The organism is Crenobacter intestini, from assembly GCF_004919095.1.
Classification (GTDB): domain Bacteria; phylum Pseudomonadota; class Gammaproteobacteria; order Burkholderiales; family Chromobacteriaceae; genus Craterilacuibacter; species Craterilacuibacter intestini.
The window spans coordinates 1-111,908 of sequence record NZ_STGJ01000012.1 but is presented as its reverse complement, the minus strand read 5'-3'; the positions used below and the strand labels follow the sequence as shown (position 1 = coordinate 111,908).

Annotated in this window: 106 protein-coding genes, 2 other RNA genes and 2 riboswitches (1 of these 110 running past the window's edge); of the genes, 42 read left to right on the top strand and 66 right to left on the bottom strand. The window is 68.9% G+C overall.

Annotated elements, in window-relative coordinates:
• The 7 genes in view from hisG to E5K04_RS11665 are tightly spaced (at most 38 nt apart) and all read right to left on the bottom strand, a layout consistent with a single transcriptional unit that may run on beyond the window.
• A protein-coding gene (hisG, locus tag E5K04_RS11695) for an ATP phosphoribosyltransferase (protein WP_136554266.1) crosses the window boundary here: on the bottom strand, positions 1–492 show its 5' portion. It extends 171 nt beyond the left edge of the window; only the first 492 of its 663 coding nucleotides appear in the window; its start codon is at positions 490–492; its stop codon lies off the left edge, out of view.
• A 22-nt stretch (positions 493–514) separates the two neighbouring features.
• Positions 515–1,264 (bottom strand): flagellar brake protein, encoded by a 750-nt coding sequence (locus E5K04_RS11690; protein WP_235844356.1) that lies wholly within the window; start codon positions 1,262–1,264, stop codon positions 515–517.
• A 38-nt stretch (positions 1,265–1,302) separates the two neighbouring features.
• Positions 1,303–1,899 carry an SCO family protein gene (locus E5K04_RS11685; protein WP_136554264.1) on the bottom strand — a complete coding sequence of 199 codons (597 nt, stop codon included), beginning with the start codon at positions 1,897–1,899 and terminating at the stop codon, positions 1,303–1,305.
• Positions 1,899–2,798, bottom strand: a complete 900-nt coding sequence (cyoE, locus tag E5K04_RS11680) for a heme o synthase (protein WP_205700351.1) — start codon at positions 2,796–2,798, stop codon at positions 1,899–1,901. The genes E5K04_RS11685 and cyoE overlap by 1 nt, the downstream gene beginning before the upstream one ends.
• A complete protein-coding gene (locus tag E5K04_RS11675) occupies positions 2,795–3,826 on the bottom strand; it encodes a COX15/CtaA family protein (protein WP_235844355.1) in 1,032 nt (343 codons plus the stop codon). The genes cyoE and E5K04_RS11675 overlap by 4 nt, the downstream gene beginning before the upstream one ends.
• Before the next feature lie 2 nt (positions 3,827–3,828).
• Positions 3,829–4,275 carry a hypothetical protein gene (locus tag E5K04_RS11670; protein WP_136554261.1) on the bottom strand — a complete coding sequence of 149 codons (447 nt, stop codon included), beginning with the start codon at positions 4,273–4,275 and terminating at the stop codon, positions 3,829–3,831.
• The gene (locus E5K04_RS11665) at positions 4,272–4,898 is read right to left on the bottom strand and encodes an SURF1 family cytochrome oxidase biogenesis protein (protein ID WP_235844354.1); all 627 of its coding nucleotides are present in this window, start codon (positions 4,896–4,898) and stop codon (positions 4,272–4,274) included. The genes E5K04_RS11670 and E5K04_RS11665 overlap by 4 nt, the downstream gene beginning before the upstream one ends.
• A gap of 22 nt (positions 4,899–4,920) precedes the next feature.
• Between E5K04_RS11665 and E5K04_RS11660 the strand changes: the two genes are divergently transcribed.
• Complete coding sequence (locus E5K04_RS11660; protein WP_168929218.1) at positions 4,921–5,109, top strand: DUF2909 domain-containing protein; 189 nt, start codon at positions 4,921–4,923, stop codon at positions 5,107–5,109.
• A gap of 2 nt (positions 5,110–5,111) precedes the next feature.
• On the opposite strand, the gene E5K04_RS11655 is transcribed toward E5K04_RS11660, so the two are convergent.
• From E5K04_RS11655 to coxB, 5 genes are read right to left on the bottom strand one after another with little or no spacing between them, the layout of a single operon-like run.
• On the bottom strand, positions 5,112–6,005 hold the full coding sequence (locus tag E5K04_RS11655; RefSeq protein ID WP_136554255.1) for a cytochrome c oxidase subunit 3: 894 nt from the start codon (positions 6,003–6,005) through the stop codon (positions 5,112–5,114).
• A 2-nt stretch (positions 6,006–6,007) separates the two neighbouring features.
• Entirely contained in the window at positions 6,008–6,196 is a 189-nt protein-coding gene (locus E5K04_RS11650) for a DUF2970 domain-containing protein (protein ID WP_136554253.1), read from the bottom strand.
• Positions 6,197–6,724: a cytochrome c oxidase assembly protein gene (locus tag E5K04_RS11645; RefSeq protein ID WP_136554251.1), complete on the bottom strand. Its 528-nt coding sequence runs from the start codon at positions 6,722–6,724 to the stop codon at positions 6,197–6,199. It abuts the gene before it with no gap.
• Between the two features lie 10 nt (positions 6,725–6,734).
• Positions 6,735–8,366 (bottom strand): cytochrome c oxidase subunit I, encoded by a 1,632-nt coding sequence (gene ctaD / locus E5K04_RS11640; protein ID WP_136554249.1) that lies wholly within the window; start codon positions 8,364–8,366, stop codon positions 6,735–6,737.
• A 10-nt stretch (positions 8,367–8,376) separates the two neighbouring features.
• Positions 8,377–9,489 carry a cytochrome c oxidase subunit II gene (coxB, locus tag E5K04_RS11635; protein ID WP_136554247.1) on the bottom strand — a complete coding sequence of 371 codons (1,113 nt, stop codon included), beginning with the start codon at positions 9,487–9,489 and terminating at the stop codon, positions 8,377–8,379.
• Between the two features lie 180 nt (positions 9,490–9,669).
• Between coxB and E5K04_RS11630 the strand changes: the two genes are divergently transcribed.
• Complete coding sequence (locus E5K04_RS11630; protein WP_136554245.1) at positions 9,670–9,984, top strand: hypothetical protein; 315 nt, start codon at positions 9,670–9,672, stop codon at positions 9,982–9,984.
• A 64-nt stretch (positions 9,985–10,048) separates the two neighbouring features.
• Here the strand turns inward: E5K04_RS11630 and E5K04_RS11625 are convergent, their stop codons facing one another.
• Together E5K04_RS11625 and bioD are read right to left on the bottom strand one after the other, a co-directional pair.
• The gene (locus tag E5K04_RS11625) at positions 10,049–10,624 is read right to left on the bottom strand and encodes a xanthine phosphoribosyltransferase (protein ID WP_136554243.1); all 576 of its coding nucleotides are present in this window, start codon (positions 10,622–10,624) and stop codon (positions 10,049–10,051) included.
• Between the two features lie 57 nt (positions 10,625–10,681).
• A complete protein-coding gene (gene bioD / locus E5K04_RS11620; protein ID WP_136554241.1) occupies positions 10,682–11,323 on the bottom strand; it encodes a dethiobiotin synthase in 642 nt (213 codons plus the stop codon).
• A 239-nt stretch (positions 11,324–11,562) separates the two neighbouring features.
• On the opposite strand from bioD, the gene E5K04_RS16900 reads away from it, so the two are divergent.
• Positions 11,563–12,258 carry a PEPxxWA-CTERM sorting domain-containing protein gene (locus tag E5K04_RS16900; RefSeq protein WP_235844353.1) on the top strand — a complete coding sequence of 232 codons (696 nt, stop codon included), beginning with the start codon at positions 11,563–11,565 and terminating at the stop codon, positions 12,256–12,258.
• A 228-nt stretch (positions 12,259–12,486) separates the two neighbouring features.
• Here the strand turns inward: E5K04_RS16900 and E5K04_RS11610 are convergent, their stop codons facing one another.
• From E5K04_RS11610 to E5K04_RS11595, 4 genes are all read right to left on the bottom strand, one after another.
• The gene (locus E5K04_RS11610; RefSeq protein WP_136554239.1) at positions 12,487–14,280 is read right to left on the bottom strand and encodes a 2-isopropylmalate synthase; all 1,794 of its coding nucleotides are present in this window, start codon (positions 14,278–14,280) and stop codon (positions 12,487–12,489) included.
• A 178-nt stretch (positions 14,281–14,458) separates the two neighbouring features.
• Positions 14,459–14,965, bottom strand: coding sequence for an RDD family protein (locus E5K04_RS11605; RefSeq protein WP_136554237.1), 507 nt, complete (start codon positions 14,963–14,965; stop codon positions 14,459–14,461).
• Between the two features lie 61 nt (positions 14,966–15,026).
• On the bottom strand, positions 15,027–15,392 hold the full coding sequence (locus E5K04_RS11600) for a DUF3106 domain-containing protein (RefSeq protein WP_136554235.1): 366 nt from the start codon (positions 15,390–15,392) through the stop codon (positions 15,027–15,029).
• A complete protein-coding gene (locus E5K04_RS11595) occupies positions 15,389–15,994 on the bottom strand; it encodes a hypothetical protein (RefSeq protein ID WP_136554233.1) in 606 nt (201 codons plus the stop codon). The genes E5K04_RS11600 and E5K04_RS11595 overlap by 4 nt, the downstream gene beginning before the upstream one ends.
• Before the next feature lie 369 nt (positions 15,995–16,363).
• Here E5K04_RS11595 and ilvB point away from each other — a divergent pair, with 369 nt between their 5' ends.
• The 3 genes from ilvB to ilvC are packed head-to-tail and all read left to right on the top strand — an operon-like array spanning position 16,364 to position 19,686.
• Positions 16,364–18,124 carry a biosynthetic-type acetolactate synthase large subunit gene (gene ilvB / locus E5K04_RS11590; protein WP_136554231.1) on the top strand — a complete coding sequence of 587 codons (1,761 nt, stop codon included), beginning with the start codon at positions 16,364–16,366 and terminating at the stop codon, positions 18,122–18,124.
• A 13-nt stretch (positions 18,125–18,137) separates the two neighbouring features.
• A complete protein-coding gene (gene ilvN / locus E5K04_RS11585; protein WP_136554229.1) occupies positions 18,138–18,629 on the top strand; it encodes an acetolactate synthase small subunit in 492 nt (163 codons plus the stop codon).
• Positions 18,630–18,654: 25 nt separating this feature from the next.
• Positions 18,655–19,686, top strand: a complete 1,032-nt coding sequence (gene ilvC, locus E5K04_RS11580; protein WP_328591039.1) for a ketol-acid reductoisomerase — start codon at positions 18,655–18,657, stop codon at positions 19,684–19,686.
• A gap of 66 nt (positions 19,687–19,752) precedes the next feature.
• Here the strand turns inward: ilvC and asd are convergent, their stop codons facing one another.
• Positions 19,753–20,592, bottom strand: coding sequence for an archaetidylserine decarboxylase (asd, locus tag E5K04_RS11575; protein WP_136554225.1), 840 nt, complete (start codon positions 20,590–20,592; stop codon positions 19,753–19,755).
• 148 nt (positions 20,593–20,740) lie between these two features.
• Here asd and pssA (E5K04_RS11570) point away from each other — a divergent pair, with 148 nt between their 5' ends.
• Positions 20,741–21,487 (top strand): CDP-diacylglycerol--serine O-phosphatidyltransferase, encoded by a 747-nt coding sequence (pssA, locus tag E5K04_RS11570; RefSeq protein ID WP_136554222.1) that lies wholly within the window; start codon positions 20,741–20,743, stop codon positions 21,485–21,487.
• A gap of 123 nt (positions 21,488–21,610) precedes the next feature.
• Positions 21,611–22,900, top strand: coding sequence for an NCS2 family permease (locus E5K04_RS11565; RefSeq protein ID WP_136554220.1), 1,290 nt, complete (start codon positions 21,611–21,613; stop codon positions 22,898–22,900).
• Between the two features lie 57 nt (positions 22,901–22,957).
• On the opposite strand, the gene guaD is transcribed toward E5K04_RS11565, so the two are convergent.
• Complete coding sequence (gene guaD / locus E5K04_RS11560; protein WP_136554218.1) at positions 22,958–24,259, bottom strand: guanine deaminase; 1,302 nt, start codon at positions 24,257–24,259, stop codon at positions 22,958–22,960.
• A 186-nt stretch (positions 24,260–24,445) separates the two neighbouring features.
• On the opposite strand from guaD, the gene E5K04_RS11555 reads away from it, so the two are divergent.
• Positions 24,446–24,943, top strand: a complete 498-nt coding sequence (locus tag E5K04_RS11555; protein WP_136554216.1) for a MarR family winged helix-turn-helix transcriptional regulator — start codon at positions 24,446–24,448, stop codon at positions 24,941–24,943.
• Between the two features lie 64 nt (positions 24,944–25,007).
• On the opposite strand, the gene E5K04_RS11550 is transcribed toward E5K04_RS11555, so the two are convergent.
• From E5K04_RS11550 to E5K04_RS11540, 3 genes are all read right to left on the bottom strand, one after another.
• Complete coding sequence (locus E5K04_RS11550) at positions 25,008–25,634, bottom strand: lytic transglycosylase domain-containing protein (protein ID WP_136554215.1); 627 nt, start codon at positions 25,632–25,634, stop codon at positions 25,008–25,010.
• A gap of 4 nt (positions 25,635–25,638) precedes the next feature.
• A complete protein-coding gene (locus E5K04_RS11545) occupies positions 25,639–27,354 on the bottom strand; it encodes a proline--tRNA ligase (protein ID WP_136554213.1) in 1,716 nt (571 codons plus the stop codon).
• 73 nt (positions 27,355–27,427) lie between these two features.
• Positions 27,428–28,360, bottom strand: a complete 933-nt coding sequence (locus E5K04_RS11540) for a sensor domain-containing diguanylate cyclase (RefSeq protein WP_136554211.1) — start codon at positions 28,358–28,360, stop codon at positions 27,428–27,430.
• Between the two features lie 193 nt (positions 28,361–28,553).
• Between E5K04_RS11540 and ycaO the strand changes: the two genes are divergently transcribed.
• From ycaO to tal, 12 genes are all read left to right on the top strand, one after another.
• Positions 28,554–30,266, top strand: coding sequence for a 30S ribosomal protein S12 methylthiotransferase accessory factor YcaO (ycaO, locus tag E5K04_RS11535; protein WP_136554209.1), 1,713 nt, complete (start codon positions 28,554–28,556; stop codon positions 30,264–30,266).
• 144 nt (positions 30,267–30,410) lie between these two features.
• Entirely contained in the window at positions 30,411–32,282 is a 1,872-nt protein-coding gene (gene kup, locus E5K04_RS11530) for a low affinity potassium transporter Kup (RefSeq protein WP_136554206.1), read from the top strand.
• 290 nt (positions 32,283–32,572) lie between these two features.
• On the top strand, positions 32,573–33,718 hold the full coding sequence (locus E5K04_RS11525; protein WP_136554204.1) for an ABC transporter substrate-binding protein: 1,146 nt from the start codon (positions 32,573–32,575) through the stop codon (positions 33,716–33,718).
• 82 nt (positions 33,719–33,800) lie between these two features.
• The gene (locus E5K04_RS11520) at positions 33,801–34,802 is read left to right on the top strand and encodes an ABC transporter ATP-binding protein (protein ID WP_136554202.1); all 1,002 of its coding nucleotides are present in this window, start codon (positions 33,801–33,803) and stop codon (positions 34,800–34,802) included.
• Positions 34,799–35,752 (top strand): ABC transporter permease, encoded by a 954-nt coding sequence (locus E5K04_RS11515; RefSeq protein WP_136554200.1) that lies wholly within the window; start codon positions 34,799–34,801, stop codon positions 35,750–35,752. Before E5K04_RS11520 ends, E5K04_RS11515 begins: the two co-directional genes overlap by 4 nt.
• Positions 35,742–36,548: an ABC transporter permease gene (locus E5K04_RS11510; RefSeq protein WP_136554198.1), complete on the top strand. Its 807-nt coding sequence runs from the start codon at positions 35,742–35,744 to the stop codon at positions 36,546–36,548. Before E5K04_RS11515 ends, E5K04_RS11510 begins: the two co-directional genes overlap by 11 nt.
• Positions 36,549–36,576: 28 nt before the next feature.
• Complete coding sequence (locus E5K04_RS11505) at positions 36,577–38,001, top strand: gamma-aminobutyraldehyde dehydrogenase (RefSeq protein WP_136554196.1); 1,425 nt, start codon at positions 36,577–36,579, stop codon at positions 37,999–38,001.
• A 125-nt stretch (positions 38,002–38,126) separates the two neighbouring features.
• Positions 38,127–38,981: a bifunctional helix-turn-helix domain-containing protein/methylated-DNA--[protein]-cysteine S-methyltransferase gene (locus tag E5K04_RS11500; protein WP_136554193.1), complete on the top strand. Its 855-nt coding sequence runs from the start codon at positions 38,127–38,129 to the stop codon at positions 38,979–38,981.
• A gap of 109 nt (positions 38,982–39,090) precedes the next feature.
• Positions 39,091–39,780, top strand: coding sequence for a phosphate regulon transcriptional regulator PhoB (gene phoB, locus E5K04_RS11495; RefSeq protein ID WP_136554191.1), 690 nt, complete (start codon positions 39,091–39,093; stop codon positions 39,778–39,780).
• Between the two features lie 7 nt (positions 39,781–39,787).
• A complete protein-coding gene (phoR, locus tag E5K04_RS11490; protein WP_136554189.1) occupies positions 39,788–41,110 on the top strand; it encodes a phosphate regulon sensor histidine kinase PhoR in 1,323 nt (440 codons plus the stop codon).
• An 83-nt stretch (positions 41,111–41,193) separates the two neighbouring features.
• Complete coding sequence (locus E5K04_RS11485; protein WP_136554187.1) at positions 41,194–42,582, top strand: hypothetical protein; 1,389 nt, start codon at positions 41,194–41,196, stop codon at positions 42,580–42,582.
• A gap of 168 nt (positions 42,583–42,750) precedes the next feature.
• Entirely contained in the window at positions 42,751–43,812 is a 1,062-nt protein-coding gene (gene tal / locus E5K04_RS11480) for a transaldolase (RefSeq protein ID WP_136554185.1), read from the top strand.
• Positions 43,813–43,878: 66 nt separating this feature from the next.
• On the opposite strand, the gene E5K04_RS11475 is transcribed toward tal, so the two are convergent.
• The gene (locus E5K04_RS11475) at positions 43,879–44,400 is read right to left on the bottom strand and encodes a hemerythrin domain-containing protein (RefSeq protein WP_136554182.1); all 522 of its coding nucleotides are present in this window, start codon (positions 44,398–44,400) and stop codon (positions 43,879–43,881) included.
• A gap of 139 nt (positions 44,401–44,539) precedes the next feature.
• Here E5K04_RS11475 and ampD point away from each other — a divergent pair, with 139 nt between their 5' ends.
• Together ampD and E5K04_RS11465 are read left to right on the top strand one after the other, a co-directional pair.
• A complete protein-coding gene (ampD, locus tag E5K04_RS11470) occupies positions 44,540–45,139 on the top strand; it encodes a 1,6-anhydro-N-acetylmuramyl-L-alanine amidase AmpD (protein ID WP_136554180.1) in 600 nt (199 codons plus the stop codon).
• A 179-nt stretch (positions 45,140–45,318) separates the two neighbouring features.
• Positions 45,319–46,371, top strand: coding sequence for a diguanylate cyclase domain-containing protein (locus E5K04_RS11465; protein ID WP_136554178.1), 1,053 nt, complete (start codon positions 45,319–45,321; stop codon positions 46,369–46,371).
• Here the strand turns inward: E5K04_RS11465 and yedA are convergent.
• The 15 genes from yedA to E5K04_RS11390 all read right to left on the bottom strand — a co-directional run bounded on the left by yedA (position 46,352) and on the right by E5K04_RS11390 (position 67,875).
• Positions 46,352–47,227 (bottom strand): drug/metabolite exporter YedA, encoded by an 876-nt coding sequence (yedA, locus tag E5K04_RS11460; protein ID WP_136554176.1) that lies wholly within the window; start codon positions 47,225–47,227, stop codon positions 46,352–46,354. The two genes, E5K04_RS11465 and yedA, sit on opposite strands and share 20 nt — an antisense overlap.
• 69 nt (positions 47,228–47,296) lie before the next feature.
• The gene (tolQ, locus tag E5K04_RS11455) at positions 47,297–47,965 is read right to left on the bottom strand and encodes a protein TolQ (protein WP_136554174.1); all 669 of its coding nucleotides are present in this window, start codon (positions 47,963–47,965) and stop codon (positions 47,297–47,299) included.
• Between the two features lie 15 nt (positions 47,966–47,980).
• Complete coding sequence (locus E5K04_RS11450) at positions 47,981–48,544, bottom strand: L-threonylcarbamoyladenylate synthase (RefSeq protein WP_205700350.1); 564 nt, start codon at positions 48,542–48,544, stop codon at positions 47,981–47,983.
• Between the two features lie 78 nt (positions 48,545–48,622).
• Positions 48,623–49,894, bottom strand: a complete 1,272-nt coding sequence (gene purD, locus E5K04_RS11445) for a phosphoribosylamine--glycine ligase (protein ID WP_136554173.1) — start codon at positions 49,892–49,894, stop codon at positions 48,623–48,625.
• 151 nt (positions 49,895–50,045) lie between these two features.
• Positions 50,046–51,623 carry a bifunctional phosphoribosylaminoimidazolecarboxamide formyltransferase/IMP cyclohydrolase gene (gene purH / locus E5K04_RS11440; RefSeq protein WP_136554171.1) on the bottom strand — a complete coding sequence of 526 codons (1,578 nt, stop codon included), beginning with the start codon at positions 51,621–51,623 and terminating at the stop codon, positions 50,046–50,048.
• 65 nt (positions 51,624–51,688) lie between these two features.
• On the bottom strand, positions 51,689–51,925 hold the full coding sequence (gene fis / locus E5K04_RS11435) for a DNA-binding transcriptional regulator Fis (protein WP_136554168.1): 237 nt from the start codon (positions 51,923–51,925) through the stop codon (positions 51,689–51,691).
• A 46-nt stretch (positions 51,926–51,971) separates the two neighbouring features.
• Positions 51,972–52,991 (bottom strand): tRNA dihydrouridine synthase DusB, encoded by a 1,020-nt coding sequence (gene dusB, locus E5K04_RS11430; RefSeq protein ID WP_136554166.1) that lies wholly within the window; start codon positions 52,989–52,991, stop codon positions 51,972–51,974.
• Between the two features lie 130 nt (positions 52,992–53,121).
• An RNA gene (rnpB, locus tag E5K04_RS11425) (RNase P RNA component class A) lies at positions 53,122–53,570 on the bottom strand.
• Between the two features lie 31 nt (positions 53,571–53,601).
• Positions 53,602–57,426 (bottom strand): translocation/assembly module TamB domain-containing protein, encoded by a 3,825-nt coding sequence (locus E5K04_RS11420; RefSeq protein ID WP_136554163.1) that lies wholly within the window; start codon positions 57,424–57,426, stop codon positions 53,602–53,604.
• Positions 57,427–57,433: 7 nt separating this feature from the next.
• Positions 57,434–59,164, bottom strand: a complete 1,731-nt coding sequence (locus E5K04_RS11415) for an autotransporter assembly complex protein TamA (RefSeq protein WP_136554161.1) — start codon at positions 59,162–59,164, stop codon at positions 57,434–57,436.
• 138 nt (positions 59,165–59,302) lie between these two features.
• Positions 59,303–61,045, bottom strand: a complete 1,743-nt coding sequence (gene lpdA, locus E5K04_RS11410; RefSeq protein WP_136554159.1) for a dihydrolipoyl dehydrogenase — start codon at positions 61,043–61,045, stop codon at positions 59,303–59,305.
• A gap of 10 nt (positions 61,046–61,055) precedes the next feature.
• Complete coding sequence (aceF, locus tag E5K04_RS11405) at positions 61,056–62,708, bottom strand: dihydrolipoyllysine-residue acetyltransferase (protein WP_136554157.1); 1,653 nt, start codon at positions 62,706–62,708, stop codon at positions 61,056–61,058.
• Between the two features lies 1 nt (position 62,709).
• Positions 62,710–65,373: a pyruvate dehydrogenase (acetyl-transferring), homodimeric type gene (gene aceE / locus E5K04_RS11400; protein WP_136554155.1), complete on the bottom strand. Its 2,664-nt coding sequence runs from the start codon at positions 65,371–65,373 to the stop codon at positions 62,710–62,712.
• Positions 65,374–65,625: 252 nt separating this feature from the next.
• Entirely contained in the window at positions 65,626–67,068 is a 1,443-nt protein-coding gene (locus E5K04_RS11395; protein WP_235844352.1) for a M48 family metalloprotease, read from the bottom strand.
• A gap of 39 nt (positions 67,069–67,107) precedes the next feature.
• On the bottom strand, positions 67,108–67,875 hold the full coding sequence (locus E5K04_RS11390; protein WP_136554153.1) for a DeoR/GlpR family DNA-binding transcription regulator: 768 nt from the start codon (positions 67,873–67,875) through the stop codon (positions 67,108–67,110).
• A gap of 93 nt (positions 67,876–67,968) precedes the next feature.
• Here E5K04_RS11390 and glpK point away from each other — a divergent pair, with 93 nt between their 5' ends.
• A complete protein-coding gene (gene glpK / locus E5K04_RS11385) occupies positions 67,969–69,441 on the top strand; it encodes a glycerol kinase GlpK (RefSeq protein WP_136554151.1) in 1,473 nt (490 codons plus the stop codon).
• Here the strand turns inward: glpK and E5K04_RS11380 are convergent.
• The 6 genes from E5K04_RS11380 to E5K04_RS11355 form a co-directional block, all read right to left on the bottom strand.
• A complete protein-coding gene (locus E5K04_RS11380; protein ID WP_136554149.1) occupies positions 69,438–70,967 on the bottom strand; it encodes an EAL domain-containing protein in 1,530 nt (509 codons plus the stop codon). The two genes, glpK and E5K04_RS11380, sit on opposite strands and share 4 nt — an antisense overlap.
• 50 nt (positions 70,968–71,017) lie before the next feature.
• The gene (gene argH, locus E5K04_RS11375; protein ID WP_136554147.1) at positions 71,018–72,400 is read right to left on the bottom strand and encodes an argininosuccinate lyase; all 1,383 of its coding nucleotides are present in this window, start codon (positions 72,398–72,400) and stop codon (positions 71,018–71,020) included.
• Positions 72,401–72,479: 79 nt separating this feature from the next.
• Positions 72,480–74,186 carry a SulP family inorganic anion transporter gene (locus E5K04_RS11370; protein ID WP_136554145.1) on the bottom strand — a complete coding sequence of 569 codons (1,707 nt, stop codon included), beginning with the start codon at positions 74,184–74,186 and terminating at the stop codon, positions 72,480–72,482.
• A gap of 1 nt (position 74,187) precedes the next feature.
• Positions 74,188–74,613, bottom strand: coding sequence for a DUF6691 family protein (locus E5K04_RS11365; protein ID WP_136554143.1), 426 nt, complete (start codon positions 74,611–74,613; stop codon positions 74,188–74,190).
• 10 nt (positions 74,614–74,623) lie between these two features.
• Positions 74,624–75,055: a YeeE/YedE family protein gene (locus E5K04_RS11360; protein ID WP_136554141.1), complete on the bottom strand. Its 432-nt coding sequence runs from the start codon at positions 75,053–75,055 to the stop codon at positions 74,624–74,626.
• A gap of 57 nt (positions 75,056–75,112) precedes the next feature.
• A complete protein-coding gene (locus E5K04_RS11355) occupies positions 75,113–75,433 on the bottom strand; it encodes an ArsR/SmtB family transcription factor (RefSeq protein WP_136554139.1) in 321 nt (106 codons plus the stop codon).
• A gap of 92 nt (positions 75,434–75,525) precedes the next feature.
• Between E5K04_RS11355 and E5K04_RS11350 the strand changes: the two genes are divergently transcribed.
• The 7 genes from E5K04_RS11350 (at position 75,526) to E5K04_RS11320 (ending at position 80,568) form a co-directional block, all read left to right on the top strand.
• On the top strand, positions 75,526–76,386 hold the full coding sequence (locus E5K04_RS11350) for an MBL fold metallo-hydrolase (protein ID WP_136554137.1): 861 nt from the start codon (positions 75,526–75,528) through the stop codon (positions 76,384–76,386).
• 48 nt (positions 76,387–76,434) lie between these two features.
• The gene (locus tag E5K04_RS11345; protein WP_136554135.1) at positions 76,435–77,421 is read left to right on the top strand and encodes a DUF2804 domain-containing protein; all 987 of its coding nucleotides are present in this window, start codon (positions 76,435–76,437) and stop codon (positions 77,419–77,421) included.
• 99 nt (positions 77,422–77,520) lie between these two features.
• The gene (locus E5K04_RS11340; protein ID WP_136554133.1) at positions 77,521–78,087 is read left to right on the top strand and encodes a beta-class carbonic anhydrase; all 567 of its coding nucleotides are present in this window, start codon (positions 77,521–77,523) and stop codon (positions 78,085–78,087) included.
• Complete coding sequence (nadD, locus tag E5K04_RS11335) at positions 78,084–78,725, top strand: nicotinate-nucleotide adenylyltransferase (RefSeq protein ID WP_136554131.1); 642 nt, start codon at positions 78,084–78,086, stop codon at positions 78,723–78,725. The genes E5K04_RS11340 and nadD overlap by 4 nt, the downstream gene beginning before the upstream one ends.
• 87 nt (positions 78,726–78,812) lie before the next feature.
• Complete coding sequence (gene rsfS / locus E5K04_RS11330) at positions 78,813–79,184, top strand: ribosome silencing factor (protein WP_136554129.1); 372 nt, start codon at positions 78,813–78,815, stop codon at positions 79,182–79,184.
• A gap of 55 nt (positions 79,185–79,239) precedes the next feature.
• Entirely contained in the window at positions 79,240–79,710 is a 471-nt protein-coding gene (gene rlmH / locus E5K04_RS11325) for a 23S rRNA (pseudouridine(1915)-N(3))-methyltransferase RlmH (protein WP_136554127.1), read from the top strand.
• 84 nt (positions 79,711–79,794) lie between these two features.
• Positions 79,795–80,568, top strand: coding sequence for a lytic transglycosylase domain-containing protein (locus E5K04_RS11320; RefSeq protein WP_136554125.1), 774 nt, complete (start codon positions 79,795–79,797; stop codon positions 80,566–80,568).
• Between the two features lie 62 nt (positions 80,569–80,630).
• Here E5K04_RS11320 and holA read toward each other — a convergent pair whose 3' ends face one another.
• Genes holA through leuS form a run of 3 tightly spaced genes read right to left on the bottom strand, consistent with a single transcriptional unit; the run spans position 80,631 to position 84,838 of the window.
• A complete protein-coding gene (gene holA / locus E5K04_RS11315; RefSeq protein ID WP_136554123.1) occupies positions 80,631–81,638 on the bottom strand; it encodes a DNA polymerase III subunit delta in 1,008 nt (335 codons plus the stop codon).
• Entirely contained in the window at positions 81,616–82,164 is a 549-nt protein-coding gene (locus tag E5K04_RS11310) for an LPS-assembly lipoprotein LptE (RefSeq protein WP_136554121.1), read from the bottom strand. Before E5K04_RS11310 ends, holA begins: the two co-directional genes overlap by 23 nt.
• Positions 82,165–82,219: 55 nt before the next feature.
• On the bottom strand, positions 82,220–84,838 hold the full coding sequence (gene leuS / locus E5K04_RS11305; RefSeq protein ID WP_136554119.1) for a leucine--tRNA ligase: 2,619 nt from the start codon (positions 84,836–84,838) through the stop codon (positions 82,220–82,222).
• Between the two features lie 85 nt (positions 84,839–84,923).
• A riboswitch (cobalamin riboswitch) is annotated at positions 84,924–85,127 on the top strand.
• Between the two features lie 118 nt (positions 85,128–85,245).
• Between leuS and E5K04_RS11300 the strand changes: the two genes are divergently transcribed.
• The 6 genes from E5K04_RS11300 to E5K04_RS11275 are packed head-to-tail and all read left to right on the top strand — an operon-like array spanning position 85,246 to position 91,249.
• Positions 85,246–86,247 (top strand): FecCD family ABC transporter permease, encoded by a 1,002-nt coding sequence (locus tag E5K04_RS11300; protein ID WP_136554117.1) that lies wholly within the window; start codon positions 85,246–85,248, stop codon positions 86,245–86,247.
• Complete coding sequence (locus E5K04_RS11295) at positions 86,244–87,011, top strand: ABC transporter ATP-binding protein (RefSeq protein ID WP_136554115.1); 768 nt, start codon at positions 86,244–86,246, stop codon at positions 87,009–87,011. The genes E5K04_RS11300 and E5K04_RS11295 overlap by 4 nt, the downstream gene beginning before the upstream one ends.
• Positions 87,005–87,937, top strand: coding sequence for an adenosylcobinamide-phosphate synthase CbiB (cbiB, locus tag E5K04_RS11290; protein ID WP_136554113.1), 933 nt, complete (start codon positions 87,005–87,007; stop codon positions 87,935–87,937). Before E5K04_RS11295 ends, cbiB begins: the two co-directional genes overlap by 7 nt.
• A 2-nt stretch (positions 87,938–87,939) precedes the next feature.
• On the top strand, positions 87,940–88,938 hold the full coding sequence (gene cobD / locus E5K04_RS11285) for a threonine-phosphate decarboxylase CobD (RefSeq protein WP_235844350.1): 999 nt from the start codon (positions 87,940–87,942) through the stop codon (positions 88,936–88,938).
• Entirely contained in the window at positions 88,935–89,807 is an 873-nt protein-coding gene (locus tag E5K04_RS11280; RefSeq protein ID WP_136554111.1) for a cobalamin-binding protein, read from the top strand. Before cobD ends, E5K04_RS11280 begins: the two co-directional genes overlap by 4 nt.
• Entirely contained in the window at positions 89,804–91,249 is a 1,446-nt protein-coding gene (locus E5K04_RS11275; RefSeq protein ID WP_136554108.1) for a cobyric acid synthase, read from the top strand. Before E5K04_RS11280 ends, E5K04_RS11275 begins: the two co-directional genes overlap by 4 nt.
• On the opposite strand, the gene E5K04_RS11270 is transcribed toward E5K04_RS11275, so the two are convergent.
• The 11 genes from E5K04_RS11270 to E5K04_RS11220 form a co-directional block, all read right to left on the bottom strand.
• On the bottom strand, positions 91,250–92,833 hold the full coding sequence (locus tag E5K04_RS11270; protein WP_136554105.1) for a methyl-accepting chemotaxis protein: 1,584 nt from the start codon (positions 92,831–92,833) through the stop codon (positions 91,250–91,252).
• A gap of 130 nt (positions 92,834–92,963) precedes the next feature.
• Positions 92,964–93,350 carry a hypothetical protein gene (locus E5K04_RS11265; protein WP_136554102.1) on the bottom strand — a complete coding sequence of 129 codons (387 nt, stop codon included), beginning with the start codon at positions 93,348–93,350 and terminating at the stop codon, positions 92,964–92,966.
• A 14-nt stretch (positions 93,351–93,364) separates the two neighbouring features.
• Positions 93,365–94,171, bottom strand: a complete 807-nt coding sequence (locus E5K04_RS11260) for a sulfite exporter TauE/SafE family protein (protein ID WP_136554100.1) — start codon at positions 94,169–94,171, stop codon at positions 93,365–93,367.
• Positions 94,171–94,629 (bottom strand): EVE domain-containing protein, encoded by a 459-nt coding sequence (locus tag E5K04_RS11255; protein ID WP_136554098.1) that lies wholly within the window; start codon positions 94,627–94,629, stop codon positions 94,171–94,173. The genes E5K04_RS11260 and E5K04_RS11255 overlap by 1 nt, the downstream gene beginning before the upstream one ends.
• An 85-nt stretch (positions 94,630–94,714) precedes the next feature.
• Entirely contained in the window at positions 94,715–95,185 is a 471-nt protein-coding gene (locus E5K04_RS11250) for an anti-virulence regulator CigR family protein (RefSeq protein ID WP_136554096.1), read from the bottom strand.
• Positions 95,186–95,233: 48 nt separating this feature from the next.
• Positions 95,234–95,842 (bottom strand): 5-formyltetrahydrofolate cyclo-ligase, encoded by a 609-nt coding sequence (locus tag E5K04_RS11245; protein WP_136554094.1) that lies wholly within the window; start codon positions 95,840–95,842, stop codon positions 95,234–95,236.
• Between the two features lie 25 nt (positions 95,843–95,867).
• A non-coding RNA gene (gene ssrS, locus E5K04_RS11240) (6S RNA) lies at positions 95,868–96,052 on the bottom strand.
• Positions 96,052–96,381 (bottom strand): cell division protein ZapA, encoded by a 330-nt coding sequence (locus tag E5K04_RS11235; RefSeq protein ID WP_136554092.1) that lies wholly within the window; start codon positions 96,379–96,381, stop codon positions 96,052–96,054. The genes ssrS and E5K04_RS11235 overlap by 1 nt, the downstream gene beginning before the upstream one ends.
• Positions 96,378–96,587 (bottom strand): flagellar protein FliT, encoded by a 210-nt coding sequence (locus E5K04_RS11230; protein ID WP_136554090.1) that lies wholly within the window; start codon positions 96,585–96,587, stop codon positions 96,378–96,380. Before E5K04_RS11230 ends, E5K04_RS11235 begins: the two co-directional genes overlap by 4 nt.
• 77 nt (positions 96,588–96,664) lie before the next feature.
• Positions 96,665–97,192 (bottom strand): bifunctional adenosylcobinamide kinase/adenosylcobinamide-phosphate guanylyltransferase, encoded by a 528-nt coding sequence (cobU, locus tag E5K04_RS11225; protein WP_136554088.1) that lies wholly within the window; start codon positions 97,190–97,192, stop codon positions 96,665–96,667.
• Positions 97,192–99,027, bottom strand: coding sequence for a TonB-dependent receptor domain-containing protein (locus E5K04_RS11220; protein ID WP_168929217.1), 1,836 nt, complete (start codon positions 99,025–99,027; stop codon positions 97,192–97,194). The genes cobU and E5K04_RS11220 overlap by 1 nt, the downstream gene beginning before the upstream one ends.
• Positions 99,028–99,126: 99 nt before the next feature.
• A riboswitch (cobalamin riboswitch) is annotated at positions 99,127–99,303 on the bottom strand.
• A 65-nt stretch (positions 99,304–99,368) separates the two neighbouring features.
• Here E5K04_RS11220 and cobT point away from each other — a divergent pair.
• From cobT to cobS, 3 genes are read left to right on the top strand one after another with little or no spacing between them, the layout of a single operon-like run.
• Positions 99,369–100,406, top strand: coding sequence for a nicotinate-nucleotide--dimethylbenzimidazole phosphoribosyltransferase (cobT, locus tag E5K04_RS11215; protein ID WP_136554085.1), 1,038 nt, complete (start codon positions 99,369–99,371; stop codon positions 100,404–100,406).
• A complete protein-coding gene (locus E5K04_RS11210; RefSeq protein ID WP_136554083.1) occupies positions 100,403–101,005 on the top strand; it encodes a histidine phosphatase family protein in 603 nt (200 codons plus the stop codon). Before cobT ends, E5K04_RS11210 begins: the two co-directional genes overlap by 4 nt.
• Positions 100,993–101,715 carry an adenosylcobinamide-GDP ribazoletransferase gene (gene cobS / locus E5K04_RS11205; protein ID WP_136554081.1) on the top strand — a complete coding sequence of 241 codons (723 nt, stop codon included), beginning with the start codon at positions 100,993–100,995 and terminating at the stop codon, positions 101,713–101,715. The genes E5K04_RS11210 and cobS overlap by 13 nt, the downstream gene beginning before the upstream one ends.
• A 1-nt stretch (position 101,716) precedes the next feature.
• On the opposite strand, the gene speB is transcribed toward cobS, so the two are convergent.
• Positions 101,717–102,682: an agmatinase gene (speB, locus tag E5K04_RS11200; RefSeq protein WP_136554079.1), complete on the bottom strand. Its 966-nt coding sequence runs from the start codon at positions 102,680–102,682 to the stop codon at positions 101,717–101,719.
• Positions 102,683–102,900: 218 nt separating this feature from the next.
• Between speB and mdtD the strand changes: the two genes are divergently transcribed.
• Positions 102,901–104,301: a multidrug transporter subunit MdtD gene (mdtD, locus tag E5K04_RS11195; protein WP_136554077.1), complete on the top strand. Its 1,401-nt coding sequence runs from the start codon at positions 102,901–102,903 to the stop codon at positions 104,299–104,301.
• 30 nt (positions 104,302–104,331) lie between these two features.
• On the opposite strand, the gene E5K04_RS11190 is transcribed toward mdtD, so the two are convergent.
• The 6 genes from E5K04_RS11190 to E5K04_RS11165 all read right to left on the bottom strand — a co-directional run bounded on the left by E5K04_RS11190 (position 104,332) and on the right by E5K04_RS11165 (position 110,176).
• On the bottom strand, positions 104,332–106,299 hold the full coding sequence (locus E5K04_RS11190; RefSeq protein ID WP_136554075.1) for a PhoX family protein: 1,968 nt from the start codon (positions 106,297–106,299) through the stop codon (positions 104,332–104,334).
• Between the two features lie 93 nt (positions 106,300–106,392).
• Positions 106,393–107,166, bottom strand: coding sequence for an SPOR domain-containing protein (locus E5K04_RS11185; protein ID WP_136554072.1), 774 nt, complete (start codon positions 107,164–107,166; stop codon positions 106,393–106,395).
• Positions 107,163–107,879 carry a type III pantothenate kinase gene (locus tag E5K04_RS11180; RefSeq protein ID WP_136554070.1) on the bottom strand — a complete coding sequence of 239 codons (717 nt, stop codon included), beginning with the start codon at positions 107,877–107,879 and terminating at the stop codon, positions 107,163–107,165. The genes E5K04_RS11185 and E5K04_RS11180 overlap by 4 nt, the downstream gene beginning before the upstream one ends.
• The gene (locus tag E5K04_RS11175; protein WP_136554068.1) at positions 107,876–108,838 is read right to left on the bottom strand and encodes a biotin--[acetyl-CoA-carboxylase] ligase; all 963 of its coding nucleotides are present in this window, start codon (positions 108,836–108,838) and stop codon (positions 107,876–107,878) included. Before E5K04_RS11175 ends, E5K04_RS11180 begins: the two co-directional genes overlap by 4 nt.
• Positions 108,835–109,338: a D-glycero-beta-D-manno-heptose 1-phosphate adenylyltransferase gene (rfaE2, locus tag E5K04_RS11170; RefSeq protein ID WP_136554065.1), complete on the bottom strand. Its 504-nt coding sequence runs from the start codon at positions 109,336–109,338 to the stop codon at positions 108,835–108,837. The genes E5K04_RS11175 and rfaE2 overlap by 4 nt, the downstream gene beginning before the upstream one ends.
• Positions 109,310–110,176, bottom strand: coding sequence for a ferritin family protein (locus E5K04_RS11165; RefSeq protein ID WP_136554063.1), 867 nt, complete (start codon positions 110,174–110,176; stop codon positions 109,310–109,312). The genes rfaE2 and E5K04_RS11165 overlap by 29 nt, the downstream gene beginning before the upstream one ends.
• 157 nt (positions 110,177–110,333) lie before the next feature.
• Here E5K04_RS11165 and pssA (E5K04_RS11160) point away from each other — a divergent pair, with 157 nt between their 5' ends.
• The gene (pssA, locus tag E5K04_RS11160; RefSeq protein WP_136554061.1) at positions 110,334–111,677 is read left to right on the top strand and encodes a CDP-diacylglycerol--serine O-phosphatidyltransferase; all 1,344 of its coding nucleotides are present in this window, start codon (positions 110,334–110,336) and stop codon (positions 111,675–111,677) included.
• Positions 111,678–111,908: the final 231 nt, after the last annotated feature.

Genomic DNA, 111,908 nt, shown 5'->3' with positions numbered 1-111,908 from the left:
GGTCGACACCAGGTCGACGATCGCGTCGGACAGGCCGACCAGCGGCGCCAGCTCCATCGAGCCGTACAGCTTGATGATGTCTACGTGCACGCCCTTCTTGGCGAAATGCTCGCGCGCGATCAGCGGGTACTTGCTCGCCACCTTCAGGCGCGCGCCCTTCTTCACCGCGGCGTCGTAGTCGAAGCCCTCGGGAACCGCGACCATCATCTTGCAGCGCGCGATATTGAGGTCGAGCATCTGGTACAGGCCGTCGCCGCCGTGCTCGATCAGCACGTCGCGCCCGGCGATGCCCAGGTCGGCGGCGCCGTACTGCACGTAGGTCGGCACGTCAGACGCGCGCACGATGACGAGGCGCACGTCGTCGCGGTTGGTGCCGATGATCAGCTTGCGCGAGGACTCTGGGTCCTCGGCCGGGACGATGCCCGCTGCTGCCAGAAGCGGCAGCGTTTCTTCGAAGATGCGCCCCTTGGACAGCGCGATGGTCAGCTTCATGATGGTTTCTTGGTCTGGATGGTCAACGGGTCAGCGCTCGGCGTTCTCGCTCGAGCTGGGCGACGTAGCGCTGGACGAGGCCCTCGCGCGCCGTGCTCATGTTCAGGAACTGGCAGCCGACGCGCGTCGCCGGCTCGCCGCTATTGAGGGTCAACTCGCGCCGGTTGCGCACCTCGATGCCGACCGGCAGCACGCCCAGGCCGGGCAAGTCGACGCTGCAGTCGGCGTAGCGCTGGCCATAGTCGAAGCCGGCCAGGTCGTGCTCGGGCAAGTCGAGCGCCATGCCGCCGATGCTGATGTCGAACAAGGGCAGCAGCAGCTCGCCGGCTGGGTGGTCGTAGATCCGGCAGCACACTGGGTTCGCCAGCGGCGTCTTCACGCGGAACATCTCGCGCCGCTGCAGGCGGATCATCGCGGCGGGCAAGGCGACTTCGAACGCCGGCCGGCCATCGAAGTCGATTTCGCGTGGCTGGCCGGTCGAGAACTGGGTCTTGATGCCGTCGGGCGCGCAGGTGAACACATTGTGCGGACAGGCAAGCAGGATGCGGTTGGCGGCCTCATTGCCGCCCCAGTCGAACACCAGCGTGCCGGTTTCGGCGTCGGCCGTGAGCACGCGGGTGAGCACGCAGTTCTTGCCCTGGTTCGAGTAGACGGTAAGCATCACCCCCGCCTGCGCGAGACCGCGCAGGTGGTGGGCGATTTCCAGCCGGGAAGTCAGCGTGTAACGCTCGAGCTCGGTTGCGCCGTTCGGGCTGCCGGGTGCTGCACTCACATCAAAATCCTGTCGTTCGGTCTTCGTCTCGCCACAGTCTACCGCAACAGAATACGAATATCATGGGCGAGCGCGTCGGCCGGCGTGCCGTATGCCTGGTAGACGCGCAACTGGCCGTCGCGGCCGATCAGGTAGGAGCCGGCGCTGTGGTCCAGCGTGTAGCCGCCGCCCTCGCCCTCCACCCTGTTCGCGACGATCTTGAAGCGGCCGGCGACGGCGGCCACTTCGTCCGCCGTGCCGGTCAGCCCCACGAAGGTCGGGTCGAAATGCGGCACGTAGCCCTTAAGCACGGCCGGCGTGTCGCGCGCGGGGTCGAGCGAGACGAACAGCACCTGCAGGCCGCGGCCGTCCTCGCCCAGCGCGCGGCGCGCGGCGGCGTATTCGAGCATCGTCGTCGGGCACACGTCCGGGCAGTGGGTGTAGCCGAAGAACAGCGCGACCACCTTGCCGCGGTAGTCGGACAGCGCGACGCGCTGTCCGTCATCCGCGAGCAGCGCGAAGTCGCCGCCGAAGGCGACGCCGGTGAGGTCGCTGCCCTTGAACGGCAGCTTCTGCGCCGGCGGCTCGGCGGGCGAACAGGCGGCGAGCAGCCAGGGCAGGCACGCCAGGCAAATCAGGCGAAGCAGGCGGGACATCAGCTGACGGGGATCATCCAGTAATGGTCGATAAGCAGCGCGGAGAACATCAGCGTAAGGTAGCTGATCGACTGCCGGAACATGCGCCGCGCGGTCTCGTCGGCGTAGTTTATATGCAATTTGCGTGCAATGCCGATAAAGCGCGCGTTCAGCACCAGAGCGGCCGTGAGATAAAGCATGCCGCTCTCGCCCAGCGCGACCGGCAGCAGGCTGACCGCGGCGAGCAGCCACGCGTAGAGCAGCATGGACAGCGTGGTGAAGCGCTCGCCGTGGGTAAGCGGCAGCATCGGCAGCCCGGCGGCGCGGTACTCGTCACGCCGGTACAGCGCGAGTGCCCAGAAGTGCGGCGGCGTCCACGCGTAGATGATCAGGAACAGCACCATCGCCATCGCGCCGACCTCGCCGGTCGCCGCCGCCCAGCCGAGAATCGGCGGCATCGCACCGCTGGCGCCGCCGATCACGATGTTCTGCGGCGTGTTCGGCTTGAGCAGCAGGGTATAGACGATGGCGTAGCCGACGAAGGTGGCCAGCGTCAGCCACGCGGTCAGCGCGTTGACGAAGCCCACCAACAGCGCCATGCCCAAGCCTCCTGCCCCGAGCGCGACCGTCAGCACCAGCGCGAAGCCCGCCTCGCCGCTGGCGGTGGCTCGGCTACGGGTGCGGCGCATCCGCGCGTCGACCGTGCGCTCGACCAGGCAGTTGACCATCGCGGCGGCGCCAGCGACCAGCCCGATGCCCAGCGTCGCGGCGATGAGCAGGCCCGGTTCCGGCAGGCCCGGCGTCGCGAGCAGCATGCCGATCACCGCGCAGAACACGATCAACAGCACCACCCGCGGCTTGGCAAGCCGCCACAGTTGCGCGGGCAGCGCTACCACCCGTCCTGCCTGCATCGTCGTCATCGCACGCCCCCCTGCTGGCCGAATTGATAGAGACGGCGGCCGATGGCTGCCGTCAGCGGCGCGCGGGCGCGCACCGCCACCGACAGCACGCCCGCCGCGAGCAGCATCGCCCCCGCGTTGTGCGCCACCGCCAGCGGCAGCGGCAGCGCGAACACCACGTTGGCGACACCCAAGCCCACTTGCAGCGCCCACAGGCTCAACAACAGCCACCGGCTCGCCCGCCACGCGGGCTCCGCGCGGGTGTGCCACAAGAGCGCGGCGAGCAGCACGCTGAGCAGCAGCGCACCCGCCCGGTGCAGCCAGTGGATGGCGACCAGCGCGCCCCAGGCAAGCGGCGTGCCGTCCGGCCCCTCGCCCAGCGCACGCGTCACGTGCAGCGCAGCCGTAAAGTCCATGCCCTCCGGCCACCACGCACCATTGCACTGCGGGAAGCCCTGGCAGGCAGGCGCCGCGTAGTTGGACGTCACCCAGCCGCCGAGCAACACCTGCACGGCCACCGCGGCGACCAGCGCCCAGGCAAGCGCCCGCGTAGGCGGCGGCGCCGGCAGCGGCGCGAGGCTGGCGCGGGTGAGCAGCGCCGCAATCAGCGCGACAATCGATATGCCGCCGATCAGGTGCAGGCTGACGATCGCCGGTTTCAGCAGCAGGGTCACCGTCCACATGCCAAGCAGCCCCTGAAATACCACCGCCGCGAGCAACGTGCCGGCGAGCAGGCGCTGCGTGCGCTGGCGCCACGCCAGCCACGCGATGCCGACGATGACCAGCCCCAGCGCTGAGGCAAGGTAGCGGTGGCTCATCTCCTTCCACGCCTTGGCAAGGCTGACCGGCCCGTGCGGGTCGGCCGCGTGCACGTCGACGATCACGTCGCGCGCGTGCGCCGGGCTGAGCTTGCCGTAGCAGCCCGGCCAGTCCGGGCAGCCAAGCCCGGCGTCCGACAGCCGCACGTAGGCGCCCAAGGGCACCACCACGCAGGCGACCAGCAGCGCGAGCCACAGCAGGCGGCGCATATTGGCGGGCATCTTCCCCATCTTCAGCCCTCCCGCCCGAGGCCGTTATTGGTCTTGATCACCTTGCCGACCTCGCGGATCAGGCGCACCGGGTCGGCCGACGCCGGATAGGCGAGCACCTGGTTGCCCCGCGGGTCGACCAGCACCCGGCTGCCCGGCGCCTTGCCCGCCGCGGAGAGCTGCAGGGTGGCCAGCCGGTTCGACTGCTCGCCCTGCGCGACGCGGATGCGTTCGAGGCCGGCGAGCCGGTCGCGGCAGGCGGCGTCACAGGGCGCCGCCTCGTACTGCACCAGCACCCAGCGCCCGGCAGGCCAGGCGCCCGGGGCGGCGTCGGCGAACGGCCGCGTCGGCAACAGGGTGCCGTAACTCTTGCCGCCCGCCGGCGGCGCGCCGAAATACAGCGCGGTCGACAGCACGACCGGGGATACGCACAAGACGAAGATTGATGCGAGTTTTCCGCGGGGCGTCATGGAGTGGTCCTCCTGGAGGAAACGGTCAGCCGCCACGCGAGCGGCGCGAGCAAGAGCCCCAACAGCAGCCATTGCAAGGCGTAGCCATAGTGACGGCGCGGATCGAACGCGGGGCGCAGCGGCGACGCGGCAAGCCCCGCAAGCGGCGGCGCCATCACCAGCACCCCCGCCAACAGGCCCGGGTAGCGCACGGCGAGCGCGGCGGTGTCCGGCGCGTCGACCTCGCCCGCCGCGCCGTGCACGGCACCGGCGAGGGTGAACGGCCGCGGCCAGCGCTGCCAGGACCCGCTGCCCGATAGCCGCGCAGGCAGCTCGCCCCCCGCCTCGCCCTGCCCCGCGTCGACCATCAGGTGGCGGCCGTCCGCCAGCCGTAGCGGCAGCCAGACCCGCACCCGCCCGTCCATCTGCCGCCAGAACAGCGCCGGCCCCGCCAGTTGGCCCGCGAAGGCGGCGCGCCGGCCGGGTTCGGCGGTAGCGAGGGCGTCCACCGGCAAGGGCGCGCGAGCGGCGGCGGCGGCCAGTGCCGCGAGCTCGGCGCCGCGCGATGCGCCGCGCTGCCACTGCCAGGCGGCCAGCGCGAACGGCAACAGGCAGAGCAGCCACAGCGCACTAGACTTGAGCAAACGTCCCTGGGGGGAGCCTTTCGTGAAAGCCTTGCTCGCTGCCGTCGTCGTCGCCATCCTCTACGCCCTCTTCTCTGGCCTTGCCGCGCTGATGCGCCCGCAAACTGATCCTGCGCGCCTCGCGCGGCTGTTGACGGTACGCGTCGCGCTGTCCGGGCTGTTGTTCGCCCTGCTCATCGGCGGCGGCGCGCTCGGCTGGTGGGGCCGCTAGCCCTACAGCCAGTAGACGAACACGAACAACAGCAGCCACACCACGTCGACGAAGTGCCAGTACCACGCGGCTGCCTCGAAGCCGAAGTGGTGGCGCGCGTCAAAGTCGCCGCGCGCCACGCGCAGCCAGATCACCGCCAGGATCAGCGTGCCGACCAGCACGTGCAGGCCGTGAAAGCCGGTCATCATGTAGAAGGTCATCCCGTACGCGCCGGAGGCGAAGGTCAGCCCCAGCTCGTGCATGGCGTGCCGGTACTCGTACGCCTGCAGCAGCAAAAAGAGCACGCCCAGCAGCACGGTCGCGCCGAGGCCGGTGAGCAGCCGGCTGCGCCTGCCGGAGAGCAGCGCCCAGTGCGCCCAGGTCAGCGTGGCGCCTGAGGTGAGCAGGATGGCCGTGTTGAGCGCGGGCAAGCCCCACGCGCCCATCGCCTGGTAGCCCGCCGGCAGGCCCGGCGCGGTGACCAGCGGCCAGGCCGGGTTGAAGTCCGGGTAGAGCAGCTTGTGCGCGGCGTCGCCCAGTTCGGGCACCGAGATCACCCGCACGTAGTAGAGCGCGCCGAAGAAGGCGGCGAAGAACATCACCTCGGAGAAGATGAACCAGCCCATCCCCCAGCGGAACGACATGTCCTCGCGCGCACGGTAGGCGCCGGCACGGCTCTCGCGCACCACGTCGCCGAACCAGCCGACGAGCATCCATACAAAGATGGCGGCGCCGATGGCCAGCGACCACGGGCCGACCAGCACGCCGTTCAAGGCGAAAGCGGCGCCCAGCCCCAGACAGAACAGCGCGAGTGCGCCGACCAGCGGCCAGCGCGACGGCGACGGCACGTAGTAACGGGTCTGCCGCGCGGCCGCGTCGGCGCCGTGCCCGTTGTCGGCAACTTCATGACCTTGCATCCCTAGCCTCCCGCGACGGCGACGATGCCGCGCACCAAACCCCACAACAGGACGGCGGCCAACAGCGCGACCAGCAGCGCCGCCACCACCACCTCCCACCCCTTCAGCGCACGGTCCGCACCCGCTGCACGGCCACGCCGCACGCCGAAAAACGCCGCGAGCACCGCGCGCAGCGCCTGAGCGAGCCGCACCTAGGGTTCCCGCCCCGGCAGCGAGAACACCGAATACGCCAGCGTGATGCGGCCGATCTCAGCCGGCAGCGCCTTGTCGACGACGAACACCACCGGGAAGCGGCGCGTCTCGCCCGGCTCGAACGCCTGTTCCCTGAAGCAGAAGCAGTCAAGCTTCTGCACATGCGGCCCGGCCGCCGCCGGCAGGTAGCGCGGTACCGCCTGGCCAACCACACGCTTATCGCTGCGGTTGGTGATCTCGTAGTCGACGCGGATGAACTCGCCGGTGCGCCCCTCGACACGGCGGACCAGCGGCACCACCTGCCACGGCAGGCCCGGCTGCACGGTGGCGTCGAAGTCGAGCGTCACCGGCACGCCGGCCACCACGTCCTGCTGCGGCGCCTCGCCCGCCTTGACGAGCTGGTTGACGCCGGTCACCTCGCAGATCACCCGGTACAGGGGCACCAGCGCCCACGCGAAGCCGAACATCAACAGCGCGATCAGCAGGAACTTGCGCAGCAGGATGCGGTTGTCGGTACGCGAGACCATCGCCGTCTCCTCAGTGGTGCTCGCCGCCTTGCATGGAGAGGATCACCCCGTTGTCGCCGGCCTTAAGCTCGGGCGCCTCGACAAAGCTGTGGTAGGGCGCCGGCGTCGGGATCTTCCATTCGAGGGTGTTGGCGCCCTCCCACGGCAGTTGCGGTGCCTCCTTGCCGTGCTTGATCGAGCGCACCATGTTGTAGAAGAAGATCAGCTGCCCCAGGCCGAACATCATCGCGCCCACGCTGGCGATCGCGTTGAAGTCGGTAAACTGCAGCGCGTAGTCGGGGATGCGCCGCGGCATGCCGGCCAGCCCCAGGAAGTGCATCGGGAAGAAGGTGACGTTGAACCACAAGAGCGACCACCAGAAGTGCAGCTTGCCAAGCCCCTCCGAATACATCTTCCCCGTCATCTTGGGGAACCAGTAGTAGACGGCGGCGAACAGGCTGAACAGGGCGCCGGCGACCAGCACGTAGTGGAAGTGGGCGACCACGTAGTAGCTGTCCTGCAACTGGACGTCGACCGCCGCCACCGACAGGATCACCCCGGACAGCCCGCCGATGGTGAACAGCATCACGAAACCGATGGCGAACAGCATCGGCGTCTCGAAGGTCATGCTGCCCTCCCACATGGTTGCCACCCAGTTGAACACCTTCACCCCGGTCGGCACCGCGATCAGCATGGTCGCGTACATGAAGAAGAGCTGCGCGGTCGCTGGCATGCCGGTGGTGAACATGTGGTGCGCCCACACCATGAAGCTCAGGATGGCGATGCTGGCGGTCGCGTACACCATCGACGCGTAGCCGAACAGCGGCTTGCGCGCGAAGGTCGGGATCACCTGGCTGACGATGCCGAACGCCGGCAACGCCATGATGTAGACCTCGGGGTGGCCGAAGAACCAGAAGATGTGCTGGTACATCACCGGGTCGCCGCCGCCGGCCGCGTTGAAGAAGTGGGTGCCGAAGTGGCGGTCGGTCAACACCATGGTCACCACGCCGGCGAGCACCGGCATCACCGCGATGATCAGGTAGGCGGTGATCAGGCTCGCCCACGCGAACATCGGCATCTGCATCAGCCCCATGCCGGACGCGCGCAGGTTGAGCACGGTGACGACGATGTTGATCGCGCCCATCACCGAGCTCACGCCGAGGATGTGGATCGCGAAGATGGTCATGTCCATCCCCATGCCGCCCTGCGTCGACAAGGGCGCGTACAGCGTCCAGCCGGCCGCCGCCGCGCCGCCGGGCACCCAGAACGACAGGATCAGCAAGAGCGCCGCCGGCGGCAACAGCCAGAAGCTCCAGTTGTTCATGCGCGCGAACGCCATGTCCGGCGCACCGATCATCAGGGGCAGCATCCAGTTGGCGAGGCCGGTAAATGCCGGCATGATCGCGCCGAACACCATCACCAGGCCATGCAAGGTGGTGAGCTGGTTGAAGAGTTCGGGTTGCCAGAACTGCAGCCCCGGCATGAACAGCTCGGCGCGGATCGCCAAGGCCATCACCCCGCCCGAGATGAACATGGCGAACGCGAACCACAGGTAGAGCGTGCCGATGTCCTTGTGGTTGGTCGCGTACACCCAGCGCGCCCAGCCGCTCGGTTTGTCGTGCGCGTCGTGTGGCAGGTGCGCGCTGTCTTCGACGGTCGCCATCGCTTTCTCCTTACGCCTGGCCGCCACGGGCGGCCTTGATGTCTTTCGGCTGCACCACCTTCTCGTCCCGGTTGCCCCAGGCGTTGCGCTCGTAGGTGATCACCGCCGCGATCTCGGTGTCCGACAGCTGCTTGCCCCACGCCGCCATCGCCGCGTTCTTGCGGCTGCCGTTGAGCACGATGTCGATGTGCGCGGCGACCGGCCCGGTCGCGACCACGCTGCCGGAGAGCGCCGGGAAGGTGCCAGGCACGCCCTTGCCGTCTTCCATATGACAGGCCACGCAGTTCTTGCGGTACACCTCCTCGCCGCGCCTGACCGCTTCGTCGAGCTTCCACACCTTGGCCGGGTCGTCCGCCTGCGCCGCCAGCTGCGCCTTCTTGGCCGTGAGCCAGCTCGCGTATTCGGCCTCGGGTTTCACCTCGACCACGATGGGCATGTAGCCGTGGTCCTTGCCGCACAGCTCGGCACACTGGCCGCGGTAGGTACCCGGCGTGTCCGCCTTGAACCACGCCTCGCGCACGAAGCCGGGGATCGCGTCCTGCTTGACGCCGAAGGCCGGCACCCACCATGAGTGGATCACGTCGTTGGCGGTCAACAGCAGGCGCACCTTCTGCCCGACCGGCACGACGAGCGGCTCGTCCACCTCGAGCAGGTAGGGGCCGCCGGCGGTCTTCAGCGTGCCGTCGCGCGGCGTTGTCAGGTGGCTCATGAAAGCCAAGCCGTCGTCCAGGTAGTCGTACTGCCACTTCCACTGGTAGCCGGTAACCTTGACCGTCATGTCCTCGCCGCGCGTCTGCTTCTGCGCGAGCACCACACGGGTCGCCGGCCACGCCATGCCGATCAGGATCAGCAGCGGCACCACCGTCCAGACCACCTCGACCGTGGTGTTCTCGTGGAATTGCTTGGCCTGGTGGCCCGCGGATTTGCGGTGGCGGACGATCGCGTAGAACATGACGCCGAACACGGCGACGACGATGGCGATCGTGATGTAGAGCAGCAGGGTGTGCAGGTCGTAGACGTCGCGGGCGACCGGCGTCACCGGCGTCTGCAGGTTGAGCTGGTTCGCACGCACGGCAGTCGACGCCAGCACGGCCAGCAGCAGGACAGGCAGGACAGGCGGCATGTTTCCCCCTTCGCGCAGGGGCAGCCGCCCCCAAATGGTCTGTTGCCGGCCGTGTCATGCCAGCCGGTTTTTTTGATGCTAGGACTGTTTCCGTATAAAACAAGAAACACCGATTGCGCCTTGCAACAGTGACGAGGGAGCGATACAACGGGGAACACCCCAACCTGACTGGAGAGAGCCATGAAGACTCGTCTGCTTGCCGTGCCTGCCCTGCTGCTGCTTGTCGCCGGCTGCCAGAGCATGATGGCGCCAACCTACCGCAGCAACGTTGCCGCCTACGGCAGCCAGTGGTTCGCCGACGCAGGCCACCCGCTGGCCGGACCCCTCGCCTGCGAGAACCAGGGCGACGCGGTGACCCTGGTGTGCACCGGCACCACCGCCGCTGGCAAGGCGGCGACCATGAGCGGCGTACTGCCGACCGCCGAAAACGCGGGCGCACCGTTTGTCGGCAGCGTCGCCGGCAACCGCGTATTCACCGCGCGCATGCCACAGTAAAGCGCCCGTTAAAAACAAAAACCCCCGCTTTGCCAAGCGGGGGTTTTTGGTTGAACGGGCCGGATCAGGCGAATTCGATCTTGCCCTCGGCGATGCTTTTGAGGATGGCCAGCGACTCGACGCGGCTGACGCCGGCTTCCTCGATCAGCGCGCGGCCACTCTGGAAGCCCTTCTCGATCACGATGCCGACCCCGGCCACCTCGGCGCCGGCCTGGCGCACGATGTCGATCAGCCCGCAGGCGGCGTGGCCGTTGGCGAGGAAGTCGTCAAGGACCAGCACCTGCTCGCCGGCCGACAGGTAGCGGCGCGACACGCGCACGCGGTAGGTCTTCTGCTTGGTGAACGAGTAGACGTCGCTCTCGTACGCGTCCTTGTCCAGCGTCAGGCTCTCGGTCTTCTTGGCGAACACCACCGGCACGTTGCCGAAATGGCGCGCGGCCATCACTGCCACCGCGATGCCGGATGCCTCGACGGTCAGGATCTTGTCGACCTTGACGCCGGCGAAGCGGCGGGCGAATTCGGCGCCCATCGCGTCGAGCAGGGCGACGTCGAGCTGGTGGTTGAGGAAGTTGTCGACCTTGAGGACGTAACCGTCGAGCAGTCGGCCGTCGGTCAGGATCTTGTCTTTGAGTAGCTGCATGGCGGGCGGTCGGGCGTGCATTGAAATGCGCGCCATTGTAACACCGCTTGCCCGCGCTCAGGCGGCGTCCGCGCCGCCTTCCCACGGCAATTCGAGCAAGGGGGGCATGCCCAGCGCCGCGGTGAGCGTCGCCAGGTTTTCCGCGTAACGCGGCTGCGCGGCGGAGAGCCGGTTGGCGACCCAGCCGGCGAAGGTGCAGCCGGACGCGCGGACCGCGCGCGCGGTCAGCAGCGCGTGGTTGATGCAGCCAAGCTTCATGCCGACGACCAGGATCACCGGCAATTCCAGCGCGCGCGCGAGGTCTTCCATGTACAGGGTGTCGCTCAGCGGCGCGAGCCAGCCGCCGGCACCCTCGACCAGCACGCAGTCGGCCTGGCCGGCAAGCTTGCGGTAGCAAGCGGCGATGTGCTCAAGCGAAATGTCGACGCCCGCCTCGCGCGCGGCGATGTGCGGCGACACCGCAGGCTCGAAGCGGTAGGGATTCATCAGCGCAAGGTCGGCCTGCCCGGTCGCGGCACATAGCCGCGCGACGTCGTCGTTGTGCCAGCTGCCGTCCGCCAGCCGCTCGCAGCCGGAGGCGACCGGCTTCATCGCCAGCACCGTCTTGCCCTGCCGCTGCAAGTGCGCGATCAGCCTGACCGCGCCATGCGTCTTGCCGATCTCGGTGTCGGTACCGGTAACGAAGTAGTTGCCGTGCATCGTGAAGCCCCCTGTGCGGTTTCGCGGCCCTCACACGCGCTCCACTGCACGATGCTGCCGCTGCCAACATGATAACAGCCGGATGTTTGCCACTCGAGCCACCCGCCAAGCTGATAGCATTCGATTAAAACAACAATAATGAAATTGATTAGATGAATCCCGTAGGCTATTCCGGTACGGCAGGAATCCTGCCGGACGGGTCATGCCCGCCGCAATGCATACCTACCAAGGAGTCATCCATGAATAATCGCCTGATCTTGCAAGGCGGTCTGGCTGCTGCCCTGTGCCTGGCCGCCCCCTGGGCCTCTGCACTGACGGTGGACCTGAACAAGGCAGCCAGCCCGATGGCCAATATCTCCACGACCACCAACGGTGGCTGGAGCTGGAGCCACCACGGTGTCGGCCCGCTCAAGGGCACGCTGGACGGCAAGTCGTTCACCACCTACTGCGTCGAACTGAACCAGCCCCTGAGCTGGTATTCGAAAGACTACTCGCTGGCGAACTTCAGCCCGGCCGACAAGAACATGCTCGACCGGCTATATACTGTCGCCAGCGACAAGGTGACCGACCTGACCAAGGGAATCGCCTTCCAGCTGGCGGTCTGGGAGATCACCCACGAAAGCCTGGACAAATTCCAGACCAAGTATGCGCCGGGCAGCTCCGGCCTGTTCGGTGGTGCCAACCTCGACGCGCAGCATACTACGGCGTTCGCGACGGCGAACCAGTGGCTGGCCGACGCCAAGGCGCTGGACGCGTCGAAGATCAGCTGGTCGACACAGAAGCTGACCAACGGCCACTACCAGGACTATGTGCTGGCGGTGGCCGTGCCGGAGCCGGAAACCTACGCGATGATGCTCGCCGGTCTCGGCCTGGTGGGCATGATTGCCCGCCGCAAGCAGGCCCGTGCGGGCAAGCTGGGAACGCCGGCGGTATGAAGGACGCCCGGACGCGGCGACGCCGACCTCGTGGGTCGGCACGCTGACGTCCGGGCCTTGTGAGCCGGCTTGACGATGGTTCGGCCTTGTGGGCCTTGGGTTTCAAACATTGATCGGGTTGAAACCGATTGGCAGCCCTCTGTCGGCGGCGCGTCTCCCGAACTTGCAACGGGACGGGAAGGCGTCGGCCACGCACCGGCCGGTTAGGCTGCCGGATGAAAAAACCTCTCAGACGTCTCCTTGCGCCTTCAGGCGCTCTTCCTTGTTCGACAGCTTGTTCAGCGCCGACAGATAGGCCTTGGCGCTGGCGACGATGATGTCGGTGTCCGCGCCCTGCCCGTTGACGATGCGCCCGTCACGCGCCAGGCGCACGGTGACTTCGCCCTGCGATTCGGTGCCCTTGGTGATCGCGTTGACCGAGTAGAGCTCGAGTTCGGCACCGCTTCCCACCACGCCCTCGATCGCCTTGAACGCGGCGTCGACCGGGCCGGAGCCGGACGACTCGGCACGGCGCTCGACGCCGTGTTCGGCGAACACGATGGACGCCAGCGGCGCCTCGCCGGTCTCGGTCGCCACCTTCAGCGACACGAACTTGTAGTCTTCCTGCTGTGCACCGACCATCTCGTCGGACACCAAGGCGTGCAGGTCTTCGTCGAAGATCTCGCGCTTCTTGTCGGCCAGTTCCTTGAAGCGGGCGAACGCCGCGTTGACCGCCTCCTCGCTGTCCAGCGTGATGCCCAGTTCGGCCAGCTTGGTCTTGAACGCGTTGCGCCCGGAGAGCTTGCCCAGCGTCAGGCGGTTGGCGCTCCAGCCGACCGACTCGGCCGACATGATCTCGTAGGTCTCGCGGTGCTTGAGCACGCCGTCCTGGTGGATGCCGGACTCGTGCGCGAAGGCGTTGGCGCCGACGATCGCCTTGTTCGGCTGTACCGGGTAGCCGGTGACGGTCGACACCAAGCGCGAAGCTGGCACGATCTGTGTCGCGTCGATGCGGGTATCGACGCCGAAGATGTCGCGGCGCGTCTTCACCGCCATCACGATTTCCTCGAGCGCCGCGTTGCCGGCACGCTCGCCCAGGCCGTTGATAGTGCACTCGACCTGACGCGCGCCGCCGAGCACCGCGGCCAGGCTGTTGGCGACCGCCATGCCCAGATCGTTGTGGCAATGCGCCGACCATACCACCCGGCTGCCGCCCTGCGTCGCGCCGATCAGGTCGCGGAAGAACGCCTCGGTCACGCGCGGCACCGCGTAGCCGACGGTGTCGGGCACGTTGATCGTCGTCGCGCCAGCGGCGATCACCTCGCCGAAGATGCGCGCGAGGAAGGCCGGCTCGGAGCGCAGCGCGTCTTCGGCCGAGAATTCGACGTCGTCGGTGAACTCGCGGGCAAACTTGACCGCCTTGACCGCCGCCTCGACCACCTCGTCCGGGTGCATGCGCAGCTTCTTCTCCATATGGATCGGGCTGGTCGCGATGAAGGTGTGGATGCGGCCACGGGCAGCCGGCGCGATCGCCTCGCCGGCGGCACGGATGTCGCGCTCGTTGGCACGCGACAGCGAACAGACGGTCGACTCGCGGATCGCCTCGGCGATCGAACGGATAGACTCGGCGTCGCCCGGGCTCGCCGCGGCAAAACCGGCCTCGATCACGTCGACGCCGAGCCGCTCGAGCTGGCGGGCCACGCGCAGCTTCTCCTCGCGGGTCATCGACGCGCCCGGCGACTGCTCGCCGTCACGCAAGGTGGTGTCGAAAATGATCAAACGCTCGCCCATGTCCGGATTTCTCCCGTATCCGCCGGCCGGCGCCGCGCCGACCAGGTAGTCGCTGTAATCAAACCGCCTGCCCTGGCTGGCCGCCAGTTGCGCCAGCTTGTTCAGCTGCGCCAGCGGCAGGCTGCCGCGTTCCCGCCACTTGTAGATCGCCGCCCGCGATACCGGCTCGTCCGGATGCGCTCGGCTCAGCGCCTCGGCGATCGCGCCGGGGCCGCCAAAGTCGGCGATCAGTCGTTCGATATCGAGTTGCATGCGTCCCTCCTGGTGGCTGTTTGTCATAAACGTACGCCGACAGAGACATCATGTCAAACAAACTGTCTGATAATTTTCATATCATGGGTAGATTCGTGTCAGATACGCAAAAATCGGACGTTTTGTCTGATTTCGGCCGCAAAAAAACCGCCCTCAGGCGGCTTTGTAGAACCGGACGCTATGCCCGCTTGGGCAACTGGACGACGCGGGTCGCCGCCAGCCGGTCGTGCAGGCTGAGCTTCGCCGGGTCGAGCAGGCGGCAGGCAAACGGGATGGCGAGCCACAAAGGCAGCAACCACAGGGGCGCCGCCTCGCCCAGCGCGCGGCTCCAGCCGGCCCACACCAGCACCGGCACGCCGACGAACAGCACGAGCACCACGAGGAAACGGCGCAGCGCGTCCGGCCACGACAGCGCGCCGCCGTCGGCACGTTCGACGCGCAAGCGCCAGGTCTTCATCGCCAGCGTCTGCCCGCCGCGCGTCCAGCAAAAGCCGCAGTAGCCGAACATCAGGGCGGCCAGCGCCAGCCGGAACAGCCAGTCGGCGAACGCCCCGGCGGGGAGCAGCGCCTTCAGCGGCGTCAGCACGGCGGCGAAGGCGAGCAATACCGCGCAGCCCAGCAGGATTTCGTAGAACAGCGCGGCCAGCGTGCGCGCCAGGGTCGGCTCGGCGGATGGGATGGTCATGCGGTGGGCAGGCACAGGGTTCGGAAGCCGCCATTCTACCGCAAGACAATGTCACATACGGTCAGCGCTGGGCCGTCGGGTGCGTCAGCTCGAACAGCAGCGCGGCACGGCGCTCGGGTGCCAACGCCTGCACGCGCCGCCAGTTGGCGCGCACCCGCGCCTGCTCGGCGGGCGACAGCTCGACCCAGCGCCGCAGCTGGCGCTGCGCGCGCTCGCGCGCGTCCGGCGGCAGCTGCTGCAGCGCGTCGGCCAGTTCGACCAGCGACTGCTTCTTCTGCGCCGAATAACGGTTCCAGTCGCGGGCAAGCGGCACGAGCGCCTGCCGGCGCGACTCGGCGAGCATGTCCCAGTCCGGCGACGCCGCAGTGCCGGCCCACGCCGGCGCGGCCAGGCAACAAGCCAGCAGCAGGGTCCATCCCTTGATCATCGCGCACCTTCCTCCAGCGGTTGCAACAGCATCTCCAGCGGCCACTCCGACGACAGCATGGCCGCGTCGGTCGCGGCGTCGTGCCCCAACTCGGGCAGCGCAGGCCAGAAGGCGGCCGCAACCCCCACCAGCACGGCGGCGCCCGCCGCGCGGCGCAGGCGGCCGCGGGCAAGCCACAGCCGCGCCCGCAAGCCGTGGGGCGTCTTTGCGTGCCCCGCGCTGGCGGCAGCGTCTTCGCCCGGGTAGGCGTCTGCCAGCACGGCGGCGATCGCCGCGTCCAGCGACGGATAGCCATCTGCATCGCCGACGCCCTTCAGCTGCAGCATCGCATGCAGCGCTTGGCGTGCCGAGCGCAACTGGCGTTCGGCGCCAAACACCGTAGCGCCGGTCAGCGTCGCGACGCGCGCGGCGGGCCAGCCACCGAGCCCGTGCATGAGATAGGCGACCTGTTCGCCACGGCGCAGCAGCGCGAGCGCGGCGAGAATCAGCGGCAGCGCCCCGGGCTGCCGCGTCCAGCCGGGCGTCGCCAGTGCCGGCAGCGCCTCGAATTCGATCGGCGCCTCGGCCGCGACGGGCGCGCACCAGCGGCGGGGCCGGGGCAAGCGCGCGAGCAGGCAGCCCAGCCACAGAGCATCTTCCCGGTCCGTACCGAAACGGCTGCATGCAGCCTGGCGGGCAGCCTGCACGGCCGCTAGGCCGTCGACCCCATGAGGCAGCGCGACAGCCGCCAGCACGCGGGCGGCGGCAACAAGGTGCGGTGTGCGGGAAGCGGCGTTCATCTGGTGGCGGAAAAAAGCTGGAAGTCGTTATCTTAACAAAGCGCCCGTCCCGGCGTCAGCGCGCCAAAACCCTGATTTTTCCGGCCTTGCAGCCGCTTGTGCGTCCGCACAAAAGCGCTTGACCGTATTTTGCCGGATAAGATATGGTCATTAATTGCAACGGGACACCACATACACAAGACAGAGGCAACAATGCAGATATCGGGCGCGGAAATCCTCGTCCGCAGCCTGCAGGAGGAAGGGGTCGAATTCATTTTCGGCTACCCCGGCGGCGCGGTCCTAGAAATTTACGATGCCATCTTCAGGCAGAACCAGTTCAAGCATGTACTGGTCCGCCACGAGCAGGCAGCTGTCCACGCGGCTGACGCGTATTCCCGTTCCAGCGACAAGGTGGGCGTCGCGCTGGTCACCTCCGGTCCCGGGGCCACCAACGCGGTCACCGGCATCGCCACCGCGTACATGGACTCGATCCCGATGGTGGTGATCTCCGGCCAGGTGCCGACCCCGGCGATCGGCATGGACGCATTCCAGGAAGTCGACATGGTCGGCATCACCCGGCCGTGCGTGAAGCACAACTTCCTGGTCAAGGACGTCACCGAGCTGGCGTCGACCATCAAGAAGGCGTTCTACATCGCCAAGACCGGCCGTCCCGGCCCGGTCGTCGTCGACATCGCCAAGGACGTCACCCAGGCCAAACACGAGTTTTCCTACCCGGACAGCGTCCAGATCCGCTCGTACGTGCCGGTCACCCGCGGCCACCCCGGCCAGATCAAGAAGGCCGTCGGCCTGCTGCTCGAAGCCAAGCGCCCGTACATCTATGTCGGCGGCGGCGCGGTGCAGGGCAACGCGGCAGCCGAGGTGACCGAACTTGTGCGCCTGCTCGGCGTGCCGTGCACCAACACGCTGATGGGGCTGGGCGCGTACCCGGGTTCCGACCGCCAGTTCCTAGGCATGCTCGGCATGCACGGCACCTACGAAGCGAACATGGCGATGCAGAACTGCGACGTGCTGCTCGCCGTCGGCGCCCGCTTCGACGACCGCGTGATCAGCGTGCCGTCGCACTTCCTCGGCGCGCCGAAGAAGATCATCCACATCGACGTCGATCCCAGCTCGATCGCCAAGCGCGTCAAGGCCGACGTGCCCATCGTCGGCGACGTCAAGCATGTGCTCGCCGAGATGCTCGAATTGCTGCGCGCAAGCGCCCAGCGCCCCGACGCGCAGGCGCTCGCCCAGTGGTGGGAGCAGGTTGAGGCCTGGCGCGAGCGCAAGAGCCTGTGGTACGCGAAATCCGACGAACTGATCAAGCCGCAGCACGTGGTCGAGATGCTGTACGAGGTCACCGGCGGCAACGCCATCGTCACCTCCGACGTCGGCCAGCACCAGATGTGGGCCGCGCAGTACTACAAGTTCGACCGTCCCAAGCAGTGGCTGAACTCCGGCGGCCTCGGCACCATGGGCTTCGGCCTGCCCGCCGCCATCGGCGCGCAACTGGCGAACCCGGATGCGACCGTCGCCTGCATCACCGGTGAAGGCTCGATCCAGATGAACATCCAGGAGCTGTCGACCGCCAAGCAGTACCACACCCCGGTCAAGGTGCTCAGCCTGAACAACCGCTACCTGGGCATGGTGCGCCAGTGGCAGGAGTTCTTCTACGGCACCCGCTACTCCGAGTCGTACATGGACGCGCTGCCCGACTTCGTGAAGATCGCCGAGGCCTACGGCCATATCGGCATGAAGATCGAAAACCCGGCCGACGTCGAGCCGGCGATCCGCGAGGCGTTCAGCCAGAAGAACAGGGACCGCCTGGTGTTCATGGACTTCCGCACTGACCAGTCGGAAAACGTGTTCCCGATGGTGGGCAACGGCAAGGGCCTCGACCAGATGGACCTGCCGCCGCACATGCGCGAGCAGGACGGCGAAGCGGCCGATCGCGACTACGGCAACCTGTGCTGACCCGGAGCGAAGCATGAGACATATTCTTTCCATCCTGCTGGAGAACGAGGCCGGAGCGCTGTCGCGCGTGGTGGGCCTGTTCTCCGCGCGCGGCTACAACATCGACTCGCTGACCGTCTCGACCACCGAAGACCCTACGCTCAGCCGGATGACCATCGTCACCCATGGCTCGGACGAGGTGATCGAGCAGATCACCAAGCAGCTGAACAAGCTGATCGAAGTGGTCAAGGTGATCGACCTGAACGAGTCCGAGCACATCGAACGCGAGATGATGCTGATCAAGGTGCGCGCCACCGGCAAGGAACGCGAGGAGATGAAGCGCATGGCCGACATCTTCCGCGGACGCATCATCGACGTGACCGAAAAGACGTACACGATCGAACTGACCGGCACCAGCGACAAGCTCGGTGCCTTTATCGAGGCCGTCGACCGCTCGGTGATCCTGGAAACGGTCCGTACCGGCGCCTCGGGGATCGGCCGGGGCGAACGCATCCTGAAGATCTGACCCGCCTTACCACGAACAACGAAACATCAAGGAAAATCAAATGAAGGTTTACTACGACAAGGACGCCGACCTCTCCATCATCAAGGACAAGCGCGTCGCGATCATCGGTTACGGCTCGCAGGGCCACGCCCACGCCGCCAACCTGAAGGACTCCGGCTGCGAAGTGGTGATCGGCCTGCGTAAGGACGGTGCCTCGTGGGCGAAGGCCGAAGCGGCCGGCCACAAGGTGAAGGAAGTGGCCGACGCGGTGAAGAAGGCCGACGTGGTGATGATCCTGCTGCCGGACGAGGCGCAGCCGGACGTCTACCGCAGCGAGATCGCCCCGAACCTTAAGAAGGGCGCGGCGCTGGCGTTCGCCCACGGCTTCAACATCCACTACAACCAGATCGTCCCGCCGGCCGACGTCGACGTGATCATGATCGCGCCGAAGGGCCCGGGCCACACCGTGCGCTCCGAGTACGTGAAGGGCGGCGGCGTGCCGACCCTGATCGCCGTCTACCAGGACGTGTCGGGCAAGGCGCGTGACGTCGCGCTGTCGTACTCCGCGGCCAATGGCGGCACCAAGGGCGGCGTGATCGAGACCAACTTCCGCGAAGAGACCGAGACCGACCTGTTCGGCGAGCAGGCCGTGCTGTGCGGCGGCGCCGTCGAACTGGTGAAGGCCGGCTTCGAGACGCTGACCGAAGCCGGTTACGCGCCGGAAATGGCCTACTTCGAGTGCCTGCACGAGCTGAAGCTGATCGTCGACCTGATGTACGAAGGCGGCATCGCCAACATGAACTACTCGATCTCGAACAACGCCGAGTACGGCGAGTACGTGACCGGGCCGGAAGTAGTGACCTCCGCCACCAAGGAAGCGATGAAGAAGGCGCTGTACCGCATCCAGTCGGGCGAATACGCGAAGATGTTCATCCTCGAGGGCAAGACCAACTACCCGAGCATGATCGCCCGCCGCCGCCTGAACGCCGAGCACCCGATCGAGAAGGTCGGTGCCGAACTGCGCGCGATGATGCCTTGGATCGCCAAGAACAAGCTGGTCGACCAGTCGAAGAACTAATCGGCTGCAAGTGCATGAAAAAGCCGGGACGCTGTCCCGGCTTTTTTTCGTCCGCCTGCGGCAGGCTCAGTCGGCCATCGCCTCGCCCATGCGCACCGCGCGCGCGCTTTCCCACTCGGGGTTGAACGCGAGGCCGGCGGCCTTGGGGAACAGCAGCACCACGGTCGAGCCGAGCAAAAAGCGCCCCATCTCCTCGCCCTGCGCCAGTTTGATGGTCTGCCCGCTGTAGTCCCAGCGCACCACCTCGCCCGGGCGCGGCGGGTTGACCACGCCGTGCCAGACGGTCGCCATGCTGCCGACGATGGTGGCGCCGACCAGCACCAGCGCGAACTCGCCGACCGGGGAGTCGAACAGGCAGACCACCCGCTCGTTGCGCGCGAACAGCGCGTCGACCCCGCGTGCGGTCGCCGGGTTCACCGAATAGAGCTCGCCCGGCACGTAGGTCATGCTTTTGAGCGTGCCCGCGCACGGCATGTGGATGCGGTGGTAGTCGCGCGGGCTCAGGTAGATGGTCGCGAACACGCCGTCGTCGAACGCGCGCGCGGCGGTCTCGTCGGCCAGCAAGGCGGCGGCGCTATAGTCGCGGCCCTTGGCCTGGAACACGCGGCCGGCGTGGATGTCGCCGAACTGGCTGATCGCGCCGTCGACCGGGCACACCAGCCGGCTCGCGGCGAGCGGGCGCGCGCCCGGCTTGAGCGCGCGGGTGAAGAAGTCGTTGAAGGTCGGGTACGCGGCCGGATCCGGCTGGGCTGCCTCGGCCATGTTCACGCCGTAGCGCGCGATGAAGCGGGTGATCAGGCGGCGGGTCAGCGCGCCGCCGCGCGCGCCGGCGATGCGGCCGGCCAGGCGGGTCAGGGCGAGCTTGGGCAGCGCGTGCTGCAGCAGCACAAATAGGCGCTCGGACAAGGACGTTCCCCTTATTTTCGAATCAAACCGGGCATTATAAACGAAGGGGCGGCGGCTGTCGGCCATGCCGATGGCCTAGCGCGGCGGCGCACCGGCTGCGCTACAATATGCCAACCGGTGCCCCGCACCGCCGTCCGGAGCCTGCACCATGCATCCCGATCCGTCCGACCCATCGCCGCAACGCCCCAGGCTCAGCCGCCAGGGCGTCTACCTGCTGCCCAACCTGTTCACGCTGGCCGCGCTGTTCGCCGGCTTCTACGCGATCGTGCAGGCGATGGGCGGGCACTTCGAGACCGCGGCGGTCGCCATCTTCGCCGCGATGGTCCTCGACGGCCTCGACGGCCGCGTCGCCCGCCTCACCCATAGCCAGAGCGCGTTCGGCGCCGAGTTCGACAGCCTCTCAGACATGGTCAGCTTCGGCGTCGCGCCGGCGCTCGTCGCCTACGAGTGGCTGCTCAAGGACATGGGCAAGCTCGGCTGGATGATCGCATTCATCTACTGCGCGGGCGCCGCCCTGCGCCTCGCGCGTTTCAACACCATGATCGGCAGCGTCGACAAGCGCTGGTTCATCGGCCTGCCCAGCCCGGCCGCCGCCGCGCTGGTCGCGGGCCTGGTGTGGATCTGCCACGCCTACGGCTACACCGGCGCGCCGGCGCTGCCCATGCTGCTCGCCGGCTTCACGCTGTTCGCCGGGCTGACCATGGTCAGCAACGTGCGCTACTGGAGCTTCAAGGAGATCCACCTGCGCCGCCGCGTGCCGTTCTACGCGCTGTTGGCGCTCACGCTTGCCCTGCTGCTGGTGCTGTACGAGCCACCCTTGGTGCTGTTCGGCTTCTTCGTCGGCTACGCCGCGTCGGGCTACCTCTTCTTCGCGTGGACGCGGCTGCGCCGCTAGCCCTCCCCCCGCTCTGCCCCTATACTTGCGCCCGACGGAGCGGGCGCCGGATTCCTTGCCGGTGGCCCGCCTAGCACCCGACTGTCGCTCGGGACTTCGCAAACCCTTTCTCCGGACTCACGCATGCTGGAAAAACTCTTCCACATCCGTGCGCAAGGCTCGTCCGTGCGCACCGAAATCCTCGCCGGCTTCACGACCTTCCTCACGATGTCGGCCATCCTGTTCGTCAACCCTGACATCCTGTCTGCCGCCGGCATGGACCACGGCGCGGTATTCGTCGCGACCTGCCTCGCCGCCGCGATCGGCTGCTTCCTGATGGGCTTGCTCGCCAACTACCCGATCGGCCAAGGGCCGGGCATGGGCATCAACGCCTTCTTCGCCTTTGGCCTGGTCAAGGGCATGGGGCTGCCGTGGGAGACCGCGCTGGGCGCGGTGTTCCTGTCCGGCCTGCTGTTCGTGCTGGTAAGTGTGCTGAAGATCCGCGAATGGTTCGTCAACGCGATGCCGGCCTGCCTGAAGCACTCGATCTCGGCCGGCGTCGGCCTGTTCATCTCGCTGATCGCGCTGCAACAGGCCGGCGTGGTCGTCCCCAGCCCCGACACCATGCTCGCGCTGGGGCCCCTGGGCACCCCGTCGGTGCTGTTCGCGGCGGCGGGCTTCCTGTTGATGGTGGTGCTCGACCGCCGCGGCGTGCCCGGCGCCATCATCATCGGCATCCTCGCCGTCACCGCCGCCTCGGTGCTGCTGGGCTTCACGCCGTACGGCGGCGTCATCTCGACCCCGCCGTCGCTCGCGCCGACATGGCTTAAAGCCGATATCGCCGGCGCGCTGCAACCGGCGGTGCTCGGCGTGGTGCTGTCCTTCTTCCTGATGAGCCTGTTCGAGACCTCGGGCACGCTGATCGCGATCGCCGAGCGCGGCAACTTCCTCGACAAGGACGGCCACCTGCCGCGCCTCAAGCGCGCGCTGCTGGCCGACTCGACCGCGATCAGCGCCGGCGCGCTGCTGGGCACCTCGAGCACCACCAGCTATATCGAGTCGACCACCGGTATCGCCGCCGGCGGGCGCACCGGCCTCACCGCCGTCGTCATCGGCCTGCTGTTCATCGCGGCGCTGGTCTTCGCGCCGCTGGCCGCGATGGTGCCGGGCTACGCGACCGCGCCCGCGCTGCTTTACGTCGCCATCCTGATGCTGCGCAGCCTCACCCACCTGGAGTGGGACGAACTGACCGAGACCGCGCCGGCGATCGCCTGCATCGCGACGATGGCGTTCACCTTCTCGATCGCCGACGGTATCGCCTTCGGCGCGATCACCTACGTGGTGACCAAGCTCGCCAGCGGCCAGGCGCGCTCCTTGAGCGTGCCCATCGTGGTGATCGCGGCGCTGTTTATCGGGCGTTACCTGTTCCTGTAACACCCGGCCTGTTGCGCACAGAAGGGGAGGCTGCGGCCTCCCCTTGTCGCATCTGCTTCACGCGGGGTAGACCCGGCGTCCGGCGATGTAGGTCGCGGCAATCGCGCGGTCGTCGCCCAAGGTCATCTGGACGAACAGGGCCTCGTGGATGTCGCGCGCGTACTTCATCCGGTACTTGATGATCGGCGTCGACTTGAGGTCCAGCACGGCGAGGTCGGCCTCCTTGCCCACCTCGATGCTGCCGATCCTGTCCTGCAGCCCCAGCGCCTCGGCCGTGCCGCGGCTGGCAAGGTAGAAGGCATGGCCGGCGGACAGCGCAAAACCGTTCAGCTGCGCGGCCTTGTACGCCTCGTTCATGGTCTGCAGCATGGAGAAGCTGGTGCCGGCGCCCAGGTCGGTGGCGAGGCCGACCTTGACCGGCCGGCGCGCATCGCGTGCGGCCTTCACGTTGAAGTAACCGGAGCCGAGGAAGAAGTTGGACGTCGGGCAGTGCGCGATCGCGGTGCCGGTGCCCGACAACACGTCGAGTTCGGCCTCGGACAGGTGGATGCCGTGCCCGTAGATCGCGCGCTCGCGCAGCAGACCGTAGCGGTGGTAGACGTCGGTGTAGTCGCGGCACTCGGGGAACAGCGACTTCACCCATTCGACTTCACCGCGGTTTTCCGACAGGTGGGACTGGATCAGCGTGGTCGGGAATTCGGCGGCCAGCGCACCGACCATTTCCAGCTGCTCGGGGCTGGAGGTTGGCGCGAAGCGCGGGGTGATCACGTACTCGGCGCGCCCCTTGCCGTGCCAGCGCTCGATCAGCGCCTTCGACTCGTCGTAGGCACGCTGTGGTGTGTCGAGCAGCGCCGCGGGGGCGTTGCGGTCCATGCACACCTTACCGGCCATGATGCGCATGTCGTAACTGGCGGCCTCCTCGAACAGCGCGTCGACCGACTGCGGGAATACCGTGCCGAACACGGTGGCGCTGGTGACGCCGTTCCGGTGCTGTTCCTTGAGGAATACCGACGCGACCTCGGCCGCGTGCGCCTGGTCGGCGAAGCCCTGTTCGGTGATGAAGGTGTAGTTGTTCAGCCAGTCGATCAACTGCTCGCCGTAGGCGGCGATCATCTCGGTCTGCGGGTAGTGCACGTGGCTGTCGATGAAGCCGGGCAGGATCACGCTGTCGGGGTAGCGGGTCACCGGCAGCTCGGGCGACAGGGTGGGCAGGATCTCGTCGGCGGCGCCGACGGCAGCGATCTTGCCGTCCTCCATCACGACGACGGCGTCGTCGAGGTAGACCATGCAGTCCTGCAGGTCACGGACAAAGGGGTCGTCCTTGAAGGTAAGCAGGGCGCCCCGGATAGCGGTTGGCATCTTGTTTCTCCTGCGCGGCACGCCACCCACGCAGGCGGCACTCCCATCTTGGCAGCGCCGCCGCCGACATGCCGGACGCGACAATTATTTTGCATAAAGATTCTTCCGGTGAAGCAAATTTTGCACCATATTGTGCCCGTGTTACCCTTAGCGCCGGATATCACCCCACATTGCCCAATACACACAATGAACACAGCCAAAGACCAGATCGACCAGATCGTCGCACTGTGGAAGGCGGTCCGCCCTGAACTCGACACTTCCTCGACCGAAGTCGTCGGCCGCATCGCACGCATGGAGTACTTCGTCACCCGCCGCGTGCTGCAGGACCTCGCCCGCCACAAACTCAACGTCGGCGAATTCGACGTGCTCGCCGCGCTGCGCCGCGCCGGCGAACCTTTCCAGCTCTCCCCCAACCAGCTGCAAGGCATGGTACTGATCTCATCCGGCGCGCTGACCAACCGCATCAACCGGCTCGAGTCGGCCGGTCTCGTCAGCCGCAGCCCGGACCCGAACGACCGCCGCGGCGTGATCGTCTCGCTGACCGCCCGCGGGCTGGAAGTGGTCGAAGACGCCGCCGTCCACCATCTGGAAGCCGAAGCCGAGCTGCTGACGCCGCTTGACGCCGACGAGCGCGTGCAACTGGCAGGCCTGCTGAAGAAGCTGCTGGTCGCGCAGGAGCGCTAGGCGGCACGCAGCCACGCAAAAGGGGCGCCCACAGGGCGCCCCTTCTTGTTTTACCGGTGCCGGCTTAACGCGTACCGGCGGTGCGGTTCAGGCCGGCCGGCGGCGTCCACGCCCACTGCCTCTGCCAGGCGCCGAGCACCAGGTTCGGGTACTCGGCCCGCCCCAGGCTGCCGTTGTAGCGGCCGAGCGCACGGAACAGGTTGCCGCGCTCGATGTCCAGGTAATGGCGCAGGATGGTGCAGCCGTAGCGCAGGTTGGTGGTGAGGTCGAACAGGTTGTGCTCGGCCGTGCCGATCGCGCGCGGCCAGAACGGCATCACCTGCATCAGCCCGCGCGCGCCGGCGCTGGAGATCGCGTACTTCTTGAAGCCGCTCTCGACCTGGATCAGGCCGAGCACCAGCTGCGGGTCGAGCCCGGCGCGGGTCGCCTCGTAGTGGATCGCTGTGAGCAGCCGCTCGCGCGTCCACGCGTCGGGAATGCGCTTTTGCAGGCGGCCCGACATCTCGGCGAGCCACACCTGCCCCTCGCGCGGGTCGGCGAACACCAGCCTGGGCGCGTTCACCTCGCCGACCGAACGGCGCAGCGAGGTGGCCACGCTATGCGACAACGCCTCTTCGCGCTGCGCGCCGGCCAAGGCCGGCGCGGCGAGCGCCACCAGCAAGGCCACCAGGGCCGCCGCGCGCGCCGCCATCGGCTTAGCGGCCGAGCTTGCCGAGCACGAAGGCCGCGATGTCGGCGGCGGCCACGTCGGTCGACGCCTCGTCGCGGCGGTGGCGGTACTCGACCTTGCCTTCCTTCAGGCCGCGGTCGCCGATCACCACGCGGTGCGGGTAGCCGATCAGCTCGGAGTCGGCCAGCAGCACGCCCGGGCGCTCTTCGCGGTCGTCCAGCAGCACGTCGACGCCCTGCGCCTTGAGCGTGGTGTACAGGCCTTCGGCCGCCTCGCGTACCGCTTCGCTGCGCGCCATGCCCATCGGCACGATCACCACGGTGAAGGGCGCGAGCGCGTCGGTCCAGATGATGCCGCGCTCGTCGAAGTTCTGCTCGATCGCCGCGCCGAGGATGCGGCTCACGCCGATGCCGTAGCAGCCCATCTCGAAGAACTTCGGCTTGCCGTCGTCGTCGAGGAAGGTCGCGTTCATTTCCTGCGAGTACTTGGTGCCCAGATAGAACACGTGGCCGACCTCGATGCCGCGCTGGATCGCGAGTTCGCCCTGGCCGTCCGGGCTCATGTCGCCGACGACCACGTTGCGGATGTCGACCACCACCGGCTCGGGGCAGTCGCGGCCGAAGTTGACGCCGGTCAGGTGCACGTCGTCCTCGTTGCCGCCGGTCACCATGTCGGCCATCACCGCGACGGTGCGGTCGGCGTACACCTTGCCCTTGAAGCCGACCGGCCCCAGCGAGCCTGGGTTGGCACCGAAGGCGGCGACGATGGAATCAGGCGTGGCGAAGGCAAGCGGGCTGGCGACGCCGGCGAGCTTGCCGGCCTTCACTTCGTTCAGTTCATGGTCGCCGCGCACCAGTAGCAGCACCGGCAGGCCGTCCTCGCCGTCGCCCTCGACCACCACCGCCTTCACCGTCTGCTCGACCGGGCAGTCCAGGAAGGCGACCAGGTCGGCGATGGTCTTCACGCCGGGGGTCGACACCTTCTGCATGGCCGCGCCCGGCGCCGGGCGGGCGTGGGCCGGCGCCACCGCCTCGGCCAGCTCGATATTGGCGGCGTAGTCGGAAGCCGGGCAGTAGACGATCGCGTCTTCGCCGGTGTCGGCGATCACCTGGAATTCGTGCGAGCGGTCGCCGCCGATGGCGCCGGTGTCGGCCGCCACCGCGCGGTAGGTCAGGCCCATGCGGTCGAAGATGCGGCGGTAGGCGGCGAACATGTTGTCGTAGCTCTGGCCGGCGGCTTCTGCGCTACGGTCGAACGAGTACGCGTCCTTCATGGTGAACTCGCGGCCGCGCATCACGCCAAAGCGCGGGCGGCGCTCGTCGCGGAACTTGGTCTGGATCTGGTAGAAGTTCTTCGGCAGTTGGCGGTAGCTCTTGAGTTCGCCGCGCGCGATGTCAGTCACCACTTCCTCGGAGGTCGGCTGGATCACGAAGTCGCGGTCGTGGCGGTCCTTGAAGCGCAACAGCTCGTCGCCCATCTTGTCCCAGCGGCCGGTCTCCTGCCACAGCACGGCCGGCTGCACCACCGGCATCGTCACCTCGATCGCGCCGGCACGGTCCATCTCCTCGCGCACGATGGCCTCGACCTTGCGCAGCGTGCGCAGCCCCATCGGCATCCAGGTGTACACGCCGGCGGCGACCTTGCGGATCATGCCGGCGCGCAGCATCAGTTTCTGGCTGACGATGTCGGCGTCGCCGGGGGCTTCCTTGAGGGTGGAGATGAAGAACTGCGAAGCGCGCATGGTGAGAAATCCCTGAAATTCGGACACAGATGGCGTCGATTGTACTGCAAGGCGGCAGCGGCTGCCGAACGGCTCAGCCGCGGCAGACGCGGTCGCGTCCGCCCTGCTTGGCCGCGAGCAGCGCGTGGTCGGCGCGGCGGATGGTCTGCATGAAGGTCTCGCCCGCCCGGTGGGCGGCGACGCCGACGCTCGCGCCCACCGGTACGGGCAGCGCAAGCGCCTGCCCCAGCGCCGCGAACGACGCCCGGATCCGTTCGACGCGCAAGGCGGCCTCGTCGGCACTCGCGCCGTGAAGCAGCAGCAGGAACTCCTCGCCGCCCCAGCGGCAGCACAGCTCGCCCTCGGCGAGCTGTGCTGCCAGGTGCTGGCCGACGCCGGCGAGCACGCGGTCGCCGACGTCGTGGCCGAAACGGTCGTTGAAGGTCTTGAAGTGGTCGATGTCGAGCATGGCCAGTGCCAGTACGCCGGCCGTGTCTGCCGGGCGCGCCTCGGTCTCTCGGCGCAGGCGCTCGAGCATCGGCCGCCGGTTGGGCAGGCCGGTCAGCGCGTCGTGGTGGGCGAGGCGGGCGAGCTGCGCTTCGTACGCCTTGCGGCGGGTGATGTCGATATGTGCGCCGAGGATGCGCAGCGGCTGGCCGTTTTCGTCGCGTTCGACGACGCGGCCGCGGTCCCACAACCAGGTGACGGCACCGTCCGGGCGCAGCGTGCGGTACTCGGCTTCATAAAATGGCCGCTCGCCGGCGAGGTGGCCGTAGTAGCTCTCCAGCGTCGTGGCGTGGTCGTCCGGGTGCAGCTTGGCGAGCCAGACGGAAAAGTCGGGCGCCATGTCGCCGGCGTCGAAGTCCTGCAGGTTGAACACGGTCAGCCGCCCGCTTGGCGGTTCGCCCTGCCACAGGCAGACACCGGTACCGTCGAGCGCCGCGGCGAGCTTCTCGCGCAACATGGCGTTTTCCTCGCGCAAGCTTGCCAGCTCGGCGCGCAGCGCGGCCAAGTCTTGGTCGGCCATCCTTCCCCCTCGTTGCTATTCTGTGCCGTACAGGCGGCCCCGGCTGCCGGCTATGCGGGATTGTCGCACAACACCGGCCTTTCGGCGCGCATGTGTCATAAGCCGCCGCGCACGGGTGGCCGCCGCCGCCGCCGCGGTGTTAGAGTGCGAGCCCTCTTGGAACCTCAACCGCGATCGCGCAGGAGCGCGCCATATGTCCCATACCCTGCCCGGCAAGGACGCCACCCTCGAAGACACCATCGCCACCTTGCAAGGCCGGCTCGCCGCGCTCGGCTTCCACCCCGAGGAGGTGTCGTGGCTGCACCCGGTCGACGGCTGCTGGTCGGTCCACTTGAGGGAGCGCGACTGCCCGCTGATCTACACCAACGGCAAGGGCGGCTCCGAGCTTGCCGCGCGCGCCAGCGCCCTGGGCGAGCTGTGCGAGCGCCTGGGCAACCATTACTTCTGGACGCACTACTACCTTGGCCGCGAACGCAGCGGGCGCCCGTGGGTGCACTTCGCGCGCGAGCGCTGGTTCGAAGCCTGCGAGGAAGGCTGGCCGGACGGCCTGCTGGACGACGAGGCGCTGCGCGACTTCTACGACCCGGACGCCGCGCTCGCCGCCGCCCAGTTGGTCGACTTCAACAGCGGCGACGCCGGCCGCGGCGTATGTGCGCTGCCGTACACCCGGGTGTCCGACGGGCAGACCGTGTGGTTCCCGGTCAACCTGATCGGCAACCTGTATCTCTCCAACGGCATGGCGGCCGGCAACAGCGCGCCCGAGGCGCGCACGCAGGCGCTGTCCGAAGTGATCGAACGCGCGGTGAAGTTCCGCGTGCTGCAGGGTGGGCTGTGCCTGCCCGACATCCCGCAGCAGGTCATCGACCGCCACCCGGCGATCGCCGCCGGCATCGCCTCGCTGCGCGCGGCGGGCTTCCATATCCTGGTGAAGGACGCGTCGCTCGGCGGCCGCTACCCGGTCGCCTGCGTGACGCTGGTCCACCCGCGCGACCACGGCGTGTTCGCGAGCTTCGGCGCGCACCCCTCGTTCGCCGTCGCGCTCGAGCGCGCGCTGACCGAGTTGCTGCAGGGCCGCGCGCTCGACGCGCTCGCGGGCTTCCCCGAACCCGCCTTCGACCCGGAAGAGGTCGCCAGCCCGGCCAACCTCGAGCTGCACTTCATCGATTCGAGCGGCAGCGTCGGCTGGCCCTTCCTCGGCACCAAGCCCGACTTTGCCTTCTGCGACTGGAACTTCGAGGGCAGCACCGCCGCCGACTGGGACAGCCTGTGCGCGCTCCTTCACGAAGATGGCAACCAGATCTACGTCGCCGACTTCGAGGAGACCGGCGTCTACTGCTGCCGCGTGATCGTGCCGGGGCTCTCCGAGATCTATCCGGTCGACGACCTCGAGTGGGAAAACAACAATATCGGCAACCCGCTGCGCGGCCCGATCGCTCGCCTGCCCGGGCTGTCCGACGCCGAATGCCGGGCGCTCGCCGACGCGCTGGACGCAGCGTCGCTCGCCGACGAGAAGCCGGTGTGGGAGCTGATCGGGCTCGCCGCCGACCCGGACAGCGCGTGGGCCAGCCTGCGTGTGGGCGAACTGCGTGCGCTGATCGCGCTGGCGCTCTCCGACGAGGAAAACGCGCGCGCACAGACCGAGTGGGTGTGCCGCTTCGGCCAGTTGCCCGCCGCGCGCATGGCGGTATGGCGCGCGCTGGAGGCGGTGTTCGAGTTCGGCGCGTCGCTGCCCGACTACCGCGCGATGCTCGCCACCCTGTGGGGCGAAGACGCGGTCGCCACCGCCGAGGCGCTCAAGGCCGGCCACGAACGCTTCTTCGGCCTGGTTGCGCTGGGCGAAAACTTCGAGGGCAGCGCGCGGCACCGCCAGCTGCTTGCCGCGTACGACAAGCTGACCGCGGCGTAAGCGGCACACCGCCGACCGGACCCGCGTTATGACAAAGGGGCATGGCGCTTGGCGTGCCCCGCCGACAGGCGTAAGCTTCGCGCGAGTCCGGTGCCCTGCTGCACCGCCACAGAATCCGCTGCCCTCCTGCCATAAAGGGTAATCATGCAAAAACAAGAACATAACAAGGCCACGCTCGGCGTCACGCTGGCGGCGCTCGGTGTCGTCTACGGCGACATCGGCACCAGCCCGCTGTATACGCTGAAGGAAGCGTTCGGTCCGCACCTCGGCCTCGTCCCCAACCACGACAACGTGCTCGGCATCCTGTCGCTGGTGTTCTGGGAACTGATCATCGTGGTCTCGATCAAGTACCTTGCCTTCGTGCTGCGCGCAGACAACCGCGGCGAAGGCGGCATCCTCACGTTGATGGCGCTCGCCCGCCGCCGCATCGCCGGCATACCCGGCTGGCTGCTGATGATCCTCGGCATCACCGGTGCCGGCTTCTTCTACGGCGAGGTGATCATCACCCCGGCCATGTCGGTGCTCTCGGCGGTCGAAGGCCTGGAAGTGGCGACCCCCGCCTTCAAGCCCTACGTGCTGCCGATTTCGCTGGTGGTGCTCTCCGCCCTGTTCCTGATCCAGAAGCACGGCACCGCGCGGGTCGGCACCCTGTTCGGGCCGGTGATGGCCGTGTGGTTCCTGTGCCTTGGCATACTCGGCGTCGGCGGCATCCTGGACAACCCCGAGGTACTCGGCGCGCTCAACCCCGTCTGGGGCTACCGCTTCATGGCCGACAACGGCATGCTCGCCTTCCTGACACTGGGCGCGGTGGTGCTGGCGATCACCGGCACCGAGGCGCTGTACGCCGACATGGGCCACTTTGGCAAGAGCCCGATCCGCCGCGCGTGGTTCGCGCTGGTGCTGCCCGCGCTGGTGCTCAACTACTTCGGCCAGGGCGCGCTGGTGCTGGCCGACCCCGCTGCCGTGAAGAACCCCTTCTTCAACCTGGCGCCGGACTGGGCGCTGCTGCCGCTGGTCGGCCTCGCCACGCTGGCGACGGTGATCGCGTCGCAGGCGGTGATCTCCGGCGTGTTCTCGCTGACCCGCCAGGCGGTGCAGTTGGGCTACATCCCGCGCCTGTCCATCCTGCACACCTCCGAGCGGGAAATCGGCCAGATCTACATCCCGATGGTCAACTGGTTCCTGCTGGGCGCCGTCGTGCTGGTCGTGCTGTCGTTCGGTACCTCGAGCAACCTGGCCGCCGCGTACGGCATCGCGGTGACCGGCACCATGGTGATCACCACCTTGCTGTCGACCACGGTCGCGCTGCGCAACTGGCGCTGGCCGGCTGCCGCCGTGCTGCCGGTGGCCTTCCTGTTCCTGTGCATCGACGTGCCGCTGTTCGCCGCCAACGTCCACAAGATCGTCGCCGGCGGCTGGCTGCCGCTGGCGATCGGCGCGTTGATGTTCACGCTGATGACCAGCTGGAAACGCGGCCGCGAGATCCTGATGCAGCGGCTGGACGAGCAGGCGATCCCGCTGGAAGGCTTCATCGAGAACATGGAAACCTGGCCGCCGACCCGGGTGCCCGGCACCGCGGTGTTCATGACCAGCACCAGCCACGGCGTGCCGCACGCGCTGCTGCACAACCTGAAGCACAACAAGGTGCTGCACGACCGCGTGGTGCTGCTGACCGTGCGCACCCGCGAAGAGCCTTACGTTGAGCCGGCCGAACGGCTGACCGTCAAACAGCTCTCCGCGTCGTTCTGGCAGGTGATCGCCGAGTACGGCTACAAGGAGGCGCCCGATGTCAACGAGATCCTCGCACTGGCCGAGCCCTACGGCCTCGCCTTCGAGGTGATGGACACCTCGTTCTTCCTGTCGCGCGAGACGCTGATCTCGACCGAGCGCCCGGGCATGGCACGCTGGCGCGAGAAGCTGTTCGTATGGATGAGCAAGAACGCGCTCAAGGCGACCGACTTCTTCCAGATCCCGACCAACCGCGTGGTCGAACTGGGCGCACAGGTCGAGCTGTAAACCCGCTGCCGATGGCCGCCGTGCGGCCATCCCGTCCCTCACCGAACGCCCCACCCGGGGCGTTCGTTTTATTCAACACCCTGCACCACCGCAGTGCAGCACCCCGTCTATTGATGCAAAAAACATACGCATTGCCCGCTGCCAGCTGATTGGCAAGGCTTTTTTTGCGTCACCCTCTTCTCTTTTGGCCGGCTCCATTCAATAAATTAAACACAGCGAGGCGCACGCAGAGGCGCCCGTCCCCCAGGCGCCCCTTACCGACTGGACCCCAAGCAAGGAGAAGAGAAGACATGAAGCAGACCCTCGTGCTCGCCGGCACCCTGATCGCCGGCACCCTGACCGCCCACGCGGCGCCCTTGGCCAAGCTGGGCGCCCCCGAAGGCCGCCTCGACATCATCGCGTGGCCCGGCTACATCGAGAACGGCAGCACCGACAAGGGCTACGACTGGGTGACCCCGTTCGAGAAGGCGACCGGCTGCAAGGTCAACGTGAAGACCGCCGCGACCTCGGACGAGATGGTCAGCCTGATGAACAAGGGCGGCTACGACCTGGTCACCGCGTCCGGCGACGCCAGCCTACGCTTGGTCGCCGGCAAAAAGGTGCAGCCGATCAACCTCGCGCTGATCCCCAGCTACAAGAACGTCGACAAGCGCCTGCAGGGTGCGCCGTGGTACACGGTCGGCGGCGAGGCGTACGGAGTGCCCTACCAGTGGGGCCCGAACGTGCTGATGTACAACACCAAGGTGTTCAAGACCCCGCCGACCTCGTGGGCGGTGGTATTCGAGCCGCAGAACCTGCCGGACGGCAAGCCGAACAAGGGCCGCGTCCAGGCCTACGACGGCCCGATCTATATCGCCGACGCCGCGCTCTACCTGATGAGCAAGCGTCCCGACCTCGGCATCAAGGACCCGTACGAACTCAACGAGAAGCAGTACGCCGAGGCGATCAAGCTCTTGCGCCAGCAAAATGCGCTCAAGCACCGCTACTGGCATGACGTGACCGTACAGATGAACGACTTCAAGAACGAGGGCGTCGCCGCGTCCAGCGCCTGGGGCTACCAGGTCAACGCACTGAAAGCAGAGAAACAGCCGATCGCGTCGGTGGTGCCGAAGGAGGGCGTAACCGGCTGGGCGGACACCACCATGCTGCACGCCGACGCCAAGCACCCGGTGTGCGCGTACAAGTGGATGGAGTACTCGCTGAACCCGAAACTGCAGTCGGCGCTCGCCGAATGGTTCGGCTCCAACCCGGTCACCCCGGCCGCATGCAAGGAGAAGGCACCCGGCGGCAGCAACTTCTGCCAGAGCAACGGCTTCGACAACTTCGCCAAGGTCCGTTTCTGGAAGACGCCAACCGCCAAGTGCGCAAGCCAGGGCAACTGCGTGCCGTACAGCACCTGGACCCGGGACTACATAGGGGTGATGGGCGGCAAATAAGCCCAGCCGTCACGACGTCCTGCCTGCGCCCACCGGCCAGGCAGGCCTTGTCACGCCCAAAACAATAGCCCGGAGCCCATCCATGAAACACGCCGTCGAATTCGACCGCGTCTGCCGCAGCTATGGCGCGGTCAACGCCGTCGACCATGTCAGCCTCGCCATCCGCGAAGGCGAGTTCTTCTCCATGCTCGGGCCGTCCGGCTCGGGCAAGACCACCTGTTTGCGCCTGATCGCCGGCTTCGAGCTACCGACCAGCGGCCGCGTGCTGATCGACGGCGTCGACGCCAGCCGCCTGGCCCCGTTCGAGCGCAACGTGAACACCGTGTTCCAGGATTACGCGCTGTTCCCGACCATGAACGTGCTGGAAAACGTCGCCTACCCGCTGATGATCAAGGGCGTCGCCAAGCGCGAGCGCTACGCGCGCGCCGAAGAGGCACTGGCCATGGTCGCGCTCGACGGTTTCGGTTCACGCAAGCCCGGCCAGCTCTCCGGCGGCCAGCGCCAGCGCGTCGCGCTCGCGCGCGCCATCGTCGGCCGACCGCGCGTACTGCTGCTCGACGAACCCCTGGGCGCGCTCGACCTGAAACTACGCGAACAGATGCAGGGAGAGCTGAAGGCGCTGCAGCGCCAGCTCGGCATCACCTTCGTGTTCGTCACCCATGACCAGTCCGAAGCGCTGTCGATGTCCGACCGCGTCGCCGTATTCGCCAAAGGCCGCATCGAGCAGGTCGACACCCCGCAAGCCTTGTACAGCCAGCCGGCCAGCCGCTTCGTCGCCGATTTTGTCGGCACCAGCAACGTGGTCGACGGCGAGTTGGCCGAGCGGCTCACCGGCCGAAAAGGTGCGTTCGCGATCCGCCCCGAGCGCATCCGGCTGGGGCGCTTCGACGGTGCCATCAGCGTGCGCGGCGTGGTGCGCGAAGTCGCCTTCCTCGGGCCGGTCAACCGAGTCGAAGTAGAGGTCGCCGGCCAGCGCCTGTGGGCGCAGTTGCCCAGCTACGCGCTGCAGATGCCCGAGGTCGGCACCGAGGTCGAGCTTGCGTGGGAAGGTGATGCCGCGCACTGGCTCCTGGAGGCGGCATGAGTAGCATGGCCATCCCACACTCCACGACGGCCGCCCACAAGTCGCTCGCGCGCCGCGTCTCGGCGCTGCTGTACCGCCGCTCCACCCTTGCACTGCTGTTGCTGCTGACTCCGCCACTCTTGTGGTTCGGCGTGGTGTACCTGGGCTCGCTGTTGACGCTGATCGCGCAGAGTTTCTACACCTTCGACGACTTCACCATGCAGGTGACGCCGGAGTGGACGCTGGCCAACTACCGTGCGCTGCTGGACGCCGCCAACCTCGACATCGTGCTGCGCACGGTGTCGATGGCGCTCGCGGTGTCGGCGATGAGCGCGCTCTTGGCCTTCCCGCTCGCCTACTACATGGCGCGCTACGCCAAAGGCAGCGAGAAGGCGTTCTTCTACGTGGCGGTGATGCTGCCGATGTGGGCAAGCTACCTCGTCAAGGTGTACGCGTGGACGGTGCTGTTGGCCAAGGGCGGCATCAGCTGGTGGCTGATCGAAAAGCTGGGGCTGACCCCGGCCTACGAATGGATGCTGACGCTGCCGGGCATCGGCGGTAGCACGCTGTCGACGTCCAACTTCGGCCGCTTCTGGGTATTCGTCTACACCTGGCTGCCGTTCATGATCCTGCCGATCCAGGCCGCGCTCGAGCGCATCCCGGACAACCTGCTTGCCGCCTCGTCCGACCTCGGCGCGCGGCCGTGGCAGACCTTCGTCCATATCGTGCTGCCGATGGCGGTGCCGGGCGTGGTCGCCGGGTCGATCTTCACCTTCTCGCTGACGCTGGGCGACTACATCATCCCGCAGCTGATCGGCCCGTCCGGCTTCTACATCGGCAACATGGTGTACAGCATGCAAGGCTCGATCGGCAACATGCCGATGGCCGCAGCGTTTACCGTGGTGCCCATCGTGCTGATCGGCGTCTACCTGACCCTCGCCAAACGCACGGGAGCCTTCGATGCACTCTGAACGCAGCCCCTGGGCCCTGCGCCTGGCCGCCTACGGCGGCCTCGCCTTCCTGCACTTCCCGATCCTGGTGATCTTCGCCTACGCGTTCAACACCGAGGAGAGCGCGTTCTCCTTCCCGCTGCAGGGTTTCACCCTTCACTGGTTCGCCGAGGCCTTCGCCCGCCAGGACATCTTCGACGCGATCACCGTCTCGCTGAAGGTCGCCGCGCAGGCGACGCTGCTTGCGCTGGTGCTGGGCACGCTCGCCGCGCTCGCGCTGTCCCGGCGCGACTTCTTCGGCAAGAACGGCATCACGCTGCTCTTGATCCTGCCGATCGCGCTGCCGGGCATCATCACCGGTATCGCGCTGCTCAACGCGTTCAAGGTCGCTGCGCTCGAACCCGGCATGCTGACCATCGTGGTCGGCCACGCGACCTTCTGCGTGGTCATCGTCTACAACAACGTCGTCGCGCGGCTCAGGCGCCTGCCCGGCTCGCTGATCGAGGCGTCGATGGACCTGGGCGCAGACAGCTTCCAGACCTTCCGCCATGTGGTGCTGCCGTCGTTGGCAACCTCGCTGCTGGCCGGCGGCATGCTGGCGTTCGCACTGTCGTTCGACGAGATCATCGTCACCACCTTCACCGCCGGCCACGAAGTGACGCTGCCGATCTGGATGCTCAACCAGCTCGGCCGCCCGCGCGACGTGCCGGTGACCAACGTGGTCGCCATGCTGGTGATGGCGGTGACCACCCTGCCCATCCTCGGCGCGTGGTACCTGACGCGCGACACCACCGACACCGCCGGCAGCGGCAAATGACCCAGTTTCCACCCGCGGAGAGCCTCGCATGCAATACACCCTCTTGATTGGCGGCGAACGCGTCGCCGGTACCGCCGAAGCACAGTCCGTCTACAACCCGGCGACCGGGCAGGAAATCGCCCGCATCGCCGAGGCAAGCCCCGAGCAGATAGACGCGGCCATCGCCGCCGCGCAGGCGGCTTTCCCCGCGTGGCGGCTAACGCAGGCCAAAGCGCGCGCCGAGGTGCTGCTCGCGCTGGCAGACCGTATTGAGGCCCACGCCGAGGAGCTCGCCCGGCTGGAGTCTGACAACTGCGGCAAGCCGTACCCAGCGGTGCTCGCCGACGAGATCCCGGCCATCGCCGACACCTTCCGCTTCTTCGCCGGCGCCTGCCGCACTCAGCACGGCCAGGCGGCCGGCGAGTACCTGGCCGGCCACACCAGCATGATCCGCCGCGACCCGATCGGCGTCGTCGCGTCGATCGCGCCGTGGAACTACCCGCTGATGATGGCGGCTTGGAAGCTCGCGCCGGCGCTCGCCGCCGGCAACACCGTGGTGCTCAAGCCGTCCGAGCAGACGCCGCTGACCACGCTCAGGCTCTGCCAGTGGCTCGCCGAACTGTTCCCGCCCGGCGTTGTCAACGTGGTGTACGGCCGCGGTGCGACCGTCGGCGCGCCGCTGATCGGCGACGCGCGCGTGCGCATGGTGTCGGTCACCGGCAGCGTCGCCACCGGCCACCACGTGCTCGCCGCCGCGCAAAACGGCGTCAAGCGCACCCACCTTGAACTGGGCGGCAAGGCGCCGGTGATCGTGTACGACGACGCCGACCTTTCTGCGGTGGTCGACGGCATCCGCACCTTCGGCTTCTACAACGCCGGGCAGGACTGCACTGCCGCCTGCCGCCTCTACGTGCACGAGAAGGTGTACGAGCGCCTCGCGGCGGACCTCGCCAGCGCGGTGTCGACCATCAAGGTCGGCACCCAGCACGAGGCGGGCGTCGAGATGGGCCCGGTGATCACCCGCGAGCACCTGGCGCGCGTCGAGGCCCATGTCGAGCGCGCCCGCGCCGAGCGGCACATCGAGTGCCTGACCGGCGGCAACCGCGCGGCGGGCGAGGGCTGGTTCTTCCAGCCGACCGTGCTCGCCGGCGCGCGCCAGCACGACGAGATCGTGCGCCGCGAGGTGTTCGGCCCGGTGGTCAGCCTGACGCCGTTTGGCGACAACGACGACGTGATCGCGTGGGCGAACGATTCCGACTACGGCCTCGCCTCCAGCGTGTGGACGCAGAACATCGGCCGCGCGATGGACGCCAGCGCCCGCCTCGAGTACGGCTGCACCTGGGTCAACACCCACTTCATGCTGGTCAGCGAGATGCCGCACGGCGGGCTCAAGCAGTCCGGCTACGGCAAGGACATGTCGGTGTACGCGCTGGAAGACTACAGCGTCGCCCGCCACGTGATGATCAAGCACTAAGCCGTCAGGCCGGGGGCGCCCGCCCCCGGCCTTCCCGCGCCCTTCCGCGCATCTTCGCAAGAATCGGCTTGCCCGCCCGCCGGCCGCCCCCTATGGTCGGGGCATCCCCGTAGCCGGACACCGCCATGCCCGTCCCAGACACCGCCGCCCGCCACTACGCCCTGGTCGAGGCGGCGATTCGCCACCTGCGCGCGCACGCGCACGAACAGCCGACACTGGAAGAGCTCGCCCGCGCGGTGCACATGAGCCCCTGCCACCTGCAGCGGGTGTTTGGCGAATGGGCCGGCGTCTCGCCCAAGCGCTTCTTGCAATACCTGAGCAAGCAGCACGCGCTCGCGGCGCTTGCCGCGTCGCAGGACACGCTGAGCGTCACCCACGCGCTGGGCTTCACCAGCGGCAGCCGCCTGCACGACCTTATGGTCACCTGCGAGGCGATGACGCCGGGCGAAATCCGCACGGGCGGAGACGGCGTCACCGTCGGCTACGGCTGGGGGCCGTCGCCGTTCGGCGACGCGCTGATCGGCTGGACGGCCCGCGGCGTCTGCCACCTGGCCTTCTCCGGCGCGCCGCGGGCCGAACTCGAGGCCCGCCTCGCCACCGCGTGGCCGCGGGCAGCGCTTTGGCGTGACGACGCGGCCGCCCGCGTCTGGCTCGAGCGCGTGTTCGCGCCGGCCACGCCCGGCGCCCCGCTACCCCTGCTGCTCAAGGGCAGCAACTTCCAGCTCAAGGTATGGGAAGCGCTGCTTGACACCGGCTGCGGCCGGCTCGTCTCCTACCGCCAGCTGGCAGGCATGGCCGGAGCGCCGCGCGCGGCCCGCGCCGTCGGCAGCGCGCTCGCCGCCAACGACCTCGGCTACCTGATTCCCTGCCACCGGGTGATCCGCGAAGGCGGCGAGGTTGGCCAGTACCGCTGGGGCGGCGAGCGCAAGCAGGCGATCCAGCTGTGGGAGGCCGCCCGAATGGAAGGCGGCGGGCGCTGATATAAAAACGGGCAGGTTTCCCCCGGCTGTCCTTTGCGTCAAACTGTCATCTTTCTGTAATGCCCCGTCCTTATCCTTGCGCTGACCATAGAACGGGAACGTCTCGCACATGCCAGCCAATATCCTGCTCGTCGAAGACGAGCCGGCGATCCAGGAACTGATCGCCTTCAACCTGACCCAGGCCGGTCACCACGTGCTGCGCGCAGGCAGCGCCGAGGCCGCGCATACGCTGATCAACAGCGCGCTGCCCGACCTGATCCTGCTCGACTGGATGCTGCCCGGCGCGTCCGGCGTCGATATCGCGCGCCGCCTGCGCGGCGACGAGCGCACCCGGCAGATCCCGATCATCATGCTGACCGCGCGCTCGGACGAACAGGACAAGGTGGTCGGGCTGGAGACCGGCGCCGACGACTACATCACCAAGCCGTTCTCGCCGCGCGAGCTGCTCGCCCGCATCAAGGCGGTGCTGCGCCGGCGCGCGCCGCAGATGACCGACGACGCGGTCGAGGTGAACGGCCTCAGGCTGGATCCGGTCACCCACCGCGTCAGCGTCGGCGGCCAGCCGCTCGACTTGGGCCCGACCGAGTTCCGCCTGCTGCACTTCTTCATGACCCACCCCGAACGCGTGCATTCGCGCACCCAGCTGCTCGACCAGGTGTGGGGCGACCACGTGTTCGTCGAGGAGCGCACGGTCGACGTGCATATCCGCCGCCTGCGCAGCGCGCTGGAAGCCACCAGCCACGACGCGCTGGTGCAGACCGTGCGCGGTGCCGGCTACCGTTTCTCCAAGGAAGCCTGAGGTTAGCTTGCGGGAATTCGTCCAACGATCGCTGTCGATCGCCGTCTTCATCACGCTGGCCGCGCTGGCGCTGGCGCTCGCCTTCGGCGCGGCCGCCGCGCTGGCCGCCGCGCTCGCCGCCACCCTGCTCTGGCTGGGCTTTCACCTGTGGCATGTCGCGCGGCTGATCGCGTGGATGCAGCACCCCAGCCCCTACCACATGCCCGAGGGCTACGGCTCGTGGCACGCGGTGTTCATGGGGCTGTACCGCCAGGCGCGCAAGCAGCATGAAGGGCGCAAGAAGCTCGCCGGTACGCTCGAGCGCTTCACCAGCGCGGGCGAGGCGATGCCGGACGGCGTGCTGGTGCTCGACGAACACGAGCGCATCGAGTGGATGAACCCGATGGCGGTCGAGCATTTCGGCCTCGACCGCAAGCGCGACACCGGCAGCCAGGTGCTCAACCTGATCCGCCACCCGGCGTTCCACGGCTACCTCGCCGCCGGCCGCTTCAACCAGCCGCTGACGCTGGTCACCGGCCACGCGCGCGAACGCGTGCTGTCGATCCAGCTGGTGCCGTTCGATTTGTCGCGCAAGCTGCTGCTGTCGCGCGACATCACCCAGCTCGAGCGCGTGCAGACCGTGCACCGCGACTTCGTCGCCAACGTCTCGCACGAATTGCGCACGCCGCTGACCGTGGTCGGCGGCTTTATCGAGACGCTGTCCGACATGGACCATGTCGACGACGCCACGCTGCGCCAGTTCCTGCCGATGATGCTCGAACAGTCGCGCCGCATGCAGCGGCTGGTCGAGGACCTGCTGGCGCTATCCCGGCTGGAGAACGAACCGAGGCAGACCGAACTCGAACGCGTCGACATGGCTGCACTGATGAACACCTTGCGCGTCGAGGCCGAAGGCCTGTCGCAGGGCCGCCACCGCGTCGAGGTACTCGACGCCGCACCCGACGCGCTGTGGGGCAACCCGTTCGAATTGCACTCGGCGTTCGGCAACCTGGTGTCGAACGCGGTGCGCTACACGCCGGAGGGCGGCCGCATCACGCTCGCGTGGCGCGCCGGCCCCGACGGCGGGCGCTTCACCGTCACCGACACCGGCATCGGCATCCCGCGCGAGCATATCCCGCGCCTGACCGAGCGCTTCTACCGGGTCGACCGCGGCCGCTCGCGCGCCAGTGGCGGCACCGGACTCGGTCTCGCCATCGTCAAGCATGTGCTGGCGCGCCACCGCGCGCGCCTCGACGTAGAGAGCAAGCCCGACCAAGGCAGCAGTTTCAGCGTCAGTTTCAGCCGCGAACAGCTGTGCACGGCGGCAAAGACGGAGACAGACCCGGCCTGAGCATTCCGGCGCAATAATTCCTCCTGATGGCTTATGGGTGTCTATAGCAGATGGGCAACACCCATGTTTCACAGGAGACCATCATGCATAATGCGCCCAGCCTCCCCCCCCCTATCCGGAACCTGTCCCTGCTCGCGCTGGGCTGCCTCAGCCTCGCGGGCTGCCTGGGTTCCGGCACCGGGGACATCCCCAGCAGCATCGAAATCAAGACGTCCGGCCAGAGCGCGTCGGGCGGCACGACCACAACCCAACTGACCGGCAACGGCACGACCACCACCAACCCGTTTACCGTCACCGCCGTCAGACCCGGCGCCCTGTTCAGTACCGGCGGGACGAACTTCTCGATCACTCCGGCCCTGAACGCCTCCGCCAGCTCGAGCCTGAACCAGGACGCCACCAATTTCTACGCAGCCTTCTACAGCTTCCTCGCCGACTACTTCAAGACCAGCGTCCAGCCGCCCACCTGTGACAGCAAGTGGGGCACCTTCGGCCCGGGCAAATGGCCGGCAGCCTGCTGGCGGCCGTTCAGCGACGACAGCCCGTTCAACAAGCCTATCCCGGCCAACCCCAAGCTCGTCGCCAATTCCGCGCAACTGGTTGCCTGGCTGAACAGCGGTACCGGCACCCCCAACGACCTGCAGGTGATCGACGTCACGGTTGGACCGCAGAACGACTACGGCCACCCGACCTACTACTCGAGCCCGACCGACCCCGAGTTCACCGTCGAATACACGACCAACTGGGGGCCGTTCACCCTGCCCGAAGGAAGCAAGATCCGCATCCCGGACGCGGCCAAGCCCGCCGGCGGCCTCGACCACTCGCTCACGGTGGCCGACCAAAGCAACGGCATGGTGTACAGTTTCTGGAACGTCACCCAGAAGCCCGCCGGCGGCGGCGTGCTCAAGGCAGGCTCCGGTGGCCAGCGCGCGATCACCAGCCAGGGCATCGGCTCGCCCGGCTACGCGACCGGCGGCACCGCCGCCGGCTACAGCCTGCTGGCCGGCATCATCCGCGCTCAGGAACTGGTCGGCGGCCAGATCAACCATGCGCTATATGCCATAGTCAACTGCTCGGCCAGCACCTTCGTCTGGCCGGCGATTCAGGGCGCGTACATCTGCCCCGGCGACCCGGGCATCCCCAACGGTACCCACTTCTACCTCGACTACAGCCTCGCCGAGATCAACGCACTGCCGGTGCCTGACTGGAAAAAGACCATTCTGCGCGCGATGGCGACCTACGGCATGTTCGTCGGCGACACCGGCGGCCCATCCGGGCCGCGCTGGGCCATACAGGTCGAATCCGGGCAGACTTATGTCAGCCTCGGCTACCCGCAACCGCTGATCACATTTGCCCAATTGCAGGGCATCCCGAACGCGGGCAACCAGTACCGTTTCCCACTGAAAGACGGCGTCGACTGGACCCGCCTGAAGGTGCTAGACCCCTGCGTCGCGCAGGGCACCTGCAGCAACTGACCCCGCTTGCCCCACCCGCATGTTCCGCGGGCGGGGCTCCCCGCAAATGCAACACTTCCGGCACGCGGCAGGCACCACAACGGCGCCTGCTGCTGCCGGCGCTTGGCAGCGTCCGCGCGTCGGGGCTAGCATTACGCTCCAGAGACAAGACCACATAAAGACAAAAGCATGAACCGTGTACGCGCCATCCTCCCGTTCGGCCAGCGAGTCTGGCTGGACAACCTGTCCCGCGAACTGATCGCCTCGGGTGAGCTCACCCGCCTGCTCGCCGACGACGGCATCGCCGGCGTCACCTCCAACCCTTCGATCTTCTACAAGGCGATCGCGAACGACGCGCGCTACCGGGACGACCTCGCCCGCCTGAAGGGTGACGCATCGCTCAGCGCCGAGGCGCGTTACGAGGCGCTGGTGGTGCCCGACATCCAGACCGCCTGCGATCTGCTCTCGCCGCTGTACCGCGAAACCGCCGGCGCCGACGGCTACGTCAGCCTGGAAGTGTCGCCGCACCTCGCCAACGACGAGGCCGGCACCCTCGCCGCCGCCCGCCGCCTGTGGGCCGAACTCGCCCGCCCCAACGCGATGATCAAGATCCCGGCCACCCCGGCCGGCATCCGTGCCTTCGAGGTGCTGACCCGCGAGGGCGTCAACGTCAACATCACGCTGCTGTTCTCGCTCGCGCAGGTCGACGCGGTGTGGGACGCGTATATCGCCGGGCTCAAGGCCCGCCACGCCGACGGCGCGCCGCTGGGTCACGTCAAGGCGGTCGCCAGCTTCTTCCTGTCGCGCGTCGACTCGCTGCTCGACCCGCTGCTGCCGGCCGAACTGCAGGGCAAGGTCGCCGTCGCGCTGTCCAAGGCCGCCTACGCGCGCTACCACGAACGCTTCAACGGCGAGGAATTTGCCGCGCTCAAGGCCGCCGGCGCGCGCGCGCAGTACCTGCTGTGGGCGTCGACCGGCACCAAGAACAAGGCGTACTCCGACGTCCTGTACGTGGAGAGCCTGATCGGCGACGAGACGGTCAACACCATCCCCGACGCGACGCTCGCCGCGTTCCGCGACCACGGCGTCGCCGCCGCGACGCTCGCCACCGGCATGGACGACGCCTTCGTCGTGCTGCAGGGCGCGTCCGACGCCGGCATTGACCTTGCCGCCACCGGCGACCAGTTGCAGGCCGACGGCCTCAAGCTGTTCGACGAGGCGTTCGGCGCGCTGCTCGCGCTGACCGCCTAAGCGTCCCCCACCCGCAAAACCAAACGGGCGGCCTCGGCCGCCCGTTTTTGCGTGGGAAACGCGTGCTTAGCCTTGACGGCGTGCCGCCATGTGCACGCCGGCTTCTTTCAGCTCGTCCTCGGTCAATAGCTCGCCCGCCAGCGGGAACAGCCACGCCTCCTCGATCGCCGCGTGCTCGCGGTAGAGGCGGACGAAGTCGGCGATGTCGATGCGGCTGATGGCCGTCGCGTCGCCGTCACGCAGCGCGACCAGGTCGTCGCGGATCGCGGCCCAGCGCGAGATCAGGTAGCCGTGCTCGGCCTCGAGCTGCTCGAGCTTGGGCAGGGCGTCCGGACGGCGCGCCTGCAATAGCGGGAACAGTTCGTCCTCCTCGTCCTGGTGGTGCTGCGGGCCGGCGGTGTCGAAGTAGCGCAGCGCAGCGTCGACCGCGCCGACCACCTGCGCGTTCACGCCGTGCGCTGCGACATATGCCGGCAGCTTCTCCAGCTGGTCGCAGAAACCGCGGATCTTGTCGTGGCAGGCCGTCAGCATCTCGATCGGTTCGTCGAACGAAGGACCGGTCCGGCCCAACTTGTCCAGAGACAGCATGGCAAGACTCCTCAAAGCAAATGAACAATGACCCAGTTTGCCAAGCGAAATCCGCCACCACCATGATCCCGCTCAAGCCGCGGCCGCCTTTTTAGGCTAAATTGCTGGCCTGTCTTCATCATGCACCCGCGCGCGCACCATGCAAGCCGACTCCGCACCCGAATTGACACTGACGCCCGACGGCCGCGTCCACCCTGCCCGCCACCTCGCCTCGCCCAACTGCGACGACTACCCGCAGGGCGCCGCGCCGACGCTGCTGGTGCTGCACAACATCAGCCTGCCGCCGGGCGAATACGGCGGGCCCGGCGTCGAACAGCTGTTCGGCAATACGCTCAACCCCGACGGCCACCCGTACTACGCGGGCATCGCGCATCTCAGGGTATCGTCGCACTTCTTCATCCGCCGCGACGGCGAGCTGGTGCAGTTCGTGCCGGTGACGCGGCGCGCCTGGCACGCTGGCGTGTCGAACTACTGCGGCCGCGAGCGCTGCAACGACTTCTCGCTCGGCGTGGAAATGGAAGGCTCGGACTTCGAGCCGTTCACCGACGCACAGTACAGGGCGCTGAACCGGCTCGCCGCGCTGCTCGCGCGCGAACTGCCGCTGACGGCCGTCACCGGCCACCAGCACATCGCGCCGGGCCGCAAGACCGACCCCGGTCCCTTCTTCGAATGGGACAGGCTGGATGGCAAGCTACCCCTATGGCTGGGCAACACGGTCGCCGGGTCCGAATACGGATAAACCGGCGCCTGATCGCTAGTGCGCGACCATCGCCTGCAGCAGCGCAAGCAGGGTCGGCCCGGTATCTCCTACCGTGGCCAAGCCTGTAGTCTGCATCAACGTATTTCCAGTCATGAAAATGCTGGGAAAATATAAAGCATCCAGCTTAGAATGAGCGCACTCTCGACCAAGACTATCCTATGCCTCCCCGCCCGCCCCGGCTTGCGCTGATCCGCGCCCTGTTCGAAACCTACCGGCAACGCTACCTGAACCGCGACCCGCGCCTGCTCGACGACTTCAGCGCCAACTTCAGCGGCTACACCGGCTGCGGCGACTTCCTGGTGCGCGAGCTTGGACAGTGGCAGACGATCACCCGTACCGACTTCAAGCAGGTACCCGAACCCATCCACTGGGAAATGCTCGACCTCGAATTGCAGGACCTCGCGGACGATGTGGTCGCCGTGGTCGCGTTCTTCCATATCCACCTGCCGCTGATTGCAGGCTTCCTGAGCGGCGAGACCGCGCGGCTGACGCTGATTTTCCGCCGCGAGGGCGACGCGTGGAAGGTCGCGCACAGCGGCATCTCGCTGCCCTACCCGATCCCGACCGCCAGCGAAGACGAGGTCTACCCGCTGCAAAGCCTCGCCGAGCGCAACCGGCTGCTCGAAGCCGAAGTCGAGGCGCGCACCGCCGAGCTGGCCGAGGCCAACCGCAGGCTCGCCGCGCTCAGCCAGACCGACGGGCTGACCGGCATCGCCAACCGCCGCCTGTTCGACCTCAGGCTGGACGAGGAATGGCGGCGCGCCAAACGCAGGCATCAGCCACTCACGCTGGCGATGGTCGACGTCGACGATTTCAAGCTTTACAACGACCGCTACGGCCACCTTGCCGGCGACCAGGCGCTACAGACGGTCGCGCAGACGCTCGACGCGCACGCCCGCCGCGGCGGGGAACTGGCCGCCCGCTACGGTGGCGAGGAGTTTGCGCTGCTGCTGCCCGGCGACGACACAAGGCAGGCGCAGGCCATCTGCCGCGACTTCCTCGCCGCGCTCGACGCAGAACGCATCGAGCACGCCGACAGCCCGCTGGGCACCCTCACCGCCAGCGTCGGCATTGCCAGCCTTACCCCCAACGGCAGCGACACGCCCGACACGCTGATCGCCACGGCCGACGCGGCCCTGTACCGCGCCAAGCAGGGCGGCCGGCACCGGGTCGAGATGGACGGCCTGCCGCTCAACCCTTCTTCCAGCTGATCAGCACCACCGCGGTGACGATGACCGCCATCGCGATCAGTTCGTGCGCGCCGACATGTTCGCCGAGGAAGGCGACGCCCAGCAGCACGGCGATGATCGGGTTCACGTAGGCGTAGCTGGTCGCCGCCGCCGCCGACACGTTCTTCAAGAGGTAGAGGTAGGCGCTGTACGCGACGATAGACCCGAACACCACCAGATACCCGACCGCCAGCCAGCCCGGCAGGGGTGGCAGCGTGTCCAGCGTCTCGCCCTTGAGTGCGCTCGCCAACAGCAGCGAGGCGCCGCCGAACACCATCATCCACGCGCTGCCGGCGATGCCCTTGGGCTGCGCGAGGTGGCGGCTCCACGCCGAGCCGAGCGCCCAGCCGGCCGACGCGGCGAGCAACAGCACGGCGCCCACCGGGCTCGCCTGCAGGTTCGCGCCCATATTGAGGAAGACCATGCCAGCGAAGCCCAGCGCGATGCCCGCCCACTCAAGCGAACGCGCCTTCTGGCGGAACAGCAGCTGGGCAAATAGCGTCGCGAACAGCGGCACGGTGGCGACCACCAGCGCGGCGACGCCGCTGGAGACGTCCTTCTCGGCCAGCGTCACCAGCCCGTTGCCGACACCCGGCATCAGCACGCCCAGGATCGCCGCACCCTTCAGTTCCGCCGCCGACGGCAACGTCCACTGCCGGGTGACCAGCAGCACCGCCATCAGGATCAGCCCGGCGCAGAAGAAGCGCACGCCGGCCATCATGAACGGCGGCCAGTACTCGACGCCGATGCGGATCGCGAAATAGGTCGACCCCCAGATCACGTACAGGCAGAAGAAGCAGAACAGCAAGAGCAGGCGGTTGGGGGCGGTGGCGGGCATCGGTCTTCCAAAAACGGGCCAAACGGCGGGCAAAAAAAGGGCAGCCGTGACACGGCTGCCGGGGGCGGATCAGCGGGTGGCGAGCCGCTGCAGGATGTTGGAGAACTCTTCCATATAGGTGTCGTAGCGGGTCGCCAGGCGGTCGACGTCGGTCGCGAAGCGGTTGTACGCGATCACCGCCGGGATCGCGGCGAACAGGCCGATCGCGGTGGCGATCAGCGCCTCGGCGATGCCCGGCGCGACGGTCGCCAGCGTCGCCTGCCCGGCGTTCCCCAGCCCGATGAAGGCGTGCATGATGCCCCACACCGTGCCGAACAGGCCGACGTAGGGGCTGACCGAGCCGACGGTAGCGAGGAAGGCGTTATGGCTCTCCAGTTCGTCCAGCTCGCGCTGGGCGGCAGCACGCATCGCGCGGCGGCTGCCGTCCATGATGTCGGACAGCTCGGCGCCCGGCCGGCCGCGCAGCTTGAGGAACTCGGCGAAGCCGGCGTGGAAGATGGTCTCCATGCTGCCACGCTCACTTTGCCGCGCGGCGTCCTCGTACAATCGGGTCAGGTCGGCGCCGCTCCAGAATTTCTGCTCGAAGCTCTCGGCCTCGCGCCGCGCGCCGCGCAGCACCGACACCTTGTTGAAGATCAGCGCCCACGACAGTACCGAGGTGAGCACCAGGCCGGCCATCACCAGCTGGACGACCAGGCTGGCGTTGAGGATCAGGCTGACGACGGACATTTCCTGCATGGGGTTTCCTTGGTCTTAACGCAGCACGCGGCCGCTTTCGAGGTCGATGATGGTCGAGGGTTTGCGCCGGCGGCCGACGCGGCCGGGCAGCGTCAGCACCTGCGCGCCGAACGCGTGACGGCAGGCCGCGGCGCTTCTGAGTGCACGCTGACCGGCGCGGTTGGCTGAGGTCGACACCAGCGGACCCAGCACGTGGCACAGGCTGGCGGTCTCCCGGTGCGCGGTGACCCGCACCGCGATCTTGCGGTGGCGGCCGCGCAACAGCGGCAGCACCTTGCGCGAGGCGGGGATCAGGAAGGTGGTCGGCCCGGGCCAGTAGCGCGCGACGGTGGCGCGCTCGGCCACGCTCAGGGGCCGGATCAGCGGCGCGAGCTGTTCCAGGCTCGCGCCGACGACGATCAGCCCCTTGTGGTTGGGCCGCCCCTTGAGCGCGATCACCCGGCGCAGCGCCCGCGCGTTCAGCGGGTCGCACCCCAGCCCGAAGCAGGACTCGGTCGCGTACGCGAGCACGCCGCCGCCACGGTAGACGGCACGGGCCCGCGCAAGCAGCGCGGCGCTGGGTAGCTTTCTGGTCGGCAAACGGTCGCCCTCGGGATGAAGGCGACATTGTAGCAACCGGCGGCCCGGCTTGGCAGCCGCCGCGTTGCAATGCAGCGCTTAGCGGCCGATCGCGCGGTAGCCGATGTCGCGGCGCAGCTGGCAGCCGTCGAAGGCAACCTGGTCGGCCACCTGATAGGCGCGCGCCTGCGCGTCGGCGACGGTATCGCCCAAGCCCACCGCGCACAGCACGCGGCCGCCGGACACCACCGCGCGCCCTTCCGCGTCCTCAGCCGTGCCGGCGTGGAACACCATGCCGTCGGCCGTCTCCGCCGGGATGCCGCTGATCACGGCGCCCTTCTGCGGCGCGTCCGGGTAACCGGCGGCGGCCAGCACCACGCCCAGCGCGACGCGGCTGTCCCACTTCGCTTCTACCTGGTCGAGCTTACCGTCGACGCCGGCGTCCAACAGCTCGGTGAAGTCAGACTGCATGCGCGCCATGATCGGCTGGGTTTCCGGGTCGCCGAAACGGCAGTTGAACTCGATGGTGTACGGCTGGCCCTGCTTGTCTATCATCAGCCCGGCGTACAAAAAGCCGGTGTACGCGTAGCCGTCCTTCTTCATGCCGGCCACCGTCGGCAGGATGATCTCGCGCATCGCACGCTCGTGCACCTCGGGCGTCACCACCGGCGCCGGGCTGTACGCGCCCATGCCGCCGGTGTTCGGGCCCTTATCTCCATCCAACAGGCGCTTGTGGTCCTGGCTGGTCGCCATCGGCAGCACATGCTCGCCGTCGACCATCACGATAAAGCTCGCCTCCTCGCCTTCGAGGAAGTCCTCGATCACCACGCGCGCGCCAGCGTCCCCCATCTTGTTGCCCAGCAGCATGTCGTCGATCGCGGCATGCGCCTCAGAAAGCGTCATCGCGACCACCACGCCCTTGCCGGCGGCGAGGCCGTCGGCCTTGATCACGATCGGCGCGCCCTTGGCCGTCACATAGTCGCGAGCCTCTGCGGCGTCGGTGAAGGTCTGGTAGCCGGCGGTCGGGATGCCGTGGCGCTGCATGAAGGCCTTGGCGAAGTCTTTCGAGCTCTCCAGCTGCGCGCAGTACTGCGTCGGCCCGAAGATGCGCAGGCCGGCGGCGCGGAAGGCGTCGACCACGCCGGCGGCCAGCGGCGCCTCGGGGCCGACCACGGTCAGCGCGACGTCGTTTTCCCTGGCGAAGGCGGCCAGTTCGGCGATGTCGGTGATCGCGACGTTGGTCAGCCGCGCGTCCAGCGCGGTGCCGGCGTTGCCCGGCGCGACGAAGACTTTGGCGACGCGCGGCGACTGCGCGATACGCCAGGCGAGCGCGTGTTCGCGCCCGCCGGAACCGATGACGAGGATGTTCATTTGAAGCTTCCGTATGCTGAATTCTTGAGCGGCGACGTAGGGTGGGTTAGGCCGCAGGCCGTAACCCACCACCCGCGACCTGCCTCCATTAACAGATCGCCGGGCCAGGTGGGTTACGGCGGCTTCGCCGCCTAACCCACCCTACCCCCTCTTAGTGGCGGAAGTGGCGCACACCGGTGAGCACCATGGCGATGCCGTGCTCGTCGGCGGCGGCGAACACTTCCTCGTCGCGCATCGAGCCGCCCGGCTGGATGATGGCCTTGATGCCCTGCTCGGCGATCACGTCGATGCCGTCGCGGAACGGGAAGAACGCGTCGGACGCGGCGACCGCGTTCTGCAGCGACAGGCCGGCGTCAGCCGCCTTGCGCGCGGCGATGCGGGTCGAGTCGACGCGGCTCATCTGGCCGGCGCCGATGCCGGCGGTCTGGCCATTCGCGCAGAACACGATGGCGTTGGACTTCACGTACTTGGCGACGCGCCACGCGAACAACAGGTCCTGCATCTCCTGCGCGGTCGGCGCACGCTTGGTGACCACGCGCAGCTCGTCCAGGCCGACGTTGCGGATGTCCGGCGTCTGCACCAGCACGCCGCCGCCGACGCGCTTGAGCTCGTAGGCGTTGGCGCCCGCTTCCAGCGGGATCTCCAGCACGCGCACGTTCTTCTTGGCGGCGATGATGGCCTTGGCTTCGTCGGTGAACGCCGGCGCGATCAGCACTTCGAGGAACTGGCCGGTGACCGCCTCGACGGTAGCCGCGTCGACCGGGCGGTTGAAGGCGATGATGCCGCCGAAGGCGCTGGTGGTGTCGGTCGCGAACGCCAGGCGGTACGCGGTCAGTGTATCGGCGGCGACGGCGACGCCGCACGGGTTGGCGTGCTTGACGATCACGCAGGCCGGCGCGTCGAAGGTCTTCACCGCTTCCCACGCCGCGTCGCTGTCGGCGATGTTGTTGTACGACAGTTCCTTGCCCTGCAGCTGACGGTAATTCGCGATGGAACCTGCCGCCGGCTCGAGGTCGCGGTAGAAGGCGGCCGCCTGGTGCGGGTTCTCGCCGTAGCGCATGTCCTGCACCTTCACCCACTGCGCGTTCAGGCGGTTCGGGAAGGCGACGCGGTCCGGCGTGCCTTCCAGCGCGTCGGGCGCGAGGCTGGTCAGGTAGTTGGAGATCGCGCCGTCGTAGGCGGCGGTGTGGGTGAACGCCTTCTTGGCCAGCTCGAAGCGGGTCTTCTTGGCGAGCTTGCCGCCGTTGGCGGCCAGCTCTTCGGCCAGCGCCGCGTAGTCGGCGGCGTCGGTGACGATGGCCACGTGCGCCCAGTTCTTGGCGGCGGAGCGCACCATGGTCGGGCCGCCGATATCGATGTTCTCGATCGCGTCCTCGATGGTGCAGCCGTCACGCGCGATGGTCGCGGCGAACGGGTACAGGTTCACGCAGACGAGGTCGATGTTGCCGATCTCATGCTCGGCCATCTTGGCGACATGCTCGGGCAGGTCGCGGCGGCCGAGGATGCCGCCGTGCACCTTCGGGTGCAGCGTCTTCACGCGGCCGTCGAGCATCTCGGGGAAACCGGTGTAGTCGGAGACCTCGATCACCGGCACCGCGTTGTCCGCCAACAGCTTGGCGGTCCCCCCTGTCGAGAGGATCTCGACGCCCTGCGCGGCCAGCGCGCGGGCAAACTCGAGAACACCGGTCTTGTCGGATACGCTGATCAGCGCACGTTCGATCTTGGTCATCTGCTTCTTCCCTTTAGTACTTGCACAAAAAAACGGCCAGTCCGCTGTGGATTGGCCGTTTATCTTCAAATCAAATCGTAGGTCTTCATCTTCTTGCGCAAGGTGTTGCGGTTGAGCCCCAACACCTCCGCCGCCCGCGTCTGGTTGCCCTGCGTATACGTGAGCACGACTTCGATCAGCGGCTTCTCGACGCACGCGAGCACCATCTCGTATACCGCCGCCGGCGCCTCGCCGTCCAAGTCGCGGAAATACTGCTCCATCGCCAGTTTGACGGAACGGGAAATATGATCGTGCTCGTGCATGGTTCGCTGTCTTGTTGTTCAGGTCGCTGCGTGTGAACCGGGCCGCCTAGGCGGCGTCCCGGGCCTGGTCTGCCGCCGCGTAGTCGAGGCGCTCGGAGCGCCCGGCGAGCAGATCGAAATAGTCGGCGACCGCCTGGCGCTGCCCGGCAGTCTCCTCGAGCTGGTACATCGCCTGGCGGAACGCGTTGGCGTCGTACAGGCCGCGGGTGTACCACGCGATATGCTTGCGCGCCACGCGGCAGCCGGAGTACTCGCCGTAGAAGGCGTACAACTCGTCCAGGTGCGCGAGCAGGAGCGCGCGGATCTCGGCCACCCGCGGCGCCGGCAACAGCGCGCCGGTGTCGAGGTAGTGCTGGATCTCGCGGAAGATCCACGGCCGCCCCTGCGCGGCGCGGCCGATCATGATCGCGTCAGCGCCGGTGACATCCAGCACGTGGCGCGCCTTCTCGGGGCTGTCGATGTCGCCATTGGCAATCACCGGGATGGAAATGGCCTGCTTGACCGCCGCGATGGTCTCGTACTCGGCGTCGCCGTTGTACATGTCCTCACGGGTGCGCCCGTGCAGCGCGAGCGCGGCGATGCCCGACTGCTCGGCGATGCGGGCGACGGTCAGCGCGTTGCGCGTGTCGCGGCTCCAGCCGGTGCGCGTCTTCAGCGTGACCGGCACGTCGACCGCGCGCACCACCGCTTCCAGGATGCGGCCGACCAGCGCCTCGTCGCGCAACAGCGCGGAGCCGGCGGCGACGTTGCACACCTTCTTGGCCGGACAGCCCATATTGATGTCGATGATCTGCGCGCCCTGCCCGACGTTCATGCGCGCGGCCTCGGCCATCTCGGCCGGGTCGGCGCCGGCGATCTGCACCGAGACCGGCTCGGTCTCGCCGCTATGGTCGGCGCGGCGCAGCGTCTTGGCCTTGTGCCACAGCGTCTTGTTCGAGGTGATCATCTCGGACACCGCCATGCCCGCCCCCATCGCCTTGCACAGCACGCGGAAAGGACGGTCGGTCACGCCGGCCATGGGCGCGACGATCAGTCGGTTCTTCAGCGTGTACGGGCCGATCTGCATGATGTGTGGTGGGTGGCGTCTGCGTGCGAGGGGCGCCATTGTAATGCTTTTTAAACCTGCGGGGGAGGGGTAACTGCCTGTTTTTTGGGCGCTTGCCGCGCCACATCAGGCGATGTGCATAAGGCGGGAGGTGGAAAGTCGACCGATAAGCCGGGTTCTGTCGTTGGACAGTCATTCCTCTAGGCCTGCCGTTGCCGACAGGCTCAAGCAACCTACCCGGGTACAGCGCGGGCCACGCCAATGTACCCCTATTTGGTCTTGCTCCGGATGGGGTTTAGCCTGCCGTCCGTGTTGCCACGTCCGCGGTGCGCTCTTACCGCACCTTTTCACCCTTGCCTGTGCCGTGCGACAGCGTGCTGGCAAGCCAGCGCTGGTGCAGGACGTACGCCCTGAAGGGCGCGTATCCTGGCCTGTCGCGGCGGAGCCGCACCTTGCGGTGAGACTCCCGGCCATCGGCGGTTCAGCTCTCTGTTCCACTTTCCGTCGCCTCACGGCGCCCGGTCGTTAACCGGCATCCTGCCCTGCGGAGCCCGGACTTTCCTCCCCGTGCAAGCACGCGGCGACTGTCTGGTCGACTTTCCGCCGCGGATTGTAGCAGAACCCGCCCCCTTCAGTCGAAGCGCACCGTGTAGCGGGTCTCGACGTCGACCGCGGTGCCCGCCTTCGCCTGCACCGACCAGCCCTTGGAGAGCCGGTAGACGACCTTGACCGCCTGTGACGCGCTGGTGATGCCGTATTCGTAGCCGAGGTAGAGCGACTGCGTCAGCTGCCGCCCCAGCGTCACCACCTGCTCGGCCGGGCTGACCGTGCCGTTGGACAACGTCTTCTCCTCGGTGCTGGAGAGGCCGATATCGTCAAACAGGCCGATCTGGTCGTTGAGCGCGCCGGCGAGGAAGCTGCCAGCCGACGCGGCGAGCGCCGCGTTGTCCTGAGCGCCACCGCCGCTACCGGTGCCGCGGCCGAGCACCAGCCACGAGAAACGCTCCTTCTCCGGCATCGGCTCGTCGCTGATCAGCGCGACCTTGGGGTAGAGCACCGAGCCGCTCACCTCGACGCCGGCGCCAACCGGCGAGTTGCGGCGCAGCGCGCGGATGGCGAGGCCCGGGTTGTCCGGCGGCCCGTTGAACACGATCTGCCCCTTGTCGATGTCGAGGTCCTGCCCGTACGCCTTGAAGCGGCCCTCTTCGGTATTGACCACGCCGAACACCGACAGCGGCGCACCGGGCTTGGCGACCAGCCGCAGCTGACCGGTCAGCCCGGTGGTCAGCCCCTTGCCCGAGAAGCGCACCTTGTCGCCCAGGTCGATGCCGACGTTCAGCGCGAAGGGCAGCGTCGTCTCGCCGTCCTCCCGCTTGGGCCGGCCGACCACCACCACGTCCGGCCCGAGTGCCGGTGCGCCAAGCTTGGGGAAGTCCAGCCGCGCGCGGTCGACCTTGATCTGCCCGTCGACACTGACCGCGTCCTCGCCCAGCGCGAGCGTGGTCTGCCCGGAGACGACCACCCGCATGCCGGGCCGGGACAGCGCGACGAAGCGGTTGAAGCGCACGGCGATGTCGGCGGTCGGCCGCGCGCCGGCGAGCGAGACGCTGCCGCTGGCGCTCACGCTGTCGTCGCGGCCGAAAGCCAGGCGCTGCAGCGTCAGCGTGCGCCCGGCAAATACGGCGTCGAGCGTACCGTCCTGCAAGGCGACGCCGGCCAGGCGGTCGGTGAAGGCGAGGTTCTCTGCGCGCAGCGGGCCGGAGAGTTGCGGCTCGCCGAGCGTGCCGGACAGGTTGACCGTCGCGTCGAGCTTGCCCGCAACCCGCTGGCCGATGGCGAGCCAGGGTTGGGCGAGCGAAAGGTCGGGCAGCGCGAGCGCCACGCGCCCGGACAGCGGGGACGCCGCGCCGAACGCGCCACCCAGCGCGCGCAGGTTTGCGTCGCCCGAGGCGCTGCCAAGCGCGCTTTGCACGCGCGCGGTCAGCTGCGCGCGCTCGCCCTCCAGCCGCAAGGCCGCTTCCAGCGCCGACAGGCCGAGTAGCCGCGTGCCGCCGCCCTTCAGCGGCAGGGTGACGTCGCCCGACTCTCGCGCGACGCGCACGCTGCCCTGCGGCAGGGCACCCTGCCCGCGCAGCGACCATTCGCCGCCGATACTCAGGTCGGTCGCCACCGGCAGCTTGTCGACGAAAGGTTGCAGGGCGTCGGCACCCAGCGCGCGCACGCTGCCCGCGCTGTACCAGCCATCGGCCCGGCGCCAGCCGCTATTGCCCAGGCGCCAGTCGGCGCCCAGCGCCTGCCAGCGCCCGCCCCCCAGCAGCACTTCGTCGGCGCCGGCCGTCAGCGCAACCGGCTGCATCAGCCTGAGCGACGGCGTACCGTCCAGCAGCAGGCGCGAGAGCGTCCCCTGCCACCGGTAGGCGTCGGACAGGCCGCCTGCCAGATTGGCCTCAACCACGTAAGGCCGCTCGGCGAGCGCAAGCTTGCCTGTGAGCGCCAGCGTGTGCCGGCCGCGCGTGCCGGCGGCGGCGAGCGTCAAGGTTTCGACGCGGGCGTCGCCGGCGCGCGCACCGGTGACCTTCAGCGCGAGTTCGAACGGCGTGCCGGTGCCGCTGGCAAGCTCACCGCGCGCGGTGAGCGCCTCGACCGATACCTCGCCCGGCAGGCGCAGGCCTGCCGCGTCGGCGCGCAGCGTAAACAGCGGCGCGCGCGGCGTGCCGGCAAGCTGCAGCTCGGCGTTGGCACGGCCACCAAAGGCCGGGCCCAGCAGTTCGAGCTGGCCGGCGGCGAGCATGAGCGAGAGTCGGTCGCCAGCCCGGCCCCACGCGCCGGATGCCGAGAGGCGGTTGCCGCCGAGCGCTAGCCTCACGTCGACCCCGTCCACCTTTACGCCCTGCCAGCGCGCGCGCGCGTAGCCGGACAGCGGCGCGCCGGACAGCGTGCTCGGTGCGAGCGAAAACGCGAAGCGCCCGGCGCTGCCGTCGGCGAGCCGCGCGTCGACGTCGAGCTTGCCGTCGATGCGCCCGGCCGGAAAACTTGGCGACACCCTGGCCGGGTCGAACGCGGCGAGCGTGCCCTTGAGCGCGAGCGGCAGATCGCCGGTGAGCCCCAGATGGCCGGCGGCCGACAGGCGGCCCGCGCCGGCTACAAGCGCGAGCGTCCGGATGTCAAGCGCGGCCGCGCCGCTGCGCTGCCACAGCGCCTCGCCGGTAAGACGGTTGCCGCCGGCAGCCAGTGCGAGCGAAAGCGTCGGCGCAAGCTTGGGGCCGGCCAGCCGCGCGTTGCCCGACACGGTCAGCGCCGGCGCAGCGGGTTCGATGCCCTTGAGCGCGAGCTGGTCGACGCCGACCTTGAGGTCGAAGGTGCGCGGGTTGAAGTCGCCGGCGAAGGTCAGCCGGCCGGCTCCCAAGTCGGCGAATGCGTCCGACAGCGTGAGCGTGTCGTCGTCCACCCTGAACGCGGCAACCGCCAGCTTCAGCGGCAGCTTGCCTGCGGACACCGCACCGGCGTCGGTATTGAGCAGCGTGACGCCGCCTTGCAAGCCGTTCCCCTCCGGCTTGGCCTCGATCGCCAGCGAGATGCGCGCGGCGGGTGCGCCGGGCATCAGCCGCGCCGGGTCGACACCAGCCATGCGCACCGACAGCGCGTCGACCTTGCGAAAGAGCACCGGCGCGAACGGCGCGAAGCGCCCGTCGATGTCGATCAGCACGCCGCTGGAAACCGCGTTCACCTTGAGCGTCGGCGCGAGCAGCGTGCCGCCGACGTCGGTTTGCGCGCGTACCGGGTGCCCCTCGAGTTCGCCCTTGAGGTCGACACGGCCAGACAGCACGAACGGCGCGGCGCCGCCAAGCGCGAGCGCACCAGCCGCCTCTCCCCACGGCGCGACAAAACGCTCGAGCGCGACCGTATGGAAACCCGACTGGTAGCGGTAGCTGCCCGCGATCTGCTGGAAGGTGAGGCGGGGCCCGGCGAGCACCACCGCGTCGGCCGAGAAGCGCACCACCTCGACGCCGACCGGCAGCGCAAGCGAAGCCGGCGCTTGGGCAGGCTTGCCCGACGCGGGCGTGCGGTCGTCGACCAGCACGCTGCCCAGGCTCAGGCGGTCGACCTTGAGCTCGCCCTGCCACAACGCGCGCGGCTGCCAGACAAGGGTGAGGCGGCTCAATTCGATTCGGCGCAGCGGCTCTTGCCAGCGCAGATCCTCGAGCGTGAAGCCGCGCCACAGCGTCCCCTCGACGCGGGCTACCGACAGCGCGCCGCCGCTCGCGCGCGCGGCAAGCTGCCACAGCCGCGCGAAGCCGGCTTCGCTGCCCGTCAGCCACGCAAGTGACCCCACCAGCGACGCGAGCAAGGCCGCGCAGGCGAGCAAGACGATACGCCAGCGCCCACGTTTGGGCGGTCTGGCAGCGGGTTCGGTGGTCGGGGTGTCCCCCGGGGACGGCAGTGTCGGTTCGGTCATCGTCAGGTCAGAACGGCAGGCCCAGGCTCATGGTCCAGCGCCACTTTTGTTCGGATTCGCCGCGCGCGATATCGAAGGAGATCGGCGCGACCGGGCTCAGCCACTCGACACCGAAGCCGTAGCTCTTTCTCGCGCGGTAGCTGTCCCAGCTGTCGGCGGCGTCGCCCAGGTCGTGGAACAGCGCGAGCCGCCAGCCCGGGCGCACGGTGAACATGTACTGCAGCGAGCCGGTCGCCAGCACGCGTCCGCCCTCGATCGCGCCATTGGGACCGGCCACGCCCAGGCTCTCGTACTCGTAACCGCGCACGCTGCCGGCGCCGCCGGCGCGAAACAGCAGCGACGAAGGCACCGACGCCGTCTGCTGCGCCCACACTTCGCCCACGTCGCCGCGCATGAGCCAGGTGCCGGGGAAGAACGACGGCGACCAGTAAAGCGCGGCACGCGCGCGGCCGCGCACGAAGGCGGTGTCCGACAACGCGCTCCCGAGCGTGGACGACAGGCGGCCGTCGAGCAGGTAGCCGTTGCGCGGGTCGAGCACGTCGTCGAGCTTGCGCTGCGTCCAGCCGACGGTCGCGAACACCGCCTGGTTGCGCTTGTCCTCGACGCCGCCGACCGTCTCGCGGTCGAGCACGTATTCGACGCCGATGCGCGCCTCGATGTCGCCGCGCTGGCGCAGTCGCCACACACCGCCCTCGACCGAGTCGCGCTCGACGCCCTGCACCTCGCTCTTCTTCAGCGCGACGTTCGCGGTATGCGAGTAGCCGTCGCGGGTGCGCGGCAGCGCGAGGCCGAAGTTCAGCGAAGACTCGTCGCGGTTCCAGTCGAGCAGGATGGAGCCGACGTAACCGCGGCGGAAGATGTTGTAGTGTTCGTAGCCGATACGCGTCCCCGGCCCCTGCTCGCTGTCCCACTTGAGGCCTAGCTCGGCCTTCTGGCGCGGCAGCTCGACCACGCGCACCAAGATGGGCATGCGTCCCTCGGCAACCTCGTTTTTCAGCGGCACGACGATCGCCGACGAGAAGTGCGGGTCGGCCTCCAGCGCGCTCTGGAACGCGGTGAGCTTCTCCAGGCTGTACGCGCTACCGCGCTGGAAGTCGGCCTGGCCGGTGACCACTTTCTCCGGGTAGCGCTTGAGGCCCTCGACGCGGATGCGGCCGAAGTCGACGTGCTCGCCGCTGTCGATGGTGATGGTCAGCGCCGCCCCGTGGGTCGCCGGATCTATCTTCGCCTCGGCCGAGGCGATCTTCGCCAGCGGGTAGGCGCCGACCGCGACCAGTTGCAGCGCGAGCTTCTTCGCGTCGTCCCAGCCGTCCTGGGTGAACACCGCGCCGTCGGCCAGCGGCCACTGCTCGGCAAGTTCGCCGCGCAAGGCGGCGAGCGCGGCGGCGTCGTTAGCGATCGCGCCTCGGTAATGCACCTGCCAGCGCGTGATGCGCACCGGTTCGCCGGGACGCACGTCGACGCGCACCGTGTCGCCGTCGCGGCGCACCGTCACCCCGGCGCCGAAATAGCCGGCGGTCTCCAGGAGACGCCTGGCCGCTGCCGGCGCCTCTTCGACCAGCGCAGCAAGCGTGCCCTCGTCCATCTCCGGGTCGGCGGCGAGGGTGACCAGCTCCAGGTTGTCGGCGAGCAGCGGCTTTAACGCGTCCGGCGCGTCGATGTCGACGCGGTAGGACAGGGCGGCAAGGACGGGGCTGCTCAGGCAGGCGAGCAGCAGGCAGAGGATGGTGCGGCGCATATCCCTAATGGTATAGGAAACCGCACAGGCACGTTACCGACGGAATCGGTAAACCCATGAAGCATAGGGGGTTCCTGCCGGGCACACGCAAAAACGGCCCGGGCCGGGAGCCGGCACGGGCCGCTGGCACGCGGTGACTTAGCGCTTCTTCTGCGGCGGCAGGTCGGTGCAATGGCCGTCAAATGCCTCGGCGGCCATGCCCAGGCTCTCGCCCAGCGTCGGGTGCGGATGGATGGTCTTGCCGATGTCGTCCGGGTCGCAGCCCATCTCGATCGCCAGCGCGACTTCGCCGATCATGTCGCCGGCGTTGGGGCCGACGATCGCGCCGCCGACCACGCGGCGGGTCTCCTCGTCGAACAACAGCTTGGAGAAGCCGTAGTCGCAGCCGTTGGCGATGGCACGACCGGACGCCGCCCACGGGAACTTGCCGACGCCGACGCGGATGCCCTGCGCCTTCGCCTCGCGTTCGGTCAGGCCGACCCACGCCACTTCAGGCTCGGTGTACGCAACCGACGGGATCACCCGCGCGTCGAAGAAACGCTTGTGGCCGGCGGCCACCTCGGCGGCGACGTGGCCCTCGTGCACGCCCTTGTGCGCGAGCATGGGCTGGCCGACGATGTCACCGATCGCGAAGATGTGGCCGACGTTGGTGCGCTGCTGGCGGTCGACCGCGATGAAGCCGCGCTCGTCGACGGCGACGCCGGCGTTCTCGGCGCCGGTCAGCTTGCCGTTCGGACGGCGGCCGACCGACACCAGCACCATGTCGTACTTCTGCTCGGACTCCGGCGCCTGCTCGCCTTCGAACTTCACCATCACGCCGTCCGGCCGGCAGGTGACGCCAACCGTGCGCGTGCGCAGCATCACACGGTCGAAACGGTGCGCGTTGCGCTTCTCCCACACCTTGACGAGGTCGGCGTCGGCGCCGGCCATCAGGGTGTCGGCCATCTCGACCACGTCGATGCGCGCGCCCAGCGACGAGTACACGGTCGCCATCTCCAGGCCGATAATGCCGCCGCCGATCACCAGCATGCGGCCGGGCACCTCGCGCAACTCCAGCGCGCCGGTCGAATCGACGATGCGCGGGTCGTCCGGCAGGAAGGGCAGCTTCACCGGCTGGCTGCCGGCGGCGATGATCGCCTGCTTGAAGCGGATCAGGCGGCGCGCGCCGGTTTCGTCCTTGCCTTCGCCGGCGGTGAGGCTGACTTCCAGATGGTTCGCGTCGACGAAGCGGCCGTTACCGCGCACCACTTCAACTGCACGCGCCTTGGCCATGCCGGCGAGGCCGGTGGTCAGCTTGCCGACCACCTTTTCCTTGTGCGCGCGCAGCGCGGAAAGGTCGACCTGCGGCGCGCCGAAGGCGACGCCGCAGTCGGCGAAGTGGCTCGCCTCCTCGATCACCGCGGCGACGTGCAACAGCGCCTTGGACGGGATGCAGCCGACGTTCAGGCAGACGCCACCCAGCGTGCCGTAACGCTCGACGATCACGGTCTTCATCCCCAGGTCGGCCGCGCGGAACGCTGCCGAGTAACCACCCGGCCCGCCGCCCAGCACCAGCATGTCGCATTCGAGGTCGGCGTCGCCGCTTACGGCTTGCGCCGCCGCGGGAGCCGCCGCAGCGGCGACAGGCTGTGCCGGCTCGCCGGCGGCCTCTAGCAGCGCGATCACGTCGCCGGCCGACACCTTGTCGCCGACGGCGACCTTAAGCTGGCGCAACACGCCGCCCGCCTCGGCCGGCACGTCCATGGTCGCCTTGTCGGTTTCCAGCATGATCAGGCTGTCGCCCGCGGCCACCGCGTCGCCCGGCGCGACAAACACTTCGATCACGCTGACGCCGGCGTGGCCGCCGATCTCGGGCACTTTCAGTTCGATGATTTCACTCATGCGCGTCCCCTTACAGCATCAGCCGGCGAATATCGGCCAGCACCTGCGCGAGGTAGCTGGTGAAGCGCGCGGCGGCGGCGCCGTCGATCACGCGGTGGTCGTACGACAGGCTCAACGGCAGCATCAGCCGCGGCGCGAACGCGGCACCGTCCCACTTGGGCTTGATCTCGCTCTTGGATACGCCAAGGATCGCCACTTCGGGTGCGTTAATGATCGGCGTGAACGCAGTGCCGCCGATACCGCCCAGGCTCGAGATGCTGAAGCAGCCGCCTTGCATGTCGGTCGGCAACAGTTTGCCGTCGCGCGCCTTCTTGGCGAGCAGCGAGGTTTCCTGCGCGATCTCGATCAGGCTCTTCCGGTCGGCATCACGCACCACCGGTACCACCAGCCCGTTCGGCGTGTCGGCGGCAAAGCCGACGTGGTAGTACTCCTTGAGCACCAGCTGGTCGCCGTCGAGGCTCGCGTTGAACTGCGGGTACTTCTTCAGCGCGGCGACCACCGCCTTGACCAGGAAGGCGAGCGGGGTCAGCTTGACGCCGTCGGCCTTCAGTTCGTCGCCCATGGCCTTGCGGAACACCTCCATCTCGGTGATGTCCGCCTCGTCGAACTGGGTGACGTGCGGGATCATCACCCAGTTGCGCGCGAGGTTGGCGCCGGAGAGCTTCTTGATGCGGGAGAGCGGCTCGGTCTTGATCGGGCCGAACTTGGCGAAGTCGACCTTCGGCCACGGCAACAGATCCAAGCCCACGCCGGAGGCTGCCGCAGGTGCTGCGGCCTGCGCCGGCGCGGCGAGTACCGCCTTCACCCACGCCTTGACGTCCTCGTCGGTGATCCGTCCCTTGCGGCCGGAGCCTGGCACGCGGCCCAGATCCACCCCCAGTTCGCGCGCGAGCTTGCGCACCGACGGGCCGGCGTGCGCCTTCACGAAGCCTGCTTCGTCGACGGCGGCAGCCTTGGCCGGCGCCGCCACCGGCGCGGCAACTTGCGCGACGGGTGCGACGGCAGCCACCGGCGCGGGAGCGGCCGCAGGTGCGGCAGGCTGAGCCGCCGGTTGCGCGGCGCTCGCGGCCACCACTGCTTCGACCACCGCGATCAGGTCGCCCTGCGCCACCTTGTCGCCGACCTTGACCGCGACTTCCAGCACGCGGCCGGCGGCGACCGCCGGCACGTCCATGGTCGCCTTGTCGGTCTCCAGCGTGATCAGGGTGTCGTCGAGCGCGACGGTGTCACCCGCCGCGATCGCCACTTCGATCACGTCGACGCCGGCGTGGCCGCCGATGTCGGGCACGCGCAGCTCGACACGGCCGGTAGCCGCAACAGGCGCCTGAGCTGCGACGGGTGCTGCCGCCAGTGCAGGTGCCGGTGCAGCTTCAGCCTGCACGGCCGCTGCAGGCTGGGCGGCGGCCGGAGCGGCCACCGCGCCGGTGACTTCAAGCAGCGCGATCACGTCGCCCTGCGACACCTTGGCGCCGACCGCGACGCGCACTTCGCGCACCACGCCTGCCTTGTCGGCCGGCACTTCCATGGTCGCCTTGTCGGTCTCCAGCGTCAGCAGGCTGTCGTCAACGGCGACGGTGTCGCCCGGCTTGATAAACACTTCGATCACGTCGACGCCGTCATGGCCGCCGATATCGGGCACTTTCAGTTCGATCATCTCGCTCATTTCACACCTTCCAGCTCGGCAGCTTGTCGACGTTGACGCCGTAACGCTTGATCGCCTCGGCGACGCGCGCGGCGTCGACCTTGCCGTCGCGGGCGAGCGCCGACAGCGCGGCGACGGCGACGTGGTAGCGGTCGACCTCGAAGAATTCACGCAGCTTGGCGCGGCTGTCCGAACGGCCGAAGCCGTCGGTGCCAAGCACCACGTAGCGGCCGGGCACCCATTCGCGGACCTGCTCGGCGTACGCGCGGATATAGTCGGTCGCGGCGACGAACGGACCTTCGCGGCCGGTGAGCGCCGTCTCGACGTAGGACATCTCGGCCGGCGCGGTCGGGTTGAGCAGGTTGTGGCGCGACGCGGCGCGGCCGTCACGGGCCAGTTCGTTGAACGAGGTGACGCTCCAGATATCGGATGCGACGCCGAAATCGTTGCGCAGCAGGTCGGCGGCGGCGATCACCTCGTTGAGGATGGTGCCCGAGCCCATCAGCTGGACCTTGATCGCCGAGTCGCCGCCGTCGCGCAGCAGATACATGCCCTTGAGGATGCCCTCTTCGGCGCCGGCGGGCATCGCCGGGTGCGCGTAGTTCTCGTTCATCAGTGTGATGTAATAGAACACGTCCTCCTGCTCCACATACATGCGCTTGAGGCCGTCCTGCACGATCACCGCCAGTTCGTACGCGAAGGTCGGGTCGTAGCTGATGCAGTTGGGGATCAGGCCGGCCTGGATGTGGCTGTGGCCGTCCTCGTGCTGCAGGCCCTCGCCGTTGAGCGTGGTGCGCCCGGCGGTGCCGCCCAGCATGAAGCCGCGCGCGCGCATGTCGCCGGCCGCCCACGCGAGGTCGCCGACGCGCTGGAAGCCGAACATCGAGTAGTAGATGTAGAACGGGATCATCGGGATGCCGTGGTTGGCGTAGCTGGTCGCCGCGGCGATCCAGCTCGACATCGCGCCGGGCTCGTTGATGCCTTCCTGCAGCATCTGGCCGTCCTTCGACTCCTTGTAGAACATCAGCTGGTCGGCGTCCTGCGGCACGTAGTTCTGGCCCTGGCTCGACCAGATGCCGTACTGGCGGAACATGCCTTCCATGCCGAAGGTGCGCGACTCGTCCGGTACGATGGGCACGATCTGGCGGCCGATGTTCTTGTCCTTGAGCAGGGTACCCAGCATGCGCACGAAGGCCATGGTGGTCGAGAACTCGCGCTCGCCGGAATCCTTGAGCATGGAATCGAACACGTGCAGGCCCGGCACCGCGAGCGGCGCCTTGACCGGGCGGCGCGCCGGCAGGCTGCCGCCCAGCACCGCGCGGCGCTCGCGCATATAGGCCATCTCCGGGCTGTCGTCGGCCGGCTTGTAGTAGGGCACGCTCTCCAGGTCGGCGTCGGACACCGGGATGCCGAAGCGGTCGCGGAATTTGCGCAGGCTCTCCAGGTCCATCTTCTTCGCCTGGTGCGCGATGTTCTGCGCCTCGCCGGAGGAGCCCATGCCGTAGCCCTTGATGGTCTTGGCGAGGATCACCGTCGGGCGGCCGCCGGCGTTATGCACCGCCTCGTGGTAGGCCGCGTACACCTTGTGCGGGTCGTGGCCGCCGCGGTTGAGGTTCCACACCTCCTCGTCCGACATGTTGGCGACCATCTCGCGCAGCTCGGGGTACTTGCCGAAGAAGTGCTCGCGCACGTAGGCGCCGTCCTTCGACTTGAAGGTCTGGTAGTCACCGTCGACGCACTCTTCCATCCGCTTCCTGAGCAGGCCCTTGCTGTCCATCGCCAGCAGCGGGTCCCAGCGGCTGCCCCAGATCAGCTTGATCACGTTCCAGCCGGCACCGCGGAAGTCGCCTTCCAGTTCCTGGATGATCTTGCCGTTACCGCGCACCGGGCCATCCAGCCGCTGCAGGTTGCAGTTGATCACGAACACCAGGTTGTCCAGCCCCTCGCGCGCGGCCAGCGCGATCGCGCCCAGGCTCTCCGGCTCGTCCATCTCGCCGTCGCCGCAGAAGCACCACACCTTGCGCCCCGGCGTGCGCGCGAGGCCGCGGCTCTCCAGGTACTTGAGGAAACGCGCCTGGTAGATCGCCATCAAGGGGCCGAGACCCATCGACACGGTCGGGAACTGCCAGAAGTCCGGCATCAGCCACGGGTGCGGGTACGACGACAGGCCCTGCCCGTCGACTTCCTGGCGGAAGTTGTCGAGGTCGGCCTCGGACAGGCGGCCCTCGAGGAAGGCGCGCGCGTAGATGCCCGGCGCGATGTGGCCCTGGAAGAACACCAGGTCACCGTCCTGCTCGTCGTTCGGCGCGCGCCAGAAATGGTTGAAGCCGACGTCGTACAGCGTCGCGGAGGACTGGAAACTGGCGATATGGCCGCCGAGCTCGAGGTTCTTCTTGCCGGCGCGCAGCACCATGGCGGCGGCGTTCCAGCGGTTGATCGAACGGATGCGGTGCTCGAGCTCATGGTTGCCCGGCGACTTCTTCTCGCGGCCGACCGGAATGGTGTTCAGGTACGCGGTGGTCGCGTCGAACGGCAGGTAGCCGCCCTGGCGGCGCGCCTGCTCGACCAGCGTCTGCAGCAGGAAGTGCGCGCGCTCGGGGCCCTCGACTGCGAGCACCGAGGCGAGCGCGTCGGTCCATTCCTGGGTCTGCTGGGGGTCGAGATCGTCGGGAAAACGTTCAGCCATTGTTACTCCTTCACGGATGTCGGTGCGGCGCGGGCTCGTGACCCCCGCCGTCGTTTGTGGCGCCGACCGCGCGCAAAGACTTCGCAGTCGAACACAAATTCACGCTGTCATGATCGGATACGAACACAAATGATCAGCACTCGCGAGTTTAATCGGGTGGCACGACATTTGGAATAGGGGTTTAGTGCATGGGCTCTACGCGGCCGGCAAAAAAAGCGGATGCCGCATTGCAGCATGTTGTATTTGGGCGAATCAGCGCGGGGTGCGGCTTGCGCCGCCACCCTTGGTGAGCGGTTCAAGCTCGCGCAGGCGCGCCTCGATGGTCGAGCGCAGGTAGAAGTTGTCACCGGCGGCCGCGTTGGCGAGCCGGTACTGGATCAGCGCGGGTTCGAACGCGTTTTCGAAATAGAACGCGTTGCCCAGCGCGGCGTGGTAGTTCAGCGCATCGCCCTCGCCGTACAGCCTGGCCGACAGCCGCCACAGCGCGGAATCGGTCGGGTAGCGGGCAAGCAGCGCGCGTACGCGCTCGAGCGCGGCGGCGCGCTGGCCGGTCGCCTGCAGCGCGTCGACTTCGCCGGCGAACAGCACGCGCTGCTCGGGAAAAGCGGCCAGCCCCTTGCGGTACGCGGCCAGCGCCGCCTGCGGCTCGCCTGCCGCGAGCGCGATCTCGCCCTCGAGCGCGAACAGCATCGCGTCGTCGGGGAGCGTCTGCCGTGCGCGCGCGAGCGACTGCCCCGCGTCGGCGAAGCGGCGCTCGGCCAGCTGGGTGCGCGCAAGGCCGTACCATTGCGCGCCTTCGCTGATGAAGCGCCGCTCGGCGAGCGAATTGCGGTAGTAGCGCGCGGCCTCGGTCGGCCCCATCTGGGCGATGCGCAGCTTCTCGCGCACCAGGAGGAAGTCGGTGCTGTCGGGCTTCATGCGTACCGGCGTCTGCTGCGCGCGGGTCTGCCCCTCGCTGATGCGCTCGCCGGTCACCGGGTGGGTGCGCAGGAAGGACAGCGCCTGGTTGTCGTCGTAGCGGCTGGTTTGCTGCAGCCGCTCGAAGAAGGCGGGCATCGCGCGCGCGTCGAAGCCGGCGCCGCCCAGGTACTGCATGCCGATGCGGTCGGCCTCGCGCTCGAAGTCGCGGCTGTAGGAGAGCTGGCTTTGCTGCGCCATGCCCAGGCCTGCGTTGATCGCGCCGAAGGTCGCGTCCGAGTTGCCCGAACGCGAGGCGAGCACGCCGGCCAGGATCGCGGCGAGCACCCACAGCTGGCTCTGCGTCGAGGTCTCGCGCATCCGCGCGAGGTGGCGCTGGGTGACGTGGGCGACTTCGTGCGAGAGCACCGACGCCAGCTCCCCTTCGCTCTGTGCGGCGAGGATCAGCCCGGTGTGCACGCCGATCACGCCGCCGGGCATCGCGAAAGCGTTGATCGACGGCGCCTCGACGGCAAAGAAGGTGAAGTCGGAACCGGTACCGGCGGCCGAGGTGATGCGCCGGCCGACCCTCGCGAGGTAGGCGTTCACCTCGGGGTCCTGCACGACGCCGCCGGCGTCCCGCAACTGCGACAGGATCTCGCGGCCGATGCGCGCCTCTTCGGCCTGCGACAGCGCACCCTCGCCGGCGACGCCGATGTCGGGCAGCGGCGTCGCGTGGGCGGCGGGGAAGGCGAGCGCGACGGCAAGCGCGCCGGATACGAAAACTTTCCTCATCATGTCCCTATGATGCGCCACGCCGCCGGAAGTTGCGCGGCGTCAGCGGCTGGCCAGTTGCAGCGCGACGCCGTGCTCCTGCATCATCTTGGTCATCGCCGGTGACGGCGCGGTGTCGGTGAACACCATATGGAAGTCGCTCAGGTGACCCATGCGCACCAGCGCGTTGCGGCCGAACTTGCTGTGGTCGGCGGCCAGGAAGCGGTGGCGGGCGTTGGCCATCATCGCCTGCGCGACGCGTACCTCGCGGTAGTCGAAGTCGAGCAGGGAGCCGTCGGTCTCGATCCCCGACGCGCCGATGATCGCGTAGTCGACCTTGAACTGGTTGATGAAGTCCAGCGTCGCCACCCCGGTCACGCCGCCGTCGGACGCGCGGACCACGCCCGAGGTGATCATCACTGTGAAGTCGGGGTTGGCCGACATGATGGACGCGACGTGGATGTTGTTGGTGATCACGCGCAAGCCCTTGTGCTTGAGCGCGAGCGCCTGTGCGACCGCCTCGATCGTCGTGCCGATGCTCATGAAGATCGACGCGTGGTCGGGGATGTTGGCCGCGACCAGCTGCGCGATATGCGCCTTTTCGCTCTGGAACTTGCCCTTGCGCGCGAGGTAGTCCTCGTTCTCGACGCTGTTGCCCAGCGCGGCGCCGCCGTGGTAGCGGCGCAAGAGGTTGGCTTCGCACAGCTGGTTGATGTCGCGGCGGATGGTTTGCGGCGTCACGTCCAGCAGGCGTGCCAGTTCCTCGATCGGCATGAAGCCGTTTTCGCGGACGAGTTGCAGGATCTTGTCGTGACGGGGGGATCGGCTCATGGTGATTCGGAAACGAACAATTCGAACCCCTGTCTTTATCATAATTTGTCGCCGGCAGGCAAATCCGCCGCCGGTGTTTCACAAGGAAACCCCATGACGCCCAGCCTGCTCGCCATCGACCAGGGCACGACCAGCACCCGCGCGATGGTGTTCTCGACCGGCGGCGAGGTGCTCGCCCGCGCCCAGGTCGAGTTGCCGCAGATCTTCCCGGCGCCAGGCTGGGTCGAGCACGACCCGGAGACGATCTGGGCCCATACGCTGAACGTCTGCCGCGAGGCGCTCGCCACGCCCGGCATCGGCCGTATCGCCGCGCTGGGCATCACCAACCAGCGCGAGACGACGCTCGTGTGGGACCGCGCGACCGGCCGCCCGGTCTACCACGCGATCGTCTGGCAGGACAGGCGCACCGCGGAACTGTGCGAGGCGCTGTCGACGCCCGAGGCGCAGGCGCTGGTCGCCGAGCGCACCGGCCTGGTGCTCGACCCCTACTTCTCGGCGAGCAAGATCCGCTGGCTGCTCGACACCGTGCCCGGCGTGCGGGAGCGCGCCGACCGCGGCGAGCTCGCCTTCGGCACCGTCGACAGCTTCCTGTTGTGGCGCCTGACCGAGGGCCGCGTCCACGCGACCGACGCGACCAACGCGGCGCGCACCCTGCTGTTCGACATCCGCCGCCAGTGCTGGGACGAGGAGCTGCTCGCGCTGTTCGGCATCCCGGCGTCGCTATTGCCCGAGGTGCGCGACAACGCGGCGGATTTTGGCACCACCCGCCTGTTCGGAACCCCGATCCCGATCACCGGCATGGCCGGCGACCAGCAGGCGGCGACCGTCGGCCAGGCCTGCGTGCACCCGGGCATGGTCAAGTCGACCTACGGCACCGGCTGCTTCATGGTGCAGAACACCGGCGACACCATCATCACGTCGCGCCACCGCCTGCTGTCGACCGTCTGCTACCGGCTTGACGGCCGGCCGACCTACGCGCTCGAAGGCAGCATCTTCATCGCCGGCGCCGCCGTGCAGTGGCTGCGCGACGCGGTGCGCCTGATCGACCACGCGGGGCAGACCGAGGCGCTGGCGCGCCAGGTCGAGAGCACCGGCGGCGTCTACCTGGTGCCGGCGTTCACCGGCCTGGGCGCCCCGTACTGGGACCCGCTGGCGCGCGGCGCGATCACCGGGCTGACCCGCGACTCGGGCATCGCGCATATCGTGCGCGCGGCGCTGGAATCGGTGTGTTACCAGAGCCGCGATCTGATGGCGGCGATGCAGGCGGACGGCGTAGCGGCGCCGGCCACGCTGAGGGTCGACGGCGGCATGGTCGGCAACGACTGGCTGATGCAGTTCCTCGCCGACATGCTGGATGTACCCGTCGAGCGCCCGTGCATCAGCGAGACAACCGCGCTGGGCGCGGCGTGGCTGGCGGGCCTGGGGGCCGGCGTGTTCGATTCGCTGGAAACGCTGTCGCAAGGCTGGCAGCGCGCGGCACGCTTCGAGCCCGCGATGGCCGCGCAGCGGCGCGACCAGCTGTACGGCGGCTGGCGCGACGCGGTCGGGCGCACGCTCAGCCGCTAAGCATGTCCGGGAAGCTGGCGGACGAAGTCGGCGAGCGGCATCGGCCGCGCGAAGTAGTAGCCCTGCAGCACGTCGACGCCGGCCGCTTGCAGGTAGTCGCGCTGCGCCGCGGTCTCGACGCCTTCGGCGACCAGCTTGAGGCCGAGGCTTTGCCCAAGCGCGATCACCGCGTCGAGTACCACCTTGCCCAGCGAGTCGCGCTCGATCGCGTCGACGAAGCTGCGGTCGATCTTCAGCGTGTGCACCTGCAGCTCTGACAGGTAGGAGAGGCTGCTCTGGCCGGTGCCGAAGTCGTCGAGCGCGAGTTCCACGCCGAGCGAAAACAGTTCGGCAAGCTGGCCGCCGTGCCCGGCGAGGTCAAAGGTCTCGCGCTCGGTCAATTCGAGCACCGGCACCACCGCCTCACCCAGTTTTTCGCGCAGCACGCGGCATAGCCCGACCAGTTCGGGGTCGGCCAGCTGGCTGGCGGTGACGTTGAACGCCAGGTGAAAGCCCGCCGGCAAGCGCGCGCCAGAAAGCCCGCTGGTGGTCGCGGCCATCAGGTCGCGGGTGATCGCGCCCAGGCTGCCGCTTTGCTCGACCTCGGCAATGAACGCGCCAGGCGCGAGCACACGGTCGCCGTCGCGCCAGCGCATCAGCACCTCGGCGCCCAGCCAGCGCCCGCTTTGCGGGCAGACCAGCGGCTGCAGGTAGGGCACGAACTCGCCGCGCGCCCGCGCCTGTGCGATCACCTCATCCGCAGCCCGCGGCTGGCTCAGCCAGTGATAAGCGCCCCACGCGCCGAACAGGCCGACCAGCACCAGCAGCACCAGCATCGGCTCGTACGCGCGCCAGGCGGCGAGCAGGATTTCGTCGCCGTCGAGCGCAACGGCGACGGAGAACGGGTAGACAGGGTCGGCCTTGCGCATGTCGAACAGCAGCTTGTGCGGGATGGTGCCGGCGTGCACCCGCCCCTTGCCGTCCATCCAGTTGGGGCCGACCTGCAGCATCACGCCATTGCCCAACACGCCGTGACGCAAGGCGCTGCTTAAGTGGCCGCCGGAGACGCCAACCAGCACGGCGGCGTCGCCCGGAGTGGACTCGCGCCACACAAAAACTGGGATGTCGGGCGTCAGCTGGTTGCCCGGCATCAGCCGCGCGCGACCGTCGGCGTAACCTTCCCGCTTTGCGCCACTGACCTGCCGGCCGAATAGGGACGAGCAGTAAACATGGTCTCCCCGCGCCAGGCTGACTGTCCGTACATAAAGAACGGTGGTCACCTGATGGCGCAGGTTGTGCACCACCTCGTCGCTACACGGCTGGCCGGCCAGCGGCAGCACCGCGCGCGCCGCGTGCTGCGAACGCTCGAAGATCGCGTTTACTTCTACGGCGGCGTAACGCAGCCTTGCCTCTGCGCCGTCGCGCAGCCCGAGATAGGTGGTCGACACGGTGATACCCCAGCCGACCAGCACCGGCAGCAGCACGGCCAGCGCGGCGAGCGTCAGGCGCAGCGAGCGGGACGGTACTCTGGGCTGGTGCAGGGACATGGGGGGCGACCCGATTGCAGTCAAACCCCCATTCTATACGCCCGTGCCGCTTATGCCCCCTGTTGCGCGCGGTGGCGGCCGATTTCGGCGCGCACGCGCGCCGGCGCGGTGCCGCCGACATGGTCGCGCTGCGCGAGGCTGCCTTCGGGGGAGAGCACCGCGTACACGTCGTCGCCGATCAGCGCGCTGAAGCCCTGCAGCACGGCAAGCGGCAGCTCGGCGAGGTCGACGCCCTGCCCTTCGGCGTGGCGCACCGCCAGCGCGACCACCTCGTGGCTGTCGCGGAACGGCAGGCCCTTCTTCACCAGGTAGTCGGCGAGGTCGGTCGCGGTCGCGAAGCCCTGCAGCACCGCCGCGCGCATCGCCTCGGGCTTGACCGTGATGCCGCGCATCATGTCGGCGTAGATGCGCAGGGTATCGATCAGCGTGTCGACGGTGTCGAACAGCGGCTCCTTGTCTTCCTGGTTGTCCTTGTTGTACGCCAGCGGCTGCGCCTTCATCAGCGTGACGAGCGACACCAGGTGGCCGACCACGCGGCCGCTCTTGCCGCGCACGAGCTCAGGCACGTCCGGGTTCTTCTTCTGCGGCATGATGGACGAGCCGGTGCAGAAGCGGTCGGCGATGTCGATGAAGCCGACGCGCGGGCTCATCCACAGGATCAGCTCTTCGGACAGGCGGCTCAAGTGCACCATCAACAAGGATGCTGCGGCGGTGAATTCGATCGCGAAGTCGCGGTCGGACACCGCGTCGAGCGAGTTGTGGCAGACGCCGTCGAAGCCCAGCAGTTCGGCGGTGTAATGGCGGTCGATCGGGAAGGTGGTGCCGGCGAGCGCCGCCGCGCCCAGCGGCAGGCGGTTGACGCGGCGGCGGCAGTCGGCCATGCGCTCGGCGTCACGCGACAGCATCTCGACGTAGGCGAGCAGGTGGTGGCCGAAGGTCACCGGCTGCGCGACCTGCAGGTGGGTGAAGCCCGGCATCACGGTGTCGGCGTGCTGCTCGGCCAGGTCCAGCAGGCTGCCCTTCAGTTCGCCGATCAGGCCGGCGATGGTGTCGATCTGGGCACGCAGCCACAGCCGGATGTCGGTCGCGACCTGGTCGTTGCGGCTGCGGCCGGTGTGCAGGCGCTTGCCGGCGTCGCCGATCTTGTCGGTCAGCCGGCGCTCGATGTTCATGTGCACGTCCTCGAGGTCGAGGCGCCACTCGAAGCGGCCCGCGCGGATTTCCTCGACGATCTCGGCCATGCCGCGGCGGATCGCCGCGAGGTCGTCCGCCGACAGCACGCCGGCGCGGCCGAGCATCGCCGCGTGCGCGAGCGAGCCTTCGATATCGAATTCGGCGAGCCGGTAGTCGAAGCCGACCGACGCGGTGTATTTCTTGACGAGTTCGGAGACCGGCTCCGAAAAGCGGCCGGACCAGGCGTGTTGGTCTTGCATGGGGTTTCCCTTGTTGTCGATGCGGTATGGTTAGCCCCATACCATGCCATACGCAAGGAGCGGCGGGAAGCCGGCGCGCTCAGATCTGGTAGTCGGCGCCGAGCGACAGGCGGGTCCATGCGTCGTTGGCGGACAGGCAGGTGCGCCCGGCAAAACGCGCGTCGCTGCCGGCGCGGCCGAGCACCCCGGCGACCGGCCCCTTGACGTCGGAGAGCCACAGCGCGATGCCGCGCGCGGCCAGCGCGTCGTCGAGCGCCTCGAGCATCATCAGCGCGGACAGGTCGACCCGGTTCACCCCGCTCATGATCAGCACCAGCACCCGTGCGTCGGCGGCCAGCGCGCGCAGGGCCGTGTCGACATTGCGCGCGTTGCCGAAGTACAGGCTCTCGTCGACGCGCACGAAGCGCACGCCGGGCAGGCGCTCGACGGCAAAGCGCGCGACGTTGCGGAAATGCTCGCTGCCGGCGATGCGGCCGACCTCGGCGATATGCGGCTTGCCGCTGCCGGCGATCCACGCGCCGAGCGACACCAACAGGCCGACCACGATGCCGCTATCGACCCCCAGCAGCAGCACGGCGGCGAAGGTCGCGCCGAAGGCGGCAGCGTCGGCGCGCCGGCTGCGCCACGCGCGCGCGAACAGGGAAAAATCGACCATCTTCCACACCGACGCGACGATGGTCGCCGCCAGCACGGCCAGCGGCAGCTCGGCCAGGGCGCCGGTGGCGAACAGCACGATGGCGAGCATCAGCAAGGCGCTGAAGAGCGACGAGAGCTGGGTGTTGGCGCCGGCGTCGGCGTTGACGATGGAGCGGGTCAGCCCGCCGGTGACCGGGAAGCCGCCGGACAGGCCGGCGCCGAGGTTGCACAGCCCGAGCGCCAAGAGTTCGCGGTCCGGGTCCAGCCGCTCGCCGCGGCGCGCCGCCAACAGTTGCGCGACCGACAGGCTCTGCACGGTGTTGACCAGCGCGATGAAGAACGCCGGCAACACCAGCTGCGACAGCTCGGCGAACGCCGGCAGTACGAGCGACGGCGCGGGCAGGCCGGCCGGGATCACGCCGACCAGCGCGACATGGCCGGCCAGATCGAAGCCGCGCACCGCGAGCACGCCGCCTGCCAGCGCGGCCACCGGCGCCGCGCGCTCGGCGAGCGTCGCCCAGAAAACCGGCACGCCGGCGCGCGCCAGCGTCGCCGCCAGAGACGCGCGCGCCCAGAGAAGCCACGCGAGCGCCGCGCCGCCCAGCCACAGCGCAGGTGCCGACACCCCGCCCTGCAGCGCGGCGGCGAGACGGGAGAGCTGCGCGGGCAGGGTCGCGCCGCCGCCGGCCACCCCGGCAAGCGGCGCCAGCTGCGAGAGCACGATCATCAGCGCGGACGCGGACACGAAGCCGGCGAGCACCGGCTGCGACAGGAAGTCGGCGACCAGCCCCAGCCGGAACGCGCCCAGCAGCACCAGCATCAGGCCGGACAACAACGCGAGCCAGATAGCGAACAGCAGGTACTCGGCGCTGCCGGCCGGCGCGAGGCGGGCCAGGGTCGAGGCGACCAGCAAGGAGGTGACCGCCATCGGCCCGACCGACTGCGCGTGGCTGCGCCCGGCCAGCGCGTAGATGACGAGCGGCGCGAGGCTCGCATACAGGCCGACCTCGGCCGGCAAGCCGGCGACCAGCGCGTACGCCAAAGCCTGCGGCACCAACAGCAGGGTGACGACGACGCCGGCGACGAGGTCGCCGGCAAGAAATTCGCGCCGGTAGCCGGCAAGCCAGGGCGGCAGCGGCACGGCGCGCATGTCAACGCTTGCCGCGTTCGAGGACGCTGAAGAGCGCCATGCCGGCGAGCATGGCGGCAACGAACAGCACGCCCTGCGGCACGCCCATGCCCAAAAGCACCAGCGCGGGCCCCGGGCAGATGCCGGCCAGTCCCCAACCGATGCCGAACAGCAGGCTGCCGCCGACCAGGCGCGGGGTGATCTCGCGGCTGGTCGGCAACTGCATCGCATCTCCCAGCACGGCGCGCGGCCGCTGCCCGGCCACGCGGAAGGCGACCAGGCCGACGCCGATCGCACCGGCCATCACCAGCGCGAGGCTGGGGTCCCACAGCCCGGCGATATCGAGAAAGCCGAGCACCTTGGCCGGGTTCGACATGCCGGAGACGATCAGGCCGACGCCGAACACGAGGCCGACGGCGAACGAGGCAAACAGTTTGCGGAAGGTCATGGCGCGCTCCTTAGCCCAGCAGGTGACGGACGACGAAGACGGTGGTGAAACCCGCCGCCATGAAGGTCAGCGTCGCGACCAGCGAACGCGGCGACAGCCGCGACAGCCCGCACACGCCGTGGCCGCTGGTGCAGCCGGACGCGTAGCGGGTGCCGACGCCGACCATCAGCCCCGCCACCACCAGCGTCAGCGGCGACGCGCTGACCTCGGGCACGGCTAGGCCGCCGGCCAGCAGCGCGTACAGCGCCGGCGCGGCGATCAGCCCCAGTACGAAGGCGAGCCTGAGCGGCCAGTCGGCAGCACGCTCGATCAGCCCGCCCAGCATGCCGCTGATGCCGGCGATGCGCCCGAGCAGCAGCACGAAGGCCGCCGCGGCAAGACCGATCAGCACCCCGCCGGCGAGTGCCGAAAAAGGTGTGAACGCTTCAAAGTTGACCTGCATCTGCTTCCCCTTGTCGTGTTGCTGTCATGTTGTTGTCGTGCCGCCGGGCATGCCTCCTCAGGCCGCCGGCTGCAGTTGCCCCTCCGCACCGCAGAAGATGCCGTGCAGGGTGCCGAGGATCGCCAGCGCATCAGCGCTGGCGACGCTGTAATAGATCCACTTGCCGTCGCGCCGCGTCGACACCAGCTTCTCGTTGCGCAGCACCCCGAGCTGCTGCGACAGCGTGGGCTGGCGGATGCCGGTCAGCCGTTCGAGCTCGGACACCGACTTCTCGCCGTCGACCAGCTGGCACAACAGCAGCAGGCGGTCCTCGTTGGCCAGGCTCTTCAGCAGGGATGTGGCGCGCGCCGCGTTGTCGCGCAAGACGTTCAGTTCCATCGTGTCGTCCTCTGTCGTTGTTCGTTCATTATATTTACAGATATATTGACTTGCAATATAGTGGATTCATCCATTCGCCACGGAGTCCCGCCATGCAAGCTTCTGTCCAGGCCTTCTTCGAACCGGTCACCGGCACCGTCAGCTACGTCGTCTACGACCGCGACGGCGGCCACGCCGCCATCGTCGACCCGGTGCTCGACTACGACCCGAAGTCCGGCCGCACCCGCACCACGTCGGCCGAAGCGCTGGTCGGCTTCGTGCGCGAGCACAAGCTTGCCGTGCAGTGGATCCTTGAGACACACGCGCACGCCGACCACCTGTCGGCGGCGGCCTGGCTCAGGCAGCAAGTCGGCGGCAAGGTCGCCATCGGCGAGAAGATCACCGAAGTGCAGCGCATCTTCGCCGGCGTGTTCGATTTCGGCGACGATTTCGCGCGCGACGGCAGCCAGTTCGACCACCTGTTTGCCGCCGGCGAGCACTTCAGCGTCGGCGAGTTGACCGCCGAGGCGCTGTTCGTGCCCGGCCACACCCCGGCCGACATCGCGTACCGCATCGGCGACGCGGTATTCGTCGGCGACACGCTGTTCATGCCGGACGTCGGCAGCGCGCGCTGCGACTTCCCGGGCGGAGATGCTGCCACACTCTACCGTTCGGCCAAAGCGCTGCTCGCCCTGCCCGACGCCACCCGCCTGTTCATGTGCCACGACTACCCGCCCGCCGGGCGCGCGCCCAGCTGGGAGACGACGGTCGCCGAACAGCGCCGTGCCAACATCCACCTGAACGACGGCGTCAGCGAAGCCGACTTCGTCGCGCTGCGCGACGCGCGCGACGCGAAACTGGAGATGCCGGTGCTGATCCTGCCGTCGGTACAGGTGAATATCCGCGCCGGCGAGATGCCGCCAAAATCAGCCAACGGCGTCGCCTACCTGAAAATTCCGCTCAACCTCATGTAAACTCGGGCGATCTGCAACAACCGGGCGCGTCCGACGCGCCCCCAAGCGATGGACCCCTCACCTCTTCTGCCCGCGCCGCGCCAACTGGTGCACGAGCGCGGGATTCCTGCTTTCGGCATGTACCAGGGCGTAATCCCGCACCTGAACTGGCACAGGCTGCCCCTTTCCCCCCTTGCGCGGCTGACGCGCAAGCTGCACCACAAGCGCTGGCAGTACGCCGCGCTCGCGCACGACGCGTGCTTCGCCGGCGTCGCCGTCGTCGACCTCGGCTGGAGCAGCGCCGCGTTCGCCTGGCTGTTCGACCGGGCCGCAGGCCGCGAGATCGCCGCGTTCTCGGCGACCGGCCTGCCCGGTGGCGCCCGCCTCGACGACACCGCGTTCGGCCACGCAACCTTCCGCTCGCGCGCAGGCCGGATCGCGTTCAGCCGCGACGGCGAGCGCGTCGGCGTCGAGGTCGACAGCCGCACGCTCAAGCTCGCCGCCCACCTCCGGCTTGACGACACCCCGGTGCTCGCCGCGGTCGCGCCGGCCAACTACCTCGCGCACGCCACCCACAAGAGCGGCGGGCTCGAGGTGGTCGGCTTCGCCGACGCCGCCGGGCAACGCTTCTCGCTGAACGGCGCCGTCGGCAGCCTCGACGCGTCGAACGGCCTGCTCGCGCGCCGCACCGAATGGCGCTGGGCGAGCGCACACGGCCGGGGCCTGGGCTTCAACCTGCAGGCCGGCTATATGGGCGACGCCGAGAACGCCGTCTGGCTGGACGGCCGGCTGATCCGCGTCGGCGCGGTGCACTTCGACTACGACCGGGCCGACCCGGCCGCGCCGTGGCGCATCCACAGCGACGACGGCGCGGTCGAGCTCGTGTTCACGCCGGAAGGCCTGCGCCGCGAGGACCGCGACCTGGTGATCGCCGCCAGCCGCTACGTGCAGCCTATCGGCACCTTCAGCGGCGTGCTGCGCGACCCGGCAAGCGGCACGTGCCGCGTCGTCGACCGCCTGTGCGGCGTGACCGAAGACCACCACTCGCGCTGGTAAGCCCGCGCCGCGCCGGTATCCCTACTGCCGGCGCGGACGGGTTCGGTGTACCATCCGCCCCCTGTTCGTGCATTTATTCCAGATACAGGAGACGCGCCGATGCGGCTGATGGACACCCTGCTCTCGCACAACCGCACTTTCGTCGAAAGCCGCGAGTACGAGGCGCTGCGCACCGACAAGTTTCCCGGCAAGAACCTGGCGGTGCTCGCGTGCATGGACGCTCGACTGGTCGAGCTGTTGCCGCGGGCGATGGGCCTGAAGAACGGCGACGCCAAGCTGATCAAGAACGCCGGCGCGATGGTGTCGCACCCGTGGGGCTCGGTGATGCGCAGCCTGATCGTCGCCGTCTACCAGTTGCGCGCCGAGGAAGTGTGCGTGGTCGCCCACCACGACTGCGGCATGGGCGGCATCGACCCGCAGCAGGTGCTCGCCAACGCGTGCGAGCGCGGCGTCAGCGAAGAGACGATCGCCACCTTGCGCGCCGCCGGCATCGACCTCGAAGGCTGGCTGCAGGGCTTTTGCTGCGTCGAGGACAGCGTGCGCCACACGGTGACTACCATCCGCCAGCACCCCCTGATGCCGCGCGACGTGCCGGTGCACGGGCTGGTGATCGACCCGGCCACCGGCGCGCTGACCGTCGTCGTCGACGGCTACGAGGCCGCATGAAGCGCGTCGGCGTCTACGGCGGCACCTTCGACCCCTTCCACAACGCGCACCTGCGCCTGGCGCGCGCGCTGCGCGACGAGCTCGCGCTCGACGAGGTGCGGCTGATCCCGGCCGGCCGGCCCTACCACCGCGACAGCGGCCCGCACGCCGACGCCGAGCAGCGGCTGGCGATGGTCAGGCTGGGCATCGCAGGCGAAACCGGCCTCACCGCCGACGCGCGCGAAGTGGTAAGCGCGCGCAACGCGTACACGGTCGAGACGCTGGAGGCGCTGCGCGCCGAGCTGGGGCAGGACACCGAACTGTGGTGCCTGATCGGCTCGGACTCGCTCGAACACCTCGATCGCTGGCACCGCTGGCGCGAGCTGTTTGCGCTCGCCAACCTGGCGGTAGCGATCCGCCCGGGCTTCGACGCGGCACGCCTCGCGCCGGCGGTGCGCGCCGAATGGGACGCGCGCCAAGTCTCTGATTTTTCAAACCGAACGCCTTGCGGTACAATCCGCGCCCTGGCGCTGACGCCGGTCGCCCTGTCGGCGACCGAAATCCGGCGGCGTCTGGCCGCCGGCGACGACGTCGCCGACTGCGTGCCCGAGGCCGTCGCGGCGCATATCCGCAGGCTGGGGCTGTACCGCCCCGCATGAACGCTTACCAGGCCGCCGTCGCGGCCCGCACACTTTTACCCTGCAGCCCGGCCCAGCCGCTCGGCTGCCGCACCCGGAACCAGGAAAATGGACAATATCCAGGAAATCGTGAAACTCGCCGTCGAGGCGCTCGAAGACGTCAAGGGCAAGGACATCGTCTCGCTCGACACCCGTGAACTGACCTCGCTGTTCCAGCACATGATCGTCGCCACCGGCGACTCCAACCGCCAGGTCAAGGCGCTCGCCAACAGCGTCGCCGTCAAGCTGAAGGAAGCCGGCGTCGATCTGGTCGGCACCGAAGGCCAGGAGTCGGGTGAATGGGTGCTGGTCGACGCCGGCGACGTCGTCGTCCACGTGATGCTGCCCGCCGTGCGCGACTACTACGACCTCGAGGCGCTGTGGGGCGGCCAGAAGCCGTCGTTCACCCCGGCCGGCGGCAAGCCGTGGTCGGCGCTGTAAGCCTGTCTTTTGCGGGCCGGCGCAAGCCGGCCCCGTCCGCATACAGAGCATTGCCATGAAAATCACCCTGCTCGCCGTCGGCACCAAGATGCCGCGCTGGGTCGACGAGGCGTTCAACGACTACGCCAAGCGTTTCGGCCGCGACATCAGCTTCGAGCTGAAGGAAATCAAGCCCGAGAAGCGCGGCGGCGGCGTCACCGCCGACAAGGGCATCGCCGCCGAACATGCACGCATTGTCGCCACGCTGCCGGCGCGCTGCCGGCTGGTCGTGCTCGACGAGCGCGGCCGCAACTGGACGTCGGTGCAACTGGCCGGGCAACTGAAGGAATGGATGGCCGGCGGCGACGATATCGCCTTCGTCATCGGCGGCGCCGACGGCCTGTCGGACGAGCTGAAAGCACGCGCCGACCTGCTGCTGCAACTGTCCGCGATGACGCTGCCGCACGGCATGGTGCGCGTGATGCTGGCCGAACAGCTGTACCGCGCACACTCCATTCTCAACAACCATCCCTACCACCGCGAGTAAGCGCTGGCGCGATTTGACATTGGCAAGTCGCCGGCCTGCGCCTAGAATGGCTTTGTTTACAAGGCCTTGCAGAGGTTGTTGTCAATGAAGCGAATTTTCCGCGTTGGTTTGATAGCAACGGCTTTACTCGCCAGCGCCCAGGCCCGCGCCGACCTGTACGGCTACGTCGACGAGTCCGGCCGCATCCACCTGTCGCCCACCCGGGTCGACGACCGCTACCAGCTGTTCCAGAAGAGCCCGCCGGCCGGCTCGACGCCGACGCCGGCCGACTACCTGGCCGACGCGACGCGTCCCGGGCTGGGCGCGACGCAGAGCCAGGACCGCGCCCAGCAGCGGGCCGTCGCCGGCCTGCCCGCCGCCAAGCCGCGCCTCGTCAAGGCCCACATCAGCCAGCCGTACAACAAGATCATCGGCAAGGTCGCGCGCGAGTACCGCCTCGACCCGCAACTGTTGCACGCGATCGTCAGCGTCGAATCCGGCTACGACGCGCTGGCCGTCTCGCCCAAGGGCGCGATCGGCCTGATGCAGATCATCCCGGAAACCGGCGAGCGCTTCGGCCTGCCGGCGAGCGAGCTCTCCAACCCGCACGCCAACGTGCGCACCGGCGCGCGCTACCTGAAGTTCCTGCTGTCCACCTTCAACCACAACCTGCCGCTGGTGATCGCCGCGTACAACGCGGGCGAAGGCGCGGTGCAGAAGTACCGCAACACCATCCCACCTTACCCGGAGACCCGCGACTACGTCGCCCGCGTGCTCGCCACCTACGAGGCGCGCGGCGGCCGCACGCCGCTGGCAGCCGGCGGCCTCGTCGAGACCGGCAGCCGCGGCCGCGTACACGCGACGCTCGCGCCACTTTAAGGACGCCGAACGGCAAAAAGGCCGGCGCACGCGCCGGCCTTTGCCTTTTTTGGAACCTGCAATCAGCCGGCGAGCAGTTGCGCGAGCGCGCGCAGCGACTGCCACGCGTCACCTGGCTCGGCACCCTTGATCTGGCGGTCGACCTCGGCACAACGGGCGATCGCGTCCATCAGCTTGCGCGGGCCTATCCTGCGCAGCGCCGGCTCGGCGAGCTTCTGCCGCTCGCCCCACAGCTTGAGCTCGCGCTGCATCTCGCGGCTGTTGCGGCCGTCCTTCAGCCCCTGCCGCAGTTTCAGCAGCATGCGCACATCCTCGGCGAGCGCCCACAACACCAGCACCGGCGCCTCGCCCTCGGCCTGCAAGCCGTCGAGCATGCGCGCGACACGCGCGCCGTCACCGGACAGCCACGCCGACGACAAATGGAACACGTCGAAGCGCGCGACGTTGGCGACCGCGTCGCGTACTTCGTCGAGCGAGAGTTCGCGCTGCGGGTAGAGCAGCGCGAGCTTGTCGACCTCCTGCCGCGCCGCGAGCAGGTTGCCCTCGACCCGATCGACGAAGAAGGCCAGCGCGTCGTCGCCTAGGCTCTGCCCCTGCGCCTTCATGCGCCGCGCGATCCACGCCGGCAACTCGGCGCGGCCGACCGCGCGCGCTTCGATCTCGACCGCCGCCTTCTGCAGCGCGACAAACCACTTCGCCTGCAGTTGCGTGCGCTCGAGCTTGGGCAGGATCACCAGCGTCACCGTGTCGTCCGGCGGCCGTGCGGCGAGCCGCTGCAGCGCCTCGCCGCCTTCGCTGCCGGGCTTGCCGGTCGGGATGCGCACCTCGAGCACCTTCAGCGACGCAAACAGCGACACGCTGCTCATCGCGTCGGTCAGCTGCGACCAGTCGAAGCCCGCCTCGACCGTCAGCACCTCGCGTTCGAGGTAGCCGGCACGGCGCGCTGCGGCGCGGATCGCGTCGGCGGCTTCCAGCGCGAGCAGCGCCTCCTCGCCGTGGATCAGGTAGAGGGGCGCAAGCCCGCGTCCAAGCAGGGTGGAGAGCGCCTCAGGGCTTGCGTGCGGCGGCATCGCCCTGCCCGGCCGAAGCCTCGCCCGCCTTCGGCGGCTGGATGAACGACAGGCGGCGTACCAGCATATTGGCCGCCTCGCGCTGCATGGACGCCCACAGCTGCGCCTCTTCCATTTCCTTGCCGAGCACCACGTTTTCCGAGTACGACAGGGTGCGGCGCACGGTCGCGCTCAAGGGCTGCGGCACGTCGGAGCCGGCGAAGGTCAACAGCGCGTGCTGGGTCAGCACCAGCTGGTACTCGTTGACCTTGCCCGCGCGGTTGACGGTCAGCACGTCCTTGCTGGTCTGCGGCGGCATCAGCGCGAGCACCGCCTGCGCGGTCTGCCCCTTGCCGGCCAGCTGCACGCGGCCGTCGCGGCGGATGTCGGCCATCAGCTGCTCGTAGACCGGGCCACTGCCGTCGACGCTCAGGCTGGCAAAGGACAGCGGGCGCAGCGGCTGGCCGACGCCACGCAAATGGAAGCCGCACGCAGCCAGCGACAGCGTCAGCGCGAACAGCGCGCCGTTTCTGCAAAGTCGTCTCATCGATCCCCCTTCAAGGTCAAAAAGGCCGGACAAGCCGGCCTTTCGTTCTGTGTCGTCAGACGACGACGTTCACCAGGCGTCCGGGCACGACGATGACCTTCTTCGCCGGCTTGCCTTCCATGAACTTCTGCACGTTCTCGTGCGCGAGCGCCGCTTGCTCGATCGCCTCGCGCGACGCGTCGGCCGCGACGACGATGCTGCCGCGCAGCTTGCCGCACACCTGCACCATCAGCTCGAGCTCGCTCTTCACCAGCGCGGCCTCGTCAACCGCCGGCCACGCCTGCGCGAGCAACTCGCTGCCCGGGCGCAACTCGTTCCACAGCGCCTCGCCCACGTGCGGGACGATGGGCGAAAGCAGGATCACCGCGGCTTCCAGCACTTCCTGCGCGACGGCACGGCCGGCGTCGCCTGCGCGCGCGGTCTTGTCGTAGGTATTCAGCAGTTCCATCACCGCGGCGATCGCGGTGTTGAACTGCTGGCGGCGGCCGTAGTCGTCGCCGACTTTCTGGATGGTCGCGTGCAGCTTGTAGCGCAGTTCCTTGAGCGCGCCGTCGAGCTCGCCGCCCTGGTAGGGGGCGACCACGCCGCCGGCGACATGCTCGCCGACCACGCGCCACAGGCGCTTGAGGAAGCGGAACGCACCCTCGACGCCGGCGTCCGACCACTCGAGGCTCTGCTCCGGCGGCGCGGCGAACATCATGAACAGGCGCGCGGTGTCGGCACCGTACTGCTCGATGAAGGCCTGCGGGTCGACGCCGTTGTTCTTCGACTTCGACATCTTCTCGACGCCGCCGACCGTCACCGGCAGGCCGTCGACGCGGTGCTTGGCGGCGACGATCTTGCCCTTGCCGTCACGCTCGAGGATCACGTCGGCCGGCGCGATCCAGTCCTTCGAGCCGTTGTCGAGGTCGCGGTAGAAGGTCTCGCACACCACCATGCCCTGGGTGAGCAGGCTCTTGAACGGCTCGTCCGACGACACCAGGCCCTCGTCGCGCATCAGCTTGTGGAAGAAGCGCGCGTACAACAGGTGCAGGATCGCGTGTTCGATGCCGCCCACGTACTGGTCGACCTGCAGCCAGTAGTCGGCCGCGGCCTTGTCGACCATCGCGGTATCGCACTTCGGGCTCGCGTAGCGCGCGTAGTACCAGCTACTTTCCACGAAGGTGTCCATGGTGTCGGTCTCGCGGCGCGCCGCGCCGCCGCACTTCGGACAAGTGGTCTCGTAGAATTCCGGCATCTTGGCAAGCGGGCTGCCTGCGCCGTCCGGGATCACGTTTTCCGGCAGCACCACCGGCAGCTGGTCGGCCGGCACCGGCACGTCGCCGCAGCAATCGCAGTGGATGATCGGGATCGGGCAGCCCCAGTAACGCTGGCGGCTGATGCCCCAGTCGCGCAGGCGGAACTGGGTCTTCTTGGCGCCGGCCGACTTGGCTTCCAGCGCGGACACGATCGCGTCGAACGCGCCCTGGAAGTCCAGGCCGTCGAATGCGCCGCTGTTCAGCGTCGACAGCGAGCCGTCCTTGGACGCGTACCATTCCTTCCACACCGCGGCGTCGAAATCGTTGTCGCCGGCCTTGGGCGCGTACACCTGCCGGATCGGCAGCGCGTACTTGTTGGCGAACTCGAAGTCGCGCTCGTCGTGCGCCGGCACGGCCATCACCGCGCCTTCGCCGTAGCCCCACAGCACGTAGTTGGCGACCCACACCGGCAAGCGTGCGCCGGTCAGCGGGTGGACCACGGACAGGCCGGTGGCCATGCCCTTCTTCTCCATGGTCGCCACGTCGGCCTCGGCGACCGAACCGGCCTTGCACTCGGCGATGAAGGCCTGCAGCGCCGGGTTGTTCGCGGCGGCCTGCGCCGCCAGCGGGTGCTCGGCGGCGACCGCGACGTAGGTCGCGCCCATCAGCGTGTCCGGGCGGGTGGTGTACACCTTCATCTCGCCGGCGTGGCCGATGCTCGCCTCGTCGTACGCGAACACCACGTCGGCGCCGAAGCTCTTGCCGATCCAGTTGCGCTGCATGGTCTTGACCTGCTCGGGCCAGCCGTCCAGCGTGTCGAGGCTGGAGAGCAGCTCGTCAGCGTACTTGGTGATCGCGAAGTAATACATCGGGATCTCGCGCTTCTCGACCAGGGCGCCGGAGCGCCAGCCGCGGCCGTCGATCACCTGCTCGTTGGCAAGCACGGTCTGGTCGACCGGGTCCCAGTTGACCACGCCGTTCTTCTTGTAGATCACGCCCTTCTCGAACAGGCGGGTGAACAGCCACTGCTCCCAGCGGTAGTAGTCCGGCTTGCAGGTCGCCAGTTCCCGTTCCCAGTCCAGCGCGAAGCCCAGGCTGTCGAGCTGGCCCTTCATGTACTCGATGTTCGCGTAGGTCCACGCGGCCGGCGCGCCGCCGCTCTTCATCGCGGCGTTCTCGGCCGGCAGGCCGAAGGCGTCCCAGCCCATCGGCTGCAGCACGTTGTAGCCTTTGAAGCGCATGAAGCGTGCCAGCGCGTCGGTGATGGTGTAGTTGCGCACATGGCCCATGTGCAGCTTGCCCGACGGGTAGGGGAACATCGACAACGCGTAGTACTTCGGACGCGAGGTATCTTCGACGGCACGGAAGGCTGCGGTCGCCTTCCACTTCTGTTGCGCGGCGGTCTCGACCTCGCGCGGGCTGTAGTGTTCTTGCATGACGGTTGCGGCTATCGGATGAGTAGGCAGAATCGGATCATTATAACGAGGCGGCCGGCGAGCGGATACCGGCGCCGCGACGTGCTAGAATCCGCGTCCAGGCTGGCGCCGCGCCCCGCGCGCGGCATCGGGAAACGGCAAGGCATACCCGCCCAAGCCGTGCTGCCCCCGCAACGGTACACATCCAGTCGCCCCGCGCGACGCATCCTGTCACAACCCACGGCGCTCGCGCTGGAAGGGGGCAGGGTGGGGATGGAGCCCGGACACCGACCGGCCTGTCGTCAAGGGAAGCACCGCGGAGGGCGGGCTGAACCGCCTGCCGCGGCCACGGCCGCCCGCGCTTCCCCGTCGCCACACGCCATCCTCGGGGAGGAAACGATGTCCAGCCACCACACCACGGCCCTGCCGTGCGCGTAAGGCGCGCCTACCTGCCGCTGGCCCTGCTCGCGGCGCTGTCCGTCCTCTCCTTCGCCGTCGCGCTCGCCGCAGGCTCGGTTGGCCTGTCTGCGGGCGAACTCGCCGGCGGCGTCGCCGGCTACCTCACCGGTGGCGAGACCTCGCTCGCGTCGACTCTGGTCGCGCTGCGCGTCGAGCGCGCCGCCGCCGCCTGGCTCACCGGCGCCCTGCTCGCCAGCGCCGGCGTGATGATGCAGGCGCTGCTGCGCAACCCGCTGGCCGACCCCTACGTGCTGGGGCTGTCCGGCGGCGCGTCGGTCGGTGCGCTGGGCGCGCTGATGGCCGGGCTTGCCGGCGCGCTGGTCGACTTCGCCGCCTTTGCCGGCGCGCTCGCCGTCACCGCCCTCCTCTTCGCGCTCGCCCGCGACGGCGTCGCCCGCGGCGCGCGCGCGACGCTGCTCTTGCTCACCGGTGTGATCATCGGCGCCGGCTGCGGCGCGCTGGTCACGCTGATGCTCGCGCTGGCCCCTGACGAGAACCTGCGCGGCATGGTGTTCTGGCTGATCGGCGACCTCTCCGGCAGCGGCCCGGGCGCGCTGCCCGCGCTCGCGCTCGCCGCCGCGCTGCTGTTCTGCCTCGCCCGCGCCCGCTCGATCAACCTGATGGCGCTGTATGGCGACAACGCGCTGACCCTGGGCGTCGATGTCGCCCGGCTGCGCGCCGGCCTGTTCGCGCTCTCCGCGCTGCTGACCGCCAGCGCGGTGTCGATGGCGGGCAGCATCGGCTTTGTCGGCCTGATCGTGCCGCACGCGTGCCGGCTCGCGCTCGGGCCCGACCACCGCGTGCTGCTGCCGTCGGCCGCGCTCGCCGGCGGCGCCCTGCTGGTGCTGGCCGACACCGTCGCGCGCACCGCGTTCGCCCCCCTGCAACTGCCGGTCGGCGTGATCACCGCGCTGATCGGCGTGCCGGCCTTCCTGTGGCAGCTGCGCCGCAGCCAGGAGGGCGCGCTGTGATCCGTTGTGAAGGGCTGACCCTGAAAGCCGGCACGCGCACGCTGATCGACGCGCTTGCCTGGCAGGCCAACGCCGGCGAGAGCTGGGTGGTGATCGGGCGCAACGGCGCCGGCAAGAGCACCTTGCTCAAGACGCTGGCCATGCTCACCCCGCCGGAGGCCGGCCAGGTGCTGCTCGGTGGCACGCCGCTTGAGCGTTTGCGCGCGCGCGAACGCGCGCGCCGCATCGCCTACCTGCCGCAGGCCCAGCACGACGCGTTCGGCTACCGCGTGCTCGACGTGGTGCTCGCCGCGCGCCACCCGCACGACGCCGGCTACTGGGAGAGCGGCGCCGAGATCGGGCGCGCCCACGCGGCGCTCGCCGAGCTCGACCTCTCCGGCTTCGCCGGGCGCGACGTACGCACCCTCTCCGGCGGCGAGCGCCAGCGCGTGGCGCTCGCCGCGCTGCTCGCGCAGGACGCGCCCTTGTGGCTGCTCGACGAGCCGAGCGCCGCGCTTGACCTCGCGCACCAGATGGCGCTCGCCCATCTGACCTGCCGCGCGCGCGCCGAAGGCCGTACCCTGATCACCGTCAGCCACGACCTCAACCTCGCGCTGCAGGACGCGACCCACGCGCTGTTGCTGATGGGCGACGGGCGCTGGCACGCCGGCGAGGTGGCGACGCTCAGCGCCGAACTGCTCGGCGACTGCCTGGGCTACCCGCTGGAGGCGCTGCGCCACCGCGGCCGCACCCTGTACCTGCCATGCGGGGCCGGGCCATGCTAGGCGGACTGGGCGCACCGCTGACCGCCGTCCTGCTGTTCGCCGGCCTCCTGCTCGACGCGCTGCTGGGCGAGCCGCGCCGCCTGCACCCGCTGGTCGGCTTCGGCCGCCTCGCCACGCGCGTGGAAAACCTGCTCAACCGCGGCCGCTGGCGCCGCCTTGCAGGCGCCCTGGCGTGGACGCTCGCCGTGCTGCCGCCGGTGTGCCTCGTGCTGTGGCTGCAACGGCTGCTGCCGGCGTGGGCAGGTTGGCTGCTCGACGCGACGCTAATGTGGTTCTCGCTCGGCCTATTCAGCCTGCGCGCGCATACCGCGCCGATCGCCGACGCACTGCTGGCGGGCAGGCTTTCCGACGCGCGCGCGCTGACCGCGCGCATCGTCAGCCGCGACACCGACACCTCGGACGAAGCGGCACTGGCCAAGGCCGCGTGCGAATCGCAGCTGGAGAACGGCAGCGACGCGGTGATCGGCGCGCTGTTCTGGTTCGCGGTGGCCGGCGGCGCCGGCGCCCTGCTGTTCCGCCTCGCCAACACCCTCGACGCGATGTGGGGCTACCGCAACGCACGGTTTGGCCGCTTCGGCAGCTTCGCCGCGCGTGCCGACGACGTGCTGGGCTACCTGCCGGCCAGGCTCACCGCGCTCGCGTACGCCTTGTTGGGCGACACCCGCCGCGCACTCGCCTGCTGGCGCAAGCAGGCGCCGGCGTGGCCCAGCCCCAACGCCGGAGCGGTGATGAGCAGTGGCGCCGGCGCGCTGGGCGTGGCGCTGGGCGGCACCGCCCGCTACGACGGCGTCGACGAGATGCGCCCCTCCCTGGGCGAGGGCCGCGCGCCCAAGGCCGCCGACATCGGCCGCGCGTGGCGCCTGGTCGCGCGCAGCGCGCTGTTGTGGTGCACGCTGTTCGCGCTGTCGGCACTCCTCACAGGATGAACATGGAACACATGCCCCTGCTGCCGCACGGCGGCAACCTCGCCGACGCCCGCCGCCGCTACGGCGACCTCGACTGGATCGACCTCTCCGCCGGCCTGTCGCCCTACGCCTACCCGGTGCCGCCGCTCGCCGGCGACGCCTGGCAGCGGCTGCCCGAAGCCGACCCGCTGCTCACCGCCGCCGCGTCCCGCTACTACGGCGCGCCGGCGCTGCTGCCGGTTGCCGGCACGCAGGCGGCGATCCGTGCGCTGCCCCGCCTGTTCGCGCCCTGCCGCGTGCTGGTCGCCTCGCCGACCTACGGCGAACACGCGCACGGCTGGCAGCTCGCCGGCCACCGCGTCGAGACGGTCAGCTTCGCCGGCTTCGAAGGCGCGCTTGGCCGTGCCGACATCGCCATAATCTGCAACCCGAACAATCCGACCGGCGAGCGCACCCGCCGCGAAGCGCTGCTCGCGTGGGCGGACGCCCTCGCCGCGCGCGGCGGGGTGCTGGTGGTCGACGAAGCGTTCGCCGACGTCGACCCCGCGCAGTCGGTTGCCGACTGCAGCGCGCGGCCGGGCCTCATCGTGCTGCGCTCGGTCGGCAAATTCTTCGGCCTCGCCGGGCTGCGGCTGGGGTTCGTCGCGGCGTCTCCCGCGCTGCTCGCCCGCCTCGCCGCCGAGATCGGCCCGTGGACGGTCAGCGGCCCGGCGCAGGCGATCGGCCGCGCGGCGCTTGCCGACACCGGCTGGCAACAGGCGATGCGCGCGCGGCTGACCGCCGACGGCGAGCGCTTGCACGCGCTGCTCGCCCGCCACGGCTGCGCAACGAACGGCAGCGCCCTGTTTGCCTGGTGGCCGCAGGCGGACCCCGCCTGCCTGCACGCGCACTTCGCGCGCCACGGCCTGTGGCTGCGCCTGTTCGACAACGCCGCGCGCGGGCTGCGCTGCGGCCTGCCGCCGGATGAGACCGCCTGGCAGCGCCTGACACACGCACTGGCAAGCTACGAGGCCACGCCATGAAACGCATCTGCTGCCTGTCCGCCCTGTTCGCCTGCGTCCCCGCCTTCGCCACCGTCAGCGCGACCGACGACGCCGGCCACACCGTCACGCTCGCCGCACCTGCCAAGCGAATCGTCAGCCTGGCCCCGCACGTGACCGAACTCTTGTTCGCCGCCGGCGCCGGCGAGCGGGTGATCGGCGCGGTCGAGTACAGCGACTACCCGCCTGCGGCAAGAAAGGTCCCGCGCGTCGGCGACAACCGCCAGCTCGACCTCGAACGCATCGCCGCGCTCAAGCCCGACCTGATCGTGGTCTGGCGGCATGGCAACGCCGGCAAGCAGCTCGCCCGCCTCCAGACGCTGAACATCCCGCTCTACTACAGCGACCCGCAGACGCTCGCCGCCGTGCCCGGCGCCGTCGAGCGGCTCGGCGTGCTCGCCGGTAGCGGGCCACAGGCGCGTGCCGCCGCACAGGGTTACCGCCAGCGGCTGGATGCGCTCACGCGCCGCTACCAGGGGCGCGGCAAGCTCTCGGTGTTCTACCAGGTGTGGGACAAACCGCTGTATACCCTCAACGCGCACACCATCGCCAGCGACGCGATCCGCCTGTGCGGCGGCGTCAACGTGTTCGGCGCGCTGCCGGTGACCGCGCCGGTGGTGTCGGAAGAGGCGGTGCTCGCCGCGCGCCCCGAGGCGATCGTCTCCGGCGCGAGCCGGCCCCAGGACGACGCGTTCGCGCGCTGGCGGCGCTACCCGTCGCTGCCGGCGGTACGCGCGGGCAACCTGCTGGCCATCGACGCCGACCTGCTCAGCCGCGCCGGCCCGCGCGCCATCGCCGGCGCCGAACAACTGTGCGCCGCGCTCGACGCGGCGCGGGCGCGGCGCCGATGAAGGGCCTGCCGTTTCCCGCGCTGATGGTGCAAGGCTGCACCTCGGACGCCGGCAAGAGCACGGTAGTCGCCGCGCTGTGCCGCCTCCTCGCGCGCGACGGCGTCGCTGTCGCGCCGTTCAAGCCGCAGAACATGGGGCTCAACAGCGCGGTCACCGTCGACGGCGGCGAGATCGGCCGCGCGCAGGCGCTGCAGGCGATCGCCGCCGGCATAGACCCGGTCTGCGACCTCAACCCGGTGCTGCTCAAGCCGCAGGCGAACGGCATGCAGGTGATCGTCGGCGGGCAGGTGGTGTCCGGCATGGACGCGCACGGCTTCCACGCCTACAAGCCGCAGGCGCTCGCAGCCGCGTGCGCGGCGTTCGCGCGCTTGCAAAGCCGCTACCGGACGGTGCTGGTCGAGGGCGCCGGCAGCCCGGCCGAGGTGAACCTGCGCGCGGGCGACCTCGCCAATATGGGCTTTGCCGAGGCGGTCGACTGCCCGGTGGTGCTGGTCGTCGACATCGACAAGGGCGGCGCCTTCGCCCATCTGGTCGGCACCCTCGCCTGCCTGTCCGCAACCGAACGTGCGCGGGTGGTCGGCTTCGTGATCAACCGCTTCCGCGGACTGCCCGAGCTGCTCGCCGACGGCGTCGACTGGCTCGAGCGCGAGACCGGCAAGCCGGTGCTCGCGGTGCTGCCACACCTGGACGGCCTGGTACTCGACGCCGAGGACGCGATCGACGCGCGGCAAAGCCGCGGCGCGTTCCGCGTGGTGGTGCCGGCGCTGCCCTGCCTGAGCAACCACACCGACTTCGACGCGCTGCGCGCGCACCCCGGCGTCGACCTGACCTACGCCCGTATAGGCCAGCCCTTGCCGCCGGCCGACCTGATCGTGCTGGCCGGCAGCAAGGACACCCGCGCCGGCCTCGCCGCGCTGAAGGCGAACGGCTGGGACGCCGACATCCGCCGCCACCTGCGTTACGGCGGCAAGCTGATCGGCGTGTGCGGCGGCTTCCAGATGCTCGGGCAGAACGTCGCCGACCCGGACGGCGTCGAGGGCCCGGCGGGGACGGACGCGGGGCTGGCGCTGCTGGAAATCGACACCCGGCTGGGAGGCAGCAAGCGCCTGGCGCGGGTGGCGGGGCACTGCGCCTTCGCCGACGCACGCGTCGAAGGCTACGAGATGCACATGGGGGTGAGTCGCGGCCCCGCGCTCGCGCAGCCCGCGTTTTTGCTGGACGACGGACCGGAAGGCGCGATCGGCGCGGACGGCCAGATCCTGGGCAGCTACGTGCACGGGCTGTTCGACCACCCCGCGGCGCAGGCGGCACTGCTTGGCTGGGCGGGGATGGCAGACGCGCAGGCGGTCAACCTCAGCGCCCTGCGCGAGGCGAGCCTCGAGCGGCTCGCCGACGCCTGCCTGCCGCTTTACCGCGCGCTACAGGCGCTGGAGAAGGACTGATTACAGGCTGCGCTCGAAGTGGCCGACCAGCACGCGCAGCGCGTCGGCGTCTTCAGCGAGCGCGTCCACCGCGTCGTCGGTACGGCGCAGGCTGTGCGCGTTCTGCTCGCTCGCCGCGCTGATCGCCTCCATTCTGCGCGCGACGTCCTCCGACGCCTGGCTTTGCTGGGACAGCATGGTCGCGACGTCGCCGGCGGCGGCGGTGACCGCGTCGGCCGACACCAGGATGTCGGCGAACACGCCGTGGCTCTCGCGGATCAGCGTGCCGCCCTCGTCGACGCCGGCGGCCGCCTGCTGGGTCGACACCAGCGCGTCGCCGGTACGCCCGACGATGGTGGCAATCGTGCTGCCTATCTTCTGCGTGCTCTCGCTGGTGCGCTCGGCAAGCTTCCTCACCTCGTCGGCGACCACCGCGAAGCCGCGGCCGGACTCGCCGGCGCGCGCCGCCTCGATCGCCGCGTTCAGTGCCAGCAGGTTGGTCTGGTCCGCGATGTCGCGGATCGCCTGCGTGATCTCGCCGACCGCGGCGACGTCGCTGCCCAGCGCGTCCATCAGTTCGCGCGTCGCCTGCATGCGCGGCGCCAGCGCCTCGGTCACCGCCAGCGTCGAATTCATCGAGCGCTGGCCCGTCTCGACCAGCGTCCGGGTCTGCCCAGCTTGGCCGGCGCTGCGGGCGGTCGCGTCGTGGATCTCGCGCACCGACGCCGACAACTCTTCGAGCGCCGCGGCGACCGCCGAGAGGCCGTCCGCCTGATCGCGCTCGCGCGCACTGACTTCGCCGACGCCGTTACGCGCCTGCTGGGCCTGCCGGCGGATCCGCTCGGCGCCGGAGACCACGTCGGCGATGATGGCCCGCAGGCCCACCTGCATCGACTTCATCTCGATCAGCGCGCCGGAAAACTCGCGCGGCGCGCGCGCATCGATCTCGAAACGGAAATTCCCCTCGCCCAGTTGCTGCAGGGCGTGGCGCAAGTCGCGCAGCGGCCGGGTCAGCCCTGCCCAGAACCAGCCGGCCAGCGCGGCGGCGAGCACCAGCGCGGCCGGTCCGGCCAGCCACACGGGCACGCCCAGCAATTCGACCAGGCTGGCCAGCGATACCGGCAGCACCGCTAGCAGGCCGACACGCACGGCCAGCGCGGTTTGCGTGCGGTAGCGGGTTGGAGGCAGGGTCGCCTCGCGCCGGCGTACCGCCACGTACAGCGCTTCGGCCGCGCGCACCTCCTCCGCCTTAGGCAGGCTGCGCACCGAGCGGTAGCCGACCTTCTGCCCGGCCTCGTAGACCGGCGTCACGTACGCCTCGACCCAGTAGTAGTCGCCGTTCTTGCAGCGGTTCTTGACGAGGCCGCGCCACGGCAGGTCCGCCTGCAAGGTCCGCCACATGTCGGCAAACGCCTCGGGCGGCATGTCCGGGTGGCGCACCAGGTTGTGCGGCTGGCCGATCAGCTCTTCGCGGGTGAAGCCGCTGATCTCGACGAAGGCCGGGTTGACGTAGACGATGCGACCCTTGAGGTCGGTGCGGGAGACGATGGGAAGCTTGGGGTCGAGCCTATGCTCGACGCCGGTGACGGGTTGGTTGACGCGCATGCCAAGACTCGCAGGAAGTTAAATCAGACAAGGCCAAAAATCTTATACAAAATATGATATTTGGCTTTATTTATTGATTCAACCGCGCCATTCGCATGGTTTTACTTGCAAAACGGTCCTGCCTGCCGCCTCAGCGGCAGGGCTGCACGCCCCAGCCGGCGCGGCCGCGGCGGCAGGAAAAGTCTTCGCGCAGCGTGTCGATCCGCCAGCGCCCGTCGGCCGTGCGGTTGACGTCGAAGCGCCAGCGGTTGCCGTGCACGCTGTCGTCCAGCAGGCCCTCGCGCACCACGGTAATGCGCGCGTGCTCGAACGCTTCGGGCCGGCTGTGCTGCTCGATCTTCAGCGTCGCATACTCGAAGCGGCCGTCGGCGCCCAGACGGTGGCCGAGGAAGTCGACCACCACCTGCACCGGCAACTGGTCGGCCTGGCCGGTAAACGGCAGCCTCGCCTCGTCGCTGTACGCGGCAGCCGGCGCGGCCAGCATGCAGCCGAGCAAGGCACCGATCCACTTGCGCATGCCTGTTCTCCCGTTCATCGCAACAGCGTCCACAACATCTGGGTCGCCATCACCGCCATCAGCATGGCGAACGCCTTTTTCAGCTTCGCCACCGGCAAGCGGTGCGCGGCGCTCGCGCCGATCGGCGCGAGCAGCACCGTCATCACCATCAGTACCAGCATCGCCGGCAGGTAGACGTAACCGGCCGAACCCCACGGCAGGCCCTGCTCGCCCCAGCCGGTGTAGAGATAGCCCAGCGCGCCGGACAGCGCGATCGGCCAGCCCAGCGCGGCGCTGGTGCCGATCGCGGTGTGCACCGGCACGTTGCACCAGTTCATGAATGGCACGCTCATCGAGCCGCCACCGATGCCGACCCAGCTCGAGACCATGCCGATCAGGCTGCCGGCGCCGGCCTTGCCGGCGGTGCCCGGCATCTCGCGGCTGCCCTTGGGTTTGGCGCCGAAGTACATCTGCGCGCCGATGATGTAAGCGTAGAGCACGAAGAACCAGCGCAGGCCGGCGCCGGGAATCCAGCCGGCGATCAGGCTGCCGCCAAGCGTGCCCGCGACCATCGCCGGCGCCATGCCCCGCACGATGGTCCAGTCGACCGCGCCCTTGGCGTTGTGCGCGCGCACGCTGGTGAAGCTGGTGAACACCATCACCGCCAGCGAGGTACCGACCGCCAGATGCTGGACATGCCCCTCGCCCAGATGGGCGGCGGACAGCACGCCGACCACCACCGGCACGATCACCAGCCCGCCACCGACGCCGAGCAGCCCGGCGAGGAAACCCGCGGCGGCGCCGCACACTAGCAATACCAGAATCAACGACAGGGATAGCATCAGCCGAAATGCTCCATGATGAGTGCCCATTGTTCGGGCGTGACAGGGGTGATGGACAGGCGGTTGCCGCGGCGCAGCACCTGCATGTCCTCAAGGCCGGGCACCGCGCGCAGCAGCGCGGGTGACACCAGCGCCAGCTTGCGCACGAAGCGCACGTCGACGCACTGCCAGCGCGGCGCGTCCGGCGTCGAGGCCGCGTCGAACCACGGGCTGGCCGGGTCGAACTGGCTGCTGTCCGCGTGCGCGGCCGACACCACCTCGGCGACGCCGGCGATGCCGGGCGCCGGGCACGACGAGTGCCAGAACAGTACCCGGTCGCCGACCTGCATCGCGTCGCGCATCATGTTGCGCGCCTGGTAGTTGCGCACGCCGGTCCACTCGAACGCGCGCTCCGGTTCCCTCGCCAGGTCGTCGATCGACGTGTCGTCCGGTTCCGACTTCATCAGCCAGTAAGCCACTTACACTCCTTCTGCAACGCACAATGCCGGCATCAAGCCGGCATTGTGTGGGGGGTTGGCATCCCGGCGCAAGCCGGGTTGGCCCTCAGTCGAACACGCCGCTGAGCACGTCGGCGACCAGCATGCTGCCGATCGCGACCAGCACCAGGTCGCGCCCGGCGACCTGCCACTCGTAGCCCGGGTACTTGGGCAACTCGCCCAGCAGCGGCGCCGGCACGGCCTTCCTAGCGATGCCCGGCGGCAGCGGCTTGCCGCGCGCCAGGTTCTTGCGGATGCCCGGCGGCAGCGCGGCGTAACCGCCCAGATCCAGATGCCGCTCGCCGATGATCGCGCGCACGGCAGCGGCGGTGATGCCGGCACGCACCAGGTCGCGCGCGGCGTCGGCGCTGTCGTAGCCGGAATCCGGCCGGCCTGGCTGGCCGTGCTTTTGCGGCTTGCCGTGGCCCTGGTGTTTGTCGGGCTTGCCCTTGCCCTCGGGCGGCGCCGCCAGCGCGGGCGCGCTGCCGAGCGCAAGCGCTAGGGTGGCGCTCAGGGCGTGTCGGAACAGGAATTTCATCGTGGGAGTCCTCCCGGGCAAGATCGTGATCACGCGCAGCTTAAACGCTCAGCACCAGCGCCGCCAGCCGCCCGGCCCCAGCCGGTACAGGCCGGATTCGGTGAGCAGGGCGTCGAGGCGGACGTCCCACGGCTCGCGCGGCACCCGCGCGACGCGCTGGCAGTCGTAACAGACGCCGACCAGCCACGGCCCGCCCGCACGCCGGCTGCGGTAGCCAAGCGTCGCGTCGTAGAAACCGCCGCCCTGCCCCATCCGGTAACCGTCATCGTCGACGCCTAACAGCGGGACAAACAGCACGTCGAGCCGCTCGGCGCGCGCGAGCGGCCCGTCGTACTCGACGATGCGGTAGCGCGGGTGGATCCGCCAGCGGTCGGCGCCGCCGACCCGCGCGAACCACAGCCGGCGCCCGCGCGCGGGGATGCGCGGCAGGAACAGCCGTGCGCCGCGGAACAGCGCCGCGCTCATCAGGGGTTCGAGGTCGATTTCGGAGCCGGCGGCGAGGTAGCCGCCGATGCGACGGCCGCGGCCGGTCAGCCTGGCACCGTGGCGCGTGAGCGCAGTGGCGGCGGCCAGCCGTTCGGCGCGCGGCTTGGCCATGCGCGCCCGGCGCAGCTGCCTGCGCAGCGCCTGCTTGTCGACGGCGGTCGATTGGTTCATCGAAGGGGAAGCAAGGCGGGGAAGGGAGCCCCCCGCGAGTGGCGATCCGGCGAAATTCGCTTGAACCCTTGGACAAAGGGGGTCATCGGCCTTGCACCTTGGGCGCTTCCGACAAGCGGAGCGACACGCCGGTGCACGTTAACGCCAACAACCAAAGCGAACACATTGGTTCAAGGAAATTATGTGCCTTCTCGCACACCGCAGGGGGATTAACCGGTGCAGTGCCCGCCGGCGTCGGCCGGCTGGGTCTGGCCTAGCGCCGCGTCTGCGGCCTCGACCATTGCCTGTATTCTACGTTGAAACTCGGCCATCTCCAAGTTTTCGCCGACTTTTGTCTTAAGCAGATCGTGCGCGATATTCAGCGCGGCCATGATGGCGATCTTGTCGGTGTCCATGATGCGGCCCGAACCCTGGATCTGCTCGATCTTGTCGCCGAGCAGGCGCACCGCCTGGCGCAGCGTATCCTGCTCCTGCAGCGGGGTCGCGATGGTGAACTGGCGCCCCAGCAGGTTGACGTCGACCTGGACGAGGTTGCTCATGCTGTCTCCTCCGCTTCGCCCGGCAGCCGGCCGATCAGGTCGGCGACCCGGCTGCGGGTCTCCTCGACCAGGAACTTGAGCTCGGCGTTTTCCTTGAGCACTTCGGCCAGCACGGCCGCCATCCGCTCGTTCTGCTCGTCAAGTTCGCGTACCCGCGCGATCAACGCGCCGACGCGGCCTTCCAGTTGTTCGAATTCGGTATCCATGGCGGCGAGCATAGCCAAGCGCCGACCCAGCGTCAAACCGCCGCGCGGCGCGCTGTGGCACGCGCCGCACCCCGGTTTCAGCCGGTCTTGAGCGGGAGCGGCAAGCCGCAGGCGACCAGCGTCACCCGCTTGCACACGGCGGCCGCGTCCTGGCCGAGCCGGCCCAGTTCGTCGACGAAGCGGCGGGTCGCCGCGTCGGCGCCGACCACGCCCCAGCCGACCTCATTCGACACCAGCACGATTTCGCCGGGCAAGCGGGCCAACGCGTCCAGCAACGCCGCGCGTTCGCTCGCCCACGCCGTCTCGTCGAAGCCGGCCTCGCCGTAAAAACGCATCAGCCACATGCCCAGACAGTCGACCAACAGCAGGGTGTCGGCGGCGGCGTGCCGCGCGAGCACCGCCGCCAGGCGCCGGTCCGCCTCGGCCAGCGCCCAGTGCACCGGCCGGCGCGCGCGGTGGTGTGCGACGCGCGACGCGAACTCGGCGTCCCCCGTCAGCTCGGCGGTCGCGACGTAGACGACGCGGCCGCCGTGCGCGAGCGCCAGCGCCTCGGCGAAACGGCTCTTGCCGGAGCGGGCTCCGCCGCTGACGAGATGGGCAGCCATTACTTGGGCTGGTAGCGCACGCCGACGAACCAGGTGCGGCCGGCGGTGTTGTAGCCGTAGGCGGTCTCGTAGTCGCGGTCGGCGACGTTCTCGACACGCGCCGTCGCCGTCCACTCGGCGTCCAGCTTCAGGTCGGCGTACAGGTTGACCGTCGCGTAGCCCGGCAGGATCTTGCGCTTGCCATCCGGATCCTTGTCAAGACGCTCGCCGGACGCCTGCACGCTGCCACCCAGCGTCCAGTCGCCGACCATCCGGCTGACGTTGGCGCTGGCGAAACGCTGCGCACGGCGGACGAGTCGCTGGCCGGTTTCGCTATTACGCGCGTCGAGCCAGGTCGCGGAGGCCGAAAGGTCGAAGCCGGCCAGTTGGGTACCGGCTTCCAGCGTGTAACCCGCCAGGCGGGCCTCGCTGACATTCGATGGGAGCGACCATCCTGGTCTGGCCGGATTGGGCGCCCATTCGATCAAATCTTCAACCTGGTTGCGGAACCAGGTCAGACTTGCCATGTTTACCCCCCTATTCCACTCCAACGCCGCTTCAGTATTGCGCGAAGTCTCCGGCCGAATATCCGGGTTTTCCGAACCGGGATAGAAACGCTGATTGAAAGTTGGCGCCTTGAAAGCCGTACCGTAGGCCGCCCGAGCCAACCAGCCCTCGGCAAAACGCAAGCCATACCCAAACTGCCCGGTGGTTTTATTGCCGTAAAGCGAGTCATCATCGTTGCGCACGCTGGCCTGCAACAGGCTCTGGCCAAACTCGCCCTGATAGCCAGCAAAGACCGACTTCACCGTTTTGTCGGTTTCTGCATAATCCTTGCTGCTGTCGATCTTCTGCTGACGGTGATCAACCCCGAGCTGCACATTGCCGAGGCTGGTAGCGAAGTCGTTCTGCCAGGTCCACTCGTTTTGCGTGGTCTGGTAGAGCGAAGGATAAGCGCCCGATGTGTCCTGTTTGTCCTGCGCGTGCGAGAAACGCAGCGTACTGGTCCAGTTGTCGGTCAGCTGGTTGCGCGACTCAATGCTCTGCCCGGCCAGGCGCGTCTTGGTTTCATCTTGCCGCGTGGGATCCGAATCGAACTCATTATTAGCGAAAGTCTGGAACGCGCGCGCCGTCAGCGCCTGCCCCGGCGCCAGCGTGTGACTCAGGTAGGCACTGTAACCGGTTTCGCGATAGGCATCACGATCCGGATTGTGTTTGCCCCACTTGCTATCCGCGCCCGCGTTCTGGGCCGAGAAGCCATTCGTCGACTGGTGGCTGAGGTTGAGACCAAAAGCCGTATCACCGACCTTGCCGTTGATACCTGCTCCCGTCTCGACCGTACCGTACTCACCAAATCCAAGGCTCGCGTGGAACTTCGGCGCGCCGCTACCCTTGCGGGTGAACACCTGGATCACCCCGCCAATCGCGTCTGCGCCGTACAGGCTGGAAGCGGGTCCACGCAGGATCTCCACCCGATCGATCAGTTCCAGCGGGATATGCTGCAGCGCCGTCGTCCCCAGCGTACCGGACACGATGCGCACACCGTCGACCAGGATCACCGTGTGGTCTGAATTAGCGCCGCGGATGAATACCGATGCGTTGGAACCCAAACCGCCGGTCGAAGCTACTTCGATGCCCGGCTGGCGCGCCAGCAGTTCGGTCAGCTGGGTGGCGCCGGTCTCCTCGATCTCCTCGCGGGTGATCACGGTCACGTCGGAGAGCACCTTGGACACCGGGGTCGGCGTGCGCGTGGCGGTGACCACGACTTCTTCGGCCTGCAGCGGGACGGTGGCCGCGAACGCGGCGGGGGTGATAGCCAGCGCGATCAGCGCGGCCAGCGGCTTTCTGGCAAACATTTGAGACACTCCTCGGAAACGATAGGGGAGTGCAGGAAGATTAGCGCGCAACGCGCAGCACAGCGGACAGGCCGTGTCGTGATCGCCTCCCCGCGATACTCCAGTACACATGCGCAGGGCGGTCTCCGGGCTTGGCCATGCCAGCGATGCGCCTTCCCGTCTGTCGACAGTGGCGTGTGCACCGCCTGCGCGCGAAATGAACGCGCGAGGCCTTACCGTTGCGGGGGCAGCGCCGGACTTGAACCGGCTTCCCGTTACCTGCGGCGCGCATTATATGCGAATTTTTTATTGCGACGCATCAATATATTGAGGCGTGCCGGCAAAGGGCTTATTCTCGCCGGATGCCAGAAACCAAGCTCCCCACCCCGGATGCCGCCGCGTACGCCGCGGCGCGCGCACACCAGAACCAGTTGACCAAACCCACCGGCAGCCTCGGCATGCTCGAGGACGTCGCCTGCCGCTTCGCCGGCTGGCAAGGCCGGGCCGTGCCGCGGCCGCCCAAGGCGGCGATCACCGTGTTCGCCGCCGACCACGGCGTCACCGCCGAAGGCGTGTCGGCTTACCCCTCGGCGGTCACTGCCGAGATGGTGAAAAACTTCGCCGCTGGCGGCGCCGCCATCTGCGTGCTCGCGCGCCAGCACGGCGCACGCCTCGAGGTGGTCGACGTCGGCGTCGCCTCGCCGCTGCCTGCACTGTCCGGCGTCGTCAGCGCCCGCGTCGCGCCCGGCACGCGCAACCTCGCGCGCACGGCGGCGATGACGGAGGCGGAAGTCGACGCTGCGCTGGAGGCCGGCCGCGCCGCCGCCCGCCGCGCGGTGGACGCCGGCGCCGGCGTGCTGGTGGCCGGCGAGATGGGCATCGGCAACACCACGCCGTCGGCGGCGCTGATCTGCCACTTCTGCGCGCTCCCGCCCGAGGCGGTAGTCGGCCGCGGCACCGGCGTCGACGACGCCGCGCTCCTACTGAAAACCCGCGTCGTCACTCAGGCGCTCGCGCGGCTGCCCGCCGGCGCCGACGCGCGCGCCGTGCTGGCCGAGGTTGGCGGGCTGGAGATCGCCGCGATGGCAGGCTTTTATCTGGAAGGCGCACGACTGGGCATGCCGTCGGTCGTCGACGGCTTCATCGCCGCCGCCGCCGCGCTGGCCGCGTGCGCGATGGCACCCGGGCTGGAACACTGGCTGTTGGCCAGCCACCGCTCGCAGGAAACCGGCCACCAGGCCGCGCTCGCGCGGCTGGGCCTCGCGCCGATGGTCGACCTAGGCCTGCGCCTGGGCGAAGGCTCCGGCGCCGCGCTGGTGCTGCCGCTAATAGCCTCCGCACTGCAACTGCACGCCGGGATGGCGACCTTCGCGTCGGCCGGCGTCACGGACAAGGCATGAACCCGTACACGCTGACCCTGCTGCGCCACGGCGAGATCGACCACCTGGGCCGTCTGGTCGGGCGTACCGACCTTGCGCTGACCGATACCGGCCACGCTCAGATGCGCGCGGCGTGGGACGCGATCCGCGCGGTGGCGCCGGTCACCGCGCTGGCGGCGTCGCCGCTCGCGCGTTGCCGCGCGTTCGCGGTCGAGGCCGCGCTGGAAGCCGCCTTGCCGCTGAAGCTCGACGCGGGCTTCGCCGAGATGGACTTCGGCGGCTGGGACGGCGAACCACTGGCGCGCCTTGAAGCGGCCGAGCCCGGCTGGGGCGGCCGCGTCGAGCGCGGCGAACTCGTCCCGCCCGGCGGCGAAAGCTTCGAGGTGTTCCGCACCCGCGTGCTCACCGCGCTCGCGCAGTGGACGCGCGACGCCACCGGCAGCCACCGCGTGCTCATCGCGCACGGCGGGGTGATCACCGTGCTGCTCGCCGAGCTGCTGTCGCTGCCCTTTTCCGCGGCGCGGCTGATCGCCGTGCCGCGCGGCGGCTTCGCGCAGCTGTCCATCCTCGACGGCCACCCGGCCTACCTGACCCGCCTCACTGCCCCATGCGTACGCTGATCCTCGCCGTCCAGTTCCTGACCCGGCTGCCGACGCCGCAACTGAAGACCTTCGACCCCGCCTGGCTGGCCGACGCCGCGCGCTGGTTCGCCGTGGTCGGCCTGCTGGTGGGCGCCTGCGTCGCCGCGCCGCTCGCGCTTCTGGCACCGCTCGACCCTTGGCTTGCCGCGCTCGCCGCCTGGCTTGCCTGGGCCTGGGTCACCGGCGGCCTGCACCTGGACGGGCTGGCCGACCTCGCCGACGCGCAGGGCGCGGCGCACCGCTCGCGCGAACGCTTCCTCGAGGTGTTGAAGGACCCGCATGTCGGCAGCTTCGGCGTGATCGTGCTCATCGGGCAGATGGCGGCCAAGCTGGTGCTGCTGATGCTCGCCGCGCGCCATGCGCTGTGGCCGGCGCTCGTCCTGATCCCGGCGTGGGCGCGGCTGTCCGCCGTCGCCTGGTCATCCACCCTGCCGGCGCTCTCGGCCGGCAGCGGCGAGCGCTTCGCGTGGCGCAGCCACTGGCCGTCGTTCTGGCTGTCGGCCGCGCTGCTGGCCGTGCTGTCGGCGCTCACCGCGCCGGCGCTACTGGTAGCGCCGGCGGTGGGCCTCTTCTGGTGGGCTTACCTGAAACGCAAGCTGGGCGGGATGACCGGCGACTGTCTGGGCGCCGGCATCGAGGTAAGCGAGACGCTGCTGCTTACCGCCTGCGTCGTCTTCGCGCTCGCCTGAATCAGGCGAGACCGGCCTTCTTGCGGCTGGCGAGCACGCACAACAGGTCGCACGCGATATGCGCGGCGGCCAGCGCGGTGATCTCGCTGTTGTCGAACGGCGGTGACACCTCGACCACGTCCATGCCGACCAGGTTGACGTCGGTCATGCCGCGCACGATGTGCAGCGCCTGCGCGCTGGTCAGCCCGCCCGGGACCGGGGTGCCGGTGCCCGGCGCGAATGCCGGGTCCAGGCAGTCGATATCGAAGGTCAGGTAGGTCGGGTGGTCGCCGACGATGGCCTTGATGCGTTCGAGCGTAGCCTGCGCGCCGATCTCGTGCACGGTCGGCGCGTCGATGCGCGGGATCCCCATGAAGTCGTCGTTCCAGGTGCGCAGGCCGACCTGCACCGAACGCGCCGGGTCGATCAGCCCCTCGTTCACCGCCTTGTAGAACATCGTGCCGTGGTTGAGGCTGTCGCGGTTGTCGTCCGGCCAGGTGTCGCAGTGCGCGTCGAAGTGGATCAGGCTCAAGGGCTTGCCATACTTCTCGGCGTGCGCGATCAGGAGCGGCCAGGTGATGAAGTGGTCGCCGCCCAGGGTCAGCATCTTGGCACCGGAAGCGAGGATGGTGCGCGCGTGCTCGGTGATGGTGTCGCGGATGGTCAGCGGGTTGTGCGCGTCGAACCAGCAGTCGCCGTAATCGGTCACCGCCAGCTCCTCGAACGGGTCGAAGCCCCACGGGAAGGGTTTCAACTCGGCCAGTTGCACGCTGGCGGCGCGCACTGCGGCGGGCCCGAGGCGGGCGCCGGGGCGGAAGGTGGTCGACAGGTCAAGCGGCACGCCGGAAATCACCACGTCGGCGCCGGCGAGCTCGCGCGTGTAGTTGCGGCGCATGAACGACAGCACGCCGGCGTAGGTGTTCTCGATCGAGGAGCCGTACAGGGAGGTGCGGCGGATCGCGCCGTCACCGGACAGGGTTTGCGTCATGGATGAATCCCCATGTGGATCACGCCGGGCCGCGCCCGGCTACCGTCCATCTTGCACAGCCGACGGTTTGAGGCTGGCGCGCCCCAGCGGCGCGCAGTGCTGCAGTGTGCCGTGAACCGGAAATGCCGCCAAGTTATTTTAAGCATCAGGCAAATTGCCAAGGCATCGCAAAACCCCGGCTGCACGGCAAACGGCGCGCACCGGACATATAGTGGGGCATGCCTACCCTCCTCCCTCCCCGCATCCCGGGCGTCTCGCCGTGGCTGCCGTGGCTTGCCGCGGTCAGCCTGTTCATGGAGACGCTGGACGCGACCATCCTCAACACCGCCCTGCCGTCGATGGCGGCGAGTCTGGGCGAGAGCCCGCTCTCCATGCAGTCGGTGCTGGTCGCCTACGTGCTGACGCTGGCGGTGCTGGTGCCGCTCTCCGGCTGGGTCGCCGACCGCTTCGGCACCCGCCGCACCTTCCTCGCCGCCATCGTGCTGTTCACGCTGGGTTCCATCCTGTGCGCGATGAGCCAGTCGCTCGCGCAGATGATCGCCTGCCGCATCGTGCAGGGGATAGGCGGCGCGCTGATGCTGCCGACCGGCCGGCTGGCCGTACTCAAGAGCTACCCCGACCGCGACAGCCGGATGGAGGCGCTGAACTTCGTCGCGTTGCCCGGTCTGATCGGCCCCATCCTCGGCCCCTCGGTCGGCGGCCTGATCGTCACCTACGCGAGCTGGCACTGGGTGTTCCTCGTCAACGTGCCGGTCGGCGTGCTCGGCTTCGTGCTCGCGCTGCGCCACATGCCACAGATCTCAGACCCGACCGCCCGCATCGACGTGAAGGGCTTCCTGCTGGTCGCTGGCGGCGTGCTGCTGATCTCGTACGCGCTGGAAATGTTCGGCGAACACAAGCTTGGCGCCGGCGCCACGGCTGCGCTGGTGGTGGCCGGGGTCGCCGCGTTCGCGCTGTACGTGCGGCACGCGCGCCGCGCGGCGTCACCCTTGTTCCCGCTGGCGATCTTCGGCAACCGGACCTTCAGCGTCGGCATCCTCGGCAATCTGGTCGCGCGGCTCGGGTCGGGCGGCATCCCGCTGTTGCTGCCGCTGTTCCTGCAGCTGGCCTACCTCTACTCGCCTGCGCACGCCGGCCTGATCCTGATGGCGATCGCCGCCGCCGCACTGGCGGCCAAGCCGGCGGTGGTGCCGCTGATCCGCCGTTTCGGCAGCCGCTCCGTGCTGCTTGCCAGCAGCACGCTGGTCGGCGCCGCCATCCTCGCGCTGGCGTTCACCGGCCCTGGCACCTCCAACGCCTATTTCGTCGGCGTGCTGCTCGTGTTCGGCCTCGCCGTCTCGCTGCAGTTCTCGACGCTGAATTCCAGCGCGCTGGCGGGCCTGCCGCCCGAACACGCGAGCGCCGGCAACATGCTGCTGTCGACCGCGATGCAACTGGCGCTAAGCATCGGACTCACCTTCGCGATGCTGGTGCTCTCGCTGTTCATGGGCCGCAGCTTCCACCCGGATGGCGCCGAGACCTTCGCCGCCTACCACGCCACCTTCGTCACGCTGGCCTGCGTAAGCTGGGCGGGCAGCCTGGTCTTCTTGCTGCTGGGCAAAAGAAAACGGCCGGCGTGAAACACGCCGGCCGCTGTCAGCCACGCCCGCTTAGCTACCGATCACGCCGCCGTCGAGCTTGCGGATGACGACCGTCGCCGAGCGCGGGCGACCGCCGGCGTCGCCGTCCGGCCAGCTAGAGATCGCCTTGGGCTTGGCCGGGTCGGAGCGCTCGTTCTCCGGCTCGCCCGGGTGCTGGATGTTGATGAACATGGTGCGACTGTCCGGCGTGAACGAGATGCCGGTGATTTCGCAACCGTTGGGGCCGGTCAGGAAGCGGCGGAATTCGCCGGTCTGCGGCACCACCGCCAGCATCTGGTTGTTGCCCATGCCCGCGTATTCCTTCATGTTGACCGTCGAGGTCGACACGTCGGTCTGCACCCACAGCACGCCCTGCGCGTCGAAGGCGAGGCCGTCCGGGCTGCCGAAGGCGTCGCCCTTGAGCGCGCCCTTGTGCGCGTCAGACTTGGCATCGGGCCGGCCGGCCAGCGCGAAGAGGTCCCACTTGAACGCCGTCGCCGCCGCGTTGCCGCCCGCCTCGTGCCAGCGGATGATATGGCCGAACTTGTTGTCGGCGCGCGGATTGGCCGCGTCGACGCCGGGCTTGCCCTCACCACCGCGCTCCGAGTTGTTGGTCAGCGTGCAGTAGACCTCGCCGGGCACCTTGGGGTTGACCGCGATCCACTCCGGGCGGTCCATCTTGGTCGCGCCGACCACGTCGGCGGCCAGACGCGCCTTGATCACCACCTCGCCCTGGTCGGCGAAGCCGCGCGAAGCGTCGACACCGTTCTGCCCGTGCACCAGCGGCAGCCACTGGCCGGAACCGTCGGCGTCGAAACGCGCGACGTACAGCGTGCCCTCGTCCAGCAGGCGGCTGTTGGCCTTGGCGTTGCCGGCCTGGAAGCGGCCCTTCGACACGAACTTGTAGATGTACTCGAAGCGCTGGTCGTCGCCCATGTACACCACCGCGCGGCCGTCCGGCGCGAGCGTGACCGTCGCGCCCTCGTGCTTGAAGCGGCCCAGCGCGGTGCGCTTGACGGGCTTGGACTTCGGGTCGTACGGGTCGATCTCGACCACCCAGCCGAAGCGGTTCGCCTCGTTTGGGTTGATCTGCAAGTCGAAGCGGAAGTCTTCCCACGCCCACTTGTAGCCGGCGTCCTTGTTCTTGATGCCGTAGCGCTTCTCGTTGTCCGACAGCGTGCCCGACTCGTTGACGAAATAGCCGTCGAAGTTTTCTTCGCAGGTAAGGTAGGTGCCCCACGGCGTCTTGCCGTTGGCACAGTTGTTCAGGGTGCCGAGGATCTCGACGCCCAGCGAGTCGGCCTCGGTCTTCATCAGCGCGTGGCCGCGCGCCGGGCCGCCGATGCCGATCGGAGTGTTGGCGGTGATGCGCCGCGCGTATTTCGACGGGCGCACCACGCGCCAGCCGCGGCCCTTGCCGGCGTCCTCGACCTCGATCACCGACACGCCGACCGCCGCCTGCGCCTTCAGCACCTTCTCGCCGTTCCAGGTCTTCATCCCGTCGCTGTGCAGCAGGCCGTCGTCAGTGTATTCGTGGTTGATCGCGAGCAGGCCGTGCTTGGACGCGCGCGCGCCTTGCGGCAGCGGGAAGAATGCCATGCCGTCGTGGTGCATGCCGGCCTGCGCGGCCTGCTCGGCGGCGCTGTTCGACGCGTCGGCCCGGAAGGCCGGGCTGTTGCCCTTCAGGCCGACCGCATCGCCCCACGCGTACAGCACCTCGGCGCTGTAGCCTTCCGGCACGACGACGCGGTCTGCGCTCGAGAAGGGGATGGCGGTGAAACCGAGCTTGGCCGGACGGGCCGCCGACGGCGCCTGTGCGGCTTCGGCCAGCGTGGGGATCAGGCTCAGGCTGGCGCCGGCGATGCCGGCGGCTGCGCTGCTGCGCATCAGGTCGCGGCGGCTCAGCCTGGCGGCGAGGATGTCGGACAGCGCGGGCGCCGCGCTGGGGTTGGTCGTGTCGTCCACGCCGTGATGCTTGATCTTGTAGCTGTCGCTCATGGTTCCGCCTGCTCTTGTGTGTCGGAGTAACACGACAAGACTAAGACGAAACCATGACAATCACATCACAGTCGCATGAAGGAAAAATGACAGTCAGCGGCAGGGCACGCCCTGCAGGGCGACGCCGGGCAGCAGGCGCTGCTGTGCCAAGCGCAGCTTGTCGGCCTGCCATGATTCGAGGCGGACAAAATCGAGGCGGACCCGCTGGATCGCCTTGCCGCGCACGTCGACGCCGGCGTTCGGATAACCGGCCGCCTTCAGGCGGGCGACCAGCACCTCGGCCGCCGACGCCTTGCCGAACAGGCCAAGCGACAGGTAGCCCTGGCGAGGGCCGGCGGTGCGCACGATATAGCTGTCGAAGCCCTTGCCCTTCAGCTCGGCGATCAGCGTCTGCGTCTCGGCCTGCGTCGCGAGCGGCGGGTAGTAAACCCAGCGCTTGCCGTCGGCCGCCGGCGCCTCTTCGCGCTGTTCGGCCATCTGGCTCGTCTTCAGGCGCAGCGGCGCGAGTTCGCGTTTGACGCGCGAGAGCTGCGCGTCGTCGAGCGCGCCCCAGCGGTAGCAGGCGAGCGCAGCGGGCTTGGCTGCTGGCACCTGGGCGGCCGCCTTGGCGGGCGCTGCCGCCTTGGCCACAAGCGTTTGCGCGGCCGGTGCCGAAGCCGGCTGTACGGCCAGCGGCGCGCTGGCCTCGACCAGGGTCGCGGTCGGGTCGGCCACCGGCGCGCTGGCCGGCAACCCTGCCGGCAACAGCTTCACCTGCTGCGGGCTGACTTCGCGCGCGGAGAAATCGGCGACGGGCGGCTTGGATAGCGCGATCCAGCCGCCTGCCGCCAGGTTGAGCACCAGCACTGCCGCAAAGAACCACTTCATGACGCGTCCGCCACCCTGAGTAAACCGAGAAGGACCAGATTATCCACGATACGTACCGGCGCGGCGACATGCGGCGCCAAGGCCGCCGCGCCGCCGCCGGTGAGCACCACCTCGGGCGAGGGGCGGCCGCTCGCCTGCGCGAGGCGCGCGCGCAGGCGTTCGATGGCCCCTGCCTGCGCGTCGATGATGCCGCTGGCGATCGCGTCGGACGTGCCCTGCGGAAACAGCCGGTGTTCGCCCTGCTCGCGGTCGAGACGGGCGGTGCCGCGCGCGAGGCTCTGCTGCATCAGGTGGTGGCCGGGCAGGATCAGCCCACCCAGATAGTCGCCACCGGCGGTCAGCGCCTCGACGGTCAGCGCGGTGCCCGCGCACGCGACCACCACGTCGCCGGCCACCAGCGCCCGCGCGGCGAGCACGGCCAGCCAGCGGTCGGCGCCCTGCTCGCCCACCTCGCGGTAATGGTTGATCACGCCGAACGCCGCGCGCGCGGCGCCGACCCAGGTCAGCGCCACCGGTGACGCCGCGTCGATGCGCGCGCGCAAGTCGGCCGAGGCGACGTTGGACGCCCAGCCGTCGACGAGCGCAAACGGCGCCCACGCGGCGGCCAGCGTATCCGCGTCGGCGTGCGCGATCGCACCTTCGGCGACACAGGCGCCAGCCGAATAGACGGCCCACTTGACGCGGGAATTACCGGCGTCGACCAATAGCCTCATGCCGTGGCCCTCAGGCTGACTTCGCCGACGTGGAACAGGCGCTCGCCCGCCGCGGTGCGCACGCGCAAGGCGCCTGCCGCATCAACACCGAGCGCGACACCGTCGACCGGCTCGCCGTGGCTGAAGCTCAGCCGCACCGGCGCATCGCGGTGCGCGGCGTACGCCGACCACTCGTCGCGCAGCGCGGTAAAGCCGTCGCGCTGGAAAGTCCCCAGCACGTCGCCCAGTTCGGCGAGCAGCGCGCCGAACAGCGCGTTGCGCCCTACCGGTGCGCCGGCGTCGGCGAGCGAGGCGACGGCCTGGTCGACCTCGCCCGGGTCGGCGACGTTCAGGCCGATGCCGATCACCACGGCCGAAGGCCCTTGCGCGTCGCCGGAGAGTTCGATCAGGATGCCGGCGAGCTTGCGCCCGTCGAGCAGCACGTCGTTCGGCCACTTCAGCGTCGCCGGCACCGAAAATTTGCGCAGCGCACGCACGATGGCGACGCCGACCGCCAGCGACAGGCCGGACAGCCCGGCGACGCCGCACTCGAAACGCCACAGCAGGGAAAAGGTCAGCCCCGCGCCCAGCCTGGTCTGCCAGCGCCGGCCCAGCCGGCCGCGCCCCGCGCTCTGCGCCTCGGCGGCGAGCACCAGGCCGGAGGGCGCGCCCTCGGCGGCGCGGCGCATCAGCTGGGTGTTGGTCGAGTCGGTACGCTCGGCCAGCGTCAGTGTCCAGCGTGCACCGTCCTCCGGCAGCGCGGCACGTACCGCCCCCATGTCCAGCCACTCGAAGGGATCGCGCAGGCAGTAGCCGCGGCCACGCACCGGGAAAACGGTCAGCCCGAATTCCTCGCCGATCGCATGCACCGCCTGCCAGACCAGCGTGCGCGACACGCCGAGCGCGCGCGCCATCTCCTCGCCGGAGTGGAAGCGCCCGTCGGACAACAGGCGCAGCACGGCAAACGCGTGATCGCTCACGAGCGGCCTTCGCTTGCGCGGATCTTGCCCAGCGTCGCGGTGGTCGACGTGTCGAACAGGAAGGGGATCGAATGCACCTCGCCGCCGCGCGCGAGGGTCTCGGCGGCGCCGACGATGCGCTCGATGCTCCAGTCGCCGCCCTTGACCAGCACGTCGGGACGCACCGTCTCGATCAGGCCGGCCGGCGTGTCGCTGTCGAACCAGGTGACCAGGCTGACGCTTTCCAGCGCGGCGAGCACCGCCGCGCGGTTGGCCTCGCCGTTGATCGGCCTGTCGTCGCCCTTGCCCTGGCGGCGCACCGAGGCGTCGGTATTGAGGCCGACCACCAGGCTCGCGCCGAGCGCGCGCGCCTGGGCCAGGTAGGTCACATGCCCGCGGTGCAGGATGTCGAAACAGCCGTTGGTGAACACGAGCGGGCGTGGCAGCGCAGCGATGCGCCCGGCCAGCGCCTCGGGCGGGCAGATCTTGTCTTCAAACGACGGTTGCGGGTAGCTCGGCATCGGTTTCCTTCACGCGCGTCGCGAGCACCTTGCGGTAACGGCTCAGTTGCTGCACCGTCTCCAGCGGCTCGTCGAACAGGTTGGACAGGTTGCGAAGGATACCACCCACCACCCGCGCCTCCCAAGGCGCGTCGAAGCGGATCTGCGAGGTCAGCCAGCTCTCCAGCCAGTCCGGGTCGGGCAGGCGGCTCTGCACGGTGTCGTTGGGGAACAGGCCGGCATTCACGTGCAGGTTGGTCGGGTGCAAGGGCTTGCCCGAACGGGCGGACGACGCCATCAGCAGGCCGATCTTGGCGAACGCGAGCCGTGCGGCGTCGCCGTGGCGCGCGATCGCCTGCTTCATGTACTTCAGGTAGCAGCCGCCGTGACGCGCCTCGTCCTGGCTCAGGTGACGGTAGATCGCGCTGATCACCGGCTCGGTATGCCACTCGGACGCACAGCGGTACCACTGGGTCAGCCGCACTTCGCCGCAGAAGTGCAGCATCAGCGTCTCCAGGGGCGGCGCCGGGTCGAACTCGAAGCGCACCGCGTGCAGTTCGGCTTCGCTGGGCACCAGCTCCGGACGGAAGCGGCGCAGGTACTCCATCAGCACCAGCGCGTGCTTCTGCTCCTCGTAGAACCAGACCGACATGAACGCCGAGAAGTCCGAGTCGTCGCGGTTGTCGCGCAAGAACATCTCGGTGGCCGGCAGCGCCGACCACTCGGTGATCGCGTTCATCTTGATCGTCTGCGCCTGCTCGTCGCTCAAGAGCGACGCGTCGAACGCGTCCCAAGGGATGTCGCTCGCCATGTTCCAGCGGGCCTTCTCGAGCTGGGCATAAAGTTCGGGATATAGCATTCGTACGTCCTTGCGTTTCGGATCGGAAAATTGTATTTCCTGCTTTGAGCTAGAGCAAAGACTTTATTGCTCGCTTTCATTGCCGGAAGCGCTCGCAAGCCATGTGGAAAGCCACGCTTGATGCTACCATCGAGCCTCAGCAAATCGACGCACGCCCATGTTTTTTAAAGATCCACGCACTTTTCTGGACGAGCTGCCGCGCTTCGCGCTGGCCGCCGGCGACGTAAGCACGCTCGCCGACACCGCCGCCTTCCGCGAAACCCTGCTCGCCTCGATCGCAGGCGCCACCCGCCGCATCTACATCGCCGCGCTCTACCTGCAGCAGGACGCGGGCGGCGCGCAGGTGCTGGACGCGCTGTACGCGGCGCGCGCCCGCCAGCCGGAGCTCGAGATCGCGGTGCTGGTCGACTGGCACCGCGCGCAGCGCGGCCTGATCGGCAAGGACAAGTCCGAGGGCAACGCGGCGTGGTACCGGGCAGAAGCCGAGCGCCACCCTGGGCTGGAAGTCCCCGTCTGGGGGATCCCGGTGCAGACGCGCGAATTGTTCGGCGTCCTGCACCTGAAGGGTTTCGTCATCGACGACACCGTCCTCTACAGCGGCGCCAGCCTCAACGACGTCTACCTGCACGTCGGCGAGCGCTACCGCTACGACCGCTACCACCTGATCCGCAGCCCCGAGCTCGCCGACAGCCTGGTCGCGTTCATGCAGCACGCGCTGATCGAACACCCCGCCGTCCACCGCCTCGACCGTGCAGCGCCGTCGACCCGCGAGATCCGCGGCGACATCCGCCTGCTGCGCGAGTCGCTGCGCACCGCCGCTTACCGCTGTGCGGGCGCGGTGGCGGACCACGGCCAGTTGGCTGTCACCCCGGTGGTCGGGGTCGGCAAGCGCAACCCGCTCAACCGGCTGATCCAGAAGCTGATGGCCAGCAGCCGCGAGCAGCTGACGCTGTGCACACCCTACTTCAACCTGCCGCGCCCGCTGCTTGGCGAAATCCGCAAGCTGCTCGCGCGCGGGGTGCAGGTCGACATCATCGTCGGCGACAAGACCGCCAACGACTTCTTCATCCCGCCGGACCAGCCGTTCAAGGTGATCGGCGCGCTGCCTTATCTGTACGAAGCCAACCTGCGCCGTTTCGCCAAGGCACAGCAGCACGACATCGAAAGCGGCCGCCTCAACCTCTACCTGTGGAACGACCCAGGCCAGAGCTACCACCTGAAGGGGATCTGGGTCGACCGCACGCGCATGCTGCTCACCGGCAACAACCTGAACCCGCGTGCGTTCAGCCTCGACCTGGAAAACGGCCTGTTGCTGCATGACCCGCAGCAGGTGCTCGCCACACAGCGCGACGCGGAGCTGTCCGCCATCCTCACCCACACCCGCCGCATCGGCCACTACCGCGAGCTGGAAAAGCTGTGCGACTACCCGGAGCCAGCCCGCAAGCTGCTCACCCGCCTGAACCGGGTACGCGCCGACCGGCTGGTCTCGCGGCTGCTCTGAGGCATGGCACACACAAACGCCAAAAGGGCGTGTCCTGACGGACACGCCCTTTTTGTTTATCTGCGCGGGGAATGCGGGAAGGCATACGGCACAGCTGCTACGACGCCGGCGCTGTTAGCCGGGCAACCAAACCCCAGGCATGCGGGGCGATGTGGAAGAATGCGCGCTGCAGATGTATTGGGTGCGCGCACAAAGCAAAACCCCCAGCTCATGGAGCTGGGGGTCTGCGGA

Excerpts from the sequence above, each read along its gene's own strand:
- E5K04_RS11600 (WP_136554235.1), bottom strand. The coding sequence starts at position 15,392 with ATGATCAAGGGATGGACCCTGCTGCTGGCTTGTTGCCTGGCCGCGCCG.
- E5K04_RS11190 (WP_136554075.1), bottom strand. The coding sequence starts at position 106,299 with ATGAGCGACAGCTACAAGATCAAGCATCACGGCGTGGACGACACGACC.
- E5K04_RS11265 (WP_136554102.1), bottom strand. The coding sequence starts at position 93,350 with ATGCGCAAGTGGATCGGTGCCTTGCTCGGCTGCATGCTGGCCGCGCCG.
- cobD (WP_235844350.1), top strand. The coding sequence starts at position 87,940 with ATGGAACACATGCCCCTGCTGCCGCACGGCGGCAACCTCGCCGACGCC.
- E5K04_RS11230 (WP_136554090.1), bottom strand. The coding sequence starts at position 96,587 with ATGGATACCGAATTCGAACAACTGGAAGGCCGCGTCGGCGCGTTGATC.
- E5K04_RS11350 (WP_136554137.1), top strand. The coding sequence starts at position 75,526 with ATGCAAGCTTCTGTCCAGGCCTTCTTCGAACCGGTCACCGGCACCGTC.
- E5K04_RS11360 (WP_136554141.1), bottom strand. The coding sequence starts at position 75,055 with ATGCAGGTCAACTTTGAAGCGTTCACACCTTTTTCGGCACTCGCCGGC.
- E5K04_RS11220 (WP_168929217.1), bottom strand. The coding sequence starts at position 99,027 with ATGTTTGCCAGAAAGCCGCTGGCCGCGCTGATCGCGCTGGCTATCACC.
- E5K04_RS11670 (WP_136554261.1), bottom strand. The coding sequence starts at position 4,275 with ATGACGCCCCGCGGAAAACTCGCATCAATCTTCGTCTTGTGCGTATCC.
- cobT (WP_136554085.1), top strand. The coding sequence starts at position 99,369 with ATGCCAGAAACCAAGCTCCCCACCCCGGATGCCGCCGCGTACGCCGCG.
- dusB (WP_136554166.1), bottom strand. The coding sequence starts at position 52,991 with ATGCAGATCGGCCCGTACACGCTGAAGAACCGACTGATCGTCGCGCCC.
- E5K04_RS11550 (WP_136554215.1), bottom strand. The coding sequence starts at position 25,634 with ATGGCGGCGCGCGCGGCGGCCCTGGTGGCCTTGCTGGTGGCGCTCGCC.
- ampD (WP_136554180.1), top strand. The coding sequence starts at position 44,540 with ATGCAAGCCGACTCCGCACCCGAATTGACACTGACGCCCGACGGCCGC.
- tal (WP_136554185.1), top strand. The coding sequence starts at position 42,751 with ATGAACCGTGTACGCGCCATCCTCCCGTTCGGCCAGCGAGTCTGGCTG.
- guaD (WP_136554218.1), bottom strand. The coding sequence starts at position 24,259 with ATGCCAACCGCTATCCGGGGCGCCCTGCTTACCTTCAAGGACGACCCC.
- E5K04_RS11610 (WP_136554239.1), bottom strand. The coding sequence starts at position 14,280 with ATGCAACTCGATATCGAACGACTGATCGCCGACTTTGGCGGCCCCGGC.
- E5K04_RS11260 (WP_136554100.1), bottom strand. The coding sequence starts at position 94,171 with ATGCTATCCCTGTCGTTGATTCTGGTATTGCTAGTGTGCGGCGCCGCC.
- E5K04_RS11180 (WP_136554070.1), bottom strand. The coding sequence starts at position 107,879 with ATGAGGCTATTGGTCGACGCCGGTAATTCCCGCGTCAAGTGGGCCGTC.
- cobS (WP_136554081.1), top strand. The coding sequence starts at position 100,993 with ATGCGTACGCTGATCCTCGCCGTCCAGTTCCTGACCCGGCTGCCGACG.
- cbiB (WP_136554113.1), top strand. The coding sequence starts at position 87,005 with ATGCTAGGCGGACTGGGCGCACCGCTGACCGCCGTCCTGCTGTTCGCC.
- E5K04_RS11280 (WP_136554111.1), top strand. The coding sequence starts at position 88,935 with ATGAAACGCATCTGCTGCCTGTCCGCCCTGTTCGCCTGCGTCCCCGCC.
- leuS (WP_136554119.1), bottom strand. The coding sequence starts at position 84,838 with ATGCAAGAACACTACAGCCCGCGCGAGGTCGAGACCGCCGCGCAACAG.
- E5K04_RS11520 (WP_136554202.1), top strand. The coding sequence starts at position 33,801 with ATGAAACACGCCGTCGAATTCGACCGCGTCTGCCGCAGCTATGGCGCG.
- E5K04_RS11380 (WP_136554149.1), bottom strand. The coding sequence starts at position 70,967 with ATGTCCCTGCACCAGCCCAGAGTACCGTCCCGCTCGCTGCGCCTGACG.
- purH (WP_136554171.1), bottom strand. The coding sequence starts at position 51,623 with ATGACCAAGATCGAACGTGCGCTGATCAGCGTATCCGACAAGACCGGT.
- E5K04_RS11515 (WP_136554200.1), top strand. The coding sequence starts at position 34,799 with ATGAGTAGCATGGCCATCCCACACTCCACGACGGCCGCCCACAAGTCG.
- E5K04_RS11185 (WP_136554072.1), bottom strand. The coding sequence starts at position 107,166 with ATGAAGTGGTTCTTTGCGGCAGTGCTGGTGCTCAACCTGGCGGCAGGC.
- aceF (WP_136554157.1), bottom strand. The coding sequence starts at position 62,708 with ATGAGCGAGATGATCGAACTGAAAGTGCCCGATATCGGCGGCCATGAC.
- E5K04_RS11210 (WP_136554083.1), top strand. The coding sequence starts at position 100,403 with ATGAACCCGTACACGCTGACCCTGCTGCGCCACGGCGAGATCGACCAC.
- E5K04_RS11355 (WP_136554139.1), bottom strand. The coding sequence starts at position 75,433 with ATGGAACTGAACGTCTTGCGCGACAACGCGGCGCGCGCCACATCCCTG.
- aceE (WP_136554155.1), bottom strand. The coding sequence starts at position 65,373 with ATGGCTGAACGTTTTCCCGACGATCTCGACCCCCAGCAGACCCAGGAA.
- rfaE2 (WP_136554065.1), bottom strand. The coding sequence starts at position 109,338 with ATGCCGAGCTACCCGCAACCGTCGTTTGAAGACAAGATCTGCCCGCCC.
- glpK (WP_136554151.1), top strand. The coding sequence starts at position 67,969 with ATGACGCCCAGCCTGCTCGCCATCGACCAGGGCACGACCAGCACCCGC.
- kup (WP_136554206.1), top strand. The coding sequence starts at position 30,411 with ATGCAAAAACAAGAACATAACAAGGCCACGCTCGGCGTCACGCTGGCG.
- E5K04_RS11475 (WP_136554182.1), bottom strand. The coding sequence starts at position 44,400 with ATGCTGTCTCTGGACAAGTTGGGCCGGACCGGTCCTTCGTTCGACGAA.
- phoB (WP_136554191.1), top strand. The coding sequence starts at position 39,091 with ATGCCAGCCAATATCCTGCTCGTCGAAGACGAGCCGGCGATCCAGGAA.
- E5K04_RS11320 (WP_136554125.1), top strand. The coding sequence starts at position 79,795 with ATGAAGCGAATTTTCCGCGTTGGTTTGATAGCAACGGCTTTACTCGCC.
- purD (WP_136554173.1), bottom strand. The coding sequence starts at position 49,894 with ATGAACATCCTCGTCATCGGTTCCGGCGGGCGCGAACACGCGCTCGCC.
- E5K04_RS11250 (WP_136554096.1), bottom strand. The coding sequence starts at position 95,185 with ATGAAATTCCTGTTCCGACACGCCCTGAGCGCCACCCTAGCGCTTGCG.
- E5K04_RS11235 (WP_136554092.1), bottom strand. The coding sequence starts at position 96,381 with ATGAGCAACCTCGTCCAGGTCGACGTCAACCTGCTGGGGCGCCAGTTC.
- nadD (WP_136554131.1), top strand. The coding sequence starts at position 78,084 with ATGAAGCGCGTCGGCGTCTACGGCGGCACCTTCGACCCCTTCCACAAC.
- E5K04_RS11365 (WP_136554143.1), bottom strand. The coding sequence starts at position 74,613 with ATGACCTTCCGCAAACTGTTTGCCTCGTTCGCCGTCGGCCTCGTGTTC.
- E5K04_RS11340 (WP_136554133.1), top strand. The coding sequence starts at position 77,521 with ATGCGGCTGATGGACACCCTGCTCTCGCACAACCGCACTTTCGTCGAA.
- E5K04_RS11345 (WP_136554135.1), top strand. The coding sequence starts at position 76,435 with ATGGACCCCTCACCTCTTCTGCCCGCGCCGCGCCAACTGGTGCACGAG.
- E5K04_RS11370 (WP_136554145.1), bottom strand. The coding sequence starts at position 74,186 with ATGCGCGCCGTGCCGCTGCCGCCCTGGCTTGCCGGCTACCGGCGCGAA.
- E5K04_RS11420 (WP_136554163.1), bottom strand. The coding sequence starts at position 57,426 with ATGACCGAACCGACACTGCCGTCCCCGGGGGACACCCCGACCACCGAA.
- E5K04_RS11630 (WP_136554245.1), top strand. The coding sequence starts at position 9,670 with ATGAAGACTCGTCTGCTTGCCGTGCCTGCCCTGCTGCTGCTTGTCGCC.
- E5K04_RS11415 (WP_136554161.1), bottom strand. The coding sequence starts at position 59,164 with ATGCGCCGCACCATCCTCTGCCTGCTGCTCGCCTGCCTGAGCAGCCCC.
- E5K04_RS11505 (WP_136554196.1), top strand. The coding sequence starts at position 36,577 with ATGCAATACACCCTCTTGATTGGCGGCGAACGCGTCGCCGGTACCGCC.
- ctaD (WP_136554249.1), bottom strand. The coding sequence starts at position 8,366 with ATGGCGACCGTCGAAGACAGCGCGCACCTGCCACACGACGCGCACGAC.
- E5K04_RS11485 (WP_136554187.1), top strand. The coding sequence starts at position 41,194 with ATGCATAATGCGCCCAGCCTCCCCCCCCCTATCCGGAACCTGTCCCTG.
- lpdA (WP_136554159.1), bottom strand. The coding sequence starts at position 61,045 with ATGAGTGAAATCATCGAACTGAAAGTGCCCGAGATCGGCGGCCACGCC.
- argH (WP_136554147.1), bottom strand. The coding sequence starts at position 72,400 with ATGCAAGACCAACACGCCTGGTCCGGCCGCTTTTCGGAGCCGGTCTCC.
- E5K04_RS11395 (WP_235844352.1), bottom strand. The coding sequence starts at position 67,068 with ATGATGAGGAAAGTTTTCGTATCCGGCGCGCTTGCCGTCGCGCTCGCC.
- tolQ (WP_136554174.1), bottom strand. The coding sequence starts at position 47,965 with ATGCAGGAAATGTCCGTCGTCAGCCTGATCCTCAACGCCAGCCTGGTC.
- coxB (WP_136554247.1), bottom strand. The coding sequence starts at position 9,489 with ATGCCGCCTGTCCTGCCTGTCCTGCTGCTGGCCGTGCTGGCGTCGACT.
- E5K04_RS16900 (WP_235844353.1), top strand. The coding sequence starts at position 11,563 with ATGAATAATCGCCTGATCTTGCAAGGCGGTCTGGCTGCTGCCCTGTGC.
- E5K04_RS11500 (WP_136554193.1), top strand. The coding sequence starts at position 38,127 with ATGCCCGTCCCAGACACCGCCGCCCGCCACTACGCCCTGGTCGAGGCG.
- E5K04_RS11390 (WP_136554153.1), bottom strand. The coding sequence starts at position 67,875 with ATGAGCCGATCCCCCCGTCACGACAAGATCCTGCAACTCGTCCGCGAA.
- cyoE (WP_205700351.1), bottom strand. The coding sequence starts at position 2,798 with ATGACGACGATGCAGGCAGGACGGGTGGTAGCGCTGCCCGCGCAACTG.
- E5K04_RS11645 (WP_136554251.1), bottom strand. The coding sequence starts at position 6,724 with ATGGTCTCGCGTACCGACAACCGCATCCTGCTGCGCAAGTTCCTGCTG.
- E5K04_RS11270 (WP_136554105.1), bottom strand. The coding sequence starts at position 92,833 with ATGCGCGTCAACCAACCCGTCACCGGCGTCGAGCATAGGCTCGACCCC.
- E5K04_RS11275 (WP_136554108.1), top strand. The coding sequence starts at position 89,804 with ATGAAGGGCCTGCCGTTTCCCGCGCTGATGGTGCAAGGCTGCACCTCG.
- rlmH (WP_136554127.1), top strand. The coding sequence starts at position 79,240 with ATGAAAATCACCCTGCTCGCCGTCGGCACCAAGATGCCGCGCTGGGTC.
- E5K04_RS11545 (WP_136554213.1), bottom strand. The coding sequence starts at position 27,354 with ATGCGCGCTTCGCAGTTCTTCATCTCCACCCTCAAGGAAGCCCCCGGC.
- E5K04_RS11655 (WP_136554255.1), bottom strand. The coding sequence starts at position 6,005 with ATGCAAGGTCATGAAGTTGCCGACAACGGGCACGGCGCCGACGCGGCC.
- E5K04_RS11625 (WP_136554243.1), bottom strand. The coding sequence starts at position 10,624 with ATGCAGCTACTCAAAGACAAGATCCTGACCGACGGCCGACTGCTCGAC.
- ilvB (WP_136554231.1), top strand. The coding sequence starts at position 16,364 with ATGCAGATATCGGGCGCGGAAATCCTCGTCCGCAGCCTGCAGGAGGAA.
- E5K04_RS11510 (WP_136554198.1), top strand. The coding sequence starts at position 35,742 with ATGCACTCTGAACGCAGCCCCTGGGCCCTGCGCCTGGCCGCCTACGGC.
- fis (WP_136554168.1), bottom strand. The coding sequence starts at position 51,925 with ATGCACGAGCACGATCATATTTCCCGTTCCGTCAAACTGGCGATGGAG.
- E5K04_RS11540 (WP_136554211.1), bottom strand. The coding sequence starts at position 28,360 with ATGGCCGACCAAGACTTGGCCGCGCTGCGCGCCGAGCTGGCAAGCTTG.
- bioD (WP_136554241.1), bottom strand. The coding sequence starts at position 11,323 with ATGCACGGCAACTACTTCGTTACCGGTACCGACACCGAGATCGGCAAG.
- pssA (WP_136554222.1), top strand. The coding sequence starts at position 20,741 with ATGCATCCCGATCCGTCCGACCCATCGCCGCAACGCCCCAGGCTCAGC.
- speB (WP_136554079.1), bottom strand. The coding sequence starts at position 102,682 with ATGACGCAAACCCTGTCCGGTGACGGCGCGATCCGCCGCACCTCCCTG.
- E5K04_RS11565 (WP_136554220.1), top strand. The coding sequence starts at position 21,611 with ATGCTGGAAAAACTCTTCCACATCCGTGCGCAAGGCTCGTCCGTGCGC.
- E5K04_RS11685 (WP_136554264.1), bottom strand. The coding sequence starts at position 1,899 with ATGTCCCGCCTGCTTCGCCTGATTTGCCTGGCGTGCCTGCCCTGGCTG.
- E5K04_RS11465 (WP_136554178.1), top strand. The coding sequence starts at position 45,319 with ATGCCTCCCCGCCCGCCCCGGCTTGCGCTGATCCGCGCCCTGTTCGAA.
- E5K04_RS11605 (WP_136554237.1), bottom strand. The coding sequence starts at position 14,965 with ATGACCATCCCATCCGCCGAGCCGACCCTGGCGCGCACGCTGGCCGCG.
- E5K04_RS11555 (WP_136554216.1), top strand. The coding sequence starts at position 24,446 with ATGAACACAGCCAAAGACCAGATCGACCAGATCGTCGCACTGTGGAAG.
- cobU (WP_136554088.1), bottom strand. The coding sequence starts at position 97,192 with ATGGCTGCCCATCTCGTCAGCGGCGGAGCCCGCTCCGGCAAGAGCCGT.
- yedA (WP_136554176.1), bottom strand. The coding sequence starts at position 47,227 with ATGCCCGCCACCGCCCCCAACCGCCTGCTCTTGCTGTTCTGCTTCTTC.
- mdtD (WP_136554077.1), top strand. The coding sequence starts at position 102,901 with ATGCCTACCCTCCTCCCTCCCCGCATCCCGGGCGTCTCGCCGTGGCTG.
- E5K04_RS11165 (WP_136554063.1), bottom strand. The coding sequence starts at position 110,176 with ATGCTATATCCCGAACTTTATGCCCAGCTCGAGAAGGCCCGCTGGAAC.
- ycaO (WP_136554209.1), top strand. The coding sequence starts at position 28,554 with ATGTCCCATACCCTGCCCGGCAAGGACGCCACCCTCGAAGACACCATC.
- rsfS (WP_136554129.1), top strand. The coding sequence starts at position 78,813 with ATGGACAATATCCAGGAAATCGTGAAACTCGCCGTCGAGGCGCTCGAA.
- E5K04_RS11310 (WP_136554121.1), bottom strand. The coding sequence starts at position 82,164 with ATGAGACGACTTTGCAGAAACGGCGCGCTGTTCGCGCTGACGCTGTCG.
- E5K04_RS11245 (WP_136554094.1), bottom strand. The coding sequence starts at position 95,842 with ATGAACCAATCGACCGCCGTCGACAAGCAGGCGCTGCGCAGGCAGCTG.
- pssA (WP_136554061.1), top strand. The coding sequence starts at position 110,334 with ATGTTTTTTAAAGATCCACGCACTTTTCTGGACGAGCTGCCGCGCTTC.
- E5K04_RS11525 (WP_136554204.1), top strand. The coding sequence starts at position 32,573 with ATGAAGCAGACCCTCGTGCTCGCCGGCACCCTGATCGCCGGCACCCTG.
- holA (WP_136554123.1), bottom strand. The coding sequence starts at position 81,638 with ATGCCGCCGCACGCAAGCCCTGAGGCGCTCTCCACCCTGCTTGGACGC.
- E5K04_RS11675 (WP_235844355.1), bottom strand. The coding sequence starts at position 3,826 with ATGGGGAAGATGCCCGCCAATATGCGCCGCCTGCTGTGGCTCGCGCTG.
- ilvN (WP_136554229.1), top strand. The coding sequence starts at position 18,138 with ATGAGACATATTCTTTCCATCCTGCTGGAGAACGAGGCCGGAGCGCTG.